This is a genomic window from Candidatus Hydrogenedentota bacterium (assembly GCA_019637335.1).
Classification (GTDB): Bacteria; Hydrogenedentota; Hydrogenedentia; order Hydrogenedentales; family JAEUWI01; genus JAEUWI01.
Genome location: JAHBVV010000003.1, coordinates 57,672 through 173,014 on the forward strand (window position 1 = coordinate 57,672; position 115,343 = coordinate 173,014).

Genomic DNA, 115,343 nt, shown 5'->3' on the forward strand with positions numbered 1-115,343 from the left:
GTATGCTCTAGAATGACAGGCACAGCGCGTTGATTGGGTAAAAAAAGCGTCGCATCCGGGTTGGAGCGTGCCAGTGTCCAAATGCACGGGGGGCGGGGACGCGGCCGCGGTGCGGCGCAGGTGTGACCAGGAGTTCGCCATGTATTGTCCCGTTCATACGTCGAATGAAGTGGTCGGGTACTGCGTCGTATGCGGTGATCTGGGGTGCGAGCACTGCATCACGGAGCACGAGGGGGCGCTGTACTGCGAGAAGCACTTTCAGCCGTTCCGGGAGGCCATGGAGCGCAAGCAGAAGCACGCGCAACTCCTGAGCAAACCCGAACGCCAGCGCCTGGTGGTGCGCCCGCTCGAAGGGGACACGCTCTACGGGATTTGCTTCGCCCTGAACACGCGCAGCGACGGATTTCATCTTGACCTGGTGGATCGCAAGGGACAACCACTGGGCAAGACGCAGCGTGTTCACTTTCGCGATCTCAAGGCCGTCTACTACGTTAAGAGTTTCGATGGGAACTTTGATCGGTCCGTGTCCTACCATGATCCGCGTTCGCTTGGCGCGGGCGTGGTGGTGGAATTCAAGGACGGCGAAACGCTGCGGGGGCATACCTTCGCCAATTACAACGCCAACCTGCCGCGCTTCCATGTGATCCCGGAGGATGCGAATTCGAACAACATCTCCGTGCTGGTGGAGCGGTCCGCCGTTGCCGGCATCTTCGATCCTTCCGAGTACAAGGAGCAGAAGAGCCAGGATCTGGAGAAATATATCGAGGATCACGCCGCCCCGGGGCACGGACGGGAAGAGTGCATGGGCGACTACTACTTCGAGAACCACGATTACCAGCACGCTATCAAGCATTACCGCGCGCAGGTGCGGGAATCGGGAGACCTGCCGCGCCTGCACAAGAAGATTGTGTCCTCTCAATACAACATCGGCATCAATCACATCAAGGCCCACCACTACGAGCGCGCGCTGGAATACATGGAGGCCGTCCTCGAAGCCGACCCCCTGAACGAGAAGGCGCGCCACAAGGCGGCCAAGCTCCGGCTGGCCATCGATCGCCGCCGGCGTCGCAAGGTGGAGCCGTCGCCGCGCGAATAGCGGCCGGTTTTTCCATTTAAGGGCCGGATCCGGTACACTGTGGCGACTATCCCGCAACCGTTCCGGAGACCGTTTTTCTTGTCCACCACGCCCTGTGTCCGCACGCTGCTCGAAGAGCGCGAGCACACCCTGCTGCGCCCCTTCGCCACCCGATCCAGCGAATCCCGCGGCCGCGCGATTCCGGAGGAGGAAGACGCCTACCGGACCGTGTACCAGCGCGATCGCGATCGCATCCTCCACACGAAGGCCTTCCGGCGGCTCAAACGCAAAACCCAGGTCTTTCTGGCGCCGACCGGCGATCACTTCCGCACGCGCCTGACGCACACCCTCGAGGTGGCGCAGATTTCCCGAACCGTCGCGCGCGCGCTGTTTTTGAACGAAGACCTCACCGAGGCCATCGCGCTCGGCCACGATCTTGGCCACACGCCGTTTGGCCACGCCGGGGAGTCCGTCCTGAACGAGGTGTACGCGCCCGGCTTCTTCCATTTTGAGCAGAGCCTGCGCGTGGTCGAGAAGCTGGAGAAGCGCCACAGCGGGCGCGGCCTGAACCTCACCTGGGAGGTTCGCGACGGCATCCTGCACCACTCGCGGGGGAAGGCGGTGTTGCAGGGGCGCGCCAGCGAGGGCCCCAATACCCTCGAGGGCGGCGTGGTCAGCGTTTGCGACGCCATCGCCTACATCAACCACGATATCGACGACGCAATCCGGGCTGGGGTCATCGGTCTGGACGATCTGCCGCAGGACGCGCTGAACGTGCTGGGCCGCGGCACCTCTCAGCGGATCGACGCGATGGTGGTGGGCCTCATTCAGGGGACTGCGGAGGGGAAACTGGGTATCCTGCCCGAAACCCTGGAAGCCATGAACGCGCTGCGCGACTTCATGTACCGGGAGGTCTATCCCTGCGAGGCCATCGACCGGGAGATCCGCAAGGCGAAGCGCCTGCTGCGCGAGTTGTACTTCTACCTGCTCGAATACCCGGTGGACGATATCCTCGAGGGCGATCCCGAGGACAGCCTCGAACGGCGCACCGTCGACTTCTGCGCCGGAATGACCGACGAATTTGCGCTCCAACTCTACCAGAATCTCTTCTTCCCCAAGCCATGGTGAGCGCGCCCGATAGCCCGTTCCCGCCGGGAAGCGCCCCGGTGGGCGTGGTATCGGGCTCGGGCATCCATTTGCGTCCCCTGCTGGACGAGGTGCTGGCGGAAATCCCGTTTTCCGAGGCGGGACTGCCGGCGGCCGGGACCTCGGGGCATGAGGGCCGCTTCGTCTTCGGGTACTGCGGCGGCGCGCCCCTGGTGTTGCAATCCGGGCGACTCCACCTCTACGAAGGGCACGAAATGGCGGTCGCCGTGGCCCCCGTGGGCGCGCTGCACCGATTCGGGGTCCGGTCGCTCGTGCTGACCAACGCGGCTGGCGGCCTGGATCCGGCGCTCGCGCCCGGCGATCTGGTGGCCGCCGAGGAGATCATTCCCTGGCGCTACACCGCGCACCGCTTTCCCGATCGCATGCGCCCCGCTTTCGTGGTCCCCGGATGCACCGCCGCGGGGACCTATGCCTGGATGCACGGCCCCTGCTACGAGACCCGCGCGGAGATCCGGGCGCTTCAGGCGATGGGGGCGACCACGGTGGGCATGAGCGCGGCCGCGGAACTCGAGCGCTGCCAGGCCCTCGGCATGCGCGCCGGCGTCATTTCCTGCGTCACCAACGACTGCACCTCCCAGGAAAGCCTCTCGCATGCACAGGTCGTCGCCGTCGCGGAACGGGCCTCCGGCGAGTTGTGCGAAATACTGCGCGCCTACCTCGCCCTGTGCGGTTCCGAAGGCGAAGCTTACGGCGGCTACTGACCCCATCGGGATACGCCACACGCGGACGGCCATCCCACCCGATCATTCCGGGAGGCCCGAACCTCCGTGCCACGCGATCACGCCCCCGGCGCGGTAGATTCTCACCGCCCGCCGTTGCCGTTACCGGCGGGCGCGGGTTCGGCGAAGACCTGGGCGGAAAACCGGTAGATCCGGCATGCGGGGTCGTTCCAGGCGTCCGGGGCCGCGCCGGCTTTGGCGCAGACCGCCTCCATGAACTGGCGCACGTCCCAGTTGCGTTCCACGGGCACCTGGGGGAGCAGCAGGCCGCCGCCGCGCGCGCCCGCGCCTTCCAGGTACACGCCATCGCGCCCGATGACAATCTCGCCGATGTCCCGCACGGGGATGAACGGCGTGTCCGGCGCGGCGCCCGGGCGTAGCGCCGACACCTCGATGTGTATCTGGCCGACCTCGCCGGGGGAAACGGGGGGGAAGCGCGGGTCCCGGACGGCGGCGTTGATCGCGTTGTCGCGCACGGCCCGCGCGAGCGGTTCGAGGTTGCGGGTATGCCCGATGCAGCCACGCAGCTCGCCGTGCAGGTGCAAGGTGACGAACGCGCCGTGCGGCTCCCGCAGCACGGGCGTCAGCGGGTAGGCGTCCACATCGATGCGGCGTTCCTCATTCACGTAGGCCGCCAGGCTGTCGCGCGCGATCCGCAGCAGCAGCCGTTCCTCGCCGGGAGTCAGGAAGGGGGACGCCTGTTCAGTCATTTTCCGCGCGGTTCCGCTTGATGTTGGTGAGGGTGATCGGGGCTTCGCCGGTCGTGGCGGCGGGCGGGGGCTCGGCGGCCCGCTCCCGCTCCTCGATTTCCAGCCGCTCGATCGGGATCTCCGGACGCCCCTTCGGCGAGAGGTAGAAATTCATGGACGCGTAGCTCACGCTCCGGCTCTCGTCGTTGTAGAAGCGCCCGGACATGTCGTGCCCGAGCAGTACGCCATACGCGTTGTACGGCAGCACCTTGAGCAGCACGCGGAGGGCGTTCAGGCCGCAGATCGGAACCTCGCCGGACTTGCGGTGGAAGGTCTCGAATTCGTCATAGTCGTTCGCCGCAAGCCGCGAGAGGCCCGCACGGTCTATGCGCTCGATCCGGCTGAAGATATCCGTATCGAAGGGGCGGTAGCTGAAGTCGTTGCCAAAGTGGACAAAATCGGAACTGACCACCAGCAACGTATCCTTGTCCATCAATTTCCGGATTTGCTTGGCGATGGCCTCGGCCCGATCCTCCACGCGCGCGGGGTCGTAACGGAGCTCGGGATTGTACAGGCGGCCGACGAGCACCGGAACGAGCTCGAAATGGCCCAGGCGCTCCTGGAGGAATGGCAGCACCATCTCGATGGAGTGTTCGTACTCGTGGATCGGCTTGCGTTCACTCGTGCTGAGGAAGCCCCGGCGCTGGTGATCGTAGCGCATGGATCGCATCGAGAAAAGCGTGGAGTAGCCCAGCTTCCGGACCGCCACCTTGTCGACGGGAATAAAATCGATCGGCGTCGCGTACGCGTCCACCGCCGCGATGGAGCAATCCTCGAATTCGATCTCGGCGTGGGACGCGCCCAGCACGATTACCCGCTTGAACTGCCCGGGCCTGAGGTGCTTGAACGCCTGGGCCGCGATTCTGCCCGAAATGCCATAGGGCCCGTGCGGCACGAGGCACGCGTAGAGCGGGTCTTCGGAAACGGGCGCCTGGGCTTCGTCGAGCAGCCGTGTCACCGCGCCGCGAAGCCCCTCCGGGGTTTCGGGAAACATGCTGCCGGCGGCCACGCACAGGCGCACGCTTTCGTACTGCGCCCGCGCCGGCGCGCATAGGAACAATCCGGGGAACAATAAACAAATGGCAATCAGTCGCACGGGTTACGTTCTCCTGCCGGCCGGAACCGGTTCGGTCGCGTTACGGCTCCACGATACCACAACCGGCGTGGGGAGGGGAATCCAGGACGGCACGGCCCCCCGCGTCCGCCGTGCTATAGACTCCCGGAATGCCCGAAGTCGCGGCCTTCCGCGCCGGTTTCCGCCGCGCCGGGAACCGTGGTAAACACTTTCACTTCGTGGGGTTGCAGGCGCGCAAGCACGCGGCCGTTCCGCACTTCGAGGGTCTCTTCGCCATAATTGAGATGCAGCGTGCGCCCGTCCAGCGCACCGAGCCCGCGCACTTCCACGCCCATGTGCTCGCTTTCGTCCTCATTGATCAGAACGAGCAGGCCCTCGCCGTTGGCCGCGCGCGCCACGTGGGCGACGCCTCGCTGGGGCTGCGCCGTGGGGGCCTCAATGAGGTGTGCCGATACCCCCGGCAGTTCCTTCGCCGTGAGAAAGGGCTGGAGCGCGGACAGTTCGCGGGTGACCGCATAAACCGATTGAAGGAAGGCGACATTCTTCGTGTAGGCCGACCCCCAGTAGAGAATCCCGGTTGCGCCGTGTGCGATGGCGTCCCACGCCATGAAGCGGGATTCCGCGAAGGTGGGGTAGGCGTCGGGCAGATCCTCGCCCGCCTTTTCCTGTAGCTCGTGCCAGGAGAATGCCTGAAGCACCATCCACACCGGCAGGCCCTCGCCCACCCGGTTGAAACGCTCGGTATAGTCGCCCACCTGCGCGATGGGCCGTTCCGCGGCCTTAACGGGGTAGAGGTCGCAGCCCGTGATGTCCACCGCGCTCAGGTACTGCCGCATGTAGATCGCGTCGCTGCGGTACGCCTCGTTGAACCAGATCGGGCGCTTTTTCGTGTCCAGCTCCCGGATCCGCGCCGCCCACGCGTGGACATTGGGCATGATGATGGCCGCCTGCTCCTTCGCATGGGCCACCGCGCCGGGCGTCTGATCCCACCAGGCGCCCCGGTACTCGTGCGTGCCGTCGCGGAAGAGGCCGCTGTAGGCCGTGAAGTTCCACACCATCTCGTCCGGCCCTTCCCATACCGCCAGGGCCGGGTGATCCAGAATCGCGGTAATCTGCTGGTCCCGCTCCGGTGTGAGCTCCGTGTGCATCGGCAGCGAGACCCAGCCCCAGGCCCCGAGGGCCCGCGCGCGGTCGAGGTCGTCCGGGCCGCCGCAGCGGAGCAGGTTCACGCCGGCCTCCACCATCGCCCGGGCTTCCCCGGGGTCCTCCGGGAAGTGGTAAAAGCCAATCGGGAAGACGGGCGCCCCCTCCGGGCGCAGCAGGCCATCGTGCGGGCCGGCAATCGCGGGGACAAGGAGGAACAGCGTCGTGAACGCGATCAGGCTGGCTCGAATCATGGGGCGCTCCTTCCAGGGGATGCGAGGTTACGGCGTGAAGACGATCAACGTATACGCGCTGGCCGTACGCGAATGCAATTTGTCAACTGTGTCGCTGCACATCCACGGTAACATCTTGGTCGCCTGACGCGACGGTGCGCGGACACGGTGCGAGTTGCCCGTTAATTTACGAGGAAGCACAGCAGAGGATCTCGGACATTCCTGTCCGCGGCAAAAAGAGCTCGGGACAAAATGAGTCGCGATAGGTCTGGAATAGAAACCCGGTGTCCCCGGTAGGGAAACGCATTGAAGGCAGGCGCATCGTCACGTGCGCATCGACAACTATAGGTCTTGCTCATGTCCTGCCGCGTACACCTATGTCCGCGATCTACTTGCCCCATCGGCGCTGGACAGGCGGGATGCGTGTGCCACTTTCTTTTCGAGGTGGTTTTGGTAGGGTCAGGGGAGCTTATAGAGGCAGGGCTACTTTTTGCCGCGGACAGGAATGTCCGCGATCCTGCTATTCACGCCAGTCGCATCGCGACGATGCCTCGGTGGAAGCGATCAGCCGGGAGGCGATGGCGCTCCGCGCGCGCGAGGAACGCGACCCAACGACGTAATCCCGGGCGGCGCGCCGTCCCGGGAGCGTCTTCCCTAAAACGCGGCCACGGCCGCGCCGGTGACGGTCAGCTGTTCTTCCGGGATCAGGGCTTCGAGCAGGTCCAGGTCGTACCAGGCGAGCGCATTGTGCACGGTGTTGATGAGCTGGTTGTGCGGGCGCTCGGTTTCCACGACCGCCTGCCACGTCGGGATGCCGCCTTCCAGGGTCACGTGCGCGAATCGGTCCGGCTGGAGCGCGGCGGCGTGCAGCGCGGGCGCGGTCGCTTCGCCGATTGCGTGCAGCGACACGGGGGCCTCCGTCTGGCCCGCCCACCAGGCCGCCGCCTGCGTCAGATCTTCCGCGCGCATACCGACATAAGACAGCGTGTTCAGGTAGGCCCGCATGAAGTCGCTGAAGTCATTGCCCACATGCTGCCACGCGCCTTTCCACTTGAAGTTTTCGGTCAGGCCTGTGCCACGGACCGACACCACAAGCACCGCTTCATCGACTCCGATGCCCGCGTCGATGTGCGGCTGTGCGCTGTCCAGACCGTCGCCCGGCGCGATCAGGCGCGCCTTCGCGATGCTTCCAGAAACGGGCAGCCAGGCGCGGGCCGGGAGCACGATGCCCGGTTCCGTGGTGATGAGGAGATCCTGGACGCGGTGGCCGCCGGCGGTTTCTTCCGCGAGCACGTCCGCCGCCGGGGCCGGAAGCGCGCCCTCGGAGCGGATGCCGGCCAGCGCGCGCACCTTCTCGATGACTTCGGCGCGGGGCGTATGGCGCCAGAAGGCGGCGCGCCGGGCTTTCAACGATTCGGCCCGTTCCACGTTGAGATCGAGCACGCTGCGCGCGCGTTCCAGATAGGCCACCTGGCCTTTCGGAGTGCATTGCATATCGGGATCGCTGAGGATGCCGAAATCCACCTCGGTAACCGGCGCGTCTACGCCAAGAAGCCAGCGCTGCATCCATTGGACCATGCCCTGGCGGAGTTCGATGCTGAAGCCGTGGGTCGCGTCGGTTTCCACCAGGCCGACCCGCTCCGGAACGCCGAGGCGGGTGTAGACGCGCTTGGCCTCCCGGAAGGTGTCCCAGCTCCCTTCAATATCGAAAAAGTCGCGGGTGGCCGTGAGCATCAGCGTCGGCTTCGGCGCGCGCAGATGAAGGTAATCGGCGTGATCGAGGCCGTGTTTAATCTGGCCGAAGATATTCTGCTCGCCGTCCTGCGGCCCGATGGTCTCCAGCAGACGCTTCCAGGACGTCACGTAGCAGCTTGGCGCGGCGGCGGCCACCCGTTCGTCGAGCGCCATGATATAGCTCGACAACGTGCCCCCGCCGGAGTTGCCCGACGCCCCGATCTTGTCCGCGATTATGTCGGGGCGGCTCTGCAGATAGTCGATCGCGCGCATCCCGTCCCAGATGCGGTACTGCGCGATGCTTGTGCCGGTGAGGATCGCGCCCACGTCCAGCAGCGTGTGTTCGACCGTCGATCCCACGGCGGCGGACCCGTCCTCCTTGAGATAGGTCACGCGTTCGCCCTGGCCGATGGGGTCGTAGCAGAACGCCGCGATGCCGTGGCGCGCCAGCAGGATCGAGGCGCGCTGGTACGCTTCGGCGGCCTTGCCGTTGGCGCTGTGCCCGCAGGGTACGATCACCGCCGTCCACGGGCCATCCGTTACGGGGAGGAAGAGCACACCCGTCACATAGAGGCCCGGCAGGCTCTCGAAGATGACCTTCTCGTACCGGAAGCCCTCGCCTTCGCCCGCGCCAACGACCCGGGAGTTGAGTGGCGCGCGGTCGGGAAAGCCACCGATCGCCTCCACGAAGTAGTTTCGCTTCTCCGCCTGCCAGGCGCGGACATCCTCGGGGGTCTTCAGGTCCTCATACGCCTCCGCGCGCGCGTCAAGATGCGCAAACGAGATGGCGTCCAGGTACGCCGCCGTCATCTGGTCCGGCTTTATCCCGCCGAGCGCCTTTTCGATCGCGGCGCCAAATTCGGCGTCGGAGAGACCAGTCAGGGAGAGAGAAAGAGAAACAAGCGCGGTGGTCAGATTCATGGTGGTTTGCACTCCGGATACAACGATTCGGTCAAACGTTCAGTGTGCCATGCTTCGACGGGTGGTGTCGAACAGGACAGGGGACTGCTTCCAGCTGGCAAGGATGCCCGAAACTGGAAATGGTTGCGGTAAGCCAGCTGGTGGCTGTACCCGGGAAAGGTGCTTTCGTGAAGAGCGCTTTCTGCGGGTACAGGCACCCTCGCTTTGCGGTGATTGTTCCACGCTTTCGCGGCCGGGCGGATTGGGGCTCGGGAGCCAGTCCCCGGGGACTGCCTCCAGCTGGCCAATGTGCCTGAATCTGCAAACGGATGCCATAAACCAGCTGGTGGCTGTACCCGGGAAAGTTGCTTTCCACGGGTACAGGCACCCTCGCTTTGCGGTGGTTGTTCCACGCTTTCGCGGCGTTGCGCAACGGGGCTCGGGAGCCAGTCCCCCGGGGACTGCTTCCAGCTGGCCAATGTGCCCGAAACTGGAAACGGATGCGGTAAGCCAGCTGGTGGCTGTACCCGCGAAAGGAGCAGCCGATCTACGTTCCTTTCGCAATCCGCATAGCGCGCTTTTCAAAGTCGGCATCGCCAAGCGGGCGGCCTTTTTGCGTGCAGTACCGAATTCTGTTCAAGAAGGCGGTATTTCCCGATGTTTCCAGCAGGTGCTCCCGCCACTCAAGAGCGGTGAAACGGCCACGCCACCGTTCCAAGTTCAATAATGAACTCTCGGCGTGAGAAAAACTATGCGCTTTCGCACTCGACCACGTGTATTCCCAGGCAAGCGATTGCATCCCGGCCCGGACCGGGTTCAGCTCGACGTAGCACAGTGCTCGTATCGTGTGGTTCTCGTCCATGGGGCAGGAGTAGAACCGGCCTTGCCAAAGGTGCCCGTGGCGACGATACTTTCGCTTAGCGTGCACGGTATATCGGAAGTTCGCAGCCCCCACGGTCCGGGCCAAGGACGCTTTTCGCGCAGGAATTCCGACAATGTGCACGTGGTTTGGCATCAGGCAGTACCCCAGGATGCGGAACCCATGATCAAGCGCCTCTTCTCGGAGCATTGCGAGATACGCTTTATGATCTGCGTCGTCGAAGAATACCTGCTGTCTGTTATTGCCCCGCTGAGTGATATGGTGTGGAACTCCAGGGAGCACTATGCGCGCGGTCCGTGGCATAACGGTGATTATGCGCAGTCACAGAACAGATTGCAAGCACGCCGGAACGGCCTTTGGCTGGACGGTTTCTTGCGGGTACAGGCACCCTCGCTTTGCGGTGATTGTTCCACGCTTTCGCGGCGTTGCGGATTGGGGCTCGGGAGCCAGTCCCCGGGGACTGCTTCCAGCTGGACGTCTTTTTGCGGGTACAGGCACCCTCGCTTCGCGGTGGTCGTTCCACGCTTTCGCGGCGTTGCGCAACGGGGCTCGGGAGCCAGTCCCCGGGGACTGCTTCCAGCTGGCCAATGCGCCCGAAACTGGAAATGGTTGCGGTAAGCCAGCTGGTGGCTGTACCCGGGAAAGTTGCTTTCCACGGGTACAGGCACCCTCGCTTCGCGGTGATTGTTCCACGCTTTCGCGGCGTTGCGCGCTGGGGCTCGGGAGCCAGTCCCCCGGGGACTGCTTCCAGCTGGCAAGGATGCCCGAAACTGGAAACGGATGCGGCAAGCCAGCTGGTGGCTGTACCCGCGAAAAGTGTTCTCCCACGGGTACAGGCACCCTCGCTTTGCGGTGATTGTTCCACGCTTTCGCGGCGTTGCGCACTGGGGCTCGGGAGCCAGTCCCCTGGGGAAAGGTGCTTTCGTGAAGAGCGCTTTCTGCGGGTACAGGCACCCTCGCTTTGCGGTGGTTGTTCCACGCTTTCGCGGCGTTGCGCGCTGGGGCTCGGGAGCCAGTCCCCCGGGGACTGCTTCCAGCTGGCCAATGTGCCTGAATCTGCAAACGGATGCCATAAACCAGCTGGTGGCTGTACCCGGGAAAGGTGCTTTCCACGGGTACAGGCACCCTCGCTTTGCGGTGATCTTTCCACGCTTTCGCGGCGTTGCGCACTGGGGCTCGGGAGCCAGTCCCCGGGGACTGCTTCCAGCTGGACGTCTTTTTGCGGGTACAGGCACCCTCGCTTTGCGGTGGTTGTTCCACGCTTTCGCGGCGTTGCGCAACGGGGCTCGGGAGCCAGTCCCCGGGCGTGTGTTACACTGAACGGACGGAACACGCCGTCGCGCGTCCGGGAAGGGAGGCCGTCATGAGAATGCTGCTATCGGGAGTACTGATCGCGGGTATCGCCTTTGCGGCGGTTGCCGACATGATTCTCTTCGAGGATAACTTCGCCGGTTCCCTCAAGGAGGGCTGGTCGTGGATCCGGGAGAACCCGGATGGCTGGCGCGCGACACGCGAGGGCCTCGAGATTCTGGTCGAACCGGGCAACATGTGGGGCGCGGCGAACGACGCCCGCAACGTGCTCGTGCGCCCGTTGCCCAGGCTGGGCGATAGCCCGGTGGAGATCACCGCCACGCTGGAGAATTATCCGACCGGCCAGTACGAGCAGGTGAATCTGGTCTGGTATTACGACGACAGCCACATGGTGAAGATCGGGCTGGAGCTTGTCCATGGCCAGTTGAGCCTCGTGATGGGCCGCGAGGAGGACGACAAGACCATGACGCTGTCGATCATCCCGATGGCCTCGAACACCGTGGAGGTCCGGCTGACGGGAAACGGGCGGGAAGTGCTGGGCGCCTACCGCACCCCGGACTCGACGGAGTGGAAACCGGGCGGCAAGTGCGATCTGCCGGTGAATGGCGCGCCCATGGCCAGTATTCAGGCCTACCAGGGGCTTCCCGGCGTGGAACACTGGGCGAAAATCCGCGCATTCCGTGTGACCCAGTTGGTGAAGCATCCGTAGCCGGCGCAGGCGCCGTGTAGACACGGCTTCCCCATGCCTGTATCGTACGAAAAGTGAGCCAATGTGGATCGCTTCGGCGCTTCGGCGCCATGGCGTGTCGATTTTTCTGGAGATCCGGCGAGTCGCTCCGAAATCACCCCGGAATTTCCTACATCATGGTGGGCCTGGGCATTCAGTAGTACCATTGCGTAGGTTTTTCCGGAGCTATGAATTGATGCTCTGCGGGCGCTTGTGGTTGGTAAGTAATTGTTATTAAAGCATTAGCGACCCGGGTGGCGCCATGCCGAAATTCTGGCATGGAATTCGCTTGAATGGTAAAGAGGTGACTCACCCACAACCCGAAACCCTCAACATAAACTGGTGCAATGGAGAAATCATGAGCGGGAATGCGGTACGGCTTGAAGCCATATCAGAAATCATCAATCAGCAGCCGGTGGGACGGAGCATCCCCTTTACGGAGGTGCCCACCAGCAAAATCTTCGGTGAGAATACCTTCAGCCTCAGCGTGATGCAGAAGCGGCTCCCGAAGGACATCTACAAGTCGGTAAAAAAGACGATCGAGACCGGCGCCAAGCTGGATCTCGGCACGGCGGACGCCGTGGCCGCCGAGATGAAGTCGTGGGCAATGGAAAAGGGCGCGACGCACTATGCGCACGTCTTTTATCCCCTGACCGGCCTGACGGCCGAGAAGCACGACTCCTTCTACGTGCCTGACGGCATGGGCGGGACGCTGGCGCAGTTTGAAGGCTCCTCGCTGATTCAGGGCGAGCCCGATGGATCGTCCTTCCCGAGCGGCGGCATCCGGCAGACCTTCGAGGCCCGCGGGTACACGATCTGGGACGTGACCAGCCCGGCCTACATCCTCGAGAACCCGAACGGCACGACGCTCTGCATCCCCACGGCCTTCGTGTCGTGGACCGGCGAGGCGCTCGACAAGAAGACGCCCGTGCTCCGGTCGATGCAGGCCCTGAACAAGCACGCGCAGCGCGTACTGAAGTTCTTCGGAACCGACGGGGCCTTCGTTTCGTCGACCGCCGGCGCGGAGCAGGAATACTTCCTGATCGACAAGAACTTCTTCTACGCGCGCCCGGACCTGCTGAACGCCGGCCGGACCCTGTTCGGCGCGGCCCCGCCGAAGGGACAGGAATTCGACGATCACTATTTTGGCGCCATTCCGGAGCGCGTGCTCGCGTGCATGTTCGAAGTGGAGCGCGAGTGCTTCAAGCTGGGTATACCGGTGAAGACCCGCCACAACGAAGTGGCGCCCGGCCAGTATGAGATTGCGCCGATCTTCGAGTTCGCTAACGTCGCGACCGACCACCAGCAGCTCATCATGGTGACGCTGCGCAAGATCGCCGAGAAGTACGGCATGATCTGCCTGCTCCACGAGAAGCCCTTCGCCGGGGTTAACGGCTCGGGCAAGCACCTGAACTTCTCCATGGGCTCCTCGGACGCGGGGAACCTGTTTGACCCGGGCGATACCCCCAAGGAGAACGCCCAGTTCCTGGTGTTCTGCGCCGCGATGATCCGCGCCGTGCACAACTGGGCTCCGCTGCTGCGCGCGGTGGTGGCGAGCGCGGCCAATGACCACCGCCTCGGCGCCAACGAAGCGCCGCCGGCCATCCTGTCGATTTTCCTCGGCGACGAACTGACCGAGATCTTCGAGTCCATCACCACGGGCAAGCCGATGAGCTCGCGCCAGGCGGTGATGCATGTTGGCGCCGATGTGCTTCCGGAAATCCCGCGGCACTCCGGCGACCGCAACCGCACAAGCCCCATGGCCTTCACGGGCAACCGCTTCGAGTTCCGCGCCGTGGGTTCCGGGCAGTCCATCGCGGGCCCGCTCGTCGCGCTCAACTCCATCATGGCGGAATCGCTCGATTATTGCGCCGGCAAGCTGGAGGCGGCGGACACGAGCACGCCGGAGAAGCTTGGCGCGGCGGTGGAAGCCATCGTGAAGGAGGTCTATTCCGAGTGCAAGAAGATCATCTTCAACGGCGACGGCTACTCGGAAGCCTGGCATGCCGAAGCGGCGAAGCGCGGCCTGCCGAACCTGAAGACGTCCGCCGACGCGCTGCCGACGCTGAAGACCAAAGAGGTGGCCGATCTCTTTGAGAAGTACAACGTGCTGTCCGCTCGCGAGACGGAAAGCCGCTACGAAGTCTACGCCGAGCAGTACATCAAGAGTATCAACGTGGAATCGAACCTGATGCTCGAGATCGGCAAGACGATGATCTTCCCGGCGGCCATCCGTTACCAGGGCGAGCTGGCGACCAGCCTGGCCAACCTCAAGGACGTGGGCATCGAAACCGACGCCGACACGCTCACCTACATCACCCGGCTCATCGCGGAGATGCAGGCGGCGATCAAGGCGCTGGAGGAAGCCAAGGCCGGCGAGCCGCACGAGCCGGCGGAGGAAGCGTGCAACTACTGCCGCGACATCATCATCCCCGCCATGGTCACCCTGCGGACCGTCGCCGACAAGCTGGAAGGCATCGTGGCCGACGATCTGTGGCCGCTTCCGACCTACCAGGAAATGCTGTTCGTGCGCTAGTCGCCCGAGCAGAACCCAACTGAACCGGGGCCCGCGGATACCTCCCGCGGGCCCCTTTTCTTCTTTCGCGGCGCGCGTGTGCTGTCTGAATCGAAATAGTCAGCCGAGACAGGGGAGTAACAATTAACCCCAGGCGAATTGAATCAACATTGGTGCTGAACGAACGCTTGCTATGCTGCCGTCATTGGAGCCAGGTTTCCGATGCGCACAGGTTGCCTTCGGTATTGGCTTATTGGTGGTCACTTCAATCGTGCGAAGTGGGAGGAATGATAATGCTGGAAGAGCGACGTGGATTCACCCTGATTGAGTTGTTGGTTGTAATCGCCATTATCGGCATCCTCGCGGCCATCCTTCTGCCCGCGCTGGCCCGCGCCCGCGAAGCAGCACGGAGGGCCAGTTGTCAGAACAATTTGAAGCAGTTCGGTTTGATTTTCAAAATGTATGCAAGCGAATCAAAGGGCGAGAAATTCCCTCCCACCCAGGGGCTGGCAACCTACTTTACCGACATTGATCCCAATGTGGGCCCGGTGGACGCCGCAGTGTACAATGCTATCCGCCGTGGGTGCAACATGCAGGACGAACCAGAATTCTCGCCAAATACACAGGAAATCTATCCGGAGTATGTAACAGATTGGAACGTATACCGCTGCCCCTCCGATGCCGATGCCAGTGAAACTGTGGAGAATCACCTTGCTATCATCAATTCTTTTCACGACACCACCGGCGCACCCTGCCCATTCCCTGGTTACGCGGACAATCCTGGTGATAGTTATATCTATCAGGGCTGGATTATTGATCAGGCGGATGCGGACGACATCTTGGCCCCAATTACAATTCGAGGTGTTCCGGCCCAGGTGTCCGCGCAGCTCTTGACCGCTATCGGCGTGTTGCAGGCCCTCGGCGCGTTGGCCAGCCACAATTCCCTTCCCGCAAATCCGGCCGGGGCGCGCGCGGCCCTGGACAACAATATCAACGTGGGCGCGCCCCTGGGCACGGCAGGCGGCTCCGCAGTTCTGCGAGTGCGAGAAGGGGTCGAGCGCTTCCTGATTACGGACATTAACAATCCCGGGGCTTCGGCGAAGGCGCAGTCGGAAATCGTTATCATGAACGACGTCATCAGCGCGGGCGTGAACGACGGCGGCGCCTCCTTCAACCACGTGCCGGGTGGGGTAAATGTCCTCTATATGGATGGGCACGTAACCTTTCAGAAGTATGCTGAAGACGGGAAATTCCCCTCCAACGGCCCGAATGCTAAATTGGCGCATTTTTTCGTTGTAGGTCCCTGATTGCCAGAGTAGAATGATTCCGTACACTCCGATGTCACAATATGCGGGGATCGCCGCTGGCGGTCCTCGTGTTCTCTTTGTGCCGGTCCTGCCGCCAGGCGAGAATACCTTCGTGATCGGACCTGGCCGAGGGTGGAGCCGCGCCATATCAGGCATTTAGATGCCCCACGCGACGAACTAGCTGACAAACTGCAAAGCCGTGGCCGAAAATGCTATATTCTCTCCGTTGGCGGCGTACCCTTGAGTTTGTCATTCGCCGGTCTATCCAGGAGATTCCCGTGAAGCGTTTGCTGTCGCTAATTGTGGTGTTGTCGTTTGCCGGTTGCCAGGGCCAGGGCGGCCAGACGGTCATGGAAACCGTGATGAGCGATTTCGGCCTGAAGGAGAAGCCGGAAGGCTACGTGTCCGGATCCGATAAGGTCTACGAGCGCCTGAACGAAATCGGCGAGGTGGAGATGAAGCGGATGAACCAGGCCGAGCGTCTGGGCGCGGTGAAGGTCGAGGAAGACGGGCTGCGGGTCAATTATTACAAGGAAGTGAAGGAGTACATCTCCTACTATCCCCTGGACGCCTCGGCGACCTCGCGCGCGGCGGATCGCGACCGCGGCTACGTGGGCTACCTGGAGTACCGCTACCGGATCCTCCAGGGGCCGCGCAAGCCCACCCGCCCGGAGGCCCAGGCGGAATCCGCGACGATCACCACCGGCCAGGAAGGGAGCGAGACCTTCCGCTACCGATTCAACGCCGCGGGCGGCTGGGACGGCGGCAAGGGCGAGCGGACGCGATCGAATTAATCCGCGGGTCTGTTTCCGCGGATTTCGTTCAGCACCCGCATCTTAGCCTCGATCATGGTCGGGTGATTCAGGTTCAGCAGGTTGCGCAACTTTGCCGCCAGGTGATCCTCGTGGCCGCTCAATTCGTTGTCGGAGTAGAAGATCCGCCAGACCTCCTCGAGGATCTCCACCTTCTCCTCCACCGAGTAGGCCGCGTTGATTTCGCGCGTAAACCGGAAGAGGTCCGAGCTTTCGCCGCGCGCGTCAATCGCCAGCTGGAGAAGCTCCTCGGCCTCCTCCGCGCTCATTTCAAAGCGTTCCCGGAGCACCTTGAGGATGTGGCGCCGCTCGTCCTCGGTGAAGTTGTCGTCGGCGCGCGCGGCCTCCACCAGGATGACGCAGGTCGCCAGGTGGCGCGCCTCCACGCTGTGCTCTTCCTCCGGCGGGGCTTCGCCCCCGAAAAACGCCGCAAGCCGTTTGATCATCGATCTATATCCTTCTGGCCACTGTCCAGACTTCCCGGAAAGCTTAGCACGGTCGCAGGCCCGTGCGCAGCCCCTGGAATCAGTTTCATTCCGGCAGCCCGGTCGCAGCCAGTACGCCGATGGCGGCGCATTCGGGGTCAAGCCCGCGCAGCCGCAGGGTCTGGCGCCATACATCGCCCGCGTTCCACGCCGCCGGCGGGGCCGGATCGTCGAGGTGGAGGGTGATCGCGCTGTCCGGCGCGAGCCATTCCGGGCAATGGGCCTCGGACCGCTGGAAAACCGAAAACGGCGCCGCCGAGATAGCCAGCGGGCCGTCGCTCCACGCCAGAAGCCCGTAGCCCTCGCGGTCGCGCAGCGCGGCCCAGGCCGTTCCGCCACCCGGTGCGCCGCCCTGGCTTAAATGGTCGAAGCACGGCAGGGCCCGCACCTCCATGCCCGCGCGGCCGGGCGCGGGCAACGGCGATCGCGCGGTCAACGTCTGCTCCAGCAGCACTTCGCCATTTCCGAACACCGTGTAGCGCCGATCCACGTCAAAGAGCACGTCGCTGTTGCGCCGGATAATCATCGCCTGAAACTCAAGGGTGACCGCATGCGGCGACCCCTGAAACGCTTCCATCGCGGTTGTGCCGAGGAGGTTTTCCGCATAGCCGGCGTCGGCCCAGTTGCGGTGAAGCGGCGTTTCGTCGCCGCACGGCGCGCATTCCGCAAGCGGCAGCGGCTTCCAGAACTGGTGCACCGGGCCCAGCTCGATCAGGTCCATATCGCCCACGCGCCAGGTCACGATCGTCGCGGACGGCAGGTCAATCTCGATATAGAAGCCCTCGCCCGTGAATTGGCCCACGTTGTCCTGCTCGTGAATCTTGATGGGCGGCAACTCCAGCAGTCGCGGGCCGGGCTGAGGTTGGACGGGAGCGGAGTCATGCGGCATTTGAACGAGCGGGGGAGGGGTGCTCGGTCTGGCGGGTTCCATCGCGTCGAAACATGCCCGGGCCGCACAACCGCCGGAATCGGCGTCCGCGCTCGCCAGCTCGCCAATCCCCCCGGCGATCTCCGCGTAGAATCGGACCTCCGCCACCGCGCCACGGCCCCGCGCGCCGGTGAAGGGATCGAATCCCAGCGCCACGGCGCCTGGCGCATAGCGAATCGCGCCGGAGGCGGGCGCGGATGCAATCACGGCGCCGTCCACGGCCAGACACATCTCCGCGCCGGTGTATGCGGCAACCACGGTGCGCCAGCCGCCATACCAGTCCGCCGGCACAGGCGTCGTGAGGGTGTGGAGGGTATCGAGGCGCAACTGAAAGCAGAGGTGATCGGGATCGGGCTGGTAAATCCGGTACTGATCGTGGCCCTTGGAAACTAAGGGATTGTATGCCTCGGTGGCTTGGGGACAGATCCGGAGGACGATGCCGATCTGCTCGCCCGTGATGGACAACGCGCGCGCGGGGGCGAACACCGCGGCCCCCAGCCGCAGCGCGGCGACGCCCTCCACCATTTCCGATGGGCCGGAACAATGCACCGCGATGCCGTGGACCGTATCCCGGGTCAGGTGGGTAAAATCTCCGGGTTCCGGGGCGTTCGAAGGGCTCACGGGCAAACTCCTGGCGGGTTGGTCGCGGTGTGTTGGTGCGTGAGCGCCGTATTGTAGCGGAAACCGGCGCGGGAGGGACAGCTGCGACGCGATACCTGCGCCCCGGCCCTACGTCCGGAAACGATCGAGGCTCAGAAAACCCACGGGGGCCTCCGTGGCGCCGCGCGCGCAGAAATCGGCGAGTATCGATCCAATTGCCGCCGCAAACTTGAACCCGTGGCCGCTGAATCCCGCCGCGATGAACACGTTGGCGTGGTTCGGATGGCGATCGACAATAAAGTCGGAATCCGGCGTCATGGTGTAAATGCAGGCGTTGCCGGTCCAATTCCCCGCGTCCACGCCGTGGAGATAGCCCTCGCTGAACCTGCGGATCGCTCGGACATCGTCCTCCGTAATGGCGCGATCCACCCGGGCGGGATCGGATAGCAAGTCGCCCGCGCGGTGTTCCGCCACCTTCACCCCACGCTCGTCCAGCTGCGGAAAGCCATAGAAGAAGCCGTGTTCCGTCTGCATCGCGAAAACCGGTGCGCCCGCATCCCGCTGGTGCGCCGGCGATGCCTCGGGGAACCACGCGGTCACGACCCGGTGCGCGCTCAGGGGCAAGCCCAGATCGCTCAGCATCTCGCCCGCCCAGGGGCCCGCCGCGATCACGAGGTTGCGGGCGGTATACTGCCCCAGGTTGGTGAACACACGAACCTCATTGTCCGAGGCCTCCCACGACAGCACCGCCTCCCGATCGCGCAGGACCGCGCCGGCCGCCCGCGCCCCATCCAGGTGTGCGCGCACGCAATGCTCGACACGCAAATAGCCGCCCAGCGGATCGAAGAGCACCGCCATGTCCGGATCGGGTTGAAGTCCCGGATAGCGGGCTGCTGCGGCGTCCGCATCAAGCTCTTCCAGCGGCAGGCCATGCTCGGCGGCCGCGCGGCGTGTACCGGCGATCACGGCGTCCTCGTCCCGTCCGGCGAGCACAATCCCGCAGAGGTTCCATATTTCCTCACTGGATCCGCCGGCCAGGGCTTCCCAATGGGCGTAGGCGAGCTTCAACAGCGGCACATAGTCCGGGTGTTCGAAATAGGCTTGACGGATGATGCGCGACTGTCCGTGGGAGCTGCCCTGGGCGTGAACCAGGGGATACTGCTCCAGCCCGAGCACGGACTGGCCGCGCCGCGCCAGGTGATACGCGGCGGCCGACCCCATGCCGCCCAGTCCAAGCACAATCGCATCGTACATACGACGCTTACCGGGCGCTTCCGTCGGCGCTGGCTCCGCGCGAGAAGAGATAATTCACAACCACGATGAATAGTCCAAGCACATTAATGGTGGTTCCAGAGATGAGCGTCACAAGCACCGTATCCGAGAGCGTGAAGGCGGCGCAAAGCCCCTGCAGGATGATAACCACATAGATTGCGCCGAGCCAGACTGCGATCAATCGGTAGATCTTCCCCGCGTACTCTTTGCGTGCTTGTATATCCTGCCGGAAACTCTCGAGTTCCGCGAGCTCTCGCTGGGCGGCCAGATCGTAGGATGTGGCTTCGGCGCGTGCCAGCGGATCGTCCAGCGGCGGCGGGCTGAGTTTGCTGCCTATATTCTCCAACAGGTTTTCGGCATCGTCCATATCAGGCGGCATCCTGAATTTGCGACTGGAAATGCTCTCGAATTTTATCGTCCGGTATTATGCAATGCGATGGGATTTGCCCCCGATGTTCCATCTCAATGTCCTTCCAGGGAGTACCGTCGCGGTGGCAGAGATTGGAGAGCTGAAGCGCGGTGTATCCGCCGTACACTTGCCAGATCCGCTCGATAAGGCGCTTGGCGAATTTGGCGCCGGCATCATCGGGCAATCGTGGAACGTCAATGGCGATCTTCCCACTGGAGCTTTGAATCGGTACGGCCGCCTCGCGCGCGATTCGCTCGTTCCCGAAGTGCTTAAAGGCTTCGTAGACCAGCGGTTGGACGGGACCATACCGCCAGGCTTGAACACCACCCCGAACGAGCGGTTTTCCGGTAATCGCGAGATGCCAGCCATGCGCGAAGTAGATGAGCTTCTGCATTTTCAGGTTGGACACGGTCTGATCAGATTCTCGATCTGCGATTTCGAGAAAGTAATTTGCAACAGCCAGCGGATCGTACATGTTTCGTCGCCTCTTGTTCGTCACGCCGTCCCAGTGCGCAAGCTTCTATTATGCCCGGAAAAGCCGGTGAATTCTACAATCCCGGGGCTAAATCCTGACGAACATCTTCTTCTTATACATCCAGTAGAGCGGCGCCCAGAGCAACAGGAAGGCCCCCGCCGCGCGAAGCAGGTCGCCGGAGACGCCGAGCCGATCCGGGCCGGAAAACAGCACCGCGCTGATGTCGCCGAAACGGATGAAGTTGGGCGCCATGTAGGCCACAATCGCGTTCGCCCCCAGCACCACGAAGGGGAACGCCCACTTGCGGTAGCCGCGCAGGTCGATGAGGAAATAGAACAGGCCGAGCAGCAGACAGCACCAGCCGGCGGTCCAGACCACCATCGAGGGCGTCCAGATATACTTGATGACCGGGTGAAACAGGTTCCAGACCTCGCCGATAAGCACCAGCGCGACACCGGCGGCAATCAGGCGCGCGAGCCGGGCCCCGCCGGAAATCTCCGAGCGCAACACGTGGCCCGAGAGGATGCCGAAAAGGACTGTCGCGGCGAAACCGAGGCTGCTAAGCACCCAGGTGTAGGCCTTGCCGTCGCTGAACTGCCGGAGCACCATGTCGTCCACATAGAGCGCGATGTTGGCGTCTTTTTCCAGCACGCCCGCCGCGTGTCCCGGTACCGGTGCGAAGGCCAGCAGCCCCCAGAAGCCGATCAGGAGCGCGGCGGTCGCGATGCACTGCCCGCGCACGCCGGTATTGAGCATGATGACGCCGCCGATGGCGTAGCCCGCCGCGATCGCCTGGAGCGTGTTGCAGTAGATGTGGAGTTGCGCCAGGTCGAAGCGGAGCAGATTCCCCTGCGCTGCCATGCCCAGCACGAAGAGAATCGCCGTGCGGCTGGCGATTTTGCGGTAGATGGCGCCCTTCGCGTCCCCGCGCTCGAGCCGCCGGGAGAAGGAAAACGGCATGGCCGCGCCTACGATGAACAGAAAGAGCGGCATGATCAGATCGTAGAACACCAGGCGCTCCCCCCACGGCGCGTGGTGGAGCTGGTGGTCGAGCGCGGCCTGCACCCCCGGGAACTTCAGGAACAGCAGGCCCGTCGCCGCGAGAAACAGCTTGTCGCCGCCCGTGATCCAGAACATGTCAAAGCCGCGCAGGGCGTCAATCGCCAGAATGCGCTCGGGGGCGTCTTTTTCCGTGGCGGGCGTGCTCATTTCGGGAATCCTGAATCGTTGGTGATGGTGATGGCGTAACCCGGCTTCACGGCGTGGCGCCAGGGCAATCCCTGCTCCACCATCGCGCGCGCCGCAAGCTGACTGATGGCGTGCGCGCCCTGCGGGGTCAGGTGCGTGTTGTCCGGCTTGCCTTCCGGGTAGTTGGGATACAGCCCCGGGGGCAGGTTGATAAACAGCCGGGTCGCCCGCTCGGGGCCCAACGCCGAGAAGAGGCGCCCCGTGCGCGCATGCAGGTCGATCAGGGGAACGTCCGCATCGCGGGCCAGCGCCCGCACGGCCTCGGGATACGCGCCATGGGAGTCCCGGAGCTGGTTGCCGCTCCAGGCGTTGCGGTGGATGGACGTCAACAGCACCGGGTTGGCCCCGGCCGCACGCGACTCCTTAATGTACCTGATCAGGTATTCGCGGTAGGTCGTGTCCGGGTCCGTATGGCGCTTCGGATCGTCCCGCTTCTGGTCATTATGTCCGAACTGGATAAACACCACATCGCCCGGTTGCAGGGCGGCGCGTACGGGCTCCCACGCACCCTCGTCGAGGAAGCTCTTCGCGCTGCGCCCGCTGATCGCGCGGTTCTCCACCTGAATGCGCTCGGAATCGAGGTAGACCGGCAGCGCCTGCGCCCAGCCCTGGAGCGGATAGCGCGCCGGGGGATAGGCCGCCGCCGTGCTGTCGCCAATGACATACAGGACCGGGATCCGGCCGGGTTCCGGGCGCGTGAAGGCTGCCCGCTCGCCCGAAGTCGCGCACCCGGCAAGCGCGAGCGCAATCAGCAGCGCCATCGCGCGGCGCGTATCAGCCAAGGCCCGTCACATCCAGCCAGGCGCGCGCCATCAGCGCATGGCCCGCCATCGTGGGGTGGACGCCATCGCCGGCCCAGTACGCCGCGGGGGTTTCCTCCGACTGGGCCTCGTCGAACACCGTCTGGAACGGGACCCAGGCCGCCCCGGCGCGCTCCGCCGCCGCCCTGGCCACCGCGCGGCGCTCGTCAAACTCGGGCTGCCACGTGCCGTCGATGGCGCCGCAGGGGAGAATGAAGGGCTCGCAGATGACCAGGGCCGTATCCGGCAGCGCCTCGCGCGTCCGCGCCAGCAGCGCATTGAGGCCCGTTTCATAGGTCTTCACCGTGCCGTCGTACTTCCCGCTACGTACGTGCCACATGTCGTTCACGCCGATCAGAATGCTCAAGACAGACGGCTTCAGGTCGATTGTGTCCTGTTGCCACCGCGCATCCAGGTCTGGGACCTTGTTCCCGCTGATGCCGCGGTTGTAGCACAGAAGTTTCTTGTCCGGGTGCGCGCCAAGCAACGCGGACGCCAGCATCGCGGCATAGCCGCGCCCCAGCGCGTTCATATCATTCGGATTCGCGTTGTCCTTCGCGCGGCCGGCATCCGTGATGGAGTCGCCCTGGAAGAGTATGACGCCGTTCAGGCTCAGGGTAGCCTTCTCGGCCACGGCGTGGCCGGTCCGGCCGGCAAGAACGCCCGCGCCCGCGGCCAGGGCCGCCGCCTGAAACAGATTGCGGCGGGAGAGGGGAAGGGTAGATTGAATCATCGGGAATTCTCCGTTCGAGTAATCGTCCGCGCCGGGCGCGCGCTTCTGTTGTAGTGTGAAGGGTGGGGGAGATTGAGAGACGGTGAACCGTTAATGCTCCGCAGCCATGGAGTTGCGTAGAGTGCCAGTTCCCAAAAGCACAGTCAAGAGCCACCGGGAGCAAGGCCGGGTTCAGCCGCTCCAGCGCGATACGCAGCCACGCCGAAAGGATAACCACCACTCGCGTCTCCCGGCCCAGCGCGCTCGCACCGTGGTCGAACTCCTGATAGGCGTTCAGCGTTTCCCAGCCCCGTTGACCCTCTAGGGCGATGGCGGACTGTTTCACCAGGGAGTCTTTACTGTAGCCGGTTCCGCTCACGATTCGTCCCCATTCCCCATTTGTCGTTCAAAGGCCTGCCGAATCAGCCCCATGACATAGGGTAGTTCTTCCAAGCTAGAAAAGCCGACCTCCACATCGCCATTACCCCATCGGCCGACATTGGTAACATCTTTACAAAGGCCACGAGGATCATAAATGTCAGCGAAGGCCATGTTCAGACTCAAACGCAAGCGCTTTGCCTGTGGAACCACATCCACGAAATTTGTCTCGGCCTTATAGGCAACATAGAGTTTCAGAATCTCTTCGGATACTGCAGGGTCAAGTGAAAGTACCTCTTCCCGTAATGCCTCAAACAAATCTTTACTCTTGCCTTGGATCAGGTGGGGATGACTCTCCAGCGTATAGCCCGTAGATGCTTCTTTTTTGGGTTGATACGCTTCTAGAATTTCTGGGTCCAACGTGGGCATATGCCAGACTGTCACGGCAGTCTTGCTCAGACGTTTCGCGCGCTTCTTGATCTCTTCCTCATTCCAAGTTTCACACGTGCCGAGGCCCTGGTTCAGGTGTAGTGGACTCTCCTTGAACCCTCCCGCCATATCACGCTTCTCCGGGAAGCTACGGTCGCTATACTCCGAATTATACCCCGTCAAAGTCAGGTTTCCCAACGTGTGCAGGTAGGTCTCATGGACGCTCTTCCACTCCGGTCCCAATGCCTCACGCCACGCCCTGGATAACTTCTCGTTCTGCGGCATGATGTGTTCAATGGTGTATTCGTCGACTTCGACTCGCTCTTTACGACCGTGGTTTTCCAGCCGCCGCAACCAGTAACTTCGGCGGGGAAAGTTGTATAGGTCCCGTGTACATAACTCTCTTTTGAACACCTCGTCGCCAGGGAATCCCCGGTAAGATGGCATCAGCAGGAAGTGGGCTTGTATGCTCTCCAAATAGCGGTCTTTCTTCAACGCCTTGGCGAACGTCGCAAAGGTCTTGTTCAGCGAGTTGGTTGGAATGCCACAAATGGCGCGGCGGAACACGTAGGATTCGATGAGCCGAACCGCTGTCAGAAAGTCTGAGCGCGCAAGGATACCCTTCGCGTAATCATCATAGAGTTCCAAAAGGAACGGATAGGTGACGTTCGCCTTCATCTCTCGGAGATCGTGAAAGGCGCGTTGGAGTTCCGAGTCCGGTTCGGCGCCTAATGCCATCGCGCAGAAGTAGCGCGAGTAGTCCCGAATGTCGGCCACAAGTGCTTCTACACCAGACTTGGCTACTTCGGGCATTTGCGCGTGGTTCTTAAACGACTCGTAGACCGCGCCTAATTTCGGAATATCGCCCGTCCCGGTCTTAACCGTCAGGTAATAGCGCATGAAGGCGTCAAAATGGTCACCGTAGCTCTCTTGCCCGAATTCCAGCTCCATCGGCCGCCAGTAATCCTGATATAGCCGGGTTTGGAGTTCTGGCTCCAGCCCCATCAAAATGTAGTTTCGTATCAGGTCCGCTTGGGTAAGTTCCCGTCCCGTGGAATTCATGCTTTCAAAAATCAACTGGGGATTGTCCTGATCCCGGCTTAGGGCGATGTCCACCACAATTAACTTCGCGATGCCCTTGCACAGCGCAGTCAGATTGCCTTTCTGGCTGGCGATCCAGGTCTTGAAGAATTCATAGTTTTCCAAAACGCGCCGTGAATACTCCTTGGGCAATTCCTTCCCTGCGACAAGGGCAATCAGCGAATCTCGGTCGGTTTGCGACAGGATGAGCTTGTAGTGCCGCTCACCTTCTTCTTCTGGATTGATGAGGTAGTAGTTGCGTAGTTTGCGGGGCGAAAAGCCATCAACCGGCTCCCGCTCGCCATCCGGCAGCGCATCCAAAGCCTCGGCCAACGCGGCGACTAGAAGTGAAAGCGTCGTAAGCCTTTGCTGTCCGTCAATGACGAGTAAGGGCGTTTGGCTGGTTACCTGATACAGGCCCTTTTCGATGTAGACAATGGATCCGACAAAGTGGGCCGTGACTGCATCGTTTTCACCCGTGCGCAATATGTCTTTCCAAAGCTGTTGGCACTCCCGCTCGGTCCAGGAATACGTGCGCTGATAAATCGGGATGACAAACTGTGGCGACTTCTTAATAAACTCCAAGAATTTCGCTTCGGTGGCTTTCAATGGGCTACCCCTCCATTTTCCGGTCCAATAAACAACGGTGGTCTGGTGAACGGTCCGAGCGCTCGTTAGATCTTCTCGGAGGCTTCACCAATCTCCTCCCACGACAGAAGCGTCTCATGGCTCCGGCCAAGAGTCAACCGCTCCATGCCATGGCGAGCGCTTTTGGAGTGCCGCCTGAACGGTGGACTTACAGTAGTTGTGGATCGTTAGGAACTCGGAAATCGAAAAATCCATAGTCCAACATATGATGGATAACTCGCCCTTGGCGCCCGTACCTATGCTAGTCAGCAGGAAGGAAACGATCGGCCACGGGCGCCGTCAGCGCTCCGCAGCCATGGTGTTTTTCAGCGTTCCGATCTGTTCGATGGTCGCCTCGACGACATCGCCGGGGCGCAGCATTTTGCCCGTGCTCAGGCCGATGCCCTCGCAGGTGCCCGTGGCGATAATATCGCCCGGCTCGAGGGTGATCCAGCGGGAGATGAATTCAATGACGGCGGCCACGGGGAAGATCATCCGGTTTGTGTTGCTGTGCTGGCGTTCCTCGCCGTTTACCGTCAGGCGCAGGTCCAGCTGCTGCGGGTCGGTGATGGTGGCCGAGGACGTAACCGCCGGCCCAACGGGGCAGAAGCCGTCGTGCCACTTGCCGTGCATCCAGTCGAAGAAGGCGTCGCGCGGGCGTTCTTTTCGGTCTGGATTCGGGCGGTATTTGCGATCGGATATATCATTGAGCACCGTGTAGCCCGCCACGTAGTCGAGCGCTTCGGCCTCGGAAACGCCCCTGGCCGTCCTGCCCATGACCACGCACAGCTCGCATTCGTAGTCGATCCAGTCGGGATTGATCCGGGGAATGATGACATCCGCATCCGGGTCGTTGAGCGCCGTGCGCGGCTTCATGAAGATGTAGGGAAAGGTTTCCTTCCGCTCCACGGCGATTTCGCCGCCTTCCTGGATGTGCAGGGCGTAGTTGCCCGCGAGAAGCAGGATCTTTCCGGGATCCGGCAGCGGGCGGAGCAACCGTACCGAGTCCGCGCCGATGGTAAGCTGGGCCAGGCTGTCGCCCGCGCCCGCGAGCCATGCGGAAAGGTCGGCCGCCGCGCTGGCGTACGCGCCGTGCGGCAGCAGCGCCAGCAGATCGTCGTGCGGCAGCGAGATCGTCTTGTCCTGGCTCTGGTTGTGGACGTCGATGGCGGCCTGGATCGGCACAATGCCGCCGTCGTGATAAAAGCCCAGTTCGGGCTGGTCGTTGCGTTGAAACCGGCAGATGCGCACGATGGATTCTCCCTACGGTTCGATGGAAACAAAAGGTTCGTTCGCCGGATTCTCCAGCACGAATTCTCCCGAGGCAAGCCTGCTTCCGCCCGCCAGCGTGGCGCGGATCAGCGTTCCCGCGCCGTCGAACCGGAGTGCGGCCAGCGCGCCGTCGCTCTCGATGACGGCGCCTTCGGGAATCCGCACAAAGCGCTTCTCGCCGGGGCGATCCGGAAGCAGTACGATATCATACCCGCCGCCGGGATGCTCAACCCGCAGCGCGACATCGGAATCTCGGGGCTCACCGTCCGGGGCGTCCGCAACGGGCAACCGCGCGGCGGGAAGCGCCGGTGTATCGCCCGCATGCGGCTGGTAGACTGAAACGAATGTCGAATGGAGCGGGGCGCCTTCCTCGGCGGAGCGATCGACGGCGAGCCGGGGTATCCAGCGCTCCTCCGTGGCGTCGTAGCCGCCGGTGCTGATCCACGCCTCCGAAGTTCCCGCCGCCGCGCCGCTGGTCAGGTCGGTGTAGTGCATGCCGGGCGACCGGCCCGCCGGCAGCAGCCCGTATACGTCCTCGAACGCCCAGCGCGCCCGCCAGCCGGGCTCGGCCGCGGCGTCCAGGGCGAAATTCCGGGTCTGGGTGTCGTGGCCGAAGTCCGGCGCCTCCGCGACCCGCAACCCATCCACCGCCAGGGATCCGAAGTGGCTCTGAACGAACTTCGTGTGCCGGGTTCCGCCCGCGACGCGGAACACATCGATTACGTAGAAGTGCGTGTCGTCGATATCGATAAGCGCCGCCGTGCGATCATAGGCGTCTCCGCCATACATGCCCGGGGCCGATGCGCGGATGGCCTGCACCGGGGGCTCGCCGATCCACAGCGCCGTTTCCCCGGCGGCGTTGGCCTGGTTTTTCCCATCCACCACCACGGTATTGTGCGCGGCGGTCATGGTGTACCAGCGGCCTTTTGGCGATCCCCAGCCGCCATACTGCACGGGCGGGTAGCCCATTTCCGGGAGCAGGTCCAGGCCGTGCGCGAAGAGCCCCAGGTTCATGCCATCCTGGTGGCTGTGTCCCCCGCCCGAGTCATAGTCCAGCCAGAGCGTCCGCCGCTGTTCGCCCCGCCCCGACCGCAGGATGGCGATGCGCCATTCCTCCTTGTTCACGCTGCCGAGTTCTACTTCCGCGCCATGTTGCGCGATCACCGCCGCCAGTTCCTCCCGCAGCGACCCGGCGTCCCCGCCGAAGACGTCGTGCGGTAGCCCCTCCACCGTCTGTCCGTTCTCGCGGTAGAGTATCTGCGCGAAGGCCACGTCTCCGGTCGCCTGGTGCAAATCCCACAGCAGCCGGTAGGTGGAGGGGGTCAGTGGCCAGGACCCCGCGCCGGGATGGCTGAAGTTCATACCCACATAGCGATCCAGGGGAAAGGCGTAGTTTCCCGAGTCGCCCGAGAGCGGGTAGTAGCGATCCAGGCATAGCGTGTCGATGTGAAAGCGATACGTGTCGTGCAGGCGGGGCTGGCGCGCCAGCACGGCCGGCAGAAAGTCCGGATCGGCCTTCGAGAACTCCGCCAGGAACTGGGCCAGCGCCTGGATCGTGAACGCGGAGTAATTCGCCAGCCCTTTCTCGCCCGTGACGCCGTCCACCGCCGTGGCCTTCTCCAGCATCGGGTCCAGGATGGCCCAGAGCGAATCCTCGGGCCGCTGAAGCACCTTCGTGATGACGGCCTGGCAGATTTCCGCGCGCGGGTAGTTCGAGTGGATTTTCTCGGGGTGCGCCAGGGCGTCCCGGAGGATGCGGTCCTCGATGTTGCGCTGGATGTCGGCGAACGACGCCTTGGGATTCTCCAACCCATGGCGCGCCGCCCGCGCCGACAGAAACGCGACCAGCGCCGGGTCCTCGCGCAGCGCGGGGAACACGAGATCGTAGGCCAGCGCAAGCTCGCGCGTTTCTTCACACGAGTCATGCCAGGTGGAGAGGTAGCCGGCGGAACCCGGCCCCTCATACAGGATGCCCTGGGTCTTGAAGTCGAAGGTGGGGTAGAGGTCCGCCACGCGATCCAGGAGGATGCCGGCTTTCCGCGCGTACTCCCGATCGCCCGTGACGGCCCAGGCCGCGCTGAGCTGGTTGATCCCCCCGAGCACCGCCTGTTTCCACTGGCCGTATATGAGGTAGGTCGCCACGAAAAGCCAGCGTTCGCCCTTTTCATTCACATAACCGTGGCCATCGTCCACGCCGAATAGGTGCAGCGGGTCGTTCGGGTCCGGGTGCGCCGCGTTGAACAACAGCGAACGATCCGCCCGCGCCTCGTCGAAAACGCCCTGTTCGTCGATCCCGGAATCGTAGTAGGCCTTGAAGTCGTTCGTCGGAAACCACGCCCCGCTGGTCGGATCCTGGACCTTCCACGGGTGATTAACGGCATCCATCTTCCAGTTGTACATCGGCACCGGCTCGCCGGTGACCGGGGAGTGGCCATCCGACCAGACCATCCACGAACGCGGCAGGGTGGCGCCAAACATCAGGCCCCAGAGCGTCTCGTCATCCATCGCGCGCCAGGGCGCCGCCGCCTCCACAACCCGCGCGCGCACGCCCGCGGCCCACTGGCCGTCCGCCACGTTCGCCCGCACGCGCGCCATGACCTCGGGCGGATAGAGCGCGCTGGACTGCTTTAAGGGTTCCTGCGCCGGGGCGGCGGCGATTAAGAGTGTGAGGGCGGCGAATAGACGTATCAAGGTATCTCCCTTTCCCGATTGTATCCATCACAGGGCAGGACATAATACCACCTCGAAAATGAACGTGGCACGGGCGTCCCGCCTGTCCTCGCGCCGCGGCCGCACGAGGAACGCGGACATTCCCGTGCCCGGCGGTGGACGTCCGAATTCGGGCGGAGGCGTGGCGCTCCGCCGGGCGCCCTGCGCTGCGTTAACCGATTCTGGACGGGAACCGGCCCCGGTTCCAGATCGTGCGAGTTCATCGATTGGCGAGAAGCCGCTGCCGCGAAAAGGGCGAGTCAGCGCTCCCTAATCCAGCTCCTTCACCTTCATGTTCCGGAACCAGATCGGCGCCCCGGCGTGTTTGCCCTGGAGGCCGATGCGGCCTTGGTCGGGGAGGCTGGCGGGGGCTTTGCTGAGCCAGGGCGGGGCTTCGGAACCGTCGGGATTCTTCGCGGCGTCGGTGAACTTCGATTTGTCCATGGTGGTAACGTGCTGGCCGTTGAGGACGACGTCGATGACGCCGTTCTTGCAGGTGATGGTGTAGCGGTTCCATTCGCCGGCGGGTTTGCCTGCCTGGGCGCCGGGGGCGACGCGCCCGAAGACGCCGCCGCAGCGCCAGTTTTCGGGGCCGTCTTTCCATTTGTCGGCGAAGTCGTCCTGGATCTGGATTTCGAGGGAATTGGGTATCCAGTCCGCAGTGTTGCTGCAATAGACGACAACGCCGCTGTTCGCCCCCGGCCCCATCTTGAATTCCAGATCGAGCACGAAGTTTTCGTAGTCGCGGGTGGTCCAGATGGCCTGGTCCTCGGTGGCGGTGAGCTCGCCGTTTTCGAAGGTCCATACGCCGTCGGGCTTTTCGGCGTTCGCGAGGTCGTCGGCGAAGAGCGGGGTCCAGCCGGCCGTGTCGGGGTGGGCGGACGGCTCATCCTGCGCGAGTGCGGGCAGGCAGAGGAGCGCGAGGGCAAGGGTCGTGGCGCATAGTCTCATGGTAGACCTCCGTTGGTGTTTTTCAGATACAGCTTGATAGGTAGATGCTCCGCGAAGTGCTTAAAGTCATTGTCGGCTGTATAAATGGCGAGATTATGTCGTACGGCGGCAGCGCATATCAGAAAATCCGTGGTCGACCCTTGAATGCCCCGGGCGCGGCAGGTATTTGCGAACGATGCCGCGTTGACATAATCGCCCCGATCGAGCGACAAATCGGGAAACGCCTGCAACTTGAGCGCGAGCCGTTCAAACGCTAACCTGTGGGAGATGCCAGTCAGGATTTCTTGACGTATGGCTCCAATCAAAAGTGCGCGCCGCTCCTGGATGAGTTGGAGCAATATCTCTGTTTCGCGATTCACGCCTGGTGACTTGCGCCGCAACATCAACGACCAGATGCTGCTATCGACCAGCACCTTCACTGTCGTTTCCGCTGCTCTTTGTAATCGTAGTCGGGATCGTAATCGATGGTGCCAAAGAGCTCGATGATCTCGAGTTGTCTCAGATAGCTTACGTAGTCCTCCAATGCTTTGGTCACTGCGTCTTTTTTGCTCCGGTGCGCGCCCAGGCGCACGGCCTCGTTAATAAGTTCGTCATCCAGTTGTAAATTCGTCGCCATTTCTTTCACCTCCACACAAATTCTCACACAAGCCCTTGTGTCCCGTCAAGGTATTGTTCGAATTCTTTTGCCATACTGCCGCCAGGACGTGTACCTGAAGCCTTGAACCATAGCACCCAAGTCAGGAGCGTTCCGCACTATGATACGCATTCGTCTCGTTGGAGCCGCGCGTGTCAACGTGCTACCTTGGAGCTCTTAGACAGCGCAGAGCCCGTCGCGCCGCCGAGGAACCGGAGGATGGTTTTTCTTCGGCGCAATCGCTACGGGAACGGCATGAAGGAGCAACTACGAATGCTTGACGCGATGACACGGCGGCGATTCCTGGCGTATACGGGGGGCGTGGCTTGCGCGCTGGCCGCGGGTGCGCAGGACGATTCCACGAAGCGACCCAACATCGTCCTCCTGATGGGCGATGATCACGGCTGGGAAGAAACGGGCTACAACGGCCATCCCCATTTGAAGACACCGGTGATGGATGAGATGGCGGCGACGGGCCTGCGCCTGGACCGCTTCTATGCGGCCGCTCCGGTCTGCTCGCCGACGCGGGGCAGCGTGATCACGGGGCGTCACCCAAACCGATATGGCACGTTCTCCGCCAATTGGTCCATCCGGCCCGAGGAAACGAGCGTTGCACAGATTCTTGGCGCGGCGGGGTACGCGTGCGGCCATTTCGGCAAGTGGCACCTGGGGCCGGTGAAGGCGGAGTCCCCCACCAGTCCGGGCGCGATGGGCTTTCACGAGTGGGTGTCCCACGACAACTTTTTCGAGGTGGATCCCACCTTTTCGCGCAACGGCGGGCCGCCGGAGCAGTTCCACGGCGAGAGCTCCGAGATCGTCATTGAAGAGGCGATGCGCTTCATCGACAAGGCGCAACAGAACGGTAAGAATTTCTTCGTCGTGGTCTGGTTTGGCTCCCCCCACGAGCCGTACCGCGGCCTGGCAAAGGATAATGCGCTCTATGACGATCTTCCCGATGAATACGCAGGCCGGAGCACCAGCGTGACCTCCTTCGAGACGGGCGACACGGTGGAGCGGCCCCTTCGCGATGTGTTGCGGGAACGCTACGCCGAAATCACGGCCATGGATCGGTCCATGGGGCGGCTGCGCGAGCATCTTGCCGGCCGGGGCCTGCGCGATGACACCTTGCTGTGGTATTGCGGCGACAACGGCACGCAAGGCGGTGTCAACGTCGCCTCGCCGTTCCGCGGCAAGAAGGGCGATGTCTACGAGGGCGGAGTCCGCGTTCCCGGCCTTATCGAATGGCCCGCGGGCATTCCCGAGCCGCGCGCGAGCGATGTAAACACGGTCACAAGCGACATACTGCCCACCCTCTGCGCACTGGCGGGGCAGCCCCTGCCGGAACGGCCGCTGGACGGTATCAGCCTGAAACCGCTGCTCGAAGGCGCGATGCCGGAGCGGCCCGAGCCGATCCGTTTCTGGAGCTACAACACACGGGGTGAAGCGGAGGGACGAGAACCCTACATCGCGCCCGAACTTCAGGAGGGGACCACGCCGCTGGTCAAGTTGATGGCGGGCAAGCCAACGCGGAGCTTCCGTAATTTCCATCACCCGGAGATCGCGGAGTCGGACTATGAAGGCCCCCGGGCGATTCTGGACAACCGGTACAAGCTCGTGGTCCATGACGGCCGGCGGGAACTGTTTGACGTGCGCGACGACCCCGCGGAAACAAAGAATTTGCTCGAAGATCACCCCGAAATCGCCGAGCAATTGGAGCGGAAACTCCACGCCTGGCAAAAGTCGGTGCTTAGGAGCTTGACCGGCGCCGACTACGGGCAATCGTAGTACGGAAGCGGGCAGTACGCCTGGCTCGATCAACCGTTTCTCGCCACACGTTACGCGGCTTGCCCAAACAGAAATTGTTGCGCCCGCCCTGCGCCTGCGCGTATATCTAAACGCGGTGCGGCACGCCTTCAACCCCGTGCCCGATTGAGGAGCCTTCCCCACTATGATACGCATTCGCGCCGTCCAGAGCGGTTCCACAATTCTTTCGGAGGACCGTATTGCGCAGACCCAGGAGATTTTCCGCCAGGCCTTTCCCGAGCCGGACATGGCGGGCTATGCCGGGCGTATTCCGGAGTTGCTGCGGGATCCGATCGAGCAGGGCTACCACACGACGCTGCTGATTGCGGAGCGGGCCTTCGGGCGGGTGGATGGTTTTGCGCTGCTGATCCATTTCCCGCAGGCGGAGTGCGCGTTTCTGGACTTCATCGCGGTGCGCCCGAAGCTCCACGGGAGCGGGATCGGCGGGGCGCTGTACGAGGCGACGCGGGAATATTGCCAGCAAATGGGGGGGAAGGGGCTGTACCTGGAGGTGGACCCGGATCAGCCGGAAGACGCGGTGGATCTATCGGTGTTGGATCAGTCGCGCAAGCGCATCCAGTTCTACGAGCAGTATGGCGTGCGGGTGATAGACGGCACGGCCTACGCCATGCCGGTCGGCGATCCGCCCACGACGGCTTACCTGCTGTTTGACGGGCTTGGCGTGACGGAAGAGCTTTCGCGGGCGAGCGCGCGGAAGGCGGTGGAGATGCTGCTGACGCGCCGCTTCGGACACATTGCGGATCCGGCCTACCGGAAGGCGGTGCTGGAGTCGTTCCGGGACGATCCGGTCCGCTTTCGCCCGCGCTTGCGGACGCGATCAAACGCGCCGCGCCAGGCGGTCCTGCACCGGCGGCTGGGCGAACGCTTCGCGATGGTTATCAGCCAGAAACACGAGATCCACCACGTGCGGGAGCGCGGCTATTACGAGCGGCCCGCCCGGGTCCGCGCGCTTGACGAGGCGTTGCGCGGTACGGGGCTGTTCGCCCGGATGGCGCCGCGCGAGCACGGGGAGCGCCCGGTGCTGGCGGTGCACGACGCGCATTTTGTGCAGTTTCTACGGGCGGTGACGCACAAGCTGAAGGAGGGACGCCCCTTCTACCCGGATACGTTTCCGATCCGGCGTCCAGACCGGCGTCCGAAGCACCACCCGGACCAGGCGGGCTTCTATTGCATCGACACGGGCACACCGCTGTACCGGAACGCGTTTATCGCGGCGAAGGCGGCCGCGAACACGGCGGTCACGGCGGCGGAAGAGCTGCTGGCGGGGCGTCGCCTGGCCTATGCGGTGTGCCGCCCGCCGGGCCACCACGCGGGGGCCAATTACTTCGGCGGCTTCTGCTATTTCAACAATGCGGCGATAGCGGCGCAGTTTCTCCGGCCGCACGGGCGAATCGCGATCCTGGATATCGACTACCACCACGGCAACGGCACGCAGGATATCTTCTACGAGCGCAGCGACGTGCTCACGGTGTCGATCCATGGCGATCCGGACGTGGAATACCCGTACTTCAGCGGGTTCTCGAACGAAATCGGTGAATATGAGGGGGCGGGCTGCAACCAGAATTTTCCGCTGCCGACCGGGACGGACAACGAGCGCTATCTCCGGACCTTTGCGCGCGCGCTGGACACGGTGAAGTCCTTCAAGCCGGAGATTGTGATCGTCAGCCTGGGCTTCGACACGCTCAAGGGCGATCCGACGGGGTCCTTCGTGCTGACGCCGGCCGCTTTGCGCACGATGGGCAAGCGCCTGGCGGACCTTCGCCTGCCGCTGCTTGTGGTGCAGGAAGGCGGCTACAACGTCCGGAACATCCGGCAGGGCAGCGTGGCGTTCTTTACCGGCTGCGCCGAGGGGGCGGGCGCGTAGAAAAGAGATTCGGCGCGGGCCGCATTCCGGTGCGGCCCGCGCCGTACTTGTTCTTGTAGCGCGCATCGGCTAGACGAGCTGGCTCTTGGCCTTCAGTTCGTGGTTGAGGATGCGATCGTTCTCGGAGTAGTCGACGGGTACGTCGATCAGGTGGACGCCCTTGCTGTCGAGGCACTGCTGCAACAGTGGGACGAGGTCGTCGGTTTTTTCGACGCGGTGGCCGAAGGCGCCGTAGCTTTCGGCGTACTTGACGAAGTCGGGGTTGCCGTAGCTGAGGCCGAACTCCGGCAGTTCCATGTTGGCCTGTTTCCACTTGATCATGCCGTAGGCGTCGTCCCGGAGAATCATGATGACGAGGTCCATGTTCATGCGGACCGCCGTCTCCATCTCCTGGGAGTTCATCATGAAGCCGCCGTCGCCGCACACGGACAGGACCTTCCGGTCCGGGTAGACGAGGCGCGCCGCCATGGCCGATGGCAGCCCCGCTCCCATGGACGCGAGGGCGTTGTCGAGCAGCACGGACTTGGGCGAATAGGCCTTGTAGTTCCGGGCGAACCAAATCTTGTAGATGCCGTTGTCCAGGGCGATGATACTGTCTTTGGGCATGACCTTGCGCACATCGGCCACGAGGCGCTGGGGATAGACGGGGAAGCGCGGGTCGTCCGAGCCTTCGTGAATGCTGGCTTCCACGTGTTTCTTGACGACGTTGAAGCGGGAGAAGTCCCAGCTCTCCTGCACCTCGACCTTTTCCTTGATGCGCCAGATGCTGTTGGCGATATCGCCGACGACTTCGAGCTGCGGGAAATAGACCGGGTCCACGCGGGCGGAGATGAAGTTGATGTGAATCACCTTCAGATCTTCCCGGCCCATGAAGAACGGGGGCTTTTCGACCACGTCGTGACCGACATTGATGATCAGGTCGGCCGCGTCGATCGCGCGGTGTACGAAATCGTTTGCGGAAAGCGCCGCGTTGCCCATGAAGAGCGCGTCGTGTTCATCCACCACCCCCTTGCCCATCTGGGTGCTGAAGAAGGGAATGCCGGTCTTGTCGATGAACTCGCGAAGCATCTTGGACGTGAGCTTTCGGTTGGCGCCGGCGCCGATGAGGATGAGCGGGTGGCGGGCCTCCTCGATCATGGTCACGGCGGCTCGAATGGACTTGATCTCCGCGGTCGGGCGGCGCACCTGGCTGGCGTGAAGCACCGGCGCGTCGGTCTCCTCGATGGCGATGTCCTCGGGCAATTCGATGTGGGCGGCGCCGGGGCGTTCTTCCTCGGCGAGGCGAAATGCTTCGCGCACGCGCGCGGGGATGTTGTTTCCGCTAACGAGCTGGCGGGTGTACTTGGTGAGCGGGCGAAGCATGTCCACGGCGTCGATTATCTGGAACTGGCCCTGCTTGCTCTTGCGCACGGGCTTCTGTCCGGTGATCATGACCATCGGCATGGCGCCGAGTTGGGCGTAGGCCGCGGCGGTGACGAGGTTGGTGGCGCCGGGTCCGAGCGTGCTGAGGCAGACGCCGGCCTCGCCGGTGAGGCGGCCGACGGTCGCGGCCATGAAGCCGGCGGCCTGTTCGTGCCGTGTCAGCACCAGTTCGATACTCGAACGCCGGATGGAATCAAGCAGGTCGAGATTCTCCTCGCCGGGAATGCCGAAAATGTACCGAACGCCCTCCGCTTCAAGGGCTTTGACAAAGAGATCCGAAGCTTTCATTTGAGGCTCCTACACACCGGTCAAAAACCAGGCGCGCGCTACTACCCATGGGACGGTCCACCTACGAACACGCAAGGCATGCCGATTCATTCCCCCGACAAGCGGCGGGCGTGGGCGGCGCGCGCGTTCAAGTGGCTCGGGCAAACCATACCAGACTGCGGCCCGCCGAACAACCCGGCCCGCGGCCACACATGCAAAAACACCAGCAACCCGAAGATTGCTGGTGTGTGGTGTTAAATGGCGGAGACGACGAGACTTGAACTCGCGACCTCCGGCGTGACAGGCCGGCGTTCTAACCAACTGAACTACGCCTCCGCAGCGTAGAGCGTATTGCTTCCCCCGAAAGGGAGCCATAATATAGCATTTGGCCGAGTCCCGGTTCAAGCAATATCTCAACTTTTTTTGGGGCGCGGCCACCGCGGGACTATGGCGCCGGTTCGGCGACGGACCCGTCGGGCCCGATAACGAGCGGTCGGTCCACCGGCCAGGTCCGGCCCGCGCTCTTTTCGAGGAATTCTTCTCGCGTAAGGGCGAAAAGCGGGCTGATTTCGATGTCGTGCACGGGCTTCCCCGAAGCGTCCCGCGGGACGGGCTGTCCGGCGGCGTCCAGCCAGCCCGCCCAGAAGCCGGTCATGCTTGCGCGGGCCTCCATCACGGAATTGGGCCCGTCGAACTGCTTGGTCGGCGTGTACTCCCCGGGGGGATCGATTTCGAGGGCCACGGGCCCGTGGCCGGTCATGCGCAGGGCGTCGAACACGAAAGTCTCGAACTTGTAGCCGTTGGGTGCGCCCGGCTCGACCGGAGCGCCGTCGGGGCCGATATACGGGATTTTCTTGTGGGCGAGGTGCCAGGGGAATTCGTCGAAATGGTCGTATACGCGTTGCACGAAATCGACGGAGAGGATATGGATGGCGGGATTTCCCGCATAGTACACGACATTACCGTTGCTGTCCGTTTCGAGGAGCTGCGGGTAGATGTCCAATTCGGAATACTCGATCACGTGGTATACGCCGTCGCAGACGCAATGGACACCCACGGACTCGCGGGGATGGTGTTTGCGGTGGTTTTTGCTGGACATTTCCGCCCCCGCGAGAAGGTGGTACCCTATGAAGTAGGGATCCGCCACTTTAACCGCCCAGTTGTCCACCTGAAAGTAGGAGAGGGTATCCACGCCGCGTTTGCGGGCGTCGTCGAGCACGCCCTCCTCCACCATGGCGGGAATGCAGCCCCCGTGGCCATTCGGATTCATGGCGAGCCGGTCCGGGGCCTCAAGCATGAACAGGCCGCTGTCATCTACACAGGGCGCCATTCGCTGCGTGATGAAAATAACGTTGTCCGGATTGAGGCCGTAGTAGCGATGCTCCTCGAACCAGGCGCGGGTGGCCGGCCCGTTCGCGCGGCTGACCATGATGTACCAGGGGAGTTCGCATCCGTAGCGGCGCTGGAGGTTGAGAATCTTTTCCGCGTGGTACTGGAAGAGCGGTTTGCCGGTGAGGCCACCGATCGGGTAGGCGCCCTTGGGGCCATCGAAGCCGAGCCGGGTGCCCTGGCCGCCCGCAACAAGAAAGAGGCCAACGCGCCCGTCGCGCAACGCCTGTTCGCCGGCCGCGAGCGCTTCGCGGGCGTCGTCTCGCGCCGGATCCACGATGGGGATACACGGCACGGGCTCGATCTTTTTGAAGGTCTCCGGCTCGGGAGCGCGCCGGATCCAGGTGTCGATGAGCCTTGCCATCATCGGGAAGTCGACCTGCGCCAGATCCGCCAGCAGGTTGGCCCGGCCGGAGGCGTTCAGTTCGTCCCAGAACCGGAAGACATGCGCCTGGCCGTATTCCTCGGCCAGCGCGCGCAGTTTGATCTCGTCCGGGGCGGTCTCGTGCACTATCGTTCCTCTCTCCGCGCTGTTCCACACGTCGCTTCAGCCCGCGCGGGGGATTAGTGGGCGTGACCGTGGCTGGTGTCGTCGGGGTTTCCGAAGCGCACGCCGACAATTTCTTCATACGCGCGGTCGCCCAGTGTTACCCGGACGCGGATCGTGTCATCGATCCCTTCGCCCGGCTTCAGGTCCTTTAGCGTAATGTCGAGAATGGCCTCGGTCGACAGCGAACCCGGCTTGGGTTCGGCATGTACGTGCGGATTGTCGGTTCGGATATTGTCCAGGGTAATGGCGGCTTCCCCGAAGAAGGTGACCTGAGCGCGCAAGGCTCCGCCGGGGCCCTCCGGCTTAAACATTGCCCGTTCGGGATAGACGGGCATCACGCGGTAGGGGGCCTTTACGCTGCCCTCGAAGATGAAATGGTGACGCTGGAATCGCGGCACGTTCGTATGCAGGAGCACATACCGCTTGAAGGGCCCCGCTGGCAAATCGGGTCCGACGGTGAACACAAGGTCATATTCGGCCTTGTCCGGAGATTGCCAGTCCGTTTCCGGAACGGGCGCAATTTCGCCAGCAATTCCCGGTATTTTTGGATTTGCGGCGCCCTGGGTGAGGGGCTCCAGCTGGCTGAGGGTGATCGGATTGTCCTGCAACTGGCGGAAGCGAATCGTCCTGGTTTCCGTGGCGCCCTTCTGAATCTCGCCCAGGTTGATTTCATCCATATCGAGTTCGTACTCTGGCTCGACACGGGCCGTTACGCCCACTTCGGTCATCATGTTGCGCGGATCGGTGGACGTGATTGTAAGCACTTTTCGGGAGAAGAATCCGGGAATCCGGAAGGGGTCAATCACGATGTCGATGTGGCCTTCGCCGCCCGGCGGGACGACGCCTCCCTCGGGAGGGATGAGGCCCTGCGTACACGCGCACGTCGTGTCTATGCGCGTGATCTTGAGCGGCATCTTGCCGTCATTGTAGATCTTGAACTGGGTACGGTAGAGGCGGTCGTTGGGAACCACGCCGACATCGAGTTCGTTGGTTTCAACGCGAATCTTGGCAACGGCGTCTTCCATGTTCTGATCGACGGGCGGCATGGTGCCATCCACCTCGCCCGTTACGCTGGACTGGCGAATCGAGTTTACAAAATCCTCGTCGGACTGGTAGCCGCCACTTCCGCAACCCGGCCCCAGCATCGCGACGCCCAGGAGGGCCAACAGAGGGATTTCCCGGAAACTTCCTGTCTTACGCATGAGATTACTCCGATTTGAAACGAACGCCGTACTTCTTTTCCGATTCCTCAAGTGAAGCGGAGAGGCGCTCGTAATACTCGTCCGTTACGGTGACGTCCACTTCAATGCCCAGCAGCAGCGCCCCGACGACGGGCTCGTACATGGGCATGATCAGGCGGGCCCCGGGACACTCCCGGTGCACCACCATTCGCAATGCGTCCGCCAGAACGGGGCTTCGTCCCTGGAAGACGCTCCCCGCCATTACCACGTCGAATTCGTCGCGTTCCATGGCGAGCTGGCGGATGGCGGCGGTGACCATCTGGCCCAGATAGCGGCCACCCCACTCCAGAATATCACACGCGATGGCGTCCCCTTCCCAGGCCGCGTCGAAGACCAGCTTGGCCATCGGCTGGAGGTCCTGGTAGGTGAGCTTGCCGTAGTACATCTGGTGGAAGAGCTCGTCCACATCGGCGCAGCCGGCGCGCGCGACGAATTTATCGGTGAGGAGGGTGGGGCCCGTGATTCCGTCCCGGGCGCGGAACACGGCCTTCAGGCCGTGGATCCCGATGGAGGAACCGCTGACCCGATCGCCGAAGTCTTCGCTGATCCCGCCGACGCGCGTCTCCTGGCCATCCCGGTTCACCCCGGCGCAAACGCATCCCGTGCCGCAGGCGATAACGACGCCGAAGGGGTCGCGCGTCCCGCCGCGCAGCCCGCCAAAGGAATCGTTTCGAAAGACGCGGCGAATGGACCCAAACAGCGGCGTGAAGAGCTCGCGCTCAAGCATGACGAAGTCGTCGGGGATGTCCGCGCCGGCCACGCCCATGCCGATCCCGCTGATGTCGCTCATCGTGAGGCCGGCTTCGGACAGGGCCTGATTCACCGCGGTTTCGATCTCGCGCCGCGCGGCGTCAACGCCGTAGCCCTCGTAGTTTCCGGTGCCGCCCCGGCCAAAGCCCCTGATCTGACCCGTTTCGTCGCCTATCAGGCAGAACGTCTTGGTCCCGCCGGCGTCCAGTCCCAGATAAAAGGCCATACACTCGCTTTCCTATACCGCGCGGGGGCGCGTAATACGAAAAACGCGGGAAACGTATTCCCGCGATTATCCAACCAACTTTTCACCGGAAATCAACGCAGGCCGGGCCGCCCCTCGATCAATTTCCCCGGAGCTTTGCCAAATCCGATTGCGCCTGCTGCGCAACCACGGTGTTGGGGTACTTATCAATTACCTCCTGGAGCAGGCGCACGGCCTCGTCGTTGCGGCCGAGCCGGGATAGGGCAACCGCCTGCGACTGCATGGCCTGGGAGACCTTGCTGTCATTCTCGGGGTGATTCGCGCGCACCTTGTCCAGGGAGGCGATGGCCTCTTCGTAGCGCTCCAGCCGGAGAAAGCAACGGCCCTGCCAATATTGCGCGTTTCCGGCGAGATCGCTGCCCGGGTAACGGGCCAGGAAATCCGAAAACTGCCGGAGCGCGCCGTCGTAGTCCTGGCCGAGCCAGGCCTTCTGCGCTTCCTGGTAGGCGGCGTGGGCGGCGGCGGAACTGCCACCGGCGACCGGGGGCGCGGCGCTGACGGATTCGGCGCTCATGTCTTCGTCAAAGGTCTCCGCCGCGGGCGCGGGCGGCTGGATTACCACGGACTGGCCGGATGCCGCCGGGGCGGCGGGGCTGTAACCGGAACCCGACGTTGTCAGGTTGAACTGGCGGTAGACGGTCGCGGTGAGTTCACCCAATTGCTGCTGGAGCGCGTCCAGCTTCATCTGGTTTTCCTCCACCATACTGCGCAATTGCCGGGTCTGGTTCTCGCTCTCGTTCACGCGCTCCATCAGCGAGGTAGTTGTCTCGTCGAGGCGTTTGACCGTTCCGTCGAGGCTCCTGCTCAGGTTCGTGACCTTCTGGTGGGTGTCGTACAGGAGGGCCTCCACCTGTTTGGAGGCCGCCGCCGCGTTTGCCCCAAGCAGGGCGGTGGCGAGTCCGAAGCAAAGCGCATAGCGCATCATGTCAATCACTCCTCATGTAGCCGCGCCGCGGGGGCCACTCCCGCGCGCCCGTGTGTGCTGTTCCTAGCGGCGGCGCAATTGCTCGAGATCGCGTCTCGCGTGGTCCGCCGCGGTCGTCGTAGGGTAGTTTGCCACCACCTCTTCCATCAACGCCACCGCGGTCTCCTTCTCACCGAGGCGGAAGTGGGCGACCGCCTGGTTGTGGAGCGCGAAGGCCATATAGGAACTTTGGGGGTAGTTTTCCCGCATGCTTTCGAAAGCGCGGATGGCCGGCGTGTACTCCGCCCGGTTCAGGTGCGATTTGCCAATCCAGAATTGGGCCTTGTCCCGGTCATCGGAGCGCGGGAACTGGGCCAGGAAGTCGCCAAACGCAACAAGGGCGCCGGTGTAGTCCTCCGCGTCATATAGCGCCTTGGCCCGGGCGTAGGCCGCGGAATCTTCAATCGAAGGCGCCGCCGCCTGTGGGGGCGCAGCGGCGGGCGCGACCTGAATACGCTCCGCTTGCGGGGGTTGCGTTCGCGCGGGGGGTTCAATGCGCACCGCCCCGCCACGGGGCCGGATGGCCGGTTCGGGACCGGGATCCAGACCCCAGTGGCGGTACAGTGTTACTTTCAGTTCCCGGAGCATCTCCAGCAGAATATCGATTTTCCGCTGGTTCTCCTCCATCAGCGTGTACACCATGCGGATTTGGCGCTCATTCTCGCTGACGCGCGCGATGAGCGCCGCCGTCTTCTCGTTGAGCTCCACGACCGTGGATTCAAGATCCCGATCGAGTGCGGTCACCCGCTGGTGCATGTCGGTTACGACGGTCTCCATCTGGCGGGAGCCCGTCGTGACACAACCCGAAAACAATACCAGGGCAAGTAGCGGCCACGTTATGGTTTGTCGGAATTGCACGCCGATCCAGACTTTCCTGGGTTACATCGCGTTGGCGCGGAGGAACTCGCAGCGGCGATTCTTGGCCCATGCCGCTTCGTTGCTCCCGAGCACCGCCGGGTTCTCTTCGCCAAAACTGATGGTGATCATCCGGTCGCCGGAAACGCCGAGCTGGCGCAGGTGCTCGCGAACCGAAAGCGCACGCCGCTCTCCGAGCGCCAGGTTGTATTCCTGGGTGCCGCGCTCGTCGCAGTGACCGGCAATCTGAATGATCACGTTCGGCACCTGCTTGATCTTTTCCGCGTTCTCCGCCAGCGTACGCAGCGCCGTCGCGTTCAGCGAGGAGCTGTCAAAGTCAAAGTACACGGGCTGCAGGCCGCTGGGCCCGAACAGGAGCCGTTCCAGCTCCAGGTTGGGATTCAGGCCTTCGCTGCCCGAACCTTCCACACTGGCCCGATCGGTATCATCGGTACCCATCGGCTCTAGGTTCTTGTCGCCGCGTTTGCAGCCGGCGACCAGGCCCATGGCCAACACAAGGCCGAGCATCGTGCTCATCATACGGAACGAATAAGACATTTGGGTTTGCATGGTTTCGTGTTTCCCCTACCTGAGGTTACAGTAGTTTATCAGCGCCACGGCACACGTATGCCGGGATGATTGCCAATTCGCATTTTTCTTAGTTCCTGCATGCGGTCAGCGAAGCCCTCAGCGGGGGCCCGGATCTTGCGCGCCGGTATTTTACATTCAAGACGATGTGGAACACAACTTGTTAACCACGCGTTTATGGACCCGCCAGAGGATGCGGCGGTTTCACACGGTATTCATATGATCAAGCGCCGGAAAGTTCCCCCGGGGCCATCAGACCAGCTACCGCGCAACCCGCTCCAGCACCGCCAGATACGCACAGTGATCCGAGGCGATGTCTTCTTGAATGACCCGCGTTTCCCGGACGGTCCACCCGTCCGCCGGCCGGTAGAGTATGTAGTCGATCTTGATGCGCGGTTCCTGCGCGGGAAAAGTGGGCGCCGGGTTGTCGCCGCAAGCGAGCGTCCACTGGGTCTTGAGGCGCGCCAGCGTCTCGCTTTCCGGGGTGGCGTTCAGGTCCCCGGCCAGTATGGCGAGCGAGTTTGCGCCGCCGAAGAGCGCGTTGAGATGATCCGCCTGGGCCACGCGCGCGCCCGGAGAAGAGAATTCGAGGTGGGTACTGATGAACAGCAGCGGTATGTCCCCGGGCAGCATCACCTCCCCCGCCAGCGCGACACGGGGCTCGTGCGATCCCACGTTGGGCAGGGGCGCCCGGCGTGTGCTCTCAAACGCGAAACGCGAAAGGATTGCAACGCCGTAATCGCCCCCGTCGTAGGGCATCGCCTTGCCGAAGGCCATATACAGGCCGGTCCTGCCGGCGAGTTCCGCGGCGATGTCCTTGTCGCGCGCCCTGCGTGTGCGCACATCGACTTCCTGCAGGGCCACGAGATCGGGATCCGCGCCGCGAATAACGCCGGCGATCCGATCCAAATCGAAGTCGCCGCGCATTGTGGCGCCGTGCTTAATATTAAAGGTTAGAACCCGCAATGTAAGACTCGCTTCACCCGGTTGTGCGTTGCCTTCGGCCGCCGCGAAAATCGCCAGCGCAACAATGGCCACGTAACCCATCATGGCGGGCCGCCTCCCTGATCGCCGCCCGGCAATGCCGCCTCATTCCGCGGGGCGTCCTTCCGATTGGCCAGCGCGTACAGCCACCAGCGCTGCTTGCTCCGGGGGCGCCCCGCCGGCCGGCGCTCGAAGTAGATCCGCATGACCAGCCCGCCAGTGGTTTCAATTCGATACCAGTGACGCCGCACGTAGCGTTCGCCGCTGCCGTGCGTACACGGACCCAGCGCGCGCCCGGATTCCAGCAGCCGGAGAACCGGGTACTCGTCGCCGCGCCAGCGAAAGGACCCGGGCAGCACGGGCTCGCCGGCGCGAACCGGAAAGCCGGATCCGACGCCGTAACGGGGTTCCAGCGATTCGCTTATAAACCGCTCATCCGGCATTCGCATGGCTCCAGCGGCGGACAGAAAGTTCATCCATTATGGGGCCGCGTGGCGCGCGCCCATCACAGAGACTATAGCAAACCCCGTGGCCGCGCCCCAAAAGGCGAACTGCTGGAACCCCAAAATGGGGCTGTGCTATACTTTGCCGGTGAACAGGACCATTGAACTGACAGACCTGTATCGTCCCGTCCAGGAAGAACTTAGCGGGGTACGCGACACCATACGGCAGCTATGGGTAGACGCGCTCACCCTCGTCCGGCTGGACACCGATACCGCCCCCCGGGCCGGAGGCAAGCTTCTCCGCCCGGCGCTTTGTCTTTTGGCGGCGGGCGCGGTGGGCGGGCGCGACCTCAAGCAATATGTCACGCTGGCCAGTTCCTTCGAGGCGCTTCACATTGCCTCCCTCGCCCATGACGACGTCATTGATCGCGCATTCCTGCGGCGGGGTTCGTCCTCGCTCAATGCCTTCTGGGATAACCACGCGGCCGTGCTCGGTGGCGATTATCTTGTGGCCCGCGCGGTCGAGATGCTCTCTACGTATGACGTCTGCGCCGTGGTGGCGAACGCGATCCGATCCGTGCGGTGCATGGCCGAGGGTGAACTCTACTTCTTCGGCCGGGAGCACGAACCGATCGTTGCCGAGGATTGCATCATGCTGGCCGAGCAGAAGACGGCGAGCCTGTTTGCCGAGGCGTGCAGCGCGCCGACCTATATCATCAACTCGGCCTACCGGAAGCCGCTGTTTCAGTTCGGGGTTTCCCTCGGCATCGCGTTTCAACTCGTGGACGACATGCTGGACATCACCCAGACGACGGATCAGTTGGGCAAACCCTCCTGCGGGGATATCGTCGAGGGCAAAAAGACGATCCCGATCATGCACCTCAAAAACGCCCTGACCGGCGGCGATCTCGCGCGGCTCGAAGCGATGCGGGGCGCGGATGTCACCGACGAGGACCGCGCGTGGGTCATTGCGATGGCCGAGGAAACCGGCGCCCGCGAGAAGACCGAGGCCATTACCAACGCCTATGCCGACGAAGCGCGCCACCACCTCGCCCAGCTTCCTCCCAGCATTTACCGGGAGAGCATGGAAGGCATTGTCGATTTCGTGATGGTGCGCGTCTCCTGAGGCCAACAGGGCGGTAGTACAGGCCCGCGCGGCATAGCCCGGGAAATTGCCCCGAATTGGCGCCGTAAACACCCCGAACGAGCGGCGGATCTTGTACGGAGCCCCCCGAACATTCAAAAACCAGGCTCTGCCGGAAACAGCGTGTCCCGCAGCGCCATCAGCTCCTCGCACGTGTCGATATCGTCGGGAATCGGGATGAGAATGATCGGGTTCAGCCCGGGATCATCCCGCTGGCCCGGATTGTTCGGGACATTCAAGAACCACAACGACGCGCCCACCACCAGCTGTTCCGAATCGTCCACCACCGAGCCCCGCAACGATCCATCGGAATACAGCGTCATGTCGTTCTGAAAAATCTCGCGCCGGGCGATATAGATCTCGCCATCAATCAGCCCGAAAAGCCGCACAAACACTGTCACCCCCGGCTTGCCGTCGTTATCGGCATCGTTGATGCGCGGATCCCTCGGATTCATCGACAGCGGACGATCCGGATCCCCGTTGATGCCGATTAGCGTCGGCGTCGCCGGGCGCCACGCCTTCCACGCCCCATCCTCCTCATACACCTCCACGACCGCGCTCCGCGGTTGAATCGCCTGCGTCGCCGCATCCGGGAACGTCGTCACCAGATCCTGATTCGCCTTGTGCGCCGCATGGCAAAACGAATCGTACTCCACAAGTTCCCCATCCTCCAGGACCAGGTCCGTGAATCCGTACGAAATAATGAACGTCGAAAGCGGGCCGTTCGGCGTTTCTCCCTCATACGCCACGACATCGTAGTGCGCATAATGCCCCGCCATCGCCTCCATCGCCGCCTCCCGGCTCGCCGGGCGCACCCAGTCGGGATCGTTTTCCGGCGCCGCGTACAACAGGCTGTCCGGCCACGGCTTCGGATTCGAGCAGCTGGCGAACATCGTTGCAATCACGAAAGCGGAAGAGAGCGTCAGCGTCGAGGTCAAAAACTTCACAACTACCATATCCCGAACCGGTAAAGGCCCATTTCGCCGCCCCCGATCCCAAGTATAGCGATCCCGGTTGAACGAATACAGCGGCCAAACCAGAGCGACTTGCTGAATAAAGGCTACGTCCAACTATGGAGCGCCGGCGGCCCGCCGGCATATTGCGCCGCCAGCGCACCATGCACGCCGACTCCATTCGTAAAAACACAAAGCACTTTAGCGGAATGAAGTTAGCTCAATTTCTCGACGACACAAATCCGCGCCGCAACGGTGGTGCGGACCAATGGGAGCGCGGGCGGCCCGCCCGCACCGCGCCGCAGGCGCGAATCTGATAAGCGGCGGTAATCCGGGTACAATCATCTCCTTGACCAAACGTGCAGGTACTGCCAACAAAAAATGCACCTTCGGCGCATTGCAGGCGGGGACGCCTGCGCTCCCAGCCTTCCGCACTCTCGTCGTAATATCGCGGCATGACAAGAAAGATCGGGCTCTACTTCGTACGGCTGAAGTGTTACAAAAACACATACTGTTCCGCACTTCAGACCGCCAGCGTGTTACGCGACATCCGAATTCGTCCAGCACGGTACGCCTCCAAGACGCATGCTCGGCTCGTCGCGCGAATGCATGGGCGGCACGTTATTCCCGCAAACCGCCGCCGCCCCGGCGGCTACGCGCGCGTGAACGAGGTTACCGGATGGCGCCCTCGGCGACCGGCTCCAGGCGCTTCCACGAAAAAGGCCGCGTGAATCAGCGCGTCTTCATAAACAAGCGCCGAACCGCAGACTTCTTCCCGTTCGTACCGCAGATCCACCCCATGCCCCACAGACGGAAAGGTGGATTCCTCGAGCGAAGGCAGCCCGTCCAGGAAGGCCCGCGCGACGGCTTCCCCGGCTTCGGCCTCCTGGTCCAGCCGTTCACCCAGGAGATCGATCAGGTAGCTCTTGAGAAGCTTGGCATGGGCCTGCCGATACGCGCCCGGGTTGGGCAGTAGCTCCGCGCCGACAGCTTTCCCCTCGACCAGCACGACAAAGCCGGTCTGCTCTGGCTGGTGCGGAAAGCGGGTAAGCCACTCGTCGAGCTCTGGCGCCCGCCGCATATAGCCATCCCGCATGGCGCTCGACCGCGACCGGGAACCGAGCCGCTCCCCCAGCCGGTCAACTTCATCCCACACGCCCATCTGGTCGGAGCGGTGGCCTCGCGAAGACCGAAGCGATTCCGAAACCGATCGGCTCTTTCGGCTTCGGGCAACCCGTGACATCACGATCTCAGAGTCCTCGAAAACGGGGGAAACGTAGTTCCAGCGCCCTCGCTCCGTGCAGCTGACCGGGATGATGGTATTGCTTCGCTTTCGCAGCAGGACCGTCGTGTTGACGACCCGGTTTTGTTTGGCGCCCATGAGCTCTTCTCCATCCAGCAGGAGAACCGGCGAATTGGCCAGGTTTTCCACGCGCAGCTCGGGGACGGATCCCGATTCATTCACCTCCATGATCTTCAGCAGTTCTTTCTGCAGCGCCTCACCGAGCGGGAGGTATTCCGGCATGGGTTCGCTGTAGACGCGGATTGGAAAGACGGTCACGCCGCCATGCGATTGCGGCGCGCTGAGCTCGATGCTTGAAATCATCTCGCGTACGATGGTGTTCATAGTGCAGATCTCCGTAACATTTTAGCCGCCTGACGCAGCAAGGCGCGGAAACAGCACGAACGGACCGTTAATAACGAGGAAGCGCGGCAAAGGATCGCGTACATTCATGTCCGCGGCAACGGGAGCTCGAGAAATAAGGTGACGTAAGTGGCTCGGAATAGAATCCCGGCGTCCCCAAGAGCGGAAAGCACTGTGGACCCGCGCCTCTTCACATACACATCGATCACGAGATGTCTTGCGCACGTCCTGCCGCAGACAGGAATGTCCGCGATCCTGCTATTCACGCCCGTCTTGACCGAGTTTCGCCTCCAAGGCGGTGGGTGCTTCATTCCGCTAACGTCTTACCTATATTTGAAAATTCACACCGCGCCGCTGCATGCGCTGGTACTTGCGCGGTGCGAAACGAAACAGCTGGGCCGCCCGGTGCGATACATCCTTCTCTATCTCGTCCAGCGGCTCCAGGATGTCCAGCTTCTGAATCTTCTTCCTGAAGTTGCGCTTGTCGAGTTTCCGGCCCAGGATGACCTCGTACAGGTGTTGGAGCTCGCGCAATGCAAACTTCTCCGGAAGCAACTCAAAGCCGACCGGCTGACGCTGGACCCGGCTTCGCAGGCGATTGCGGGCGGCTTCAAGAATTTCCTGGTGATCGAAGGCCAGGCGGGGCGTCTCACCCACCGGAAACCACGCCGCATTGCGCGCATCCGTGGCTGCCCGCACGCGGTGATCCGAGAGCTTCACCAGCGCATAAAAGGCAATCGTGACGACCCGGCCGCGCGGATCGCGGTTGGGGGCGCCAAACGCGGCAACCTGCTCCAGATACACATTCCTGAGCCCGGTTTCCTCCTCCAGTTCACGCGTCACCGCTTCCTCCAGCGACTCGTCCATCCGCACAAACCCACCCGGCAACGCCCAACGCCCCTCAAACGGCTCGATGTCCCGCTGAATCAGCAGAACCCGAAGGTCCTCCTCATCCAACCCGAAAACGACCGCGTCAACCGTCAGCGCGGGCCGCGGATATTCATAGGTGAAAGACGGCACTGGACAATCCCGAAAGTAAGTGTGAAAACAACACTATCTGAAGCCAACAGAACGCAACGCCACGGGCGTTGCGAAGCTTCGTGTTAAATATACACTAAAGCGCCCCGCCTGTCAACTCCTCCAGCCGGCGCCGCGCAACGCCTCCCGCCAACGGCGGGCCGAAAGTGAAAAGGAACGCCACCACCCGGCCCCAGGCCGCCCCGATCCGCTCCGCGATCCCCCTGAACGCACCGAAGCAACACGGTGGCCGTCCCAACCGAACAAACAAAAAAGGCCCAACGAGTTATCCGCCAACTCGTTGGGCCTTAGATGCTTATATGGCGCGCCCGACAGGATTCGAACCTGTGGCCTCTTGCTCCGGAGGCAAGCGCTCTATCCAGCTGAGCTACGGGCGCCAATAGACGCGTATCCTACCATGATCCCGCGCGGAATGTCCACCGCCGCGCGCGGGTCTCGGGGTGCGGCGGGGTTGGGGGTGCGTGCGTGTCGCCGCTTGGTGTATCCTCGCCTTTTCAGGCAGCGCAGCAAGGAGAACGGCAGCATGAAGAGCGTTATCGTACAGGAATTCGGTGGGCCCGAGGTTTTGTCCGTGGAGGAGGTTCCGGTCCCGGCGCCGGGTTCCGGCGAGGTGCTGATCCGGGTGCACGCCGCCGGGGTCAACTACGCCGATATCATGCAGCGCGATGGCCTCTATCCCGGTGGCCCGAAGCCGCCCTATGGCGCGGGTTTCGAGGTCGCCGGCGTGGTGGAGAGCGTGGGGGAGGGCGTGACCCAGTGGCAGGCGGGCGACCCCGTGATGGCCTTCTGCGCCGCGGGCTACAGCGAGTTCGCCGTCGCCAAGGCCTGGCAGGTCATGCCGAAGCCCGAACAGCTTACCCACGCGCAGGCCGCCGCCGTCCCCTGCCAGTACCTTACCGCCTATCACGCCCTCCTCACCCTCGGGGGCCTCACCGGGCAGCAGACCGTGCTCATCCAGGCGGCCGCCGGCGGCCTGGGCACGCAGCTCGTCCAGATCGCGCGCAACACCGGCGCCACCGTCATCGGCACGGCCAGCACCCCGGAAAAATGCGCCCTGATCGAGTCGCTCGGCTGCCAACACGCCATCAACTACACCGAGGAAGACTTCGCCGCCGCTGTCCAGCGCATTACCGGCGGGCAGGGCTGCGATCTCGTCATTGAATCCGTCGGCGGCGCCGTGTTCGACAAAAGCCTCAAGTGCCTCAAGCCGCGCGGCATGCTGGTCACGCTCGGCGTCGCCAGCAAAGAGCCGCCCACGGTCAACGCCGTCCAGCTGCTCGCGAACAACTGGATCGTCGCCGGCTTCCACCTCATGGCCTACACCGCCGACGCGCCCGCCATGGCCTGCGCCATCCGCGATCTCCACACCTGGCTGATGGACGCCAAACTCGACATCATCGTCGGCCACGAATTCCCCCTGGCGGACGCCGCCTCGGCCCACCGCCAGATTTCCGCGCGCCAGACCTCCGGCAAGGTCGTGCTCATTCCCTGACGGGCTGAATCACCGCTCCATAGCCCTCGCAACGCGCCACGCATTATCCCCCCGGGTGACGCACGGGCAACTCCTCCAGTTCGCGGATCAAGCGGCCCCCCGCAAGCCGCCGGGCCTCCGCCGTGTTGAGGTAGCGCGGCGCCGGTTCAATCCCCACCCGGCCCAGGTCAAGCCGGTCCGCGTCAAAGCAGATCTGAATCGCCGGATCGTCGTGGTGGACCAGGTCCGTGTGCCACGTGCACGCGAAGATCAGCTGCGCCCGCGCCGCGTCATCGAGGAAGTCCAGCGCCGGCCGAAGATCGCGCGCAAACGCCGCGCCCCGCTCCCCATGTCCCGGATCGTGGCCGTCGTTCACCCGGCAGGCATCGTGAAACAGCGCAAACATGGAAATGACATCCGGGTTCACATTTGCGCTCCGCGCGAGGTACAGGCCGTTTCGCTCCACGCGGGCCCAGTGCCGCGGCCCGTGGATGCCGTGGGCGTCCGCGCCGCATTCCCGGATGACGCGGTCCCACAGCGCCGCGTGACGAAATTCATTCATTCCCTGCTCCTGCTTCGGCGCACCCCCGGGGGCGCATCCCAACGGCCCGGGCCTCACCGGCCCGCAAGGAAGAGGATACCACGACCGCCGCGTGCCCGGTTCAGCGCCCGCGACGCAGCGAAAATTGACACAGCGAAAAGGTGAAATCCGGCCCCGCGTCCCACTACACTACCGCCCCCGCCGCCCGCCCTGGGCGGTATCCGGAAACCCCAACGCCCGGCCCGCCGCGGCCGCCATGAAGGAAGCCCCATGTCCGAATCCATCCCCGCCCAGTTCGACGGCGTCAGCATCGTCTGCAAGGCCAACGTTTACTTCGACGGCAAGGTCGCCAGCCACACCGTGCTCTTTCCCGATGGAACGAAGAAGACCATCGGCCTCATCTATCCCGGCGCCTACACCTTCAATACCGCCGCCGCCGAGCGCATGGAAATCATCGCCGGGTCCTGCCGCGCAAAAATCGCCGGCGAAGACGCCCACCAGGCCTACAGCGCCGGCGCATCGTTCGACGTCCCCGCCAACGCCTCCTTCGAGATCGAAGTGGAGCACGGCGTCGCCGAGTACATCTGCTCCTTCCTGTAATCCCGCGGGCTACTTCACATCCTGGCGCTTCTTCATCAGGTCGGTCCAGGAAATGAGGATGACCCCTTCCTCCTCGATGACCTCCAGAATTCTCGGGTTCGTCAGGGCGGCGTAGTCACCGTACAGGTGGGTGCGCCCGCCCGTTATCTTGCCGATCACATCGTCGGGCTTGGTCAGGTGCACGACGAATTCCGTCACGCCCGGCTTCAGATTGCGAATCGCATCGACGAACTGCTCGGTCTTGTCCGTTGTGTCCCAGTTGTAGCTGGCCGCGTGCATATCGTCGAGCACGGGCAGGCCCGCCTCCCAGAGGGCCTCGATATGCGGCGCGCAGATCTCCACGAACTTCGGGTCCGCCGCGTAGGTGAAACCCTTCACGGGCCCGCCCACGATGCGGATCGGGATCTTCTTCTCGATGGCCACTTTCACATAGCGCTCCAGAAACGCCGGCTTCGAAAAGACGGACCACATATGGGAGTCCATGTGGGAGATTTTGATGCCCATCGTCTCCGCCCGGTCGATTTGCGCGCGGATTTCCATTTCCACCTCGTCCGCCGTGGCGTTTTCGCCCAGGAGCCTGTTGTTGTCCCACAGACAGCCCATCTCGTCCGCGAGCCCGGGAACCGCGCTCTTGCCCGCCACGGGCATGAAGCGGTAGTCGTCCCACTCAGAACACAGCGTCAGGTGGAGACCGGTGCAGACATCCGGGTTCGTCTTGAGGTAGTTGGCGAACATGGGCACCCACGGGCACGGCATCATCGCCGTGACCGACGTCACAATCCCCGCCTCGATCCCCTCGATGGATCCCTGGGTCGACGCATACGACATCCCGATATCGTCGCTGTTAATGATCAGAACCCGCGCGCCCGGCGGGTAGCCCAGCCGATCGGCAAAGTTCGGCTCCGCAAACGAGGGGAGGAGAAGGGACACGCCAGCGGCGGCGGCCAGGACAAGCGAAGGGCGCATGGGTCGGGTACTCCTGGGGTATGGACGGAACGCAAAAGAAGACGTGAATATGACGGAACGCGGCTAAGCGTAATGCCCCGACCATTTCGGACGCAAGCGAGCGAGTAACCGTTCGGCGACGTACAGCTTCCGCCCGTCCCGAAATGCGCGCCATGCCGTGCGCCGCCTCACCCCCATCGCCTCCCCAGGGGTGCCACGGACAAGCCCGCAAGGGCTTGCCCGTGCAACTCCCCCCAGGGACCGACACATCAAACCACCCCCACCCTTTATTCCGCCTCAACTCCCGTGCCACGCGATCGCGCCCCCTCAGGGACTGACACGCCAAACCACCCCGCCTGGCATACCAAACATCGAAGCCTACACCAAACACCCCCATCGGGCGCACCAAGCCCAACCGGCGGGTCTGTCCCGTCATCCCCATTGCCTTTCCCCCGAGGCGTGCCACGGACAAGCCCGCAAGGGCTTGCCCGTGCAAGTCTCCCCAGGGACCGACACGCCAGTCCCCCCCCCCGGCGCACCAATCCCCACCCCGTGCCACGCGATCGCGCCCCAGCGCGTTCGTGTGCCCGGAGCAACACCAGCCCACCATTGCCAGTACCACCCTGCACGAGCGGCAAAACCGCCCCAGTTCCCACCCCCACGCCGCGTCTCCACCGATCCCACTTTGGGACAAACCACCCATATCACGCAGGAAAATCCAGAAAAAACCGGCTCGGAATCGCCCCGAAGCCTTTCGCATGCGCCGCACGAATTTTTTTCTTGACACCCCGGCCCATCCGGTGTACGGTCAACCGTACGCGGCAGTACAGCGCGTCAAGAAACGTCTCCGAAACAGCAACCCACCTGAAGGGGCTACTCCGATGGACCTGTTCTCGCGCCAAAGGCGGTCTGTGATGTCCCGGCGCCGAACGCGTAACAGATCGGGGACATTTCCGCCAGCGCCGGACCTCCGGCACGCCACCAGGCGATTGGCCACACGAGCGGCGCAACAGGAGGTTGGGCATCCCTGCCCGACGCAACATGCGCTCCCGATGCGGCAGTGCCTGCAATTTCGTCGCATAACCGAGCGTTTCCACGTGGACACGCCAGGGGGGCCTGACCTGAAAGCCAGCCACCTACGAAATCGACGCGCTCGGTGTGTCGATCATTTCTTGTATCGGTACATTTGGTGTCCGTTTTGTGGCTTATTATCTGGGTTGCGAATCTCACGGTTAGGAGAATAAATCTCGGCGCGGTCTTTGGCCAACAATTAGGTTACAAGAACCAATCGGGGACGCTTCTACGGCGATCGGGAGACTTTAGCGCGATGACAACTTCTGCAATTGTAATTCTCCTTGCCACACTCGCACTGAGCCAGGAATCCGCGACAGATTCGATGGCTCCGATCATGATCCGCGTTCAAAGCGCGGAGCCAGCGCAGCCAGTTCAAGAAATCCAATATTTCAGAAAGGCGGGGGAGTTGGTCAAAGGGTCTTACTGGCGTACCAGAGTGGACTCCACGCCTACTTCCGCCACATATGATACCACGCCTCCCACGGATTGGCGCCATTGTGAGACTCCAGACCGTCTCGAAATCAAAGGCGTCGAAGGGAAAGAGGTGGTTTTTGTCCGTGCCCCCGGCTTTGAGACGAGGGCGATTCAGATTCCTGATTCAAGCGATTCCAGCATCAGCATCGATATCGAACTAGCACCGGTCCAGCCAATTTCTGGTGTCGTTGTCGATGAAGGTAATAAGGGTGTTCCAGGCGCTCCCATAGTGATCGGTAGCTTGCCAACAGATTTCTATGGAGCAGAAGAATATAACTGGGATTTAAAGAGGCTGGCCGTTGCGACTACAGACGAGCAGGGACGATTTTCTGTAACTTCGTATCCAATTAGATATCCGCTTCTGCTCACGACAGCTGCCGATGGCTTCGCTCCCGGGCACATGGTCATAAGCAAGCCAGAGGAGGTACGCAATGCCTATATCTCACTTCACAAACCTGTCACCTTCGCTGGGCATGTCCAATTGCCAAAAGGGCGGGTTAAACAATTAAAGATGACAGTGATACTTCTAACTCATGACGACTTGCCCTATGGGGAAATATATTCAGAATCAACCACCGGTGGAGGGAGCTTTTCGATAAGTGGCATGCCGCCAGGAAGAGCTAAACTATATATATCAGGAACAACCCCGTACCTAATTCTCATGGAGAATCATTTTACCCATGAGCAACACGTTGATATCGCGGCTGGAGATTCCTCACCAGTGAGTATCTACATAAACAATTAGTCTCGGCATTGGAAGAACGTGGATGATTATGAATGGCGGTTTGGAAAAATGGGACAACCAACTATTCGTGGTAACCATATAGTTACAATGCCGTACTGAATCTATGTGGTCTGCACCGGTACGCCTGCGACGGCATGATCCGCCTGACGAATACCTGGTTCTCGGGCAACGATGAGGAAGGCTCAACGACCTACGGCCTTCTGGGGCGCGTGAGCACCCGGAGCTCGGCGAGCGGCGGGAGTTTCCTGAGCAGGCTGGATGCCCAGTTCGGCCGCCGCCTCCGCGCGCTGGCCGCGGCCAGGGGCTATTGACGTGCGGGCCGGCATATGCTACGTTGCAGCAGCGGCAGATTGACGCAAAGCGGCGCATAATTGTGAGAAAGGCAGCACCTATGAACGGCGCGAGGAGACGCTCGGGCTCACGGGGACGGTGGCTCAATCGCCAGCGCGCCCTCTCTGCCGTGCGTCTGGCAAGGCGCGGTTTCCGGAAGGGAAAATGGGTATCCAGAGAAAATAGGTGGCTGTCCCCATTTGTATCCCTCCTGTGTGGGAGCCGCCAGTGGTTCGATTTTAGCGTTATCTCTAGAAAGATGAGAGCGAGGATTGGCAGTGTGCGTAAGCCCCAACGCGCGATACCTGCTTTCACTGTTTTTCTATTGACGTGGAAGGTTGACTCTTGCTGGATATCTTGCGAATCGTCGCCGCAATCGGCTGCATTCTGATTGCGATTCGTAGCGGACGCAAAAAGGACTTTGTCTGGATGATACTCTTCATCGGACTGGCGTTGGTATTTCTTGTATGAACGTTGTAGGAAATAGGGGAGAGGCGCCGGGATAAGCCGGCAGGATGTTGGGAGTGAGAGTCTTCCGCCACGGCGCATATTCGACCTACAGTGAAGAGCAGGTATCACACTGTCCTCCGAGTCATGCCCGCCTGCGGCGCGTTTTCAATCGGTATCCCCGTGAGGGGGTGTGGGAAGCGTTGGCAGGGGCAGGTGCAGGCTGGGTATTGAGCCGCGTAACTTTTTGGAAATAGGGGACGCCACCTATTTTTCCTAACCACTCAAAACAAAGGACTTATAAGAGATGCGCATCGCCGTGTTTGCCCGCGACCGGCCTGAAACCGCTGGACATCGGGCGCTCGAAGTACCACGACTACTACCTCGACGCGACAACCTACGAGCGCTGGGAATACGTGTATGACGGGGACAACATGCTGGCCGAGCTCATCCGGGCAGCTGGCAGTTGACAGTTGACAGTTGACAGTTGACAGTTGGCTGCGCGGGCGCTGAAATGGGGTGGGACATTCGGAATGGACGGCCGCCTGGGAGTTGAGCCGCTCGTGCGGGGTGGTTATGGCGGTGTTGGGTTGGCGTTGCTCCAGGCACACGAATCCGCCTGGGGCGGAATCGCGTGGCACGGGGGCGGTGGGGGCATGTGCTGAATGGGGTCGTAGCAGGCAGGATATTTGCCCCTTGATGCCGATGCATGGCGCGCGCAACGGCCCGACCCCGGCCGGGACGTACCCCCGCCCTGTGGCGTGACGCGTTGACGCTCCGGGCGCCAGTGGACGCGAGGGCGCCTTCTGCAACGTCTGGCGCCTGTGCGCGGGTACGTCCCTTGGCGCCGCCAAGGGACGGGTGCGCGTCGGCCACCTCTAACTCACCGCACATAGACCGGCGTCCCGCGCCTGAGACCGCTGCCCTTCCCGAACACCGCCGGTGCGCGCGCCTGTCCCGGTCGGGGTAGCGGCGGGAGGCGTGATTGTGGGGGGGGGATTGGCACGGGCAAGCCCTGGGGGGGGCAGTTGACGGTTGGCTGTTGACAGTTGTGACTGTGTCAGGTGGTGAAAGGGTGGGTTCAGGATGCCTGGGCTTTCTTGCAGGGGATGAGGGAGCGTTGGGATGCTGAACGTGTGTTGGGTCAGGCAGGGATGCCTAACCTCCTTTTGGGCCGCTCGGGTAGGGGGGGCGGGAATATTTGCTCCAGGCACGCGAATCCGCCTGGGGCGGAATCGCGTGGCACGGGGAACTGTTGGACGCGGGGGCGTTTGTTGCAGTGTCTGGCTGCTGTGCGGGGGTACGTCCCTTGCGCAGGCGCCGGTGCGCGGCTACGTCCCTTGGGCGCTCCCGGCCCGCTGGCGCCGCCGGGCATGGGTGTGCTCTAATTTCCCCGCGCGGCAACACCGCCGCGATTCGAGTTCGGGGGCGCCCCCCGTTGGGGACCATCCAGAAGGAAGACGCCATGCCCTCCATGCCTCCTCTCCGCACCTTTCGCTTCGTCGCCGCGCTTGCCGGGCTGCTGCTCGCCCTGTCCGGCGGCGCGCAGACCGTCCTCCACGTGGCGCCCGGCGGCAACGACGCCTGGTCGGGCCGTCTTTCGGCGCCCAACGCGGACGCGTCCGACGGGCCCCTGGCCACGACCGCCGGCGCCCGCGACGCCATCCGGCAGGCGCGCGGAAATGCGCCGGAGGCGGCGTTCGAGGTGATCATCCAGGACGGCGCGTACCCGATCGCCGAGCCCATCGTCTTTACGCCCCGGGACTCCGGAACGCCCGGCGCGCCCACGGTCTATCGCGCGGCGGAGGGCGCCGCCCCGGTCGTCACGGGCGGCCGCGCCATCACCGGCTGGCGCCAGGAGGGCCCGCTCTGGGTGGCGGATATCCCCGACGTCCAATCGGGCGCCTGGTCCTTCAGCCAGCTCTGGGTGAACGGCGAACGACGCACCCCCGCGCGGACGCCGAACGCGGACCACCCGGCGGGCGATTACCCGGACGAGGACGACCTCTTCCTCACCGCCGGGCCCGTCATGGAGAAGAAGGAAGGTGGCGACGAGCAGGTCCGCAGCGCCACGCGCGTCTACTACCGCCCCGGCGACGTGCGGGACTGGGCCACGCTCCAGGACGCCATCGTCGTGGTCTACCACTCCTGGGAGACCGCGCTCCTCCGCCCGAAAAGCATTGATACGGAAAACCACATCCTCGAATTCACCGGCCCGACCACCTGGGGCTTCGGCTACTGGCATCCCGACCAGCGCTACTACATCGAGCACCTCTTCGAAGCGCTCGACCAGCCCGGCGAGTGGTTCCTGAACCGCCGCGAAGGCCGGCTCTACTACATGCCCATGCCTGGCGAAACGCCCGAGACCATCCGCGCGATCGCGCCGGTGGCCGGCCAGCTGCTCCGCCTCGAAGGCGACCCCGCCAGCGGCCAGTTCGTGGAGCACCTCCGCTTCGAGGGCCTCGCCTTCCACCACACCGAGTTCCAGGTCAAGCCAACGGGCCACAGCGACGGCCAGGCCGCCTTCAGCGTGCCCGCCGCCATCGAGGCCACCGGCGCGCGCCACGTGGCCTTCGACCGCTGCGACATCGGCCACCTCGGCGGCTACGGCCTCTGGTTCCGCAAGGGCAGCCAGGACAATGCCCTCACCCGCAGCGAGATCCACGATCTCGGCGCGGGCGGCGTGCGCATCGGCGAGGGGGCCAGCCCCGCCAGCGAAGACGACGCGGCGCTGCGCAATGTGATCGACAACAACTTCATCCACGACGGCGGGCGCGTCTTCCGCGGCGCCGTCGGCCTGTGGATCGGCCGCAGCTCCTACAACCGCGTCTCCCACAACGAAATCTGCGACTTCCGCTACACCGGCATCTCCGCCGGCTGGTCCTGGGGCTACGACGAAAGCTCCGCACACCACAACATCATCGAATACAACCGCGTGCACCATATCGCCCTCGGCCAGCTCAGCGACACCGGCGGCATCTACACCCTCGGCGTCTCCCCCGGCACGATCATCCGCAACAACGTCTTCCACGACGTCATCTCCAACCCGAAAGTCTCCGGCGGCTGGGGGATCTACTTCGACGAGGGCAGCACCGGGATCCTCGCGGAGAACAACCTCGTCTACAACACCCGCACCGGCACACTCCACCAGCACTACGGGCGCGACAACCGCGTCATCAACAACATCTTCGCCTTCTCGCACCATGGCCAGCTCATCCGCTCCCGCGAGGAGGACCACAATTCGTTCGTCTTCCACCGGAACATCGTCTACTTCAACAACAACCAGCTCCTCGGGAGCACCTGGAAGAACGGCAACTTCGATCTCGACAGCAATGTCTACTGGACCACCATGCCGGAAGTCGCCGAGCTCGGCGAGATGGATTTCGCCGGCCGCACGTGGGAGGAATGGCGCGCCGAGGGCCACGACCGGCATTCGATCATCGCCGATCCCGGCTTCGAGAACGCCGAGGCGGGCGATTTCCGGCTCTCGCCCGATTCCCCGGCCATCGTGCTCGGGTTCAGGCCCTTCGACTACACCGAAGCCGGCCTCTACGGCGACCCCGCGTGGGTGGCGAAACCCCGCGCCATCCAGCGCCCCGCCTTCACCCCGCCGCCCGCGCCCGAACCCCGCCGCATCGCCGACGGCTTCGAGGACACGACCCCCGGCCAGATCGCGCGCGGCGCGCAGTCGCACGAGGAGGGCCCCGGCACGATCCGCGTGACGGACGAGACCGCCGCTTCCGGGAAGCACAGTCTCAAATTCCAGGACGCGCCCGGCCTGAGCGCCTCCTACAACCCCCACCTCGTTTACACGCCCGGCTACCGCCGCGGAACCGCCACCGCCCGCTTCGCCATCCGCCTGGCGCCCGGCGCGGTGTTCTACCACGAATGGCGCGACAACGCGAGCCCCTACCAGGTCGGCCCGAGCCTCTGGTTTCGCGATGGATCCCTGGTCGTGGGCGGACAGGCCCTCGCCGAAATTCCCCCCGATACCTGGGTGGCCGTGGAAGTGATCTGTCCGCTTGGCGCCGCGGCCGATGGAACCTGGCGCCTCGCCATTACCCGCGAGGACGGAAGCGCCGAGTCCTTCGAGAACCTGCCTCTTGGCGCGGCGGACTTCCGGCGGCTAGACTGGCTGGGCTTCGTCTCCGCCGCCACGGAGGCCGTGGCCACGTTTCTGGATGACCTGGAGGTACACTTAGAGTAGCCCGGCGCGGGGTGGCCGATACGCCAGGGACTAGCGTGAAGCCTTCGGTTCCGGTTCGGGCGCCGCCGGTTCCCCGAGCACCTGCGCGAGCACCTTATCAACACGGCGATCATCCATGTCCATGACTTCAAAGCGGAGGTTGCCGCAGGTGAAATGGTCGCCGGCGGTGGGGATGCGGTCCAGCTGGGCCATCACAAAACCGCCCAGCGTGCGGAATCCGCCGTCCATTTCTTCCGTGATCGGACGCCCGGGAAACAGCGCGAAGACGTCCTCAATGGGTATGCTCCCGTCAAGCAGGTAGGAACCGTCCTCGCGGCGGACGACGTCCGGCTCATTGTCTTCGCCGGCCTCGGGAAGGCCGCCCACGATGCTTTCGAAGAGATCATTCAGTGTCACCACGCCCTGCACACCGCCGAACTCGTCCTGCACCACGGCAAAATGAATGCCTGACGTCTTGAAACGCCGCAGCAGGGCGAGCGCCCGTGTGGTGCCAGGAATCCGGAGCGGCTTGGACATGCACGCGGCCAGATCGACCACCTCCGAGATGGTCATGGCCTCGGTGAGGTCGCGCAGATGGACCATGCCGAGGATTTCATCATTGTTTTCTCCCCGCACGGGATAGCGGGAGTGGCGGTTCTCCTTGATGGTTTCCAGAATCTCCGCCCGTGTTGCCTTGCTGGGGAAGCTGACGATGTCGCGCCGCGGCGTCATCAGGGCGCTCGCGCGCCGCTCGTCCAGGTGGAGCATCCGGATGAGCATGTCCTGTTCCTCGCCGGTGAGAACGCCGAATTTGGCGCCCTGCCGGATCATCATGCGGATGTCGTCTTCCGTCACGTCGGTTTCATTGCCATGCTTCAGCGGGACCAGCGTGAGGATCAGGTTGGTCGAGGCCGAAAGGACCGCGATCAGGGGGGAAGTGAACCACGACAGGCGCTTCATGGGGCGGGCGGCAAACCGGCTGATACCTTCCGGATTCGACATTGCGATGCGCTTGGGTACGAGTTCTCCCAGCGTGAGGGACAGGTAGGTGATCGCAAGCACAACGATCGCCAGTGCGATGTTCTCACGGTAGGCGTCGGCCACGCCGGCGGACTGGAGCAGTTCTGACAACGGAGTCGCGAAACGCGCGCCGCCGACCACGCCCGCCAGCGTGCCGATCAGGGTGATGCCCACCTGAATGGTGGAGAGCAGCCGGTTGGGATCGTCGAGGAGCTTCAGGGCCTCCGCCGCGCCGCGATCGCCCGACGCGGCCAGTTGTTCCAGGCGGGATCGCCGCGCCGAAACGATGGCGATCTCCGTCATGGCGAAGACGCCATTGCCCAGGATGAGGGCGAAGAGCAGCAAGATCTCCCAAAAAACTTGGGGCATGAAGCAGATTTCCTTGACGTGGGGTTGCGGCGCGTTGTTGGTCGCACAAGTATAGCGCAGGCCGCTGAACCAATGCCGGTTTTTCGAGCGCGGCTGCCTGGCAAAATGACTCGCGGCCTCCCGCTGGCACGATTCCCCCGGAATTCTTTCCGCCGCAACCGGCGCCGTGGCCCGTTATCGCCGGGCCGTGCGGGGTTTATCCCGCCAGTCCCTGGGCCCGGGGGCCTCTTGTGATTTTCAAAACGCCTGTGGCACAATAGCGGAAATTTCGGAGGACAGATCCTCCGGCGGGCGGGGCGCACGTTCAGTACACAAGCCGGACGCGCGCCGCCGGTGCCGCTGTTCTTAGCGCCCCGGCTGCCGCGCGCGCCCCACCCGGCGCGCCGCTCGGGCGGCCCCTGGAAGGAATACAGCACTTGAGCACGCTCAGTTTCATGAGAGAAGTCATACGGGCAAACCGGAGCACGGGCGCCATAGCCCCAAGCGGACGGAAGCTGGCCGATGTCGTAACCGATATGGCGGGCGTGGACCAGTCCAACGTCATCGTGGAATACGGCCCCGGAACGGGCGTATTTACCGAGACCATACTGTCGAAAAAAAAGCCCGACGCCTACTTCATCGCCCTGGAGGTCAACGAAGAGTTCGTCAAGGTCACGCGCGATCGCTGTCCCGGCGTCCATGTCTACCACGACTGCGCCCAGAACGCCGGAAAGTACCTGGCCGAGGCGGGCCTGGAAGGCTGCGACACCATCGTGTCCGGGCTGCCCTGGACCCGATTCGACAGCGAACTTCAGGACGACATTCTGAAGGCCACCTACGATGTGCTCGTACCCGGCGGCCGATTTGTCACCTTCGCTTTCGCCACAAGCCCCTACATCCCCTCCGGGCGGCGTTTCTTCCGGCATAAGCTTCTGGAGCAATTCGGCGACGTGAAGCGCTCCGAGCGTATCTGGAAGAACTTCCCCCCGTGCGTTGTATACATCGCCGAAAAGCGCTGAGCCCGGCGTGGGGGAACCGATGCGTGCCAGAAACGCACTCATGATCCACGGCGGCTGGGAGGGGCACGAGCCGGAAGCCTGCGTAAAGCGCTTCGTGGAACCCCTCGAATCCGCCGGATTCACCGTCACCTTGACCGATACCCTCGCCATCCTGGACGAGCCCGAATTTCTCGCCGCGCAGGATTTGATCGTGCCCTGCTGGACCATGGGCGAGCTGACGCCCTCGCAAGAGGCCAACCTCCTGCGCGTGGTCGAGGCCGGCGCCGGCCTCGCCGGCTGGCACGGCGGCATGGGCGACGCCTTCCGCGGCAGCCCGGCCTACCAGTACATGGCCGGTGGCCAGTTTGTCGCGCACCCCGGCAATATCACCCGCTACACCGTGAAAATCGCGCGCTCCGAAGACCCCATCGTGGCCGGCCTGCGCGATTTCGCCATGCATTCCGAGCAGTATTACCTTCACGTCGACCCCGGGAACGAAATTCTCGCCACCACCGTGTTCAGCGGCGACGTGCACCCCTGGATCGGCGGCGTCGAGATGCCCGTCGTGTGGAAGCGCCGCTACGGCGCCGGGCGCGTCTTCTACTCCGCCCTGGGGCACACCGCCACCGACTTCGACACGCCCGAAGTCTTCACCCTCACAACCCGCGGCCTCCTCTGGGCCGCCCGCGACTGAGCACTGTCCAGAGAGGAATGGGGCACGGCGTCTCTCCTGACGCGCCACACGTCGCCGCCACAGATTCCTGGATACCCACGTCCCCAACCTCACCCGCCTCCGCCTGTACCTGGCCCGCCATACCCCAGTACAATCCAGCATGGAATCCAACCCACCACCACAATCCCCTGGCGGACCCGAAAGGATCATCCCGTGAATCCCATGCGCGTCGGTCTCATCGGCTGCGGCAACATCGCCCCCGTCTATTTTGACGCCGGCCACCGCTTCGACAACTTCCGCATCGTCGCCTGCGCCGACCAGGACCACGCCCGCGCCGAAGCCGCGGCCGCACTCCATGGCGTCCCCCGGGCCCTCGACCCCAAAGCGCTCCTCGCTGATCCGGAGATTGACCTGGTACTCATTCTCACGCCGCCGCCATCGCACGCCGATCTGATCGGCGCCGCCACCGCCGCCGGGAAGCATGTTTACACCGAAAAGCCGCTCGCCCTCGACGCCGCGCGCGGGCGCGAACTGCTCGGCCAGGCTGCCCGCATCGGCGTGACTGTGGGCTGCGCGCCCGACACCGTTCTCGGCGCCGGCATCCAGACCGCGCGCAAACTCATCGATGACGGCTGGATCGGGCGTCCCGTTTCCGCCACCGCGTTTATGCAGTGCGCCGGCCACGAGTCCTGGCACCCGGACCCCGCCTTCTACTACGCGCCGGGCGGCGGACCGCTCTTTGACATGGGGCCCTACTACCTCTCCGCCCTGGTCACGCTCCTCGGCCCCGTGGAGTCCGTCTGCGCCATGGCCGGCGCCGCCTTCGACGAGCGCGTGGTGACCAGCGCCGAGCGTTACGGCGAGCGTATCCCCGTGCGCGTGCCCACCCACGTCGCGGGCGTCCTGCGCTTCGTCTCCGGCGCCATCGTAACCCTTGTCATGAGCTTCGATGTCGTCGGGCACACCCTGCCGCACCTCGAGATCCACGGAAGCGCCGGAAGCCTCCGCGCACCGGACCCCAACACCTTCGGCGGGCCGGTGCTCCTCAAGCGGCGCGGCGCCGACGCCTTCACCGAGATGCCCCTGAGCCATCCCCACGCCGTGCAGTCCCGCGGGCTCGGCCTGGCCGAGATGGTGGACGCCATTCGCGCGGAACGATCACCCCGCGCGGACGGCGATCTGGCCCTGCACGTCCTCGGCTGCATGGAAGCCCTCCACACCGCCGCCCGCGAATCCGCCTATGTGTCCGTGCGCGATCGCGCCGCACAGCCCGCGCCCATGCCCATGGAAATTTTGGATCGGGGCGCCATGAGTTAGTATGGTAGGGGAATTCCCCGGCGAATACGCGGCCGGCCGCCCACCTCCACGTTGCGATGCGGGCCGCCAGCCCCTCCAGGACACCGCAAACCCATGCAATCTGAAGACCGAATCATCCATTTTGGCGTGGAACTCATCCATCCGCCCGTTCAGCACAAAAAAGAGACCCTGCAGAAACTCTATTTCGAGTTGTCCCAGGTCCGGAACGCGGGCTACGACAGCACCGACTTCACCGTTATGGCCCAGCCCCGCTTCTATTCCCGGCGGCCCCCGCGCTCGCAATCGATCTGCCTTTTTCTGCCCGACCGCGTCCTCGTCATCGAGGAGTGGGCCGATATCGCCATGAGCGAATTCATCGACCGCGTCGAAGCCGTTGCAAGCCGCGTCCTGGCGCTCGAAGGCGTCGGCCAGTTCATCGCGCACACCGCCACCATCCGATCCACCTTCGCCCTGACCAGTGTGGAGGACGGGCGCGTCTTCATGCTCGAGCACGTCTGCGGCCACGACCCGGAGATGGGACGCCATTTCAAACGTCCCCTCTCCATGATCGGGCTCCGGTTCCACTTCCCCGAAACCGATGAATACCCCGGCAACCTGCAGGTCAGCATCGAACCCTTCCGGCAAAGCCCCAACGAGATCTACGTCGAAGCCAAGGGCGTCTTCACCCGCGAGAGAATCAACCCCGGACACCTCGATATTCTGACCGATCACTGCCGGGGCGTCCGCACTTTTATCGCCGAGCGGATCTTTCCCTACCTCAACCAGTTCGACGTGCCGAAAGCCCCGCTCGAATGAGCGGCGCCCAGCTTCGCGTCTGGCCCGCCATCTCCCGCGCCACCATCGCCCCCGAGCTGTACGCGCACCAGATTGACATGGTGGGGGAGGGGGTCTACGAAGGCATCTGGACCGGGCGCGCCGCGCGGCTCCCCAACGAGGAGGGCATCCGCATGGATGTGCTGGCCCTCCTCAAGCACCTCCGCGTTCCCCTTCTCAAATGGCCCGGCGACGCCTTCGCGCGCTACTACCACTGGAAGGATGGCATCGGGACCGGCAAGGCCCGGGAGCAGCGCGTCAATATCCCCGGCCAGGCCATCGAGCCCAACACTTTCGGAACCCACGAATTCCTTCTGCTCTGCGAGAAGCTCGGCTGCAAGCCCTGGATTACCTGCAACGGCGCCACCGGGGGCCTGCGCGAAGCCATGGAGTGGCTGGAGTATTGCACCTTCGGCGGCGACACGACCCTCACCGCGCTGCGAAGCCACAACGGCCAACCCGATCCCTTTGAGGCGCCATACTGGAGTTACGACGGCCCGGAGGGCAGCGCGGTGCTTCGCACGCTCAATCCCGATATAATCGACATTGGTGAAGCCGTAACCGATACAAAACAACATAAAATGCGCCCAAAATTACATCAATTCGCCGTCGCCATGCCCACGTCCGGCGGACGAGACTTCGGCGAGCGCGCCTACCGCGCTTCTTTTGTTGGTTTGCGTCTTTTCGAGGCTGAAATTGAGCGCAATCTCGCGCTTCTAGACGCCGCCTTCCCCGGAAAACGCGTCAAAGCCGCCATCAACCAGTGGGGCGTATGCCACCCCGAAGCCAACCCCGAGGCCGGCATGGAGCAGCCCAGCACGCTGCGTGATGCCCTCCTCGCGGCTTCCGCCCTCAACCTCCTCAACGAGCACGCGGGGCGCATCGCCATCGCCTGCATGGCCGACGCCATCAATTCCAATCACTGCCTGGTGAAGACCCAGGGCCGCGACATGTACCTCACGCCGACCTACCATGTGTTCGACCTCATGGCGCCGCACAAGGGCGCGCGCCTGCTCTATCGCGAGCTGGAATGCCCGAAAATGCCGCTGCCGCGCGACCGGAACGCCGACGTCTCCAGTATTCCCGCGCTCAACGCCAGCGCGTCGCGCGCGCGCAAGCGCCTCTGCATCACCGTCACCAACCAGAGCTACAGCGAGACCGTCCCGCTCTCGGTGGAAATACGCGAGGCGGAAATCGCCACCCTCAGCGGCCGGGTCTTGACCGCGCCGTCCGCCACCGCCGAAAACACGTTCGAGAACCCCAAGACGGTGGCGCCCGCGCGACTCGACCTGACGCCCGACGGCAACACCTTCCACTACGCGATGCCGCCGCATTCGCTGGCGGCCTTTACCGTCGGCCTGCGCTGAACCAAACCCGCCGGACCCGCCGCGCCATGGCCCCGCCAGAAATATCCGCCGTCATGCCTGTGTTCAATGCGCGGGAAACCCTCGCCGAGGCCATCGCCTCGATCCAGGCGCAGGACTACCCGGATTGGGAGCTGATCGTGGTCGACGACGGCTCGACCGACGGCGGCGGCGACCTCGCCATGGACCTCGCGCGCTCGGATCCCCGCATACGAGTGCGCCGGGATCTCCACCGGGGGCTGGTCCCCGCCCTCGCTGCCGGATGCGCTGCCGCCCGCGGCGCGTTCATCGCCCGCATGGACGCTGACGACACATGCGCGCCGGAACGCTTCTCCCGCCAGCTTGCCTGGTTTGCGGACAATCCCGGCGGCGGCCTCTGCGGGACCCGCGTGCGCGCGATCGGTGGGCCGGTCCGCGTCGGGCGGCGCCGCTACATCGATTGGCTCAACGCCAACACCGATCACGACGCCATCGACCGGGAGCTCTTCATCGAATGCCCCATCGCGCACCCGGCCTTCATGATGCGGCGCGACGCCTTCGAGGGGCTGGGGGGCTACCGCGAATTCGACGGCCCGGAGGACTACGACCTGGTCTTTCGCTTCTGGCGCGCGGGCTACCGCCTCGGCAATGTCCCGGAGACCCTGCTCAACTGGCGCGAAACGCCCGGCCGCCATTCCATGGCCTCGTCGCGCTACAGCGAAGCCGCGTTCCGACGCCTCAAGCGCGCGTGGCTCGATCGCGCGGGCATCGGCCGCGACCGCCCGTGGTTCCAGTGGGGCGCGGGCGAAGTGGGGAAGCGCTGGCTCCGCGAATGGCCCCCGGGCGAAATGGAGGCCGTGGTCGACATCCGCCCCGGAAAGATCGGGCAGGAAATCCACGGCTGTACGGTCATCCGCCCCGAAGACCTGCCGCCGCCCGGCGCGTGCTTCGTGCTCATCGCCGTCGGAACGCCCGGCGCCCGCGATATCATCCGCGCCTGGTGCGCCGATCACGGCTACCGCGAGTGCGCGGACTACCGCTTCATCGCCTGAACGCGCAACGGTCGGGCGTTGCAGCCCTCCGGGGACACGCGCTACACTACCGCCCCTGCACGCACGCTCCACCCTCCAGATAAAGGATACTTCCATGGGCATACTCGCCGATCGCATGAACCGCATTGACGCCAGCGGCATCCGCAAGGTCTTCGCCATGGCCGCCACCATGAAAGATCCGGTTAACCTCAGCATCGGCCAGCCGGACTACGACGTCGACGCCGCCGTCAAGGCCGAAGCGATCGCGGCCATCCAGGGCGGCTTCAACGGCTACACCCAGACCTGGGGCACGGAGGAGCTGCGGGACGCCATCGCGGGCTATTACGATGCGCGCTTCGGCGCGAAGCTGGAAAACGTCATGGTCACCAGCGGCGTCTCCGGCGGGCTCTACCTGGCGCTCATGGCCACCATCAATCCCGGGGACGAGGTCATCTTCGCCGACCCCTATTTCGTGATGTACACCCACCTGGTGAACCTCCTCGGCGGAACCCCCGTGCCGGTCTCCACCTATCCCGACTTCAAGCTCACCCCCGAGCGTGTGGAGGCCGCCATCACCCCGAAAACCAAAATGCTCATCGTCAATTCGCCCGCCAACCCCACCGGCGTCACTCTCAACGGCCAGGAACTCGCCGCCCTCGCCGCCGTGGCGCGCAAGCACAACCTCCTCGTGATCGCGGACGAGATCTACGAGGCCCTCCTCTACGATGAAAAGGCCGCGACCATGGTCGGGATGTACGAGAACGTCATCCTCCTCAACGGCCTCAGCAAGTCCGCCGGCATGACCGGCTGGCGCCTGGGCTGGGCGGCGGGCCCGGCGGAAATCATCCAGGCCATGAACACACTCCAGCAGTACACCTTCGTGTGTGCGCCCTCGGTCGCCCAGAAGGCCGCCGTCGTCGCGCTCGGGGCCGACATGGAGCCCAAAGTCGCCGCCTACCGCGAAAAGCGCGACATTATCTACAACGGCCTGAAAGACCGGTTCAATGTCACCCGGCCCGGCGGCGCCTTCTACATCTTCCCCGAGGCCCCCGGCGGGGACGGCGATGCCTTCGTGAAAAAAGCCATCGAGAACAACCTGCTCATCATTCCCGGCTCCGTCTTCAGCGGCGCGAAAACACACTTCCGGATTTCCTTCGCCGCCACCAACGACACCCTCCGAAAGGGAATCGACATCCTGCACCGGCTCGCAGCCGGTTGACCGCGAAGCGCGCGGAAATGGCAGGATCGCGGACATTCCTGTCCGCGGCAACGTGAGCCCACTTCCAATAAATTCCCCTGACCCACCAAAACCACCTCGAAAAGAAAGTGGCACAGGCGTCTCGCCTGTGTTCAGCGCCGCAAGGCGCAAATGCAGGATAGCCGTCCCGGCTGTCCACCGCGCCAAAGGCGCAAAGGATCGCGGACATTCCGTGGCAGGCTGAGCGCAGGACTTCAAATAATGGTTGCGCCTGTGAAATGGCCCCGGTGCTCGTTGGTTGCATTGCCGCTTTCGCGGACGCGGGGAATCCATACCAGAGCAGCCGCTCATGGCGCGTAGCGTCACCCATTCAGGATGAGAATCGACGGCGGCTTCGCCGCCTGCGCTCCCAGCCTTTGCCGCTTCCTTTTTTGGGGATACTGTGATCTGGTTTGTATGAGGCCATTGTGGTGATGATATGGCGCTCGATAGTCGGAGCGGGCGTTGCCGCAGTCAGGCCGACGGTCCGCCGGTGCGGATATGTTCGCGATCCTTCTCCGCGCGTTGCTGCTCCAGACGGCTGAACTGATACGGGAAACAGAAGCCCCGCGCGGCGATGATGCCGCGCGGGGCTTCGTATAAATTGATTGACTTATCCCGTATCAGACCTTCCGGAAACGCGCGCGGGCGCCCAGCGCAAGCGCGCCCAGGCCCATCAGCGTGACCGTGGCCGGTTCCGGAATCGGCGCGTGGCTTGTCTGGCCGAAGCGGATGTTGTCAATGCCGACGTTGTCCGAACTGCCGCCCAGACCCGTCTGGTCAATCTCGATCCGGAGGGATTCCGCCGTAAGCGGGCCATTGAAGTCAAACGACGTATGCGTGCTGGCCAGGATGACGTCCGCCAGGCTTTCGAAGAGCACCGCGTTGTTCTGATCGTACACGCGAATCGTGCGCACCGCCGAGTTGCTCAGCCACGAACCGACATCGAAGCCATACAGCTGCACTTCGTACCCGGCATCCGCCGTGAAAAGCACCTCCAGCGGGCCCTGGCCGACGCCCGGAATGTAGATGACATTCGTCAGGTCGCTGTAGGCGGTACTCCAGAACGCCGGATTCGGAACGCCGTAGTCGACGACCACATTGGGGGTGAAGCCTTCACTCCCGACTCCATAACTGCCCGTCGCGTCAATCAGCCCCGTCACCCGATCACCGTAATCCTGATCGATCAGCTGACCATTGCCAATCGGATTTCCGCCCACATTGAGCAGGTCATCAAACGTCAGAATGGTGGCGCCGGCGCTGCCCGCCAGTGTCGATACAGCCAGCGCAGCCAGCGCCGACACAACAATACCCGATTTCTTCATGAACGTACTCCTCTGGTTACTGCCTAACTTAACCCGGGTTCGCCGCCCATTGCCGCTGCCCGGGGGCATTGGCATGCACAGTCGTCTAACCCATAAACCAGTCCTTGAGCAAATTCCGTGCCTTTTTGGAGCGCTGCGAAAAATTGCGCGTATGCCGTTGGCTTTATTGCCGTTCCCCGGTAACCGATCTCCTGAAAAACCCGCTCAATGGTTCCAATACGACTCCAGAGTTGAAATAATTTATCAATCGTGAGTAATGCTTGTCGGTTAAGGGATCCGGGATGCGCCATGGTGCGCTCGCAATGGGCGCGAGCCCGTACGCGGCGCGTTCACTTCGCCTGGGCTTGCATGCGGAGACAACTGGGGTTGCGGCTGCGGTTGCGGGTGTATTCTGGCGAATTACACTGCCGACCGTCTCTAAAGGGGGGTCACATTTCAGCCGTCTGACGCAGCAGCGCGCAGGAATCGCATCAGACGCTCCGGTATATCAAGAGGAAGCGGGGCAAAGGATCGCGGAAGGGAGTGTCCGCCAACCTGCGATTCAGGCCCGTCTCGATCAGGACACGCTTTCACCCCGGTGGGGGCTTCTTTCGGCTGAAGTGTTACCAAAGGCGCTATTGCCCGCGGGATAGCTCGTGCGAGATTTCGCTTCCCCAAGGGCGCGCTCTGGTATGATGAGGCCCGCTATGGTTGTTTAATGCTGGTTGAGGGCGCGCTAATCCCATGAATTTCATACACCGGACTTGCCTGGTCGTCGCATGTTCTACCGCATGGTGCGCCGCGAGCGCGCAGCCGCTGCCGTTCCACGACGCGGTCTCCAGCGCGGGCGCCAACACGGCGCCCGTTCCGTGGGCGCAACCGCTCGCTGGCGGGGCGATCCGCGCGCTGGCCATCGCGCCCTTCAACACGCTCGGCGATTTCGCCACGCTTCAGGCGCACCTGGCCCTGGATCTCGAAGCCGTCGCGCTCTGGGATCGGGACCACCTCGGCTACGATCCCCTTTTCCCCGAGCCGCGCTATCCCGACGCCGCGCGCGACCAGGTCGAGGCCCGGCTCATGCGCGCGCTGGACCGGAAACAGGTCGGCGTCATCGTGATCGCGCAGTGCAATCCGGCCGCGCTGCCCGAAGGCGTTCAGCGGCGGATCATCGAGCGCGTGGAGGGGGGGGCAAGCCTGCTTTTCGTGGGCGACCCCACCCGGGCGTCCGGGCCGCTCGCCGCGTTTCTTCGGGACGCCGGTGCGCCGGAGGATACGCGTGATTTCACGCGCGGGGTTGGGCCGCTGGGCCTGACCCGCAGCCAGGCGGATAACCTCGTCACGCGGCGCGCCGCCGGCGCCGGGCGGATGGTGATCCTCCGCTTCGACCTGGATCCGGCCTCCAACCACGGCCTCATTCCCGCGCCGGCGAGCCCCTACGATCTCACCCCGGAATATGAAACCAACGCCTACTCCCTCGTTTGTCGCGCCATGCTGTGGCTCGCGAATCGGGATTCCGGAGAGGAAATCGTCGAGGTGGCCGACATATCGCCGAAGGGCCCGGACGACGAAGAGATCCCGCCCGGATATCCGCGGGAATTCGTCGAGGCGGTTCGCCAGAACGCCTTCAACCAGCCTGTCCGGCCATTTGCGCTTCGCCTGGCCGAGCCCGCGCGCGACACCTACGGCGTGCTCTACCGCCTGCGCGTTCCCGGCGCGTTCGCCGCGCCCCCCGTGGTGGATGCCGGCGCCGTCTTGCGCAAGGGCGCCTCCGAGTGCGCGCTCGACATCCTCGCCGCGCCGGGGGATTATCTACTCGACATCTGGCTCATGAAGCGCCGGGGCGTCGCCGCGTGGCACACCGCCGAAATCAACATCTCGGGCTGGCCGCGATTCCGAGATATCTCCATCCAGCGCGGCGGCGAAAAGGCCGTCTGGGTGCTCCCGAACGACTCCCTCGATCTCAGGATCAACGTCGAGCCCGGCGCGCTGCTCGCCGCCGGCGACACCGCCGCGGTAGTCGCGCGCGCGGTCGACAGCCTCGATCGCCTCGTCGCCACCGCAACCGCCGCCGTGGATGCGAGCGGGGGCCACGTGAACCTGCGGCTGGAACTCGCCGACCTCATCGCCCCCGTTATCCGCGTCGAGGTCCTGGCGCTGCCCGGCGCCCTTGCCGCCGACGCCACAAGCCCGGCCCACCCCGCCCGCGCTACCTACTTCTTCCCCGTTCGCCTGCCCGATCCGCCCCTCCAACCCGAGGTGATTCTGTCCACGCCCGGCCCCTTCGACTACGCCGCCATCCGGCAGATGACCGCCCTCCGGAAGGCCCTCGGCGCCCGCCTCGCGCATGCCCCCGCGACTGTCGAGGCCCTGTTGGCCACAAGCGCGGCCGGACTCAACCGGATCGCCCGCGTGGGCAGCCTCGACGCCGGCGTGGGAGGGACCAGCAGCGTCCGGACGCCGTGCTTGTCCAGCGATGACTTCTGGGCGCGTGAGACCGAACAGATCAAGGCCGGCGCGCTTTCCGCCTGGGCCGGCGGCGCCGCCACCTATTCCCTCGGCGCCGGCCTCGCCCTGACCACCACCGACGCCCAGGTCTGCCAGAGCCCCGCGTGTCTGGCGCGTTTTCGCGATACCCTCAAGGCAAGCTACGGCGGGGTGGATGCGCTCAATGCCGCCTGGGGAAGCGATTTCCGGACCTGGAGCGATATCGCGCCGCTCCCGCTGGACCAGTGCCAGCAAACGCGGCAGTGGGCGCCCTGGCTGGATTTTCGGCTGGAGATGAATGGCGTTCTGGCAGACGCCCTGCGCCGCGCGCGAAAGACTGTCCTCGAAATCCCGGGCACGGGCCGTACCGGTTTCCAGACCGCCACCGGACCCGTAACCCCCGTGATGGGCTACGACTGGCCGCAGATAACAACCGCCGTGGACTACATCGCCGCGCCCCCGGATCCCTACATCGTCCGCCGCCTGCAATCCTACCAGCCCGCCCGGCCCCTCACCGGCGTTGTGCTCGGCTACCGGGACCTGCGCGATCGCGGGGAATGGGCGCGCTGGATGGCCTGGGACGCCACGTTCCGACAGACCCCCGCGATCTGGCTGGAACAACCCCTCAGCCGGGGGCCGCAAAACCTGATCGGCCCGGACGGAACCCTGATGCCCGAACTGGCCAGGCTCCGCGACGCGCTCGACGCCATTCAGGACGGCCCCGGCGATCTGCTGCTCCGCGCAACGCCCCGCTGGACCGGCATCGCCCTGGCCGACAGCACCGCGTCGCGCTACCTCGACCAGGCCGACCCCGAACCCGGGCGCACGGCGGAGGAAGCGGAGACCTGGTTCGAACACGCGCTCAACCAGATGGGCTTCGCCGCCCGGATACAGCCGCTTGAAGGGACGCTGGAGAACATCAACACGATCATCCTGAGCCGAATTCGCGTGCTTTCGGATGCCGAGGTCGAGGCGCTCAAACGTTTTCACGACCGCGGCGGGCTCATCCTCTCGGACGGGCGCGCCGGGCGATTCGACATTCACGGGACGCCCCGCGCCGCGAACCCGCTGCCCTTTTTGCACCCGCTGCACCCCGAATCCCCGGACGACGCCTTCGCCCTCTGGAGCAACCGGCCCGTCTGGGTGAGCCAGGCGGGGGAGGGGGCCGCCAACCGCGAGATCCTGGCCCACCTGCTCGCGCGCGCGGGCAATGAACCAAGCCTGCCGGTTCAACTCCCCGAGAAGCAGGATGGCGCCGTGTCCCTCTTCCAGTTCGCGTACGGCGCCGCGACCATCGTGGCCTGCCTGCCGGATCGCGACGCGCCCACCACCGTCCGCCGGGCCAGCCTGAAGCTCCCCGACGATACCCACGCCTTCAGCCTGCTCGACGCCGAGGCGTCCGCCGTGTCACGCCGGATCCAGTGGACCATCGCGCCCGGCGTCCCCAATATCTACGCCATCCTGCCGTACCGCGTGAAGAAGCTCGCGATTGAGACGCCCGCGCTTGCCCCGGCGGGGTCCCGGCTGCACCTGTCGGTCGCACTCGACACCGGCGACGTTCGGCCCGGCACGCACGGGCTGGCCATCCAACTGGCCGATCCAACCGGCCAGGAATTGCGGCACTACCGCCGGTTTATCGAGACGGAGGACGGGCGCGCATCGGCCTATATTCCCCTCGCGCACAACGAACTGTCCGGGCGATACACCCTGACGGTCCGCGACGTGCTTACCCGCCAGACCGCAACGGCCTACATCGACGTGAAGTGACGGGGCGCGCCGCTAGAACAGCGAGAGCACCCGGAGTTCGTCCGTTATTCGCGCTTTTTCATACGGCTTCACAAGATACCCATCGCACCGGGCGTCAAAGGCCTCCAGCACGGACTTCGAGTCGTCCAGCGCGCTCGTAATCACGATACGCGCCCCCTCCTCGCGCGCGATCCCGTGCGCCTCCTCCAGGCCGCGCATGGCCCGGAGCGCCTCGTGCCCGTCCATCCCCGGCATCATAATATCCAGGCACACCAGGTCGTAGCGGTGCTCCACCTCAATCGCAAGCCGGAACATCGCCACGGCCGTCTCCCCGTCCCCGGCAACCTCGCAGCGGCCATACTCCCCCAGAAAATGCGCCAGAAGGCGCTGGCTGGTCACGTCATCCTCAACAATCAAGATCCGCAGGCTCACGGTTCACCCTCCTGCCCCGGCAACGGCAAAAAAAAAGGCCCCAGCGAGTCGGACGGGGCGTATGAAAAGCAAATAAGCGGGTCGGCGCAAGCGCCAGATGTATATGGTATGAAACTCGCCGTCCAATCCGTTGGGGCGGCGCATGTGTTTACCACAGCAGCCATCCATATGGTGCCACACTTCAATTCGCTTGTCAACTGAAAAAAATGGACAGTTCCGGCTTACCCGCCCGCCTCCGACAGCGCCCGCGTAAGCGCCGCCGGACGGATCGCCCCGTGCGACGTGTGCCACAATGCCGACCCGCCCGACACCAGCAATATCTGCGGCGAGGCGTGCCGCACCCCCAACACATCCGCAATCACATTGGACACCGGGCGCGACTCCACCACGTAGTTGATATACACGGGCGCGGGCGGCTCGCTTGCGCCATCGATCCAGGCGCGCACCTCGCTCAGGGCGCCCGAAGAAACCGGGCAGCGCGTGCTGTGCTTGAAAATGAACACCGGCCGCGCTTCGCTCTCCGCCAGGCACGCGTCCAGCGCGTCCAGGGTATCCAGCTTGGTCATGCCCGCCTCCGTTCCGGGCTGCCCCGCCCCGGCGAGGCCCCCCAGCAGTGTCTTGAGAATGGTCCACACGGCCGTCTGCGCAACTTTCCTGTTTTTGACCCATTTCCGGGCCGGGTGCTATACTAGGCGACCTTGCGCACAAAACGCAAGCCGTTTTCAAGGCACGAGTTACCCATCCCAAGCGCCCGAGAGCACCCATGCCGGACAAAGCCTACATCAAGACCTTCGGCTGCCAGATGAACGAGCACGACAGCTTCCAGATGCGCGGCGTGCTCGAACGCGAAGGCTACGAAATCACCGAAGATCACAACGACGCCTCCCTCATCGTCGTCAACACCTGCTCCGTGCGCCACAACCCCGAGAACAAGGTCTACAGCCTCGTCGGCCAGTTGCGCGATCGCAAACAGCAGGATCCCAACCTCATCATCGCCGTTGCCGGATGCGTCGCACAGCAGGAAGGCGAAAAGATCCTCAAGCGCGACAAATCCGTCGACATGGTCTTCGGTCCCGACAACTTCTTCAAGCTCCCGGAGATGATCCAGCAGGTCAAGGCCGGCGAGCGCGTCTGCAACACCAAATGGCAGCCCCGCGACCGCAAAATCCAGAACTTCATCCCCGAGGAATGGGTCGAAAACGGCCACGTCGAAGGCGTCAAGGCCTACATCGCGATTACGAAGGGCTGCAACAACATGTGCACCTTCTGCATCGTGCCCTTCACCCGCGGCCGCGAGGTCTCCCGCGAGAAGGACAACATCCTCCGCGAGGCCCGCGCACTCATCCGCAACGGCGCGAAGGAAATCTGGCTCCTCGGCCAGAACGTCAACTCCTACCAGGCCGCGGCGGACTACCGCTTCTATGAACTGCTCGATGAATTGTCGCGCCTCGAAGGCCTCCAGCGCATCCGCTTCACCTCGCCCCACCCCAAGGACTGGAACAACGCCCTCTCCGACCTCATGGCCGAGCGCAAGTCCATCGCGAACCAGTTGCACCTGCCCTTCCAGGCCGGCAGCGACCGTATCCTCCACGCGATGCGCCGCAACCACACGCTCGACGAGTACCTGGCAAAGGTGAAGTACCTCCAGCAGGTCAACCCCGGCGTCGAGCTCAGCACCGACCTCATCGTCGGCTTCCCCGGCGAGACCGACGAGGACTTCGAGCAAACCATGCACTGCCTGCGCGAAGTGCGCTTCGGCCAGGTCTTCGCCTTCAAATACTCCCCCCGCCCCGGCACCGTCGCCGAGGCGCTCGAAGACGATGTGCCCCGCGAAGTGAAGGAAGCGCGCCTCGCCCGTGTCCTCGAACTGCAGCAGCGGATCAACAACGAGCAGCTCGCCGCCTACCACGGGTCCGTGCAGGAGGTCCTCATCGACCACGCCCACACCCGCAAGCGCGGCTGGCTCAACGGTCGCACCGACAACTACCGCCCCATCACCTTCCCCGCGCCCGACCACGAAATCGGCGACATGGTCCAGGTCGAGGTCACGGGCTACAAAGGCCACTGGCTCGAAGGCGAATTGGTGGGAGCGACGGCGGCCACGGCCTGATGCGTGATGGGCCGGCAAAAGGGCGTTTCGGGTGTGTCGCCAGGCCCCGACCAAGGCCGCTTGAAATGCCAACTGAAGCGCGCAGGGCTGGGAGCGCAGGCGTCCCCGCCTGCTTCACGCACCGCAGGTGCAGCAAGGATCGCGGACATTCCCCGGCAAATGTAGGATAGCCGTCCCGGCTGTCCCCCGCGCCAACGGCGTGCAAAGGATCGCGGGCATTCCTGCCCGCGGCAAAGGGGGCTCGGGCCTTCAATGGCCGCCGTGGGTTTGGAATGAAAACCTGCCTTTTGCCAAGACCGGAACGCGACGGGAACCGGGGCCTCTCAAAAAGCGCAGCGATCAGGGTCCGTCTCGGGCGAACCCTGCCGCAGGCACGAATGCCCGCGATCCTGTGATGCCTACCCTCGGAATTCGAGGCTGCGGAACAGACGCGTCTTCACGTTCCCGGGCGGCCCGCAAACATTGCCCCGTATCCCCGCAGACAAGTAAAATACACGTTACGGGCGCCGCGATTGCATTTCCGGACTTCCGAGAACGCCCCAGGCGCCGGCGCGGCAGTGACCGCCTCTTCCCAGCAAAAGCCCCGATAGGAACAGCCCTTCATGAACGTAGAAGTCGTACCCTTTGACGCCTGCAAGGTCGTCGAGGAAGAATCCTGCCTCGTCATTCCCCTGTTTGAGAAGGCCTTCCCCCTCGACAGCAGCCTCCTTAATGACAAGGACGAGGAATTCCTCCAGACCCTCGCCGACAAGAACATCATCACTGGCAAGGCCCAGACCTGCTACTACGCGGCCACGCCGCGCAGCACCTACCAGGGCGTGCTTGTGGTCGGGCTTGGGCCCCGCGACGACTACGACGACGAAACCTGGCGGCGTACCGGCGGCAAGGCCGTGGAACTGCTCCAGCTCCACCGCGTGAGCCACGTCTACCTCGACCTCTCCCGCCACGACAACGTGCCGCCGCTCCCCTTCCTGGAGGGCCTCGTCCTCGGGCAGTACAACTTCGAGGTGTACAAGAAGGCCCCGGAGCCCGGCGACGCGCCCGTGAAGATCCAGACGGCCACCGTGATCACCGACGACAAGACCGAGCCGACGGCCCTGCTCTCCAGCATCCAGCTCGGCGTGCTTGCGTGCCTCAGCGCGAACGGCGCCCGGCACCTGGCCAACACCGCGCCCAACGAAATGACGCCCCGCGCCCTGGCCGACTTCGCCCAGGGCATCGCGGATGAATCCGGCTGCAAATGCACCATCATGGAGCCCGAGGAAATGGAGCGCCTCGGCATGAACGCGCTCCTCGGTGTCGCCCGCGGCAGCGCCCAGCCCCCGCGCCTCATCTTCCTCGAACACCACCACAGCGACAACGTCAAGACCCTCGCCATCGTGGGCAAGGGTATCACCTTCGACACGGGCGGCATCAGCATCAAGCCCGCCGCCGGCATGCACGAAATGAAGTACGACATGTGCGGCGCCGCGGCGGTCCTCTGCGCCTTCATGACCATCGCCGAGCTCAAGCCCGCCATCAACGTGGTCGCCGTCGTGCCCGCCGCCGAGAACATGACCGGCGACGCCGCCCAGCGCCCCGGCGACATCGTCAAGGCGTACAACGGCAAGACCATCGAAGTGCACAACACCGACGCCGAGGGCCGCCTCGTCCTCGCCGACGCCATGGCCTACACCGTCGACAAGTACAAGCCCCACGCCATGGTCGACGCCGCCACCCTCACCGGCGCCTGCGTCGTCGCCCTGGGCCACTGCGCCGCCGGCCTCTTCAGCAACAACCCGTCCCTCGCCAGCGCCCTTATCGCCGCCGGCGAAGCCACCGGCGAGCGGCTCTGGCAGCTCCCCCTCTGGAAAGACTACGACAAGCTCATCGAAGGCACGCACGCCGACATCTGCAACGTCGGCCCGCGCGAAGGCGGCGCCATCACCGCCGCCGCCTTCCTCAAGAACTTCGTGGGCGATACCCCCTGGGCCCACATCGACATCGCCGGCACCGCCTGGGACGTCAAAAACACCCCCTACTGGAACACCAACCACGCCACCGGATTCGGCGTAAGGCTCCTGACCAAATGGATCTTGGACCAGGTGGAGGAATAGGCTTTAGGCTTTAGGCTTTAGGCTGTAGGCTGTAGGCTGTAGGCTGTAGGCTGTAGATTTCAGGCCCGAATAGACCCACTTCAACCCGAGCCCGCTCAAACGCCATGTCAACTGTCAACTGTCAACTGTCAACTGAAAAACGCGCGACGGTCCACACCCTCGGCTGCCGCCTCAATCAGTCCGAGTCCGCCATCCTGGAGGAAAAACTCCGGGCGGATGGCTATACCCTCGTGCCCTTCGGCCAACCCGCCGACCTCGCCATCGTCAACACCTGCACCGTCACGAACGAAGCCGACGCCAAATCGCGTAAGCTCGTCCGCCAGTTCATCCGCAACAATCCCGGCGCCTACACCGCCGTCATCGGCTGCTACGCGCAGATGGGCGCCAAAACCCTCGCCAGCATCCCCGGCGTCGACCTCATCATCGGCAACCAGGAAAAGCTCAACGTCCTCGACTACGTCAAGGCCGGAAAAAACGAAACCCCCCTCGTCATCCGCGACCGCATCGACCGCGACGACTTCTTGATAGAATTCGGCGACGAAAACACCCCCCTCAGCCGCCGCGCCAACCTCAAGGTGCAGGACGGCTGCGACTTCATGTGCAGCTTCTGCATCATCCCCTTCGCCCGCGGACGCGCACGCGCCCGGGAGTGGGGGAACCTCCTCGACGAAGCCCGCAGCCTCGTCGATCGCGGCGCAAAGGAAATCATCCTCACCGGCGTCAACATCGGCACCTACAACCTCGAAGGCCGCAACATCCTCCACATCGTCGACGCCCTCAACGAGATCGAAGGCCTCCACCGCATCCGCATCAGCTCCATCGAGCCCACCACCATCCCCGGCGAACTCTTCGACCGCATGAACGACCCGGCCCACGCCCTCCTCCCCTACCTCCACATCCCCCTCCAGGCCGGCTCCGACAACATCCTCACCGCCATGCGCCGCAAATACACCCGCCAGGAATTCCTCGACTTCATCTTCCACGCCCACGACGCCGTCCCCGGCATCGGCATCGGCACCGACATCCTCGTGGGCTTCCCCGGCGAAGCCGACCAGGACTTCGAACACACCTGCGACGCCCTCTGGAAAAGTCCCCTCGTCTACGCCCACGTCTTCAAATACTCCGAACGCCACGGCGCCGCCTCCACCCGAATCCCCCACAAAGTCCCCCCGCAGACCATCAACGAACGCGCCGCCCGCCTCCGCAAGCTCAGCGCCGACAAGACCCGCATGTTCTGCGAGCACCAAATCGGCCAGACCCAAGAAGTCCTCTTCGAACAGGCGCAGGATGGATTCTGGACGGGATATACGGGGAACTACACCCGCGTGGCGGCGGAGAGCGGAGAGGACCTGACGAACGAGATGCGGAGGGTAAAGCTGGAGGAAGTCCGCGGGGACTTGGTGTTTGGACAACTAAACTTCCAGCGTCCTCAGATTCTGATACCGCAAGTGAGTTAGCTAGCAAATGCCACGATATGTACCGGACCCAACTAGTCAAGCTGATCATTTACTTCAGTTGATCGGTCAATTTTACGATTCGACCCCTCTCTCACCAATAGGGGAAAGGCTCAATGAGGCTATACAAGCATTGCTCGACTGCCGGGTTGATGCCGACCTCGGACGGGCTTTCACCGATATTCACAGACTGCTGGAGAGACTCCCGCACGGGAATAACCTCGGTGATCGTTTCTGCTTCGACGCTGAGTTGATCGCTTCGATACGTGACGACTGGTCTGGGTGTTCACAGTATCTGGGTTCGATGATCATCCCAAAGTACGGAGACGAATGGGGGCATCATTCAATGAACCTACCAAATTTCAAAGATAGCGGTTTGCCTCGAGTCGATCTCGTAGTGTTTTGCGGGGGAGATAGCCTCGACTGCGTTTCTCTCCTTAATTACCCGTGGTTGATACATGAGCTTGCACACAATCTCTTCATCCCTCAAGACTCCATCGGGTGCGCAAACCTGACGATAGAAATCAATAGATTTGTTCGAGGCTGTAAGCTGCGCTCATTCTCGGCCTCAGCGCACCAACAGACTGCCCAAAATGCGAAGTACGACTCGCTAGAAAAGGCATGGCTAGGATATGGCAGTGGAGGGCATTGGCTACACGAACTTGCGGCTGATGCAGTGACGGTTTGGACACTGGGACCAGCGTTCCTGGCGGCGTTTATCGATACCGTTGAGAACCCTCACCCGTTTCATACCAACGCGAAGCACCCATCATACGAAATGCGGACGATGTCGTTACTTAACTTGGCGGAGAAACTTGGCTGGAGTTCGCACGTCGAAGAGATGAAGAATCTGCTAGAGAAATGGACTCACTTGTACGGCAGTACCGTAACAAACGATTACCTCCAGCAGCGAAGGGCATCTATTCTAGATGCAGCCGCAATCGATACGTTCAATCTGTGCGAACGGCTTCAGCTACCTTTGTGCGACCAATCGATGATTACTCAGGTGACCAGAGACTTTGAATCCTCGGCCAAACTAGAGTTCAACTCCAAGTTACTTCTGTTTGCATGGCAAGCGGAACGTTCACTTACTAAGAGCGAGTATCGTGATTGGGAACGCTCTGCACTGCATCAACTTACTATGACTCCTATGCAGTAATTCCTGTAATCTGATATCCCTGTGAAGCTTGTAGCGCACCCTCGTCTGCGATATGAAGAATCCAGGGCAAGCTACGTCCCATGTCCGGTTTCGTGTACCCCATATCCGCTTCCCATACGATGTCACGCACGATGTCATCGACTGACAGCTCCCCTAGCAAAGTATCACAACGAAGAATCAACGGACTCGCGGTACCTTGCGTTAGCGTGGGTCGTCCCGTCGTACAGGCCAACACCTTCGAATCTTCATCGAACGGCTTCACAATCTGTCCAACAAGGGGATTATCGGTTCCCTCAGGACCGACAGTAAACAACTTCCAATTCTCCGCACGCTTATGCACTTCCACTGTAGCCCAAGTGGCTTCAGAGGAAATCCAGCCTTTCGACCGACACGTGCTCGCAAGTCGAGAGAGGGCCAGCTTCTCGTCAATATCGTCTTTCTGCCCCAGCAGACTGCCATCTCTCACGAACAGGACTCGCTCAAGGTCCGGCTCGACTCCAACCGAGGCGAGTTTCTCACGGAGATTCTTAAGAATAGATAGTATCCCATCATGAAGTGACTCGCTGGGTATCGGCTCCGCTTTTGTATGTGGAATGTGAAGACGATCGGCAAATACGCACAAGATTGCATCTGAATTTCCTAGTGAAGAAAATCCGTACCCCACACTAATGAATGCCGTGTGATTGTGCGCTCCGCCAACGTCGATTCCTATATGCACATTGAAATTCATGGGACTTGCAGGAAGGAATGGAATCCAGCATGCTTTGATTAACAGATTGTCGATACACAAGACGTATCTATTATTGATCCGTCTCACCAACTTGATATCGTGAGTCTTCAAGGCTTCCCAGGATGTAGAAGTCCACTTCTCGGGCAGTATGGAGTCGCTGTACATGCACTGCGAGGGAACGTGAAGTTCCCTCTTGAGAAGGTCATGGGTGTCATTTGCCCGGGCACCCATTTTCGAATTTTCGGGAAGCACAACAAGGGCGGCTCCGAACTCACCTTGTTGGATCTTGTCACTTAGCTCGGAAACACTGTCGTACTGAAGCAAGTCGAATTTAAGCGGCAAGGACCGCCTCACACAAAGGAGGTTTACATCGTCAAGTAACCTACTCGCCCTTTCATCTCCTAGCTTTGTGGTTACCGCAAGAGCTGGCTTGAGCATTGCCTCCTGCAAGAATCCGTTTTTCTCAATAGCTAACTTTCTCTTCTGGTAACGCTCCCGCAACGCGTCCGCGCTATGAGAGGACGGTGCAAGGATTCGATCTTGTTGCGCCCCCTGGCCTTTTACACGGATATCTGGAAGCGATACGAAGGAAGCCCAGATTCGACTGACATCTATTTCGCTCGTGGCCAGTTCAAGCGTCTGACCGCCAATTAGATCAATACCCGAAAAATAATCCCGAAGCAGATTTATATACGCTCGCCGGTCCTCGGGCAGTATTATCGTCTCTCGGTGCATCTCGCCAGTATTCTGTGTTCCAAGAATTAAATGTATCTCGTCCATGGGTACAGGTAACGCCCCAGAGCCAAACTTAATACACGAAACGTTCGCTGACTTTCTTGCCCTCTGTTCTGTAGTGCTCAATTCAGCAGATTCTTTGATATAGTCGATCTGGTTGAAATCAAGGACCGCAATCTGACCGCGCGGCGGGCAATGTAGCAATCGTGCTGCGATCTTTTCGCCCGAACGTTTTAGGCGATTCTCCCGCTTGGCATCAACCATTGAGAGCAGTTCCTCTACACGTCCTTCCTTAAAGTAGTCTCCGAAGGAGCGTCGATCAATCCCAGTTGTGGTGACTACAAACTGTAGAACGGGGAGGCCGCCTCGTAACATCTCTGGATTGACGAGGAACCTCCGACAAAACACCACGTCAGACCGCCCTCCAAACTCTGGTACTTGACAGAACGAATTGTAGTCTTGCCAAAAATCTCCGAGTTTTTCACTGCGATTCTCTTTTCGATGCTTTTTGAGCGATTCTCGAATTATTCCAGCGACAATCGGCCAGTCTCGACCGTTCGAACAAGATACTGTTCGGGCCCCGTCTTTCGTAACTAGATACCCTTCGAATTCGATATCACTTGCAAGGTTCCAGGAATTGGGTACTGCCACAAACTCTGGGGAGAAATCGACGACGAAACCAAATCCCCTGCAGGAGCTCGACGGATGTTTCTTCAGATTCCAAACAACTGACTTGACATCGCCTCGGGATTCATGAGTCGATTTAGAATGGCCGCAAGGTCGGAGCCGATATATATTCACATTCCAGGTCAATGCCGAAGAATTCTGGATTTCAACTGCGTTTAGACGCACGGTCTCCCGTTCGCCGCTGGTGTCGTTGAGGCCTTGCCCCCTCTTCATCGTTTCTTCTCCCGCGTGAAATAGTAGGTTGCCGCTGCGCCGAAGAAACTCGACACCAGCGGCAACCAAGTGTTAAAGACATCGGATAGGCGTTCGACGATATCCGGTTTCTCCAGCCAGGCAAAGAGCGTTACCGTCGCATATTGAGTAACGAACGTCCCCGCCAGGAGCCAGAAGAGCATATAGGCCAGAGTGCTCGCGGTCTCCGCGTCGTGCTTGACCGATTCGAACTTAACTTCCTGGTCGGTACTGACGACTTCGCCGCCCTCTCTGACGTCCTCCCCAGGGAGGAGAGGCTGCCCCTCCACTGACACGCTCGGATTCGCCGTCTCTGCGTCTTCAATCACCTCAACGGAGACTTCCGACGCACCTGACTCCGCGACGGCCTCGTTTTCCCCGCTTCTGACTTCCTCACCCATGGCCCTGCTCCTATTTGCTGTGCAATGACGGAATCACCATGACTCGTTCTTCACCCGTTTTCGGGTTACGCACGACCACTTCTGAAAAGCCCTGCTGATCTTGGTTCTGCAGCGCGCGACTAATCTGCAACGATTCACGCACGGCATCGGCCAATGAATTGAACTTACCTCTACGCTGCACATCTTCCAGACTGTCATAGCTTCTTTCATCGAAGGAAAATACGACTCGTTTCGACTTACCCATCTCAAGTTCCTCCAAAGGCCAAGCCAAGCAAAGCCAATATCCAAGGAATGGACACAAAATACACTCTTTTTATATCATTTATGATGTCGCTTGTCAATGTAATTGTCTCGATTTTACATACATATTCATACTAAGAGTGATAGCATATTGACGAATCGGAGCACTAAGTTGTTGTGTAGAAATGGTTTACACATCCCGAAACGGAGTGGCAAAAGACGCTACTAATAGTAGGGATTAGGAAACATTGCTGGCCAATCCACCTAGGCGCTCCGTAATTCCCCTCCAGCCGCTCAAACTTCCGAATCAACCTACCAAAATGCGTCCCCTTCCCGTCATATGCCCATACCCCCCTCCACGATGCCCGGCGTCACGCCCAACTGCCCCGGTTGCGCCTTATCCTGGGCCGTTTGAATGTGTCCGTCAGCCCCCGGGACATGAATTCGCCGGGCCTGCACCGGCTCGAGGGCGCGCGCCGGGGGACGTGGTCCGTTCGGGTAATCGGAAACTGGCGGATCACGTTCCAGTTCGCCGGCGAAGATGCGATTCAGGTTGACTCCGAAGTCGACCACTGTGGTGACGCCATGCTGATGCACAACCTGCCCCACCCGGCGAAGTTCTCGGGGACCTCTGCCTCGAATCCCTCCGCCTCAGCGTCACCGACGCCGCGAAGGCCCTCGGCGTGAGCCGCAAGACCCTCTCCAGTATCCTCAACGGCCACGCGGGCATCGGCCCGGAGATGGCCGTGCGCCTTTCCATCGCTCTTCCGCCTACGGCGGACGCTTCGCCCCGTGGTGGCGCGGTGCGACGAGCCGAGCAGCGCCGGGGTGCGTTGAAGGTGGCGCCGTTGACGCTGGGGTAGGCTCAGTCCGCGGTCCACACGCATCGGGCGCAGTAGGCCGCTACCGTAGGAACCGGCTCCCCGGCGCTATGGACAGGCGGGACGCCTATCCTACTTTTCGTCGGTCACCCCTCAGACCACCTTGTCGTCCGCCGCGACCAGCACTTCCTCAACCCCGCCGTTCCTGGGCTCCGGAGGAACAGCAAGAACGTCGCCGAAAGCACGGGAGACCGTAATGAACTCAGGTCCACGTGCCCGCAATGTGCGATACGCTTTCTCATCCACCTCTGTCATCTTCTTCCAATAACCTCTCTGCCAGCCGGTACAAGGTCGTCCCCGCTTTCCGCGGCCAGTCCGGCGCGGGCGGAGTATCCCGTTTTCTTGCGCGCTCCACGGCGACCGCGATTCCCGGTTCGAGCGTGGCAATGTCCAGGTTGCCCTTGTCGTAGTGGGGCATGTGTTTTCGCAGGCGCGCGGCGGAGGCTTTCCGGTCCGGCGCGCCTTTCGCCGGCTCGAAGTGCAAGAGCAGCCAGTACTCGAAACACGGGTTGCTTACCGCCAATCCATACCGAGGTTCGGATTTGCTCCATTCGTGCAGGGAGTTAAGGTCTTCCTCCCGCCAGTGGTCCGTATCCACTACGAGCCAGGCCTCGTCCCCGGCGAGCAGATCGTTCTTTTCGATGTGTTCCCGCATGCGCTTCAAGACCTACCCGGGCGCGCTCTTGTCCTTCCCCTTAATGCATTTCACATTGACCGCGTAGGCCGCTGAGTTGAAGAGCTTGAAGTAGGTCGGTTCCGTCTTCGATCCTTCTGTTGCGATAACGAAAAGTTTCTTGACGCGGCGTGTCCGGGCCGGACGATTGAATTTGCGCCGCGCCATGCCCCGTCAAACCCCGTCGTTCACGGGCGCACTGGCCGCCAATTCACCGGAAAGGAGGATTCGGGGCACCCCGCCCAGCCGCCCCTGGAGGTAGCGCTTCCGGATGTCCGTATCATTGCGCAACTCCTTGTATTCTGCGAAGGAGAACAGTTGCGACTGGCCACCGGCATCCCGCTCCGCGACCCACATCTCGTCCCGGCGCAGCAAGTCCTGGTCCATGAGGAAGACGTCGTGGGTGGTGAAGACCAACTGCGACCGCGACGCCGCGTTACAGGAATCCAGGTACGCCTCGAGCAACCGCCGCGTCAGGAGCGTGTGCATGCTGCGGTCCAGTTCGTCGATCACGTAGACCTTGTCACATTGGGCGCTGGATGCCTCTATAAAGGCGGGAAGCAGATCAATCACCCGCTGGGTCCCCGATGACTCCTGATTCAAGTCAAACTTGATTCTGGAACCGTCGGAGCGGTTGTGATTGGACACCAGCTTTCGAACCCTAATCCCGCCGTCTGCCCTGGCTGTGAGTACAAACCGTTCATTCGTGTCTCTATTGTGAATGCGGTGAATCCCACCCGACTTTATGACGTGATTTACGACAGCAATCAGGTTGTCGGGTAGTGGCAGGTTTTCCAGCGGAATCTCTTCGGCGCCCAGGTGCGCAATCCCGGTGTCTAACTGAGCGAGAGAAGAACTCATAACGCCGTATAGAGGCTGGTCCTCTTCCAGGTGATCTTCGAAATTCTCCACACGGAAATCCGGGGCGATCAGCACCAGGCTGCTCTTGAACCAGTCGTAGACGGGCCGAAAGTCGGTCACGTTCTGGGACACCGCGTTAGTGAGGTACAGCTGATTCTCTTTGGTGCCCTGAAAAGCGAATCGATAAAAGTCTTTCGGCTTCAATGAGCCATGAAGCGCTTCCAGTTTCTGTGCTTTGCGGTCATAGAGCACTGTTTCACTGGAACTGTTGATGCGGACCAGCCGCTCCTCGGTCACGGACTTTGCCGTGAGCGAAAAGCTGTAATCGTAGACCATATCGCCAATCAGCAGTTCAAAATGAAAGGTGCAAGGCTCGTTCTCCGCCCCGGGATCCAGGAGGAAGGGTGTAACGGGAATGGGCGCGTCAGGATGCACTCCTCGGACCACGAAACTCTTGGCAAAGGCCAGTGACTTCACGAAATTGGTCTTGCCAGACGCATTCCCACCGTAGATCGCCGCAACGGGCAGCAGGCGCAAGTCGAACTTGTTGACCCGAGCCACGCGGTCATTGTGCTGGAGTTCCTTGCTCGCGATCATCGAGAATGCGGCTTCTTGGTAAAAAGAAAGCCAATTCTGGAACGAATACCGGATCAGCATTTTGCGGCTCCTGCGAGATTTTTTCTCTCCCCAGCTAGATTATAGCATAGGAATCGTCAAAATGTCGTGTTGTATGAGAAAAACCCTCCCCAGCATCCTCAACGGCCACGCCCGCATCAGCCCGGAGATGGCCGTGCGCCTTTCCACCAGCTTTCCGCCTACGGCGGACGCTTCGCGCCGTGGTGGCGCGGTGCGACGATCCGAACAGCGGCGGGTGCGTTGAAGGTGACGACGTTGCCGCACGTTCAGTAGTGATTCCGGCAAGCGATGACGCGAATACGGTCCTCGGAAACTTTGTAGACAATACGTGTTCGGTGTAGATTCGCCGCGACCAGCATCCGGTAAGCTCGAATTTAAGCGGTTCCGGCTTGCCTATCCCCTCGAAGGGGTTCGCCCGAGTTTCTTCCAAAATCCGGAGAATCCGCAGCGCGTTCTTCCGGTCATGGTTCACCCACCACGCAAGATCTTCGAAGGCGACGGGCTCAAATTCCAAGTTTCGCGCGTGCGTCATCAAGTGAAATGCACCCCTCGGATCGATTCAATGCCCCAAGCAGCCGCTTCCGCATTACGGGATTGCTTAGCAAGTATGCCGTCTCGCGCTCCGAAGCGATCTCCCGCCAGATTTCAATAGGAACGATAACGCCCACTTCCTGCCCGTCCGCGTCGGTAATGTATAGAATTTCGTTCTCGCTCATTGGTATCACCTCCCATCGATCCTAACACAAGGGCTGGAATGGCGCCACAACCGTCCACCGTCCACCGTCCACCGTCCACCGTCAACCGTCAACCGTCAACCGTCAACCGTCAACTGTCAACTGTCAACTGTCAACTGCCCTCAAACCACCTTATCGTCCGCCGCGACCAGCACCTCTTCCTCGGCAATCTCCACCGCCGCCTTGCCCGGACCCCGGAAGAACAGCAGGAACACCGCAAGCACCGCGACCGCGCCCCAGGCGGGCAGGCGCCAGATGGCGTCCCAGTCGTGGGCGAAGCCGTTGACCGGCTCGGCGAGTCTGTGGGCTTCCATCACCTTCCCGGCCAGGAGCGTGCCCACGAAGGCGCCGACGCCCCAGAGGATAAACGCGATGAAGCCCTGGGCCGCGCCGCGCATGCGTTCGTTGCATTCTTCGTCGACGTAGAGCTGCCCGGCGATGAAGAGGAAGTCGTAGCAGACGCCGTGGAGCAGGATGGCGCTGACGATGAGCATCGTGGCGAGGGTGGTCGCGTCCACGCTCTGGGCGAGGAGGAAATAGCGGGCGGCCCACGCGATGATGCCGATGGCGATGGTCTTCTTGTAGCCCAGCTTATTCAGCATGGGCGGCAGGAGGAGGAGAAAGACGACGTCGGATACCTGGGCGAGGGTGAGGGTGCCGGCGAAGTTCTCCCAGCCCCGCTCGGTGAGGTAAATGCCGATGTTGACGAAGTAGAAGTACAGCGGGATGCAGATGAGGAACATGCAGGCGATGAAGATGGCGAAGGAGGGTTTCTTCAGCATGCCGAGGGCGTCGAGGCCGAGGATCTCGCGCAGGGGGACGTTCTCCCCCACTTTCATCGGCGGCGTGTGGGGCAGGGTCAGCGAATAGAGCCCGAGGGCGAAGGAACTGGCGCCGGCGATGTAGAACTGGAGGGCCACCTGCTCCGCGCGGAACGCGGTGACGACGAGGCCGGCGGCGACCCAGCCCACGGCGGAAAGCACCTTCACGTGGGGGAAGTCTTTTTTCGCGTCGGGGAGTTGGTGCAGCGACAGGGAATTGCCCAGCGCGAGCGTGGGCACGTAGGTGGCGCAGTAGACGATGAGCAGGATGTAGAAGGGCGTGAAGTCCGCCATCTGCGGCAAGAGACAGAGCAGGAGCCCGCCGGCGATCCCGAGGACCCCGAGCATCTTCTCCGAGGCGAAATAACGATCCGCGATGAGGCCCACGAAGAACGGCGAGATCATCGCGCCCACGGCGAAGGCCCCATAGGCCAGTCCGATCTGGCCGCCGGTGAATTCCAGGGTGGTGGAAAGGTAGGCCCCCATGCTCGCATACCACGAACCCCAGGTGAAATACTGGAGAAACATAAAAACCGACAGGCGAATCTTGATGTTCGATGGCATGATAATCCTCGGGTGGGGGCTGGGGACTCTACCAGTGGCGTTCCGTGGGGGTGATTAGAGCCCAAAGCACGCCGCGATAGCAATCGTGGCGCCTTGAGGCCAGTCGTGCCCCTGTCCTGGTGGGGTATGGGTTTGCAGGACCTCGGTATGGCGCCCCCGTCCCAGGCCGCCGCCCCAACTTGAGGCGCGGCTTCCCAATCCCCTATCCTGCCCGTGCGCGGGGCGCCGGTGGCAGGCGGCGTCCGCGGCGCGTTTTGTCTGGTTTTTCCTGCCTCGAACAGGTTCCCCATGATGATTCGATCCGCCCTTCTTTCCATGCTCATCGTATTCCTGGCCAGCGCCGCACCGGGCGCGGAACACTCCGCGCTCTGGGGCGCGAATGGCGAGGCGTGGTCGCCTTCCAGCCGCCTGCCCGATTTCTCCTTCGCGGGCTACCGCCGCGGCGAGGCCGCGATTCCCGATCTCCCCGTGCGCCACAACGTCCGCGATTTCGGCGCGAAGGGCGACGGCGAACACGACGACACCGTGGCGTTCAAGGCGGCGATTGCGGCCGCCGTATCCGGCGCGGTGTTCGTCCCCGAGGGGCGCTACATCATCACCGATCTGATCGTAATCGACAAGCCCGGCGTGGTCCTGCGCGGCGCGGGGCCCGACAAGACCACCCTCTATTTCCCTACCCCGCTGAACGACATCAAGCCGAACTGGGGCGCGACCACGGGCGGGCGCCGGACGTCGAACTACTCCTGGTCCGGCGGCTTCATCACGATCCGCGGCGATTTCCAGTCCGAGCGCCTCGCGGGCATCGCGGCCCCGGCCCGGCGCGGCGACTACCAGGTGACGGTGGACGACGCGGCGCCCTTTTCCGCCGGGCAGGAGGTGGACATCCGCGTGAAGGATCAGGAGGACAACGCCCTGGCGATCCACCTCTACGACGGCGACCCGCGCATCGGGGTGGACAAGATCAACGGGCGCACCCAGGCCTCCATTGTCGCGCGCATTGTCGCGATTGACGGAAACACCCTCACGATCGACCGCCCGCTCCGCTTCGACATCGAGGCGCGCTGGAGCCCGTCGGTGCACCGCCACGAGCCCACCGTGACCGAGAGCGGCATCGAGGGCATCCGCTTCGAATTCCCCAACACCCCCTACGAGGGCCACTTCACCGAGGTGGGCTACAACGCCTTCGCGATCACCGGGGCGGCGCACTGCTGGGTGCGCAACGTCCACATCCACAATGCCGACAGCGGCGGCTTCGTGTCCGGGCGCTTCAACACGATCGATGGCATCGGCTTCACCTCGGAGCGCCGTCCCGAACCCGAGACGAGAGCCATCGAAGGGCGCGGCGCGCAGGGCCACCACGGGATCATCCTGCGGGACGACAACCTGTGCACCAACTTCAACCTGGAGAGCAAGTTCATCCACGATCTCTGCGTCAGCGGCAGCGCCGGCAACGTCTACTCCAACGGACGCGGCCGCAATCTCTCCTTCGATCACCACCGCCGCGCGCCCCACGAAAACCTCTTCACCAACATCCATGTCGGCGCGGGCACGGAAATCTGGCGTTCCGGCGGCGGCGCGGACCTCGGCGCGCACTGCGGCGCCCGGGGAACCTTCTGGAACATCCGCTCGGACAAGCCCGTGCCCCTGCCCTCCGAAAACTGGGGCCCCTGGTCGATGAACTTCGTCGGTCTGCATACAGACGCCGAGGCGTCAAGCGGAGAGCGCGCGCGCTGGAACGAGCCCATCCCACCGGCCGACCTGGCGCCCGCCAACCTCCACGAGGCCCAGCTCCAGCGACGCCTGGAGCAGGGCGGCGGCTGAGGGACTGGGCAATCGCATTTAAACCCGATCACGGTATTTGGGCGTAAACTTGAGTTGATTTGGAGCCTTGAATCAATGAAAGTGAGCGTATTGGAGCGCTGGCATCTCTGCCGGCAAGGTCCGGGATTCGCCGCAGGCGAAATGCCAGCGCTCCAACACGCGCCCTTCTTTACATTTCAGGTGGTTCGTATGGCGCTCGGCTCGGACAGGAAGTTTAAATGCGATTGCCCTGGGCTGAGGGCGTGAGAGGGGGGGCTTGCGATATGCTAGAATGGGAAGAAAGGAGACCCGATGTCGAGCACCAGTGTAAAAGTCGTCACGGATGCCGATGGCCGGGAAATTGAGGTCATTGTTCCCATTGCGGTGTGGCGACAAATCACTTCCTCGCGCGAAGTCGCGGCGCTTCTGGAGCGGGCCGTCGGCGCCCCGGGGGCCGCGGCATCCGGCGAGAGGCTGGCGCGCCGCTCCCGCGCCCGGATAGGCGCCGATGAACTCACCGGCCTCCCCGTCTTCCTTACGCCCCCGGATTCACCCACGTTGACGCTGGAAGACGTCAAGCGCCTCGAGGACGAGTGGTGAAGGTCGGCCGACTGGTAGCCGACCCGCCGCCGCCATCGCCAGAGCCTTCCGGCAAGTGCAGTGAAGTACACGTGTAACGCCATCCTATTTCAGCCGCGCGATGAGTTCGTTCGCGGCGTTGCGCTGGTTCTCGTTGGGGTTCAACTCGAACACCTCCCGGGCCAGCCGCAACGCCTCCTCGCGGTTCCCCGATTTCTCGGCCACTTCGGCCAGGCGGTACGTGCTCCAGGCGTAGGAGCGGTCGGCCTCCCGCGATCGCTCGAAGTGCTTTCGCGCGAGGTCAAGCTCGCCATCTTCCAGCAGTTCCTTGCCGTAGAAGTAGTTGGTGTAATAGTGGTTCGGCGCCACCTCCACCGCCTCTATCGCGCGCTGGCGCCGCTCCGGACCGCGGGGCAGCTCATACGCCACCGCCGCATACGTGTTCCCCCGAAAGTTGTTGTACTGTACGAGGTGTTCAAAATTCGTTCCCTCGTAATACACGTCGCCCAGCTCCCGGAAGATGCGCTCCGCCGCCGGATAATCGTTTCCCTCCGCCAGAAAATACGCCAGGTTCGTGCGCAGCAGCGGATCGCCCGGATTGTGCTCCAGTTGCCGCTTGTACGGCTCCGTGTAGTCCAGGTTGGCCTCCCTGGATTCGGCGTAGGCGGCGTGCTCCGGGCTCCGCCGGTCGGAGTTCGCCGCCGCAACGCGCCGGATAACGCCCAGCACCGGAAAGGACTGGCTTGCCTGATCCGCCTCGCGCACGATGGCGTCGATTTCCTCCCAGGAACCGCCCCACTGCGGGAGCGAGGCAAACAGTTTGCGGTAACGCGCCATGAAGTTCAGCGGATCCGCCTGAAGCGCGCGCGCGTAGAGGCGGTCCACCTCGGCGTATTCGCCGCGCCCCATCGCGATCGTCATCATGCTGACGGAAGCGTTCGGATCCTCCGGCGCCATGCCGTGCGCCGTTTCCAGGTCCAGTTCCGCAAGCGTCAAGTAATGCTCGAACGATTCCCACGATGATCGCGACACCGTATTCGCGTACCCCGTCCCGCGATAGTACCAGGCGTACTCGATGAAGAAGCGACCGCGCGCCAGAAGGGCGCGGTGGGAGTCCGGATACGCCGCGACCCACGCATCCAACACCGCGCGCATGGCCTCTGGATCGTCGCCGGGCCGAAAATCCACCAGATCCCCCACGCAGCGCCCATACTGAAAGCGTTCGTGTTGGTCCGCCTTCGCCCACTGCTCCGCGAGCAGCCGCTCCACGGTGGCGAAATCCTGGTTCCGGTAAAGCACATTTCGGATGTCGCCGCAGAACGGGACCACCGTGTAGCGGTCCCACAACCCGTATTCGCTCGCGATCGCGTCGCGCTCCAACTTGAGTTCGAGGCGGCGCGCCATGCGATCCTGAAACTGTATCTCGCCGTCCACTTTCTCCGTGAACAGGCCCAGCGAACCGTTCTTGAACAAGTAGACCACCGGCCCCAGCGCCAGAAGTATCGTACAAGCCGCGCCCAACAACCCCACGGCCAGCGCAAGCCACGCATCCCGATCCATACCCTGCTCCCTGTGTGTCACCCTGAAGGTGTACCCCTGTAGTCCTCAATGCCTGTCACCAGCGTAGCGGATAGGCCTCTGCTTGTCAATGGCGCATTTTATCGCGGTTGACTCCCGCGCGGCCCCTTGGCACAATGGCGTCCTACCGGTCGGTAGGGCCGGTCGCAGCCCAGGAGCCCACACCATGAGTTTCCCCGTGTCCGAAGAAGTCCAGCTCTTTCGAGAGGCCGCGCGACGCTTTGCGGAGGAACAGATCGCGCCGCACGCGCGCGATTGGGACCGCGCCGGACGCTTCCCGGACGAACTCATCGCCGAACTCGGCGCCGGGGGCTTCATGGGCATTCTCGTGCCCGAGGAATACGGCGGGGCCGGCGCGAATTACCAGGCCTTCGCCGCCGTCCTGGAAGAATTGGCCCGGCACGACGGCGGCCTCGCCCTCGCCGTGGAGGCGCACAACGGCCTCGCCTGCCAGCACATCCTCATCGCCGGCACGGAGGCGCAGAAGAAGCAATATCTTCCGCCGCTCGCCGCCGGTGAACACATCGGGAGCTGGTGCCTCTCCGAGCCGAACTCCGGCTCCGACGCCATCGCCATGGAGACGATCGCCGTCCGCGATGGCGACGGCTGGATCCTGAACGGCGGCAAGCAATTCATCACCAATGGCGATCGTGCGGGGATCTATGTCGTCATGGCGGTCACCGATCCGGATGCGAGCCCGCGCGGCATCACCGCCTTCATCGTCGAGCGCGACGCGACCGGCCTCACGCGCGGCAAGCCCGAGGAAAAACTCGGCATGCGATCCTCCGATACGGTCGCGCTGCACTTCGAAAACCTGCGCATCCCCGACGCCTGCCGCCTCGGCGAGGTGAATCGCGGCTTCGAGGACGTGAAACGCGTCCTGGAGCACGGCCGCGTGATGATCTCCGCGCTGTCCGTCGGCTTCGCGCGCGGCGCCCTCGAAGACGCCAGCCGATACGCGCACGAACGCAAGGCTTTCGGAAGAACCCTCGCCGAGTTTCAGCTTATCCAGCAGAAACTCGCCGACATGGCCACGCAACTTGCCGCCGGCAGCCTCATGCTTCACCACGCGGCCGCCCTGCTCGATCAGGGCCGCTGCACCGTCCAGCAGGCCGCCATGACCAAGCTCTTCACCTCCGAAATGGCCACACGCGCCTGCCTCGACGCCATCCAGATCCTCGGCGGCTACGGCTACCTCCGCGAGTACAACGTGGAGCGCTACCTGCGCGACGCCAAACTTTGCGAAATTGGGGAGGGCACGAGCGAAGTCATGCGCATCCTGATCGCCCGGGAACTTGGCCGGTGATCGGGGGCCGGACATGAACACTCCAGCCTCACCGCTCCGCGCTATGGCCGAATCCATCCACGCGCAGGAAGAAACCCTGCGCCAGGGCGGCGGCCCGCGCGGCCAGGAGCGGCAGCACCGGCTCGGACGCCTCCTCGCCCGCGAGCGCATCGCCCGCCTGCTGGACCGTCCGGAGGACTTCTTCGAAATCGGGCTGTGGGCCGCCTGGGAGATGTACCCCGAAGTGGGGCCCGTCGCCGCCGCCGGCGTGATCGCCGGTATCGGACGCATCCACAACCGCCCCTGCATGATCATCGCCAACGACGCCACCGTGAAGGCCGGCGCCTTCTTTCCGCAGACCTGCAAGAAGCTCCTGCGCGCCCAGCGCATCGCCTTCGAAAACGCGCTGCCGATTATCTACCTGGTGGATTCTTCCGGCGTCTACCTGCCCATGCAGGACGAGATCTTCCCCGATGAAGACGACTTCGGGCGCATATTTCGAAACAATGCGGTCCTTTCCGCCGCCGGACTCCCGCAGTTCGCCGCGATCATGGGCAATTGCATCGCCGGCGGCGCCTACCTGCCCGTCCTGTGCGACAAGATCCTCATGACCGAGGGCAGCGGGCTCTATCTCGCCGGTCCCGCCCTCGTGAAGGCCGCCATTGGCCAGACCGCCGATCCCGAGGATCTCGGCGGCGCCGCCATGCACGCGGCCATCAGCGGCACGGTCGATTTTCGCGAGCCGGACGACGACGCCTGCCTCGCGCGGATCCGCGCGCTCGTGGAACTGCTCCCCGCGGAACGCTGGGAAGCGCGCGACGTTGCCGCCGTGGCGCCCGAGTTGGATCCGGAGTCCATATACGGCCTCGTGGAGCCCCACGGCCGAAAAGAGTACGACGCGCGCAAGCTGATCGCGGCCATCGCCGACGCGGGCTCGATAAACGAATACAAGGCCGAGTATGGCCAGTCGCTGATCACGGTCTATGCGAAGATCGGCGGGTGCCCGGCCGGGATAGTGGCCAACCAGCGCATGCGCACCCAATCCGCCCGCGGCGAAGTGCAGATCGGCGGCGTGATCTACCCCGACAGCGCGGATAAGGCCGCCCGCTTCGTGATGGACTGCAACCAGATGGGCCTGCCGCTCGTCTTCCTGCAGGATGTGACCGGGTTCATGGTCGGGCGCGACGCCGAACAAGCCGGCATCATCAAGTGCGGCGCCAAGCTGGTCAACGCCCTGAGCAACGCGATCGTGCCGAAGATTACCGTGGTGGTGGGCGGTAGTTTCGGCGCGGGGAACTATGCGCTCTGCGGCAAGGCCTACGACCCACGCTTCATCTTCGCCTGGCCCAACGCCCAATACGCCGTCATGGGCGCCGCCCAGGCCGCCGGCGTCATCTTCGACATCTCCCGCAAGGCCGCCGAAGCCGATGCCCACCGCGCCGGCGCCGAACTCGACCACGACGCCCTGGAAACCCTGCGAAAACAGGTGCACGCCGACTACACCCACAAGACCGACATCCGCTACGGCGCCGCCCGCGGCTGGGTCGACGCCATCATCGCGCCCCACGAGACGCGGGAGGTGCTCTGCGCGTGCCTCGGGCTCGTCTCCCGCGAGACGCCAACCGGCGCCTACAAAACCGGCGTAATCCAGACCTGACGGGCTATTCCAGCCCGCACCGCTGATCCACCTCGACCAGCACGCCGCGGAGTTCGTCGACTGTGTGCACCCGACCTCGCGGCGGGAGCGTTCCACTACGACCCATTGATCGGTATGGGTCTTCTCGGCTGTCCACTTTGTCATTCCGGCGGCGTCTAAGGGGCGAATCGCGTTGACGCGCGGGCCGGGCGGGTGTTACACCAACACCCCGGCCCCATCTATGGCCTCTGGAGAAATGCCGATGCAGCCCCCATCCGATCTCGCCTTGTTGCAGCAGTGGCAGCTTCACCGGGACGCGCACGCGTTCAAGGCGTTGACCCAGCGCTATGGCGGGCTGGTTTTCGGAATCTGCAACCGGGTGCTGAAGAATCAGGCCGACGCGGAGGAAATTACGCAAGAGTGCTTCCTGAAGCTGGCGCAGCACCCCACACCGCCGGAGCGCTCGGTAGGCGCCTGGCTCCATTCCGTGGCCGTGAATGCCGCGATCAACCGCATCCGCGCGGAGCAGCGTCGGCGCGCGCGAGAGGCCGTCCACGAAAGTGCGCGCCCCGTGACCAGCGAATATAGCGCGGGTGACGTCCTCGAACATGTGGATGAAGCTATCGGCCAATTGTCCGTCGCACAACGGCATTGCGTGGTGGGCTATTTTCTGGAGGGCAAGCCGCGCAGCGAGGTGGCGGCGGAACTGGGCGTCTCCACGAAGACGGTGCAACGGAAAACGGATGAGGCCATCGAACGCATACGGGAGACCCTCGCGCGGCGCGGCATCACGACGAGCGCCGGAGCGCTGGCGGTTACGATGGCGGGATTGAGCGCGGAAGCGCTCCCGGCGGGACTGGGCATTGCATTGGGCAAAATCGCGGTGGCGGGCAGTGCCCGCGCGGCAACACGGGCTGTGGCAGGAAAATCGATCAACACAGGGGGCGCCATGATGATGAAGGCAGCGGCATTGGCAATAGCAGGATTGGTATTGGTGTCGGGGGCGATCTGGTGGCGTGCGGGCGTCAGCGATTGGGGAACGGCTTCGGTCGCCGCCCCGGCCCCGCCCCCCGCGGCGCTCAATGCGGCCACTTCGCCGGACGCGCCTGCGGATTCGGCGGTACCGCCGGTGGAGGTAGCGGCGATACCGGAGACCTCCCCCGCGCTCTCCCCGGCAGATAGCGCCCCCGCGCTGGTCTCGCTGGACGCAATCGCACCGATTGCAAACCCGACGCGCTATGCGGCGCTGGCGGGCACGGTGGTGGATGACGCCCAACGCCCAATTCCCGGCGCGACGGTCACGCTGCTGGTGGCGGGCTTCTCCAACGAGGCCGCGTCAACCATCCATCTGGAGGGTTTTCCGCCCGCCGCGCCCTTGGCCAACCAACGACTGGAGAATCGGCGCAGGATGGAGGCGCAACTAGCGGCCTATTCGCTGCCGGGCCACCGGTACACGGCGAAGGCGGACGAATCGGGGCAGTTTCTGATTGAGGGCATCCAATACCAGGGCACGGCGGTCGTTGCAGCGGAGGCGGAAGGGTTTACGCTAATCCAGCAGTCGCTCGAAATAGCGGAAAACACCGTAGCAGACGTGAAGTTCTCCCTGGCCCCGGCCCGGACGATTGTGGGCCGGATCGTGACGCCTTCGGGCGAACCCATCGCCGATGCGCGGGTCGCCACCTTCTCGGTGACCGTTCGGAGCGGGAATTTTTCCGGTGAATCGGTCCCTTCGGAGCCCAATCGCCCGCGCAAGCGCATGAGTGGTGGCAGCGGTGGTGGATCCGGCGGCGGCGGATTTGGCGGCGGCGGAATTGGTGGCGGCGGCGTTGCTGGCGGTAGCGGATTTGCCGGCGGCGGTGGCGGCGTGGCAACAGGCGGCGCGAGCCGCTCGCCGGTTGTCCCGCCGTTGCAGGTGCGGACGGATAAGGACGGCTTCTTCGCGCTTGCCGTGGCGCACGCGACTTCGGCGGGGCTGTATGTCGAGAGCGATACCCAGGGGACGGCGGCCTTCACGGAGGTGCCCGTGGGCGCGGAGGACGTGGTCACGCTGACGTGGCGGAACGAAATGGCCGCGCTGGATGGGCAGATCCTGCTGGACACGGGCGAGGCCGCATCCGGGCGCTACGTGTATATCGCCGGGCGCTTCGAGGCGCCGCCGCAGGCCGGGTCCGGCGCCTCCATCACGCAGGTCGAAGGAACCCAGCGTCACATCGCCACCGATGCGCAAGGCCGCTTCCGCTGCGATGCCCTGCCCGCGCACGAGATTTACACGGCCACGATCTACGATGCCTCCGGGCGCAAGCGCGGCGCGGCGGAACTCCCGGCACTGGCGCCCGGCAGCGCTACCCCTTGGACACATCGCCTCGCGCCGCCGTTGCAGGTTGCCGGCGTTGTCGTGGGGCAGCCTTCTGGAAAGCCCGTACAGGGTGCGAAAGTCTGGGGATTGCCCTCAAATGCCGCTGGCGGACCCGCCTCGGAAATGGAACAGACCACGACGGATCCGGACGGGCGTTTCTCCTTCGACTTTGTCGGGGAAGAAGGTGCGTACACGCTGGCCGCTTCGGTTTCCCCGTGGTGGGACGACAGCAATGGCACACCGGTGGATCTTGCCTATGGCGCAGCGAGCGAGGTAAGACTGGAAATCCCGGATCCGTGGGTGCGGCCGTTCCGAGTGGTTGACCCGGAGGGGCGTCCCGTGGCGGGCGCCGCAATCCGACTCCGACAGGAAAGTGGCCACGGCAACCATCTTCAGGAGATACCGGGCCTATCGACGGACCGCAACGGGCGCGCCACCGTGCGCAATCTTGGCGAAGGCGTGACGGCCCAGGCCCTCTTCCGCCGCGAGGGCTATATTGAAGCCGTGAGCACGGCCTACCGTGGCACGACCGGGGAGCGTTGTGCGGAGGAGACGGTCACGATGTATCCCACTGCGGACCTGGTTGCACGGCTGGTGGATAACGCGGGAACGCCGATCGCCGATGGCGAGATCCTCATCCACGTGCGCTTCGGCGTCGGGGAGCGGCTACACCAGGTGGCGACGGATGAAGGCGGTTGGCTGGTGCTGGACCAAGCCCTCCCCGCGACCGTCGTCGATATCGAGATCCGCCTGTCGCCCACCGAGTCGGACAACGCGCAGCTCTCTATGGCCAGTTTCGGTAATATTCCTGAAGACATGCGTCAGAGAATGCTGTCGCATGCCCTGGCCCAGGCCGCGCGCTCCGGCAGCCCCCATGCGATGCTCAACGGCGTCACGCTGCACGCGGCGGGTGACAACGACCTGGGCGACCTTACACTGGCCGGGGAGCCGGAAGCCGTGGAGCCCTGAGGCGCCCCCGGCCTGCTGCCCGTATCGCACGGTGGGATCCCGCCGCCCGCGGCTGGGTCGACGCCATCATCGCGCCCCACGAGACGCGGGAGGTGCTCTGCGCGTGCCTCGGGCTCGCGTCCCGCGAGACGCCAACAGGCTCCTACAAAACCGGCGTAATCCAGACCTGACGGGCCAGGGGAAAGCGCGCAGCAAACCAACCGATTTCAATCCCAGATGTAGGCTTCATCAAACGAGATCCCATACTTGCGTAGAAATGTGCGCAGCTCATCCTGAAAGGAACGGGACTTGTGGTGGGTTTCCTGGGCGTCGATGTAGGCGAGCAATGCCCTGAGATCGCTGGGACCAACCGAGAAACACGCATATCCCCGCTGCCAGGTGAAACCGGCTATTCCGACACCGTCGGTTTTTGCCCAGCGCGACGAGGCGGTCTTGATCTCTTCAACAAGCGTTGCGATTGTAATGGTGCGGGAAAGCCGAATTGCCAGGTGGACGTGATCCGCCGCGCCGCTAGCGCGATAACATTCGCATCCGAGATCGCGCGCGATGGTCGCCAGGTAGGCGTGCATGCGTGGGCGCACGGGTTCGGATAACAAGGGAGCACGATTCTTCGTGCTGAAGATCAGGTGTACGAGAATCATACTCAGCGACTGTGGCATGGGAACACTCCTTGGAAGGTTTGGGTTCGTGGTATTGTGCCCTAAGTATCGTGATTTGCCCGAATGTGGTGATGTTGGACCATAGCAGATTATGAAGCGGGCTTTCAGCCCTTGTGGTGTTTGGCGCCGCATACGTGGGCCGTTGGCCCAGGCTGGTATGATCGGGCGCCTTCGGCGCTGCGGTGTCCGCGTGCTCTTAGGAAGAAATCAATTCTTGTCTTTGAATTGCCGGCACCCTTGGAGCGGGCTTTTGCAGGACTCGTAACACCTTAGCGGAATGAAGTTGACTTGATTCCTCGACGACACAAACCTGCCCCGCAACGGAAGGGCGGACCAATGGGAGCGCGGGCGGCCCGCCCGCACCCCGCCGAAGGCTCGAATTTGATCAACGGCGGTGGTCCGGGTCCAGTCTTCCTCCCGATCAAATGTGCCGATATTGCGAACACGCTTTGCACCTCCGGTGCATTGCAGGCGGGGACGCCTGCGCTCCCAGCCTTGCGCGCTCTCCTCGTAGTGTCGCGGCAAGCTAGCAAAAAGACTGACTCAACTTCAGACGGCTAAAGTATTACCAGGACTCGAACACGGGATGAGAACGCTGCACTTATGCGAAACAGGTGTTGTGACGATGGTAAATGGCCGTGTAGCCCACCGATTGGCGCCCGGCTTTTGTTCCGAAACCCTCGTTCTCGTCATCACGCGAGTTTTTAATTCGATTGGTGAGCGCGGGACAAAAGGTGAAGTGTCGGCCCGTGAGACCCTCCGAAACGGCGCCCGCATGGACAATCAACTCTTAATGGGCTCGAATGCGCCGCGGAGGAGGAGTGCGTATCACTTAACGAGGGGCTCTTGTTTCGGGAACATCGGGGAAGTGCGGCTTGGAAGGAGGATTGGGAAACGGATATGAGCGAGTGAATCGAAACTGCGCCAACGGCGCACGATCATACCAGCCTGGGCCATCGGCCCACGCGCCATTCGACCGCCCTCACATTCAGGGCCGTACGCCCGTTTCGTATGAAACGGAGTTGGCAGGGTTACGATTTCGTTGGAAGGGCGTCAATGTTTTCGAAGTTCGCACCGTATTTCCGGTCTTGAGGCAAGAATACCACGAGGTGGAAGGCGGCTTTCCGCTGCGCCAACGGCGCACGATCATACCAGCCTGGGCCATCGGCCCAGGTAACATGCGTCCCTCCTCAGCTCCAGGGCCGAAGGCCCGCTTCATATGAAACGGAAGAAGCGCCGCAACAGAGTCTCCAGCGACCGCTCGACGCCCGCCAACCGGCGCCTACAAGACCGGCGTAATCCAGACCTGACGGGTTATTCCAGCCCGCACCGCTGGTCCACCTCGACCAGCACGCCGCGGAGTTCGAGCGTTGGGATTGCGTTGCACAGCGACACCGTGTTCAACGGGTTTCCCGTGAGGCGCAGGATATCGTTGCGCCCGAGGCCCGCATTTCGCACGAGGGGGGAGATGTTCTGAATCTGGTTTCGCTGGAGCGTGAGCAACTGCAACCGCTCCAATCCCGCCAGCGCGTCCACGGTCACGATCTGATTCGCCGAGAGCTGAAGCGCGCGCAGGTTCACCAGTTCCGCCAGGGGACCGATGTTCTGAATCAGGCATTCGAATAGCACCAGCTCCTCCAGATTTGTGAGCCCCGCGAGCGATCGCAACTCGTAAATGTCCGTCGCGGCCAGATCGAGAAACACCAGCCCGGTGAGCCCCGCGATCGCCACGAGCGCATCGCCATTCCCGGCCCCGTCGATCACCTCGCTCTGGCGGATACCCGTAAACGCCAGGGACAGCTCGCGCAGCGCCGTCAGGTGGCGCAGCGTGCGGATGTCCTCCAGGTCCGGGTTCTGCTCCAGATTGAGCAGGGCCAACCGCGCCAGGGGCTCCAGCGGGCGGATGTTGCTCACCGCGTTCACCCCCAGATCCAGCGTATGCAGGTTGGTGAGGTTCGCGATCGGGCTCAAATTGCGCACGTTGTTGTTGCGCAGGTTCAGCGCTTCCAGGCCGCGCAGCGATGCCAGCGGGCCAATGTCCGTTATCGCGTTCGATTCCAGTATCAGCGTCTTCAAATTCGTGGCGTGTTCCAGGCCCGACAGGTTGGAGATTCCCGCGCCCGTGGCGTCAAACGCCGTCAGCCGCTCCAGATCCGCCACGCGAATGCTTGCCGAAGGTATCCCAAGCGCCCCCCGCAGCGCCGCGTCCAACCGCGTATCCGGAAACCGCACGATCTGACGCACCTGGATGTAGTCCTGGCGAAAACGGATGCCCGTCCCGCGCACCGTCTCGATGCGCAACGTGACGCTGTACGTCCCGCGGTTCTGGTAGGTGTACACCGGGTTGCGCGCCGTGCTCGTGCCCCCATCGCCAAAGGTCCAGTTCCAGCTCAGGATCTGGTCGCCCAGCGTGTCGCTCCGGTCCTGAAACGTCACCGTGAGCGGCAGGTCGCCCTCCGTCACCGCCGCCTCGAAATCCGCAACCGGACCGAAGAGGCTGCAACTCCCCAGCATCAGGGCCAGGCCCGCCATGACTAAGATCTGTAGACGCATCGCCAGTACGCTTCCTTTACCTGTCCCTGCCTCACACCGGACGCCAACCCGGTCCGGCGGCGGCCACGCGCCTCAGTATAGGGCATTGCGCCCCGCAATTCACCCCGCAAGCGGACCGAGCCGCCCCAAATGATGCTGGATCAGCGTCAACCCCGTCAGCGCCGCCATTTCCGACCGCAGCGTGTAGGCGCCCAGCGAGATCCCGCATGCGCCCCGCGTTCGCGCCAGCGCCAGCTCTTCCGCGCTGAAGTCGCCCTCGGGCCCCACGATATACGCCAGGTCCCGGGTCTGCGACAACGCCGAGAGCGGCTGGTGGGGGCCTTCCATCGCGGCGATCGCCAGCGCCGCCTCCGGAAGCGCGTCAAGCGCTTCCGCCAGCGATTCCGCGATCGCGAACGCGGGTGTCCAAACGCGCCCGCACTGCTTGCAGGCCTCAATCGCCAGTCGCTCCCACTTCTCGTGCGGGCGCGGCTTCTTCTCCGAATGTTCCGCGCGAAAAAACACAATGCGATCCACGCCCAGCACCGTAGCCTCGCGCACCAGGTCGTCCAGCACCTTGTCCCGGTGGAGCCACGCCTGAACCAGTGTGACTCGCGGCGTTGCGCGCGGCGTAAAGCGCGAACCCGTTACGCGCACCCGCACCTCGTTGCGGTTTACCTCCGAAACGACGCCGCTCCAGCCGTTGCCCTGCCCGTCGAACAGCTCCACCGGCGCGCCGCAACGGATGCGGAGCACCCGCGTCGCATGGTGGGATTCCTCGCGCGTGAGTACGGCATCCTCCCCCTCGGGAACGCCGCCGGGCTGGTAAAAACGGTGCAAATGGGCCATAGCGCATGATACCGTATGCGTCCGGAGTAAGTACATCGGTGACACTTTAGCCGTATGAAGTAGCGTCAGCCCTTTATCGTCATGCCGCGAATCTACGACATGAGTGCGCAAGGCTGGGAGCGCAGGCGTCCCCGCCTGCAATGCACCGGAGGTGCATGGAGTGTTTCCGACATGGGCACATTTGAAGGGGGAGCAGGTTGGACCTGGGCTACCGCCGTTTATAAGATTCGCGCCTTCGGCGCGGTGCAGGCGGGCCGCCTGCGCTCCCATTGGTCCGCACTTCCGTTGCGGCGCGGGATGCTGTCGTCCAGGAATCAAGTCAGCTTCATATCGGTAAGGTAATACGTACATCGCAGGGAGTAGCCACCAATGCGCCGCAACGGCAGGACGTTATTTGCATATTGCGGGGTCATCCTCGCCGCGGCGCTCTTCGCGGGATGCGGCGCCGATCAAGGCGCGACCGCGCCCGGCCCGGAAGATGCCGCGCCCGCCCCCGAGGCGCCCGCCGCGCCGGATGGACCGGATCCCGCGCCCGACACCGACGCCGACAATCCGGTCGACACACCCGTTGAAGAGGTGGCGGACGGGGACTTCGAGTTCACCGTGCGCCAGTCCGCGCCCGCCTATTCCCCCGGGAAAACCCTCACCGTTACCGTGACCATGGCCTATTCCGGCGCGGAACCCGTGACCGCGCTCGCCCTCGAAACCGCGCTGCCGCCCGGCTGGCAATACGCCGGGGTGGCGGGGGAATTGCGCCCTTCTGTCGAGCCCCCCGCCGGCATGCGGCGCGAGCTTACCTTCGTGTGGATCAACGTCCCGGAATTCCCCGCCACCTTCGAATTCGCCCTCGATGCACCGGATACCGCAACGGATCCCGCGCCTCTCGTGACCCGGGCCCGCTACCGCGGTTTGGGCAGCGAAAAACAGTCAAATTCCGATACACTCCACGTCGATCCCGCCCCGTAATCCGTTGCGCCGCAAACCCGCTTTTTGACACCCGCCGGCCCCAGTGCCTATGATCACGCATTCCCGCCCGACCCCGTTGGGCTGAATTCCCCCACATGTTCTTCGGAAGGCCCGCATTGCCATGAAACTCCTCGTCGAAGGCGCGCCGCTGCGCGGCGAAGCCGTTATCCCCGGTTCCAAATCCCACAGTATTCGCGCCGTCGCCATCGCCTCGCTCGCGCCCGGCGAAAGCCTGATCCGGGAGCCTCTCGATTCCGCCGACGCCCGCGCCGCCTTTCGCGCCTACCGCCTCCTCGGCGCCCAGATCACCGACGAAGGCGATGTGTGGCGCGTCCAGGGCACGGGCGGCCGCCCGAAAACCCCCGAGGACGTCATCGACGTCGCCAATTCCGGAACCACCATGCGCATCGCCCTGGCCAGCGCGGCGCTCAATCCGGACGGCATCACCGTACTGACCGGCGACAAGCAGGTCCGCAGCCGTCCCTGTGGCCCGCTTGCGCAATCGCTCAACGACCTCGGCGCCCGCGTGCGCGCCACGCGCGGCGGCAGCAACCCGCCTTTCGTCGTCGAGGGCACGCTGCGCGGCGGCGAAACCTCCATTGAAGCCGTCACCAGCCAATACGTCAGCGCCCTGCTCATCAACGCCCCGCTCGCCGAGGGTGACACGCACCTGCGCGTTCCCCTGCTCAACGAGCGCCCCTATGTCGGCATCACGCTCGACTGGGTCGCGCGCCAGGGCATCCGGGTCGACGCCGCCGACGACTGGAGCGAGTTCCACATCCCCGGCGGCCAGACCTACCAGCCCGTCGATCGCCGCATCCCGGGGGATTTCTCCTCCGCCACCTTTTTCCTCGCCGCCGGCGCACTGCAGGACAACGAAATCTTCTGCGCCGGCCTCGACATGACCGACACCCAGGGCGACAAGGCCGTCGTCGACTACCTCAAGCAGATGGGCGCCGAGGTGCGCATAGAGGAAGGGGGTATAAACGTCCGCGCGAAGTCCCTCGTGGGTTGCGAGATCGACATGAACGCCACGCCCGACGCGCTACCCATGATGGCCGTGCTCGGCTGCTTCGCGCGGGGTGAAACCCGCCTCGTGAACGTGCCGCAGGCGCGCCTCAAGGAGACCGACCGCATCGCCGTGATGCGCGAGGAGCTCTCCAAGATGGGCGCGAAGATTACCGAGCTGCCCGACGGGCTCGTCATCGAGGAAAGCGCGCTGTATCCCGCCGAAGTCGAGGGACACGACGACCACCGCGTGGTAATGTCCCTGGCCATCGCGGGCGCGATGTTGCCCGGTACGACCACCATTAACGGATACGAAGCGGTTAATATTACGTTCCCGACCTTCTGCGATGTCATGCGGGGCCTCGGCGGCCACACGCGTATCGTGGGCGACTGATCCAGGCGCGCGCCCGCGCCGGCCCCGGTGCGTCCTGAACCACACACAGGAGATCTCCCGGTGGAATGGCGCTACTTTGATCCCGGCCAGGACCTCGACGCTGCCATCCGGCTCTGGCACGACATCGGCTGGATGAACCGGGAAGCGGCCGGCGCACGGCCGGGCATGGAGGCCTACACCGCCGCCTGCACCGGCTACGTCGCGCTCGTGCACGGCCTGCCGGAGTGCTTTGTCTTTCAGACGCCCGGAAATCTTCGCCACGGTCACGCGGAACTGCCCCTCTGCGCGGTCGCCGGCGTGGCCACCAGCCGAAACGCGCGCAAGCAGGGGCTTGCCCTCCGCCTCACCGCGCGCGCCATCGCCGAGGCCGCCGTCCAGGGCGCCGCCATCGCCGGCCTCAGCACCTTCGAGCAGGGCTTCTACAACCGCATCGGCTTCGGCAGCGCGGCCTATGAACATACGTGGAGCCTCGACCCCGCGCGCCTGACCGTCACCGGCGCGGTCCGCCCGCCGCACCGCCTGGAGAACCTGCCCGCCGAGGCCCTGCACGAAGCCCGGCGCAATCGACACCGCGCGCACGGCAGCGTAACGCTCGATTCCCCGCTCATGACCCGCGCCACCATGTTGCGCACGCCCAACGGCTTCGGGCTCGGTTATTCTGACGACCCCAAGGAAACGCCCAGCCACGGCCTCTGGTGCGGAACCGCCAACCCGGGACACGGCCCCTACACCATCGAATTCCTGGCCTGGAAGACCCCGGCGCAGTTTCGCGAACTCCTGGGCCTCATCCGCCAGTGGGGCGATCAGGTGCGCCTCGTGGTCCTGCCCGAACCCGCCGGCATCCAGCTCCAGGACCTCATCGATCGCCCCACGCAGCACTACTGGAGCACCGAAGGCGGCAATTTCGCCAGCGGAAACCGCGCCCACGCCTATTATCAGTACCGCATCCTCGATCTCGGCGCCTGCGTCCGCGCAACGCGCCTCGCCACGCCGCCGCTCGATTTCAACCTCCAGCTCCACGACCCCATGCAGGCGCATCCCGTGCCCGGCGTGGACTGGAACGGGATTGCCGGCGGCTACACCGTCCGTCTCGGCCCCGAGAGCGACCTCCGCGACGGGCACGACCCCGCCCTGCCCGTCCTCACCGCCTCCGCCGGCGCATTCACCCGGCTCTGGCTCGGCGTACGCCCCGCCACCGGCCTCGCCGTCACCGACGAGCTCGCCGGCCCGCCCGAACTCCTCGCCGCACTCGACGAAACCCTCCGACTCCCCGCCCCCGTAACCGACTGGCGCTTCTGACCCACCGCCCCACAACCACCGCAATCCTCCAGCGGGCGCCGAGCAAGGATCGCGGGCATTCCTGCCCGCGGCAACGACCGCTTCGATTTCCACAACACCACACCCCCCTTAATCCACCGTACATCAATCCCGTGCCACGCGATCGCGCCCCAGCGCGTTCGTGTGCCTGGAGCAACGCACACTTGGGGCCGCTAACACCACCCCGCACGAGCGGCTCAACAGGAGCATTTGAACATTCGCACCCTGCGAAACCACCCGCAACCACCCCAAACCACCCCACACCCCCTTGAACCGCTCCACAACACGCGGGCATACTCGCCTTGCCCCATACTCCTTTCCAAGCCCCGGAGCTTCAACCCATGACCCGCCAGCCCTTCGCAGCCGCCGTCGCAATACTGCTTCCGATCCTCTGCGCCATCCCAGCCGCCGCCACCGCCTCCCCCGATCACGAATGGCGTTTCTACGGCCAGGATCCCGGTGGCGCCCGCTATTCCACCCTCGACCAGATCAACCGCGAAAACGTCACCCGCCTCGAACGCGCCTGGGTCTACCGAACCGGCGACATCGCCGAGGGCCGCGCGCACTACGCCGAATGCACCCCGCTCGTCGTCGACGGCGTCCTCTACGTCATCACGCCCTTCTCGCGCCTCATCGCAATCGACGCCCGCACCGGCCAGGAGCAATTCCGCTTCACGCCCGATCCGCCCCTCGACCTCCGCGAAACCGACGGCGGCGGCCTCGCCAGCCGGGGCGTGACCTACTGGGCCGCCGGCGACAAACGCCGCATCTTTCTGCCCGTGCGTGACGGTCGCGTCTTTTCCATCGACCTCGACACCCGCCAGCCCGACCCCGCCTTCGGCGATAACGGCTGCCTCGACCTCCGCGCGGGGCTTCCCGGAGAGGGCCGCCACTTCTTCCTCAGCTCGCCGCCCGCCGTCTGCCAGGACATCCTGCTCCAGCCCTACGGCATCTCCGATTCCTCCCGCATCACCCGGAACTACGTCCCCCTCCGCGCATTCGACGCCCACACCGGCGCCCTCGCGTGGACCTTCGACACCGTGCCGCGTCCCGGGTCGTTTGGCTACGACACCTGGGCCGCCGGAAGCGCCGAAAACCGCGCCGGCTGCAACCCCTGGGCCCCGGTCAGCGCCGATCTCGAACGCGGCATCTTCTACGTCGCCACCGGCGCGCCGAACAGCGACAAGTACGGCGGCGACCGCCACGGCGACAACCTCTTTGCAAATAGCATCCTCGCCCTTGACGCGCGGACCGGCGCGCTGCGGTGGCACTTTCAGACCGTGCGCCACGATCTCTGGGATTACGACCTGCCCGCCATGCCCGCGCTTTTCGAGGTGGAGCGTGGGGGAGAGGCCATACCCGCCGTCGCCGTCGTCGGGAAGACCGGGCTGACTTATACGTTCAACCGCGTGACCGGCGAGCCGCTCTTTCCCATTGAAGACCAGCCCGTCCCCGGGAGCGACGTGCCCGGAGAACAGGCCGCGGCCACGCAGCCCGTGCCCGTGAAACCGCCCGCCTTCGCCCGCCGATCCATGACGCGGGGCGACCTCCATTCCACGGATCCGGATGCGCTGGAAGCCCTCCAGGCGGAGTTTGATACCTATCGCAATGAAGGCCCCTTCACACCACCCTCGCAACAGGGGACCATCGTGCTGCCCGGCCAGCTCGGCGGCGCGAACTGGTCCGGCGCCGCCATTGCCCCCGGCGGCATGCTCTACGTAACCGCCAACGAACTCCCCTACATCACCACGGTCGCCGAGAGCGATTGGCCGCTCGGCGTAACCCCCTCGGCCCGCCACTTCCTCGATTCGAAAGGTTACCCCGCCATCAAGCCGCCCTGGGGCACTGTCACGAAGCTCGATCTCGCAAAGGGCGACCTCGTGTGGCAGCGCCCCCTCGGGAATCACGAAGGCGTGGACTGGGCCGGCCCAACCGGTACGATGAATTTCGGCGGCGCCACCGTCACGGCCGGCGGACTCCTCTTCGTGGCCGCCGCGCTCGACGCGAAGCTCCGCGCATTCGACACCGACACCGGCGATCTCCTCGCCGAGTTCCCGCTCGACTCCGCCGGCCAGGGCGCGCCCGTCACGTACCTCGGCGCGGATGGAACGCAATTCGTCGCCGTATTCGCGGGTGGCGGCGGCAAGGGCGCGGCGCCCCCCGGGGACTATGTGATCGCGTTTCGCCTGAAATAGCGGGCGATCGCGTGGGACGGTCTGGGACGTATTGCTTTCGGGGGCATCGACAATGTATTGTCCTGCCCCGCCGCGGGGCATTGTACTCAGCCCGCGGGATTTCCCCCCGGAGGGCTGTTTCCATGCGTTTCAATGCTGTCGTTCCGATCATGAGTTTTCTTCTGGCGCTTTCGGCCCTGGCCGATATCCCGATCGAGATCGGCAGCGGCAAACAGCTCTTCATCGACTATCGATTCGTCGCGCGAAGCGAGAATGTCTCCATGTCAATGAACCAGGCGCAGAAACTGGGCATGATTCAAATGGAGGATGGCAGCCATGTCGCGGCCTATCCGAGCCGCGCCATCGACGCCGGGGGCCGCATTCGCCTATACGCCGGAGCCGATGGCGTTTCGATACTTGAAAGCGAGGATGGGATCCGCTTTCGACATACTGGCCAGAGCATTGCCCGCGGCATTTTCACTACCATCTTTCTGGACGAGCACGATCCCGATCCGTCTCGGCGCTACAAGCTTTTCTGGACGCTGTTCGATGAGCCGTTTGACCCGTCGGAGCACGGGGTCTTCGCTGCGTATTCGGCGGATGGCCTCGACTTTACGGACGTTGGGCAGGTCCTCCCGTTCTTTATCGACAACCCGGCCATCGTTATGTGGGATCCGCGTATCGGAAAGTACGTCATCTATACCCGTGCGTTCAATTACGGCGGGGAGAACCAGCGGCAGGTCGGGCGTATCGAAACGGACGATGTGCTCAAGCCCTGGCCCTATATACAGCGCGCCGAGCGCCGCGATCGCCTGTCGCTGCACGATGTGCCGGTCGTGCTTTCGGCCGATGCCGAGGACGATCCCCACTCCGACATCTACTTCAACGCTGCGTTCATATACCCCTGGGCGCAGGATGTCTACTTGATGTTTACATCGCAATTCCGGCATTTTTCCCCGGATCGGCAGCCGTTTATCCGGCCCCGGGCCGAAGGATCCTGGGAGGACTACGGCCTGCTTGAGGTACAAGTCGCTGTAAGCCGGGACGGTATCCACTGGTCCAGGCCGCGCCGTGAACCGTTGTTTCCCACAGGGCTCGCCGACGAGTGGGATCGGTGGTATGCCGTAATGGGGCCCGGCGTTGTCCGCCGTGGAAACTACCTCTACCAGTACTACACGTCGAGCGGGCGCACGCACGATTCGGTGGTGCTCCGCCCCGAGTATGACGAGTCGCCTACCCCCGGCGGCATCGGCGTTTTGCGCCAGCGGCTGGACGGGTATTTCTCGATGGACACGGACCATCTCGGCGGGTGGCTGGAGACGCCTCCAATAGTCTTTCAAGGCAATCGATTGCGCCTCAACATTGATACCGGATCGATGGGCTCGGCCTTTGTGGAGTTGCGCGACGTGGACGGAAATCCCATTCCAGGCTATTCCCTCGGCGAGTGCGAGGAAATCGGTGGCAATTTCATTGACCAGACGGTCTACTGGGGCGGGCGCCACGATGTCTCCGCGCTCGCCGGAATGCCCGTGCGCATGTACATCGTGCTCGTGCGCGGGAAGCTGTACGCGTTCCAATTCACACGGGACTAGGCCCTCCCGGGCAGCGCGCCTTCCTTTCCTTCGGCGAACTTTTCCCGCCCACGCGGGATCAAGCAACTGGTAGAACGCCGGTGCTACAATAGCCGGAGATCAAGCCGGGTGACTGCATGAAGAAAAGCAGAAAAAGTTTGATGCGGCGATCACGTTGGGCCATCGTGGTTTCCGGCGCCGCCTTCACAGCCGTGCTGTTCCTTGGCGCGGCGGCCGGGCTCGCCTGGGCCCTGCTTCCGCCTCTGGATCCCGCCCCCTACCTCCGCGCCGTCGCTTCGGGGCAGCTTCTTGATCGCGGCGGAAAGACGCTCTATGTCGCGCTGAACCGGGAAGGAAACTGGTCGCTGCCCGGCGCCGCCGATGACTTCAGCCCCTACCTCCGCCAGGCCACCATCGCCGCGGAAGACCAGCGCTTTCACGCGCATCCCGGCGTCGATCCCATCGCCGTGCTTCGCGCCGCCTGGCAAAACATCCGGCAGGGCGGCGTAGCGTCCGGCGCCTCCACGCTCACCATGCAGCTCGTGAAGCTCGAAGGCTTGGACAGCCGCCGTCCGGCGGGAAAACTCGCCCAGGCCGTTTACGCACTCCGCCTCGAAAAAGCCGCCGAAAAGGACGCCATCCTCGACGCCTACCTCAACCGCGCGCCCTACGGCATGAATCTCATTGGGGCGGACGCCGCGGCCTGGCGCTACTTCGGAAAGCGCGCGCAAACCCTGAACCTGCCCGAGGCCGCCCTCCTCGCGGGCCTGCCGCGCGCGCCGAGCCGGCTGAACCCGCTCGCGCACCCGGAACGCGCCAGGGAACGCCGCGATTACGTCCTGCGCCGGATGCACGCCGAGGGCTTCATCGACGCCACGCAACGCGATCAGGCGCTCGCGGCGCCCGTGAACGCGGCCTGGCGAGATTTCCCGCGCCACGCCCCGCACCTGGCCGTGCCCCTGGCGGCGCCGCTCGCGGCGGGGGAGAGGGTCACGCTTACCCTCGACCAGGCCCTGCAGGCGCGACTCGAAACCCTGTTGCCCCACTACCTCAAACGCTTCAACGGGAGCATCTCCAACGGCGCGCTCCTGGTCGTTGATGTGGAGACCGGCGATCTCCTCGCGCGCGTCGGATCCGCCGGTTTCTTCGCCACGCCCGGCGGCGGCCAGGTGGACAGCTGCCTGGCGCCCCGATCCCCCGGCTCCACACTCAAGCCCTTCCTCTTCGGCTGGGCCATGGAGCGGCAACTGCTCTATCCGAGCGAGGTCCTCCTCGACGAAGTCCTGGATTACGGCGGCTACAACCCCGGGAATTTCGACGGGCTCTTCAATGGCCCCGTCACGGCCACAGAAGCGCTCCGCTACTCGCTGAACGTGCCCTCGGTCGCCCTGCTGGGCCGGAGCGGCGTGGCGGGCTTCCACGATTGGCTCGGGAAGGCGGGCATGACCACCTTGCACCGCACCCCGGAGGAATACGGCCTGGGCCTCGTCCTGGGCAACTGCGAGGCGCGCCTGGAAGAGCTCGCGCGCCTCTACCTGTCCATCGCCAGCCTCGGCGAACGCAATGAACTCCGCCTGACCGGCGCCGAGCCCCCACAACCCGCCATTTTCAGTCCGGAGGTCTGCCGCATGCTCTACGCCATGCTCGCGCAGCCCTTCCCGGAGGAGCTGTCCCCGGGCCTCACCCGGACCGGCGGAAACGCACTGCCCGTATGCTGGAAGACCGGCACCTCCACGGGCTACCACGACGCCTGGACCTTCGCCTTCAACCGCCACTACCTCGTCGCGGTCTGGCTCGGCAACAATTCCGGCGCCACGGCCCGCCAACTCATCGGCGCGCGCGCGGCCCTGCCCCTCGCCTCGCGGATCTTCCGGGAACTCCCGCCGAAGAACGGCCCCGCGTGGCCCGCGCCCGAAGCATCGGACAAGGAGGTCGCCATGTGCGCGCTCTCGGGACTTCCCGCCACGGAAGGGTGCCCCGAAACCGCCCGCTGGCGCCTGCCCGCATCCTTCTGGCGGAGCCGCGTCTGCGCCCTGCACCCCGTGTCGCGCCTCGGCATCGCCGCCCGCGCCGAACGCCCCGCCGGCCCCGCATCGTGGGATCTCGCCACGCTTGCGGCGCGTCCCACCGGGGAGGTCGCCGCCACCCCGATTCGCGCGCTTGGCATTACCGTCCCCGCGAATGGCGCCGAATTTCTGCTCACCGGCGTGGATGGGGGGGACCAAGTACGGTTGCAATCGACGCTCGGCGAATCGGAAGCCGTGCACTGGTACGTGGATGATCGCTATCTGGGCGCCTCCGGACCGGATGCGCCCATCTTCTGGGCGCTCACCTCCGGTGCGCACAGGGTCACGTGCGTGGCGCACGACGGGCGGACGGCAAGCGCCCGTTTTACCGTCGCGCGGCCCGGAAACACGTGATGGCGGATTCCGCCGGGGAGGGAGTCGAGGCGTACGAGTCACACCCGCGCCTGCGCGATGCCGCAAGGGTGCTGGCGGTGCTGTGTTTCGTCTGTACGGCCTTCACCGCGGCGGGCGCCATCGTGCTCATCGGCTACACCCGCGCCAATCCCGATCTCGACGCCATCCAGCTGCCGGGCGGGCTCCTCGTCCGCGCCGTGCTCTTCTCCCTGGCGACCGCCGCCGCGGCCGCAGCTGTCTGGGCGTTGCGCGGTCCCGAAACCGCGCCCCGGGACGCCAGGCCGGAGTACCGCGCGCCAGGCGCCTGGGGCCGTCCCGGGCTGGCGCTCGTCGCCGTCCTAGTCGCTACCGCCGTACTGCTGTCGGCGCGCGTTTCGATCTACCCCTGGGCCGCGCCGGATGAGGTGCACCACCTCGTCGTGGCCCGAAACCTGGCCCTTCACGGAAGCTACGCCTCCGGCCATCCCGACGCCGGCTTCCTCTATTTTGACTCCTTCGACTCCGTCGGCCCCACCGTGATCGCGCCGATCGCCCTGGCCTTTCGCGCGTTCGGGCTCGATCTCGCTGTCGCCCGCCATGTCATGGTCGCGTTTTTCCTGCTGCTCTGCCTCGCGCAGTACTTTCTCGCCCGGCGGCTCTTTGCTCCCTGGACCGCGGTCGCCAGCGTCGCGCTGCTCGTGGGAACGGTGTCGTCGACCTATCTCGGCCGCACGCTTTACGGGGAGGTCCCGGCCTACGCCTTCCTGCTCCTCGGCCTGCTCGCCTGGGGCGCCGCACTCGAACGGCCGCGCGCCATGGGATACGGCCTGCTCGCCGGTTTCCTCGTGGCCGCCGCCGTCCTCACCAAAACTATCCTCGCGCTCGTCGCCTTCAGCTTCCTGGGGGCCTGGCTCTACGACCGCGCGACCGATCGCGCCATCCGCTGGCCTCACGTGCTCTGGCCTGTCGCCGGTGGCCTGGCCACAATGGGGGCCTGGGCCCTCATCCAGCGGTGGCACGCGCCCGCCAACGCCGATCCCGGCGGCGTGCTCGCGATCTACCAGCACTACCTCCTCTTCGGCGTCGGCAGTGCGGGGCGCGCGTTCCAGCACGCCATCCTGCCCCACCCGGTGACCCACCTCGCCATGCTGGCCGTG

General features: G+C 63.6%; 89 protein-coding genes, 2 tRNA genes and 2 pseudogenes (1 of these 93 only partly in view). 42 read left to right on the forward strand and 51 right to left on the reverse strand.

Annotated features, from left to right (window positions below; all coding sequences use genetic code 11):
* Positions 1–139 precede the first annotated feature (139 nt).
* From KF886_05480 to KF886_05490, 3 genes are all read left to right on the forward strand, one after another.
* Positions 140–1,096 carry a hypothetical protein gene (locus tag KF886_05480; protein MBX3176789.1) on the forward strand — a complete coding sequence of 319 codons (957 nt, stop codon included), beginning with the start codon at positions 140–142 and terminating at the stop codon, positions 1,094–1,096.
* 78 nt (positions 1,097–1,174) lie between these two features.
* Positions 1,175–2,203 (forward strand): deoxyguanosinetriphosphate triphosphohydrolase, encoded by a 1,029-nt coding sequence (locus tag KF886_05485; protein MBX3176790.1) that lies wholly within the window; start codon positions 1,175–1,177, stop codon positions 2,201–2,203.
* A 38-nt stretch (positions 2,204–2,241) separates the two neighbouring features.
* Positions 2,242–2,943 carry a purine-nucleoside phosphorylase gene (locus KF886_05490; GenBank protein MBX3176791.1) on the forward strand — a complete coding sequence of 234 codons (702 nt, stop codon included), beginning with the start codon at positions 2,242–2,244 and terminating at the stop codon, positions 2,941–2,943.
* A 101-nt stretch (positions 2,944–3,044) separates the two neighbouring features.
* On the opposite strand, the gene amrA is transcribed toward KF886_05490, so the two are convergent.
* The 5 genes from amrA to KF886_05515 form a co-directional block, all read right to left on the reverse strand.
* On the reverse strand, positions 3,045–3,671 hold the full coding sequence (amrA, locus tag KF886_05495; protein MBX3176792.1) for an AmmeMemoRadiSam system protein A: 627 nt from the start codon (positions 3,669–3,671) through the stop codon (positions 3,045–3,047).
* Entirely contained in the window at positions 3,664–4,806 is a 1,143-nt protein-coding gene (amrB, locus tag KF886_05500; protein ID MBX3176793.1) for an AmmeMemoRadiSam system protein B, read from the reverse strand. The genes amrA and amrB overlap by 8 nt, the downstream gene beginning before the upstream one ends.
* Positions 4,807–4,919: 113 nt before the next feature.
* Positions 4,920–6,182 (reverse strand): hypothetical protein, encoded by a 1,263-nt coding sequence (locus KF886_05505; protein MBX3176794.1) that lies wholly within the window; start codon positions 6,180–6,182, stop codon positions 4,920–4,922.
* A gap of 633 nt (positions 6,183–6,815) precedes the next feature.
* Complete coding sequence (locus KF886_05510; GenBank protein ID MBX3176795.1) at positions 6,816–8,816, reverse strand: prolyl oligopeptidase family serine peptidase; 2,001 nt, start codon at positions 8,814–8,816, stop codon at positions 6,816–6,818.
* 526 nt (positions 8,817–9,342) lie between these two features.
* Entirely contained in the window at positions 9,343–9,978 is a 636-nt protein-coding gene (locus KF886_05515) for a transposase (protein ID MBX3176796.1), read from the reverse strand.
* 1,060 nt (positions 9,979–11,038) lie between these two features.
* On the opposite strand from KF886_05515, the gene KF886_05520 reads away from it, so the two are divergent.
* The 4 genes from KF886_05520 (at position 11,039) to KF886_05535 (ending at position 16,329) form a co-directional block, all read left to right on the forward strand.
* Positions 11,039–11,695 carry a hypothetical protein gene (locus KF886_05520; protein MBX3176797.1) on the forward strand — a complete coding sequence of 219 codons (657 nt, stop codon included), beginning with the start codon at positions 11,039–11,041 and terminating at the stop codon, positions 11,693–11,695.
* A gap of 376 nt (positions 11,696–12,071) precedes the next feature.
* Positions 12,072–14,249, forward strand: coding sequence for a glutamine synthetase III (locus KF886_05525; GenBank protein ID MBX3176798.1), 2,178 nt, complete (start codon positions 12,072–12,074; stop codon positions 14,247–14,249).
* A 266-nt stretch (positions 14,250–14,515) separates the two neighbouring features.
* The gene (locus KF886_05530) at positions 14,516–15,535 is read left to right on the forward strand and encodes a DUF1559 domain-containing protein (GenBank protein MBX3176799.1); all 1,020 of its coding nucleotides are present in this window, start codon (positions 14,516–14,518) and stop codon (positions 15,533–15,535) included.
* A 278-nt stretch (positions 15,536–15,813) separates the two neighbouring features.
* A complete protein-coding gene (locus KF886_05535) occupies positions 15,814–16,329 on the forward strand; it encodes a hypothetical protein (protein ID MBX3176800.1) in 516 nt (171 codons plus the stop codon).
* Here KF886_05535 and KF886_05540 read toward each other — a convergent pair.
* The 14 genes from KF886_05540 to KF886_05605 all read right to left on the reverse strand — a co-directional run bounded on the left by KF886_05540 (position 16,326) and on the right by KF886_05605 (position 31,338).
* Entirely contained in the window at positions 16,326–16,793 is a 468-nt protein-coding gene (locus tag KF886_05540) for a TerB family tellurite resistance protein (protein MBX3176801.1), read from the reverse strand. The two genes, KF886_05535 and KF886_05540, sit on opposite strands and share 4 nt — an antisense overlap.
* 85 nt (positions 16,794–16,878) lie before the next feature.
* Positions 16,879–18,381 carry a hypothetical protein gene (locus KF886_05545; protein ID MBX3176802.1) on the reverse strand — a complete coding sequence of 501 codons (1,503 nt, stop codon included), beginning with the start codon at positions 18,379–18,381 and terminating at the stop codon, positions 16,879–16,881.
* A gap of 108 nt (positions 18,382–18,489) precedes the next feature.
* Complete coding sequence (solA, locus tag KF886_05550) at positions 18,490–19,614, reverse strand: N-methyl-L-tryptophan oxidase (protein MBX3176803.1); 1,125 nt, start codon at positions 19,612–19,614, stop codon at positions 18,490–18,492.
* A 7-nt stretch (positions 19,615–19,621) separates the two neighbouring features.
* On the reverse strand, positions 19,622–19,999 hold the full coding sequence (locus tag KF886_05555) for a hypothetical protein (protein MBX3176804.1): 378 nt from the start codon (positions 19,997–19,999) through the stop codon (positions 19,622–19,624).
* 1 nt (position 20,000) lies between these two features.
* Positions 20,001–20,516 (reverse strand): SocA family protein, encoded by a 516-nt coding sequence (locus tag KF886_05560; protein MBX3176805.1) that lies wholly within the window; start codon positions 20,514–20,516, stop codon positions 20,001–20,003.
* 87 nt (positions 20,517–20,603) lie between these two features.
* Positions 20,604–21,725: a DUF5009 domain-containing protein gene (locus tag KF886_05565; protein ID MBX3176806.1), complete on the reverse strand. Its 1,122-nt coding sequence runs from the start codon at positions 21,723–21,725 to the stop codon at positions 20,604–20,606.
* Positions 21,722–22,546, reverse strand: a complete 825-nt coding sequence (locus tag KF886_05570; protein MBX3176807.1) for a rhamnogalacturonan acetylesterase — start codon at positions 22,544–22,546, stop codon at positions 21,722–21,724. The genes KF886_05565 and KF886_05570 overlap by 4 nt, the downstream gene beginning before the upstream one ends.
* Positions 22,539–23,297, reverse strand: a complete 759-nt coding sequence (locus KF886_05575) for an SGNH/GDSL hydrolase family protein (GenBank protein ID MBX3176808.1) — start codon at positions 23,295–23,297, stop codon at positions 22,539–22,541. The genes KF886_05570 and KF886_05575 overlap by 8 nt, the downstream gene beginning before the upstream one ends.
* A 354-nt stretch (positions 23,298–23,651) precedes the next feature.
* The gene (locus KF886_05580) at positions 23,652–25,772 is read right to left on the reverse strand and encodes a DUF262 domain-containing protein (GenBank protein ID MBX3176809.1); all 2,121 of its coding nucleotides are present in this window, start codon (positions 25,770–25,772) and stop codon (positions 23,652–23,654) included.
* A 318-nt stretch (positions 25,773–26,090) separates the two neighbouring features.
* A complete protein-coding gene (locus tag KF886_05585; protein MBX3176810.1) occupies positions 26,091–27,041 on the reverse strand; it encodes a fumarylacetoacetate hydrolase family protein in 951 nt (316 codons plus the stop codon).
* Positions 27,042–27,053: 12 nt separating this feature from the next.
* Positions 27,054–29,753: a heparinase II/III family protein gene (locus KF886_05590; protein ID MBX3176811.1), complete on the reverse strand. Its 2,700-nt coding sequence runs from the start codon at positions 29,751–29,753 to the stop codon at positions 27,054–27,056.
* 288 nt (positions 29,754–30,041) lie between these two features.
* Positions 30,042–30,722 (reverse strand): DUF1080 domain-containing protein, encoded by a 681-nt coding sequence (locus KF886_05595; GenBank protein ID MBX3176812.1) that lies wholly within the window; start codon positions 30,720–30,722, stop codon positions 30,042–30,044.
* Complete coding sequence (locus KF886_05600; protein ID MBX3176813.1) at positions 30,719–31,141, reverse strand: PIN domain-containing protein; 423 nt, start codon at positions 31,139–31,141, stop codon at positions 30,719–30,721. The genes KF886_05595 and KF886_05600 overlap by 4 nt, the downstream gene beginning before the upstream one ends.
* Positions 31,138–31,338: a type II toxin-antitoxin system VapB family antitoxin gene (locus KF886_05605; protein MBX3176814.1), complete on the reverse strand. Its 201-nt coding sequence runs from the start codon at positions 31,336–31,338 to the stop codon at positions 31,138–31,140. Before KF886_05605 ends, KF886_05600 begins: the two co-directional genes overlap by 4 nt.
* 303 nt (positions 31,339–31,641) lie before the next feature.
* Between KF886_05605 and KF886_05610 the strand changes: the two genes are divergently transcribed.
* Positions 31,642–33,141: a sulfatase-like hydrolase/transferase gene (locus KF886_05610; GenBank protein ID MBX3176815.1), complete on the forward strand. Its 1,500-nt coding sequence runs from the start codon at positions 31,642–31,644 to the stop codon at positions 33,139–33,141.
* Positions 33,142–33,304: 163 nt separating this feature from the next.
* On the forward strand, positions 33,305–35,044 hold the full coding sequence (locus KF886_05615) for a GNAT family N-acetyltransferase (GenBank protein MBX3176816.1): 1,740 nt from the start codon (positions 33,305–33,307) through the stop codon (positions 35,042–35,044).
* A 69-nt stretch (positions 35,045–35,113) separates the two neighbouring features.
* Here KF886_05615 and KF886_05620 read toward each other — a convergent pair whose 3' ends face one another.
* From KF886_05620 to KF886_05665, 10 genes are all read right to left on the reverse strand, one after another.
* Positions 35,114–36,754, reverse strand: a complete 1,641-nt coding sequence (locus KF886_05620) for an acetolactate synthase large subunit (protein ID MBX3176817.1) — start codon at positions 36,752–36,754, stop codon at positions 35,114–35,116.
* Positions 36,755–36,992: 238 nt separating this feature from the next.
* Positions 36,993–37,069 (reverse strand) — tRNA-Asp (locus KF886_05625).
* 109 nt (positions 37,070–37,178) lie between these two features.
* Complete coding sequence (locus KF886_05630; GenBank protein ID MBX3176818.1) at positions 37,179–38,633, reverse strand: UTP--glucose-1-phosphate uridylyltransferase; 1,455 nt, start codon at positions 38,631–38,633, stop codon at positions 37,179–37,181.
* A 53-nt stretch (positions 38,634–38,686) separates the two neighbouring features.
* A complete protein-coding gene (locus KF886_05635; GenBank protein MBX3176819.1) occupies positions 38,687–39,874 on the reverse strand; it encodes a DUF1573 domain-containing protein in 1,188 nt (395 codons plus the stop codon).
* A 4-nt stretch (positions 39,875–39,878) separates the two neighbouring features.
* Positions 39,879–40,889: an ATPase gene (locus KF886_05640; protein MBX3176820.1), complete on the reverse strand. Its 1,011-nt coding sequence runs from the start codon at positions 40,887–40,889 to the stop codon at positions 39,879–39,881.
* A 118-nt stretch (positions 40,890–41,007) separates the two neighbouring features.
* A complete protein-coding gene (locus KF886_05645) occupies positions 41,008–41,853 on the reverse strand; it encodes a tetratricopeptide repeat protein (GenBank protein MBX3176821.1) in 846 nt (281 codons plus the stop codon).
* A gap of 63 nt (positions 41,854–41,916) precedes the next feature.
* Positions 41,917–42,750 (reverse strand): tetratricopeptide repeat protein, encoded by an 834-nt coding sequence (locus tag KF886_05650; protein ID MBX3176822.1) that lies wholly within the window; start codon positions 42,748–42,750, stop codon positions 41,917–41,919.
* A 21-nt stretch (positions 42,751–42,771) separates the two neighbouring features.
* Positions 42,772–43,317: a peptidoglycan-associated lipoprotein Pal gene (gene pal, locus KF886_05655; GenBank protein MBX3176823.1), complete on the reverse strand. Its 546-nt coding sequence runs from the start codon at positions 43,315–43,317 to the stop codon at positions 42,772–42,774.
* Positions 43,318–43,596: 279 nt separating this feature from the next.
* Positions 43,597–44,385: an endonuclease/exonuclease/phosphatase family protein gene (locus KF886_05660; protein MBX3176824.1), complete on the reverse strand. Its 789-nt coding sequence runs from the start codon at positions 44,383–44,385 to the stop codon at positions 43,597–43,599.
* Positions 44,382–44,762: a cytoplasmic protein gene (locus KF886_05665; protein ID MBX3176825.1), complete on the reverse strand. Its 381-nt coding sequence runs from the start codon at positions 44,760–44,762 to the stop codon at positions 44,382–44,384. Before KF886_05665 ends, KF886_05660 begins: the two co-directional genes overlap by 4 nt.
* Before the next feature lie 124 nt (positions 44,763–44,886).
* Here KF886_05665 and KF886_05670 point away from each other — a divergent pair, with 124 nt between their 5' ends.
* Entirely contained in the window at positions 44,887–45,888 is a 1,002-nt protein-coding gene (locus KF886_05670) for a polyprenyl synthetase family protein (protein MBX3176826.1), read from the forward strand.
* A gap of 113 nt (positions 45,889–46,001) precedes the next feature.
* Here KF886_05670 and KF886_05675 read toward each other — a convergent pair whose 3' ends face one another.
* From KF886_05675 to KF886_05690, 4 genes are all read right to left on the reverse strand, one after another.
* Positions 46,002–46,853 (reverse strand): hypothetical protein, encoded by an 852-nt coding sequence (locus KF886_05675; protein ID MBX3176827.1) that lies wholly within the window; start codon positions 46,851–46,853, stop codon positions 46,002–46,004.
* Positions 46,854–47,511: 658 nt separating this feature from the next.
* The gene (locus KF886_05680) at positions 47,512–48,486 is read right to left on the reverse strand and encodes a hypothetical protein (GenBank protein ID MBX3176828.1); all 975 of its coding nucleotides are present in this window, start codon (positions 48,484–48,486) and stop codon (positions 47,512–47,514) included.
* A gap of 345 nt (positions 48,487–48,831) precedes the next feature.
* Positions 48,832–49,524: an NUDIX hydrolase gene (locus KF886_05685; protein ID MBX3176829.1), complete on the reverse strand. Its 693-nt coding sequence runs from the start codon at positions 49,522–49,524 to the stop codon at positions 48,832–48,834.
* Positions 49,525–49,842: 318 nt separating this feature from the next.
* Positions 49,843–49,919 (reverse strand) — tRNA-Arg (locus KF886_05690).
* 146 nt (positions 49,920–50,065) lie between these two features.
* Between KF886_05690 and KF886_05695 the strand changes: the two genes are divergently transcribed.
* Positions 50,066–51,034: a quinone oxidoreductase gene (locus KF886_05695; protein MBX3176830.1), complete on the forward strand. Its 969-nt coding sequence runs from the start codon at positions 50,066–50,068 to the stop codon at positions 51,032–51,034.
* A gap of 43 nt (positions 51,035–51,077) precedes the next feature.
* Here the strand turns inward: KF886_05695 and KF886_05700 are convergent, their stop codons facing one another.
* Positions 51,078–51,575: a hypothetical protein gene (locus KF886_05700; protein ID MBX3176831.1), complete on the reverse strand. Its 498-nt coding sequence runs from the start codon at positions 51,573–51,575 to the stop codon at positions 51,078–51,080.
* 249 nt (positions 51,576–51,824) lie between these two features.
* On the opposite strand from KF886_05700, the gene KF886_05705 reads away from it, so the two are divergent.
* Positions 51,825–52,154, forward strand: a complete 330-nt coding sequence (locus KF886_05705) for a pyrimidine/purine nucleoside phosphorylase (GenBank protein ID MBX3176832.1) — start codon at positions 51,825–51,827, stop codon at positions 52,152–52,154.
* Between the two features lie 9 nt (positions 52,155–52,163).
* Here the strand turns inward: KF886_05705 and KF886_05710 are convergent, their stop codons facing one another.
* A complete protein-coding gene (locus tag KF886_05710; GenBank protein ID MBX3176833.1) occupies positions 52,164–53,120 on the reverse strand; it encodes a polysaccharide deacetylase family protein in 957 nt (318 codons plus the stop codon).
* Positions 53,121–54,426: 1,306 nt separating this feature from the next.
* Between KF886_05710 and KF886_05715 the strand changes: the two genes are divergently transcribed.
* The 4 genes from KF886_05715 to KF886_05730 all read left to right on the forward strand — a co-directional run bounded on the left by KF886_05715 (position 54,427) and on the right by KF886_05730 (position 60,376).
* Positions 54,427–55,392 (forward strand): carboxypeptidase regulatory-like domain-containing protein, encoded by a 966-nt coding sequence (locus KF886_05715; GenBank protein MBX3176834.1) that lies wholly within the window; start codon positions 54,427–54,429, stop codon positions 55,390–55,392.
* Between the two features lie 134 nt (positions 55,393–55,526).
* Positions 55,527–55,703: a hypothetical protein gene (locus KF886_05720; protein MBX3176835.1), complete on the forward strand. Its 177-nt coding sequence runs from the start codon at positions 55,527–55,529 to the stop codon at positions 55,701–55,703.
* 789 nt (positions 55,704–56,492) lie between these two features.
* Positions 56,493–56,639 carry a hypothetical protein gene (locus tag KF886_05725; GenBank protein MBX3176836.1) on the forward strand — a complete coding sequence of 49 codons (147 nt, stop codon included), beginning with the start codon at positions 56,493–56,495 and terminating at the stop codon, positions 56,637–56,639.
* Positions 56,640–57,634: 995 nt separating this feature from the next.
* Entirely contained in the window at positions 57,635–60,376 is a 2,742-nt protein-coding gene (locus tag KF886_05730; GenBank protein MBX3176837.1) for a right-handed parallel beta-helix repeat-containing protein, read from the forward strand.
* Between the two features lie 30 nt (positions 60,377–60,406).
* Here KF886_05730 and KF886_05735 read toward each other — a convergent pair whose 3' ends face one another.
* A complete protein-coding gene (locus tag KF886_05735) occupies positions 60,407–61,744 on the reverse strand; it encodes an HlyC/CorC family transporter (GenBank protein MBX3176838.1) in 1,338 nt (445 codons plus the stop codon).
* A gap of 416 nt (positions 61,745–62,160) precedes the next feature.
* Here KF886_05735 and KF886_05740 point away from each other — a divergent pair, with 416 nt between their 5' ends.
* The 7 genes from KF886_05740 to KF886_05770 all read left to right on the forward strand — a co-directional run bounded on the left by KF886_05740 (position 62,161) and on the right by KF886_05770 (position 69,117).
* Positions 62,161–62,742 (forward strand): ribosomal RNA adenine dimethylase domain-containing protein, encoded by a 582-nt coding sequence (locus tag KF886_05740; protein MBX3176839.1) that lies wholly within the window; start codon positions 62,161–62,163, stop codon positions 62,740–62,742.
* Between the two features lie 19 nt (positions 62,743–62,761).
* On the forward strand, positions 62,762–63,415 hold the full coding sequence (locus KF886_05745; GenBank protein MBX3176840.1) for a ThuA domain-containing protein: 654 nt from the start codon (positions 62,762–62,764) through the stop codon (positions 63,413–63,415).
* A gap of 201 nt (positions 63,416–63,616) precedes the next feature.
* On the forward strand, positions 63,617–64,711 hold the full coding sequence (locus tag KF886_05750; GenBank protein MBX3176841.1) for a Gfo/Idh/MocA family oxidoreductase: 1,095 nt from the start codon (positions 63,617–63,619) through the stop codon (positions 64,709–64,711).
* A 93-nt stretch (positions 64,712–64,804) separates the two neighbouring features.
* Positions 64,805–65,506: a hypothetical protein gene (locus KF886_05755; protein MBX3176842.1), complete on the forward strand. Its 702-nt coding sequence runs from the start codon at positions 64,805–64,807 to the stop codon at positions 65,504–65,506.
* Positions 65,503–66,891 carry a hypothetical protein gene (locus tag KF886_05760; protein ID MBX3176843.1) on the forward strand — a complete coding sequence of 463 codons (1,389 nt, stop codon included), beginning with the start codon at positions 65,503–65,505 and terminating at the stop codon, positions 66,889–66,891. Before KF886_05755 ends, KF886_05760 begins: the two co-directional genes overlap by 4 nt.
* A 53-nt stretch (positions 66,892–66,944) precedes the next feature.
* Complete coding sequence (locus tag KF886_05765; protein MBX3176844.1) at positions 66,945–67,919, forward strand: glycosyltransferase; 975 nt, start codon at positions 66,945–66,947, stop codon at positions 67,917–67,919.
* Positions 67,920–68,013: 94 nt separating this feature from the next.
* The gene (locus KF886_05770) at positions 68,014–69,117 is read left to right on the forward strand and encodes an aminotransferase class I/II-fold pyridoxal phosphate-dependent enzyme (GenBank protein ID MBX3176845.1); all 1,104 of its coding nucleotides are present in this window, start codon (positions 68,014–68,016) and stop codon (positions 69,115–69,117) included.
* A 641-nt stretch (positions 69,118–69,758) separates the two neighbouring features.
* Here KF886_05770 and KF886_05775 read toward each other — a convergent pair.
* Entirely contained in the window at positions 69,759–70,460 is a 702-nt protein-coding gene (locus tag KF886_05775; protein MBX3176846.1) for a PEP-CTERM sorting domain-containing protein, read from the reverse strand.
* Positions 70,461–72,743: 2,283 nt separating this feature from the next.
* Here KF886_05775 and KF886_05780 point away from each other — a divergent pair.
* Complete coding sequence (locus KF886_05780) at positions 72,744–74,690, forward strand: beta-galactosidase (GenBank protein ID MBX3176847.1); 1,947 nt, start codon at positions 72,744–72,746, stop codon at positions 74,688–74,690.
* Between the two features lie 12 nt (positions 74,691–74,702).
* Here KF886_05780 and KF886_05785 read toward each other — a convergent pair whose 3' ends face one another.
* Complete coding sequence (locus KF886_05785) at positions 74,703–75,101, reverse strand: response regulator (GenBank protein MBX3176848.1); 399 nt, start codon at positions 75,099–75,101, stop codon at positions 74,703–74,705.
* A 221-nt stretch (positions 75,102–75,322) separates the two neighbouring features.
* Entirely contained in the window at positions 75,323–75,667 is a 345-nt protein-coding gene (ytxJ, locus tag KF886_05790) for a bacillithiol system redox-active protein YtxJ (GenBank protein ID MBX3176849.1), read from the reverse strand.
* A 197-nt stretch (positions 75,668–75,864) separates the two neighbouring features.
* On the opposite strand from ytxJ, the gene miaB reads away from it, so the two are divergent.
* The 4 genes from miaB to KF886_05810 all read left to right on the forward strand — a co-directional run bounded on the left by miaB (position 75,865) and on the right by KF886_05810 (position 81,920).
* Positions 75,865–77,211 carry a tRNA (N6-isopentenyl adenosine(37)-C2)-methylthiotransferase MiaB gene (gene miaB, locus KF886_05795; GenBank protein MBX3176850.1) on the forward strand — a complete coding sequence of 449 codons (1,347 nt, stop codon included), beginning with the start codon at positions 75,865–75,867 and terminating at the stop codon, positions 77,209–77,211.
* Positions 77,212–77,813: 602 nt separating this feature from the next.
* A complete protein-coding gene (locus tag KF886_05800; GenBank protein ID MBX3176851.1) occupies positions 77,814–79,307 on the forward strand; it encodes a leucyl aminopeptidase in 1,494 nt (497 codons plus the stop codon).
* Between the two features lie 104 nt (positions 79,308–79,411).
* Complete coding sequence (mtaB, locus tag KF886_05805) at positions 79,412–80,764, forward strand: tRNA (N(6)-L-threonylcarbamoyladenosine(37)-C(2))-methylthiotransferase MtaB (GenBank protein ID MBX3176852.1); 1,353 nt, start codon at positions 79,412–79,414, stop codon at positions 80,762–80,764.
* Positions 80,765–80,771: 7 nt separating this feature from the next.
* Entirely contained in the window at positions 80,772–81,920 is a 1,149-nt protein-coding gene (locus tag KF886_05810; GenBank protein ID MBX3176853.1) for a hypothetical protein, read from the forward strand.
* Here the strand turns inward: KF886_05810 and KF886_05815 are convergent.
* The 3 genes from KF886_05815 to KF886_05825 are packed head-to-tail and all read right to left on the reverse strand — an operon-like array spanning position 81,910 to position 84,948.
* Positions 81,910–84,285 (reverse strand): hypothetical protein, encoded by a 2,376-nt coding sequence (locus KF886_05815; GenBank protein ID MBX3176854.1) that lies wholly within the window; start codon positions 84,283–84,285, stop codon positions 81,910–81,912. The two genes, KF886_05810 and KF886_05815, sit on opposite strands and share 11 nt — an antisense overlap.
* Complete coding sequence (locus KF886_05820) at positions 84,282–84,704, reverse strand: hypothetical protein (GenBank protein ID MBX3176855.1); 423 nt, start codon at positions 84,702–84,704, stop codon at positions 84,282–84,284. The genes KF886_05815 and KF886_05820 overlap by 4 nt, the downstream gene beginning before the upstream one ends.
* Positions 84,705–84,714: 10 nt before the next feature.
* A complete protein-coding gene (locus KF886_05825) occupies positions 84,715–84,948 on the reverse strand; it encodes a hypothetical protein (protein ID MBX3176856.1) in 234 nt (77 codons plus the stop codon).
* 302 nt (positions 84,949–85,250) lie between these two features.
* Here KF886_05825 and KF886_05830 point away from each other — a divergent pair, with 302 nt between their 5' ends.
* Positions 85,251–85,631 (forward strand): type II toxin-antitoxin system RelE/ParE family toxin, encoded by a 381-nt coding sequence (locus KF886_05830; protein MBX3176857.1) that lies wholly within the window; start codon positions 85,251–85,253, stop codon positions 85,629–85,631.
* The gene (locus KF886_05835) at positions 85,628–85,807 is read left to right on the forward strand and encodes a hypothetical protein (protein MBX3176858.1); all 180 of its coding nucleotides are present in this window, start codon (positions 85,628–85,630) and stop codon (positions 85,805–85,807) included. The genes KF886_05830 and KF886_05835 overlap by 4 nt, the downstream gene beginning before the upstream one ends.
* 256 nt (positions 85,808–86,063) lie before the next feature.
* Here the strand turns inward: KF886_05835 and KF886_05840 are convergent.
* The 5 genes and pseudogenes from KF886_05840 to KF886_05860 form a co-directional block, all read right to left on the reverse strand.
* Positions 86,064–86,666 (reverse strand): annotated as a pseudogene (locus KF886_05840) (RloB domain-containing protein).
* 6 nt (positions 86,667–86,672) lie between these two features.
* On the reverse strand, positions 86,673–88,016 hold the full coding sequence (locus KF886_05845) for an ATP/GTP-binding protein (protein ID MBX3176859.1): 1,344 nt from the start codon (positions 88,014–88,016) through the stop codon (positions 86,673–86,675).
* A gap of 245 nt (positions 88,017–88,261) precedes the next feature.
* Positions 88,262–88,527 (reverse strand): annotated as a pseudogene (locus KF886_05850) (Txe/YoeB family addiction module toxin).
* Entirely contained in the window at positions 88,499–88,711 is a 213-nt protein-coding gene (locus KF886_05855) for a prevent-host-death protein (protein MBX3176860.1), read from the reverse strand. Before KF886_05855 ends, KF886_05850 begins: the two are co-directional and overlap by 29 nt.
* A 140-nt stretch (positions 88,712–88,851) precedes the next feature.
* Positions 88,852–90,114 carry an MFS transporter gene (locus KF886_05860; GenBank protein MBX3176861.1) on the reverse strand — a complete coding sequence of 421 codons (1,263 nt, stop codon included), beginning with the start codon at positions 90,112–90,114 and terminating at the stop codon, positions 88,852–88,854.
* 288 nt (positions 90,115–90,402) lie between these two features.
* Between KF886_05860 and KF886_05865 the strand changes: the two genes are divergently transcribed.
* Together KF886_05865 and KF886_05870 are read left to right on the forward strand one after the other, a co-directional pair.
* Positions 90,403–91,935, forward strand: coding sequence for a hypothetical protein (locus tag KF886_05865; GenBank protein MBX3176862.1), 1,533 nt, complete (start codon positions 90,403–90,405; stop codon positions 91,933–91,935).
* A gap of 291 nt (positions 91,936–92,226) precedes the next feature.
* A complete protein-coding gene (locus KF886_05870) occupies positions 92,227–92,514 on the forward strand; it encodes a hypothetical protein (GenBank protein ID MBX3176863.1) in 288 nt (95 codons plus the stop codon).
* A gap of 84 nt (positions 92,515–92,598) precedes the next feature.
* On the opposite strand, the gene KF886_05875 is transcribed toward KF886_05870, so the two are convergent.
* Positions 92,599–94,053, reverse strand: coding sequence for a DUF4034 domain-containing protein (locus tag KF886_05875; protein ID MBX3176864.1), 1,455 nt, complete (start codon positions 94,051–94,053; stop codon positions 92,599–92,601).
* Positions 94,054–94,237: 184 nt separating this feature from the next.
* Here KF886_05875 and KF886_05880 point away from each other — a divergent pair, with 184 nt between their 5' ends.
* From KF886_05880 to KF886_05890, 3 genes are all read left to right on the forward strand, one after another.
* The gene (locus KF886_05880) at positions 94,238–95,377 is read left to right on the forward strand and encodes an acyl-CoA dehydrogenase family protein (protein MBX3176865.1); all 1,140 of its coding nucleotides are present in this window, start codon (positions 94,238–94,240) and stop codon (positions 95,375–95,377) included.
* Between the two features lie 13 nt (positions 95,378–95,390).
* Positions 95,391–97,013: an acyl-CoA carboxylase subunit beta gene (locus KF886_05885; protein MBX3176866.1), complete on the forward strand. Its 1,623-nt coding sequence runs from the start codon at positions 95,391–95,393 to the stop codon at positions 97,011–97,013.
* A 241-nt stretch (positions 97,014–97,254) separates the two neighbouring features.
* Entirely contained in the window at positions 97,255–100,317 is a 3,063-nt protein-coding gene (locus KF886_05890) for a sigma-70 family RNA polymerase sigma factor (GenBank protein ID MBX3176867.1), read from the forward strand.
* A gap of 206 nt (positions 100,318–100,523) precedes the next feature.
* On the opposite strand, the gene tnpA is transcribed toward KF886_05890, so the two are convergent.
* From tnpA to KF886_05905, 3 genes are all read right to left on the reverse strand, one after another.
* Entirely contained in the window at positions 100,524–100,976 is a 453-nt protein-coding gene (tnpA, locus tag KF886_05895) for an IS200/IS605 family transposase (protein MBX3176868.1), read from the reverse strand.
* Between the two features lie 1,314 nt (positions 100,977–102,290).
* Positions 102,291–103,529, reverse strand: a complete 1,239-nt coding sequence (locus KF886_05900; protein ID MBX3176869.1) for a leucine-rich repeat domain-containing protein — start codon at positions 103,527–103,529, stop codon at positions 102,291–102,293.
* Between the two features lie 99 nt (positions 103,530–103,628).
* The gene (locus tag KF886_05905; GenBank protein ID MBX3176870.1) at positions 103,629–104,357 is read right to left on the reverse strand and encodes a 16S rRNA (uracil(1498)-N(3))-methyltransferase; all 729 of its coding nucleotides are present in this window, start codon (positions 104,355–104,357) and stop codon (positions 103,629–103,631) included.
* Positions 104,358–104,726: 369 nt separating this feature from the next.
* On the opposite strand from KF886_05905, the gene KF886_05910 reads away from it, so the two are divergent.
* From KF886_05910 to KF886_05940, 7 genes are all read left to right on the forward strand, one after another.
* Positions 104,727–105,323, forward strand: coding sequence for a hypothetical protein (locus tag KF886_05910; protein ID MBX3176871.1), 597 nt, complete (start codon positions 104,727–104,729; stop codon positions 105,321–105,323).
* A 121-nt stretch (positions 105,324–105,444) separates the two neighbouring features.
* Positions 105,445–106,725 (forward strand): 3-phosphoshikimate 1-carboxyvinyltransferase, encoded by a 1,281-nt coding sequence (aroA, locus tag KF886_05915; GenBank protein MBX3176872.1) that lies wholly within the window; start codon positions 105,445–105,447, stop codon positions 106,723–106,725.
* 60 nt (positions 106,726–106,785) lie between these two features.
* Positions 106,786–108,024 carry a GNAT family N-acetyltransferase gene (locus tag KF886_05920; protein MBX3176873.1) on the forward strand — a complete coding sequence of 413 codons (1,239 nt, stop codon included), beginning with the start codon at positions 106,786–106,788 and terminating at the stop codon, positions 108,022–108,024.
* Positions 108,025–108,383: 359 nt separating this feature from the next.
* The gene (locus KF886_05925; GenBank protein MBX3176874.1) at positions 108,384–110,237 is read left to right on the forward strand and encodes a PQQ-binding-like beta-propeller repeat protein; all 1,854 of its coding nucleotides are present in this window, start codon (positions 108,384–108,386) and stop codon (positions 110,235–110,237) included.
* 149 nt (positions 110,238–110,386) lie between these two features.
* Positions 110,387–111,808 carry a hypothetical protein gene (locus KF886_05930; protein MBX3176875.1) on the forward strand — a complete coding sequence of 474 codons (1,422 nt, stop codon included), beginning with the start codon at positions 110,387–110,389 and terminating at the stop codon, positions 111,806–111,808.
* Positions 111,809–111,948: 140 nt separating this feature from the next.
* Positions 111,949–114,207: a penicillin-binding protein 1C gene (gene pbpC, locus KF886_05935; GenBank protein MBX3176876.1), complete on the forward strand. Its 2,259-nt coding sequence runs from the start codon at positions 111,949–111,951 to the stop codon at positions 114,205–114,207.
* Positions 114,207–115,343, forward strand: partial view of a glycosyltransferase family 39 protein gene (locus KF886_05940; GenBank protein MBX3176877.1) — the 5' portion only. Its footprint extends 585 nt past the window's final position; the window shows 1,137 of its 1,722 coding nt (coding positions 1–1,137); its start codon is at positions 114,207–114,209; its stop codon lies off the right edge, out of view. The genes pbpC and KF886_05940 overlap by 1 nt, the downstream gene beginning before the upstream one ends.

Coding starts and splice junctions, on each gene's coding strand:
- KF886_05515 (MBX3176796.1), bottom strand. CDS start 9,978: ATGCCACGGACCGCGCGCATAGTGCTCCCTGGAGTTCCACACCATATC.
- KF886_05645 (MBX3176821.1), bottom strand. CDS start 41,853: ATGATGCGCTATGCGCTTTGCTTCGGACTCGCCACCGCCCTGCTTGGG.
- KF886_05540 (MBX3176801.1), bottom strand. CDS start 16,793: ATGATCAAACGGCTTGCGGCGTTTTTCGGGGGCGAAGCCCCGCCGGAG.
- tnpA (MBX3176868.1), bottom strand. CDS start 100,976: ATGCCACAGTCGCTGAGTATGATTCTCGTACACCTGATCTTCAGCACG.
- KF886_05875 (MBX3176864.1), bottom strand. CDS start 94,053: ATGGATCGGGATGCGTGGCTTGCGCTGGCCGTGGGGTTGTTGGGCGCG.
- KF886_05925 (MBX3176874.1), top strand. CDS start 108,384: ATGACCCGCCAGCCCTTCGCAGCCGCCGTCGCAATACTGCTTCCGATC.
- KF886_05745 (MBX3176840.1), top strand. CDS start 62,762: ATGCGTGCCAGAAACGCACTCATGATCCACGGCGGCTGGGAGGGGCAC.
- KF886_05610 (MBX3176815.1), top strand. CDS start 31,642: ATGACACGGCGGCGATTCCTGGCGTATACGGGGGGCGTGGCTTGCGCG.
- KF886_05900 (MBX3176869.1), bottom strand. CDS start 103,529: ATGCGTCTACAGATCTTAGTCATGGCGGGCCTGGCCCTGATGCTGGGG.
- KF886_05825 (MBX3176856.1), bottom strand. CDS start 84,948: ATGGGTAAGTCGAAACGAGTCGTATTTTCCTTCGATGAAAGAAGCTAT.
- KF886_05565 (MBX3176806.1), bottom strand. CDS start 21,725: ATGAGCACGCCCGCCACGGAAAAAGACGCCCCCGAGCGCATTCTGGCG.
- KF886_05865 (MBX3176862.1), top strand. CDS start 90,403: ATGATGATTCGATCCGCCCTTCTTTCCATGCTCATCGTATTCCTGGCC.
- KF886_05670 (MBX3176826.1), top strand. CDS start 44,887: ATGGGGCTGTGCTATACTTTGCCGGTGAACAGGACCATTGAACTGACA.
- KF886_05910 (MBX3176871.1), top strand. CDS start 104,727: ATGCGCCGCAACGGCAGGACGTTATTTGCATATTGCGGGGTCATCCTC.
- KF886_05735 (MBX3176838.1), bottom strand. CDS start 61,744: ATGCCCCAAGTTTTTTGGGAGATCTTGCTGCTCTTCGCCCTCATCCTG.
- ytxJ (MBX3176849.1), bottom strand. CDS start 75,667: ATGACCAAGCTGGATACCCTGGACGCGCTGGACGCGTGCCTGGCGGAG.
- KF886_05605 (MBX3176814.1), bottom strand. CDS start 31,338: ATGGCGACGAATTTACAACTGGATGACGAACTTATTAACGAGGCCGTG.
- KF886_05555 (MBX3176804.1), bottom strand. CDS start 19,999: ATGGACGATGCCGAAAACCTGTTGGAGAATATAGGCAGCAAACTCAGC.
- KF886_05815 (MBX3176854.1), bottom strand. CDS start 84,285: ATGAAGAGGGGGCAAGGCCTCAACGACACCAGCGGCGAACGGGAGACC.
- KF886_05680 (MBX3176828.1), bottom strand. CDS start 48,486: ATGAACACCATCGTACGCGAGATGATTTCAAGCATCGAGCTCAGCGCG.
- KF886_05730 (MBX3176837.1), top strand. CDS start 57,635: ATGCCCTCCATGCCTCCTCTCCGCACCTTTCGCTTCGTCGCCGCGCTT.
- mtaB (MBX3176852.1), top strand. CDS start 79,412: ATGTCAACTGTCAACTGTCAACTGTCAACTGAAAAACGCGCGACGGTC.
- KF886_05480 (MBX3176789.1), top strand. CDS start 140: ATGTATTGTCCCGTTCATACGTCGAATGAAGTGGTCGGGTACTGCGTC.
- KF886_05905 (MBX3176870.1), bottom strand. CDS start 104,357: ATGGCCCATTTGCACCGTTTTTACCAGCCCGGCGGCGTTCCCGAGGGG.
- KF886_05520 (MBX3176797.1), top strand. CDS start 11,039: ATGAGAATGCTGCTATCGGGAGTACTGATCGCGGGTATCGCCTTTGCG.
- miaB (MBX3176850.1), top strand. CDS start 75,865: ATGCCGGACAAAGCCTACATCAAGACCTTCGGCTGCCAGATGAACGAG.
- KF886_05775 (MBX3176846.1), bottom strand. CDS start 70,460: ATGAAGAAATCGGGTATTGTTGTGTCGGCGCTGGCTGCGCTGGCTGTA.
- KF886_05530 (MBX3176799.1), top strand. CDS start 14,516: ATGATAATGCTGGAAGAGCGACGTGGATTCACCCTGATTGAGTTGTTG.
- KF886_05705 (MBX3176832.1), top strand. CDS start 51,825: ATGTCCGAATCCATCCCCGCCCAGTTCGACGGCGTCAGCATCGTCTGC.
- KF886_05615 (MBX3176816.1), top strand. CDS start 33,305: ATGATACGCATTCGCGCCGTCCAGAGCGGTTCCACAATTCTTTCGGAG.
- KF886_05800 (MBX3176851.1), top strand. CDS start 77,814: ATGAACGTAGAAGTCGTACCCTTTGACGCCTGCAAGGTCGTCGAGGAA.
- KF886_05780 (MBX3176847.1), top strand. CDS start 72,744: ATGACCGCCCTCCGGAAGGCCCTCGGCGCCCGCCTCGCGCATGCCCCC.
- KF886_05930 (MBX3176875.1), top strand. CDS start 110,387: ATGAGTTTTCTTCTGGCGCTTTCGGCCCTGGCCGATATCCCGATCGAG.
- KF886_05885 (MBX3176866.1), top strand. CDS start 95,391: ATGAACACTCCAGCCTCACCGCTCCGCGCTATGGCCGAATCCATCCAC.
- pbpC (MBX3176876.1), top strand. CDS start 111,949: ATGCGGCGATCACGTTGGGCCATCGTGGTTTCCGGCGCCGCCTTCACA.
- KF886_05560 (MBX3176805.1), bottom strand. CDS start 20,516: ATGTACGATCCGCTGGCTGTTGCAAATTACTTTCTCGAAATCGCAGAT.
- KF886_05720 (MBX3176835.1), top strand. CDS start 55,527: ATGATCCGCCTGACGAATACCTGGTTCTCGGGCAACGATGAGGAAGGC.
- KF886_05870 (MBX3176863.1), top strand. CDS start 92,227: ATGTCGAGCACCAGTGTAAAAGTCGTCACGGATGCCGATGGCCGGGAA.
- KF886_05880 (MBX3176865.1), top strand. CDS start 94,238: ATGAGTTTCCCCGTGTCCGAAGAAGTCCAGCTCTTTCGAGAGGCCGCG.
- pal (MBX3176823.1), bottom strand. CDS start 43,317: ATGCAAACCCAAATGTCTTATTCGTTCCGTATGATGAGCACGATGCTC.
- KF886_05635 (MBX3176819.1), bottom strand. CDS start 39,874: ATGCGTAAGACAGGAAGTTTCCGGGAAATCCCTCTGTTGGCCCTCCTG.
- KF886_05750 (MBX3176841.1), top strand. CDS start 63,617: ATGCGCGTCGGTCTCATCGGCTGCGGCAACATCGCCCCCGTCTATTTT.
- amrA (MBX3176792.1), bottom strand. CDS start 3,671: ATGACTGAACAGGCGTCCCCCTTCCTGACTCCCGGCGAGGAACGGCTG.
- KF886_05695 (MBX3176830.1), top strand. CDS start 50,066: ATGAAGAGCGTTATCGTACAGGAATTCGGTGGGCCCGAGGTTTTGTCC.
- KF886_05845 (MBX3176859.1), bottom strand. CDS start 88,016: ATGCTGATCCGGTATTCGTTCCAGAATTGGCTTTCTTTTTACCAAGAA.
- KF886_05620 (MBX3176817.1), bottom strand. CDS start 36,754: ATGAAAGCTTCGGATCTCTTTGTCAAAGCCCTTGAAGCGGAGGGCGTT.
- KF886_05665 (MBX3176825.1), bottom strand. CDS start 44,762: ATGCCGGATGAGCGGTTTATAAGCGAATCGCTGGAACCCCGTTACGGC.
- KF886_05855 (MBX3176860.1), bottom strand. CDS start 88,711: ATGAGCGAGAACGAAATTCTATACATTACCGACGCGGACGGGCAGGAA.
- KF886_05595 (MBX3176812.1), bottom strand. CDS start 30,722: ATGAGACTATGCGCCACGACCCTTGCCCTCGCGCTCCTCTGCCTGCCC.
- KF886_05760 (MBX3176843.1), top strand. CDS start 65,503: ATGAGCGGCGCCCAGCTTCGCGTCTGGCCCGCCATCTCCCGCGCCACC.
- KF886_05575 (MBX3176808.1), bottom strand. CDS start 23,297: ATGATTCAATCTACCCTTCCCCTCTCCCGCCGCAATCTGTTTCAGGCG.
- solA (MBX3176803.1), bottom strand. CDS start 19,614: ATGTACGATGCGATTGTGCTTGGACTGGGCGGCATGGGGTCGGCCGCC.
- KF886_05660 (MBX3176824.1), bottom strand. CDS start 44,385: ATGATGGGTTACGTGGCCATTGTTGCGCTGGCGATTTTCGCGGCGGCC.
- KF886_05770 (MBX3176845.1), top strand. CDS start 68,014: ATGGGCATACTCGCCGATCGCATGAACCGCATTGACGCCAGCGGCATC.
- KF886_05810 (MBX3176853.1), top strand. CDS start 80,772: ATGCCACGATATGTACCGGACCCAACTAGTCAAGCTGATCATTTACTT.
- KF886_05890 (MBX3176867.1), top strand. CDS start 97,255: ATGCAGCCCCCATCCGATCTCGCCTTGTTGCAGCAGTGGCAGCTTCAC.
- KF886_05710 (MBX3176833.1), bottom strand. CDS start 53,120: ATGCGCCCTTCGCTTGTCCTGGCCGCCGCCGCTGGCGTGTCCCTTCTC.
- KF886_05715 (MBX3176834.1), top strand. CDS start 54,427: ATGACAACTTCTGCAATTGTAATTCTCCTTGCCACACTCGCACTGAGC.
- aroA (MBX3176872.1), top strand. CDS start 105,445: ATGAAACTCCTCGTCGAAGGCGCGCCGCTGCGCGGCGAAGCCGTTATC.
- KF886_05765 (MBX3176844.1), top strand. CDS start 66,945: ATGCCTGTGTTCAATGCGCGGGAAACCCTCGCCGAGGCCATCGCCTCG.
- KF886_05505 (MBX3176794.1), bottom strand. CDS start 6,182: ATGATTCGAGCCAGCCTGATCGCGTTCACGACGCTGTTCCTCCTTGTC.
- KF886_05860 (MBX3176861.1), bottom strand. CDS start 90,114: ATGCCATCGAACATCAAGATTCGCCTGTCGGTTTTTATGTTTCTCCAG.
- KF886_05700 (MBX3176831.1), bottom strand. CDS start 51,575: ATGAATGAATTTCGTCACGCGGCGCTGTGGGACCGCGTCATCCGGGAA.
- KF886_05510 (MBX3176795.1), bottom strand. CDS start 8,816: ATGAATCTGACCACCGCGCTTGTTTCTCTTTCTCTCTCCCTGACTGGT.
- KF886_05525 (MBX3176798.1), top strand. CDS start 12,072: ATGAGCGGGAATGCGGTACGGCTTGAAGCCATATCAGAAATCATCAAT.
- KF886_05755 (MBX3176842.1), top strand. CDS start 64,805: ATGCAATCTGAAGACCGAATCATCCATTTTGGCGTGGAACTCATCCAT.
- KF886_05820 (MBX3176855.1), bottom strand. CDS start 84,704: ATGGGTGAGGAAGTCAGAAGCGGGGAAAACGAGGCCGTCGCGGAGTCA.
- KF886_05640 (MBX3176820.1), bottom strand. CDS start 40,889: ATGGCCTTTTATCTGGGACTGGACGCCGGCGGGACCAAGACGTTCTGC.